Origin of the sequence: Pseudomonas sp. Marseille-Q1929, from assembly GCF_017316265.1 — a bacterium.
Classification (GTDB): Bacteria; Pseudomonadota; Gammaproteobacteria; order Pseudomonadales; family Pseudomonadaceae; genus Aquipseudomonas.
This window is the reverse complement of the sequence record NZ_JAFLWU010000003.1, coordinates 172167-287509: the sequence shown is the minus strand read 5'-3', so window position 1 is coordinate 287509 and position 115343 is coordinate 172167. Positions and strand designations below refer to the sequence as shown.

At 61.1% G+C, this 115343-nt stretch carries 105 protein-coding genes and 1 tRNA gene (2 of these 106 cut by a window edge); 38 read left to right on the top strand and 68 right to left on the bottom strand.

Annotated elements, in window-relative coordinates:
* Positions 1-1158, top strand: the 3' portion of a protein-coding gene (locus tag J1G37_RS07245) for an aminotransferase class V-fold PLP-dependent enzyme (protein ID WP_207040732.1). It extends 18 nt beyond the left edge of the window; 1158 of the gene's 1176 nt are visible here — the last part of the coding sequence; the start codon falls outside the window, past its left edge; the stop codon is at positions 1156-1158.
* Between the two features lie 213 nt (positions 1159-1371).
* Here the strand turns inward: J1G37_RS07245 and J1G37_RS07240 are convergent, their stop codons facing one another.
* The 3 genes from J1G37_RS07240 to zwf are packed head-to-tail and all read right to left on the bottom strand — an operon-like array spanning position 1372 to position 4221.
* Positions 1372-2037 (bottom strand): bifunctional 4-hydroxy-2-oxoglutarate aldolase/2-dehydro-3-deoxy-phosphogluconate aldolase, encoded by a 666-nt coding sequence (locus tag J1G37_RS07240; RefSeq protein WP_099585438.1) that lies wholly within the window; start codon positions 2035-2037, stop codon positions 1372-1374.
* 17 nt (positions 2038-2054) lie between these two features.
* Positions 2055-2768 carry a 6-phosphogluconolactonase gene (gene pgl / locus J1G37_RS07235; protein WP_207040730.1) on the bottom strand — a complete coding sequence of 238 codons (714 nt, stop codon included), beginning with the start codon at positions 2766-2768 and terminating at the stop codon, positions 2055-2057.
* Positions 2755-4221: a glucose-6-phosphate dehydrogenase gene (gene zwf / locus J1G37_RS07230; protein WP_207040728.1), complete on the bottom strand. Its 1467-nt coding sequence runs from the start codon at positions 4219-4221 to the stop codon at positions 2755-2757. Before zwf ends, pgl begins: the two co-directional genes overlap by 14 nt.
* Before the next feature lie 219 nt (positions 4222-4440).
* Between zwf and J1G37_RS07225 the strand changes: the two genes are divergently transcribed.
* Positions 4441-5301, top strand: coding sequence for a MurR/RpiR family transcriptional regulator (locus J1G37_RS07225; protein WP_207040811.1), 861 nt, complete (start codon positions 4441-4443; stop codon positions 5299-5301).
* 131 nt (positions 5302-5432) lie between these two features.
* Here the strand turns inward: J1G37_RS07225 and J1G37_RS07220 are convergent, their stop codons facing one another.
* The 10 genes from J1G37_RS07220 to J1G37_RS07175 all read right to left on the bottom strand — a co-directional run bounded on the left by J1G37_RS07220 (position 5433) and on the right by J1G37_RS07175 (position 16601).
* On the bottom strand, positions 5433-6278 hold the full coding sequence (locus J1G37_RS07220; protein WP_207040726.1) for a D-hexose-6-phosphate mutarotase: 846 nt from the start codon (positions 6276-6278) through the stop codon (positions 5433-5435).
* Between the two features lie 103 nt (positions 6279-6381).
* Positions 6382-7728 carry a carbohydrate porin gene (locus J1G37_RS07215; RefSeq protein WP_207040724.1) on the bottom strand — a complete coding sequence of 449 codons (1347 nt, stop codon included), beginning with the start codon at positions 7726-7728 and terminating at the stop codon, positions 6382-6384.
* Positions 7729-7813: 85 nt separating this feature from the next.
* Positions 7814-8974: a sn-glycerol-3-phosphate ABC transporter ATP-binding protein UgpC gene (gene ugpC / locus J1G37_RS07210; RefSeq protein WP_207040722.1), complete on the bottom strand. Its 1161-nt coding sequence runs from the start codon at positions 8972-8974 to the stop codon at positions 7814-7816.
* 2 nt (positions 8975-8976) lie between these two features.
* Positions 8977-9822: a carbohydrate ABC transporter permease gene (locus J1G37_RS07205; RefSeq protein WP_124524882.1), complete on the bottom strand. Its 846-nt coding sequence runs from the start codon at positions 9820-9822 to the stop codon at positions 8977-8979.
* On the bottom strand, positions 9815-10723 hold the full coding sequence (locus J1G37_RS07200) for a sugar ABC transporter permease (RefSeq protein ID WP_026136944.1): 909 nt from the start codon (positions 10721-10723) through the stop codon (positions 9815-9817). Before J1G37_RS07200 ends, J1G37_RS07205 begins: the two co-directional genes overlap by 8 nt.
* Before the next feature lie 81 nt (positions 10724-10804).
* On the bottom strand, positions 10805-12091 hold the full coding sequence (locus J1G37_RS07195; RefSeq protein WP_207040720.1) for an ABC transporter substrate-binding protein: 1287 nt from the start codon (positions 12089-12091) through the stop codon (positions 10805-10807).
* A gap of 104 nt (positions 12092-12195) precedes the next feature.
* Positions 12196-13455: an AGE family epimerase/isomerase gene (locus J1G37_RS07190; RefSeq protein ID WP_207040718.1), complete on the bottom strand. Its 1260-nt coding sequence runs from the start codon at positions 13453-13455 to the stop codon at positions 12196-12198.
* Between the two features lie 241 nt (positions 13456-13696).
* Entirely contained in the window at positions 13697-14542 is an 846-nt protein-coding gene (locus J1G37_RS07185) for an ATPase (RefSeq protein ID WP_207040716.1), read from the bottom strand.
* A gap of 114 nt (positions 14543-14656) precedes the next feature.
* Positions 14657-15655, bottom strand: a complete 999-nt coding sequence (locus tag J1G37_RS07180; RefSeq protein WP_207040714.1) for an NAD-dependent epimerase/dehydratase family protein — start codon at positions 15653-15655, stop codon at positions 14657-14659.
* Positions 15656-15707: 52 nt separating this feature from the next.
* Positions 15708-16601 carry a LysR family transcriptional regulator ArgP gene (locus J1G37_RS07175; RefSeq protein ID WP_207040712.1) on the bottom strand — a complete coding sequence of 298 codons (894 nt, stop codon included), beginning with the start codon at positions 16599-16601 and terminating at the stop codon, positions 15708-15710.
* Between the two features lie 98 nt (positions 16602-16699).
* Between J1G37_RS07175 and J1G37_RS07170 the strand changes: the two genes are divergently transcribed.
* The 7 genes from J1G37_RS07170 (at position 16700) to J1G37_RS07140 (ending at position 24280) form a co-directional block, all read left to right on the top strand.
* A complete protein-coding gene (locus J1G37_RS07170) occupies positions 16700-17101 on the top strand; it encodes an ACT domain-containing protein (RefSeq protein ID WP_207040710.1) in 402 nt (133 codons plus the stop codon).
* A 5-nt stretch (positions 17102-17106) separates the two neighbouring features.
* Positions 17107-17706 carry a LysE/ArgO family amino acid transporter gene (locus J1G37_RS07165; RefSeq protein WP_207040708.1) on the top strand — a complete coding sequence of 200 codons (600 nt, stop codon included), beginning with the start codon at positions 17107-17109 and terminating at the stop codon, positions 17704-17706.
* Between the two features lie 178 nt (positions 17707-17884).
* The gene (locus J1G37_RS07160) at positions 17885-18481 is read left to right on the top strand and encodes a Fe-Mn family superoxide dismutase (RefSeq protein WP_016975406.1); all 597 of its coding nucleotides are present in this window, start codon (positions 17885-17887) and stop codon (positions 18479-18481) included.
* Positions 18482-18633: 152 nt separating this feature from the next.
* Entirely contained in the window at positions 18634-18816 is a 183-nt protein-coding gene (locus J1G37_RS07155; protein ID WP_207040707.1) for a hypothetical protein, read from the top strand.
* 225 nt (positions 18817-19041) lie between these two features.
* The gene (locus J1G37_RS07150) at positions 19042-21093 is read left to right on the top strand and encodes a GGDEF domain-containing phosphodiesterase (RefSeq protein WP_207040704.1); all 2052 of its coding nucleotides are present in this window, start codon (positions 19042-19044) and stop codon (positions 21091-21093) included.
* A 127-nt stretch (positions 21094-21220) separates the two neighbouring features.
* Complete coding sequence (locus J1G37_RS07145) at positions 21221-22564, top strand: imelysin family protein (protein WP_207040703.1); 1344 nt, start codon at positions 21221-21223, stop codon at positions 22562-22564.
* 261 nt (positions 22565-22825) lie between these two features.
* A complete protein-coding gene (locus J1G37_RS07140; protein ID WP_017737972.1) occupies positions 22826-24280 on the top strand; it encodes a TrkH family potassium uptake protein in 1455 nt (484 codons plus the stop codon).
* Here the strand turns inward: J1G37_RS07140 and J1G37_RS07135 are convergent.
* Positions 24237-25295 carry an AraC family transcriptional regulator gene (locus tag J1G37_RS07135; RefSeq protein ID WP_207040701.1) on the bottom strand — a complete coding sequence of 353 codons (1059 nt, stop codon included), beginning with the start codon at positions 25293-25295 and terminating at the stop codon, positions 24237-24239. The genes J1G37_RS07140 and J1G37_RS07135 overlap by 44 nt on opposite strands.
* A 163-nt stretch (positions 25296-25458) precedes the next feature.
* Between J1G37_RS07135 and J1G37_RS07130 the strand changes: the two genes are divergently transcribed.
* The 4 genes from J1G37_RS07130 (at position 25459) to J1G37_RS07120 (ending at position 27605) form a co-directional block, all read left to right on the top strand.
* A complete protein-coding gene (locus J1G37_RS07130) occupies positions 25459-25770 on the top strand; it encodes a DUF962 domain-containing protein (RefSeq protein WP_207040699.1) in 312 nt (103 codons plus the stop codon).
* Between the two features lie 160 nt (positions 25771-25930).
* The gene (locus J1G37_RS29130; RefSeq protein WP_256659200.1) at positions 25931-26059 is read left to right on the top strand and encodes a hypothetical protein; all 129 of its coding nucleotides are present in this window, start codon (positions 25931-25933) and stop codon (positions 26057-26059) included.
* A 74-nt stretch (positions 26060-26133) separates the two neighbouring features.
* Positions 26134-26304, top strand: a complete 171-nt coding sequence (locus J1G37_RS07125) for a hypothetical protein (RefSeq protein WP_207040697.1) — start codon at positions 26134-26136, stop codon at positions 26302-26304.
* A 104-nt stretch (positions 26305-26408) separates the two neighbouring features.
* Positions 26409-27605, top strand: a complete 1197-nt coding sequence (locus tag J1G37_RS07120; RefSeq protein ID WP_207040695.1) for an MFS transporter — start codon at positions 26409-26411, stop codon at positions 27603-27605.
* Here J1G37_RS07120 and arfB read toward each other — a convergent pair whose 3' ends face one another.
* The 8 genes from arfB to J1G37_RS07080 form a co-directional block, all read right to left on the bottom strand.
* Positions 27606-28019 carry an alternative ribosome rescue aminoacyl-tRNA hydrolase ArfB gene (gene arfB, locus J1G37_RS07115; RefSeq protein WP_207040694.1) on the bottom strand — a complete coding sequence of 138 codons (414 nt, stop codon included), beginning with the start codon at positions 28017-28019 and terminating at the stop codon, positions 27606-27608.
* Positions 28020-28031: 12 nt separating this feature from the next.
* A complete protein-coding gene (locus tag J1G37_RS07110; RefSeq protein ID WP_207040692.1) occupies positions 28032-28715 on the bottom strand; it encodes a pentapeptide repeat-containing protein in 684 nt (227 codons plus the stop codon).
* Between the two features lie 106 nt (positions 28716-28821).
* Entirely contained in the window at positions 28822-30243 is a 1422-nt protein-coding gene (locus J1G37_RS07105; protein ID WP_207040690.1) for an amino acid permease, read from the bottom strand.
* A gap of 561 nt (positions 30244-30804) precedes the next feature.
* A complete protein-coding gene (gene rluB, locus J1G37_RS07100; protein WP_207040688.1) occupies positions 30805-32031 on the bottom strand; it encodes a 23S rRNA pseudouridine(2605) synthase RluB in 1227 nt (408 codons plus the stop codon).
* Between the two features lie 316 nt (positions 32032-32347).
* Positions 32348-33268 (bottom strand): SMC-Scp complex subunit ScpB, encoded by a 921-nt coding sequence (gene scpB, locus J1G37_RS07095; RefSeq protein WP_207040686.1) that lies wholly within the window; start codon positions 33266-33268, stop codon positions 32348-32350.
* A 12-nt stretch (positions 33269-33280) separates the two neighbouring features.
* A complete protein-coding gene (locus J1G37_RS07090; protein WP_177325347.1) occupies positions 33281-33979 on the bottom strand; it encodes a ScpA family protein in 699 nt (232 codons plus the stop codon).
* A 120-nt stretch (positions 33980-34099) separates the two neighbouring features.
* Entirely contained in the window at positions 34100-34729 is a 630-nt protein-coding gene (locus J1G37_RS07085; RefSeq protein ID WP_122488985.1) for an L-threonylcarbamoyladenylate synthase, read from the bottom strand.
* Positions 34730-34742: 13 nt separating this feature from the next.
* Positions 34743-35606 carry a PHP domain-containing protein gene (locus J1G37_RS07080; protein ID WP_207040684.1) on the bottom strand — a complete coding sequence of 288 codons (864 nt, stop codon included), beginning with the start codon at positions 35604-35606 and terminating at the stop codon, positions 34743-34745.
* Between the two features lie 87 nt (positions 35607-35693).
* On the opposite strand from J1G37_RS07080, the gene J1G37_RS07075 reads away from it, so the two are divergent.
* The 7 genes from J1G37_RS07075 (at position 35694) to J1G37_RS07045 (ending at position 41325) form a co-directional block, all read left to right on the top strand.
* Positions 35694-36290 carry a septation protein A gene (locus J1G37_RS07075; RefSeq protein WP_124524905.1) on the top strand — a complete coding sequence of 199 codons (597 nt, stop codon included), beginning with the start codon at positions 35694-35696 and terminating at the stop codon, positions 36288-36290.
* Position 36291: 1 nt separating this feature from the next.
* A complete protein-coding gene (locus J1G37_RS07070; RefSeq protein ID WP_207040683.1) occupies positions 36292-36591 on the top strand; it encodes a YciI family protein in 300 nt (99 codons plus the stop codon).
* A gap of 107 nt (positions 36592-36698) precedes the next feature.
* Positions 36699-37106 carry a translation initiation factor 2 gene (locus J1G37_RS07065; RefSeq protein ID WP_207040681.1) on the top strand — a complete coding sequence of 136 codons (408 nt, stop codon included), beginning with the start codon at positions 36699-36701 and terminating at the stop codon, positions 37104-37106.
* A gap of 7 nt (positions 37107-37113) precedes the next feature.
* Entirely contained in the window at positions 37114-37791 is a 678-nt protein-coding gene (locus J1G37_RS07060) for a response regulator transcription factor (protein ID WP_207040680.1), read from the top strand.
* Positions 37792-38058: 267 nt separating this feature from the next.
* Positions 38059-38523, top strand: coding sequence for an LTXXQ domain-containing protein (locus tag J1G37_RS07055; protein WP_017737990.1), 465 nt, complete (start codon positions 38059-38061; stop codon positions 38521-38523).
* A 68-nt stretch (positions 38524-38591) separates the two neighbouring features.
* The gene (locus J1G37_RS07050; protein ID WP_207040679.1) at positions 38592-39935 is read left to right on the top strand and encodes a HAMP domain-containing sensor histidine kinase; all 1344 of its coding nucleotides are present in this window, start codon (positions 38592-38594) and stop codon (positions 39933-39935) included.
* Positions 39936-39975: 40 nt separating this feature from the next.
* Positions 39976-41325 (top strand): CoA transferase, encoded by a 1350-nt coding sequence (locus J1G37_RS07045; RefSeq protein ID WP_207040678.1) that lies wholly within the window; start codon positions 39976-39978, stop codon positions 41323-41325.
* Positions 41326-41430: 105 nt separating this feature from the next.
* Here J1G37_RS07045 and J1G37_RS07040 read toward each other — a convergent pair whose 3' ends face one another.
* Entirely contained in the window at positions 41431-42294 is an 864-nt protein-coding gene (locus tag J1G37_RS07040; RefSeq protein WP_207040677.1) for a DNA-3-methyladenine glycosylase 2 family protein, read from the bottom strand.
* The gene (gene arcD, locus J1G37_RS07035) at positions 42291-43718 is read right to left on the bottom strand and encodes an arginine-ornithine antiporter (RefSeq protein WP_207040676.1); all 1428 of its coding nucleotides are present in this window, start codon (positions 43716-43718) and stop codon (positions 42291-42293) included. Before arcD (J1G37_RS07035) ends, J1G37_RS07040 begins: the two co-directional genes overlap by 4 nt.
* 447 nt (positions 43719-44165) lie before the next feature.
* On the opposite strand from arcD (J1G37_RS07035), the gene arcD (J1G37_RS07030) reads away from it, so the two are divergent.
* The 6 genes from arcD (J1G37_RS07030) (at position 44166) to J1G37_RS07005 (ending at position 51112) form a co-directional block, all read left to right on the top strand.
* Positions 44166-45593: an arginine-ornithine antiporter gene (gene arcD, locus J1G37_RS07030; protein WP_026136948.1), complete on the top strand. Its 1428-nt coding sequence runs from the start codon at positions 44166-44168 to the stop codon at positions 45591-45593.
* Between the two features lie 24 nt (positions 45594-45617).
* Positions 45618-46874: an arginine deiminase gene (arcA, locus tag J1G37_RS07025; RefSeq protein ID WP_124524914.1), complete on the top strand. Its 1257-nt coding sequence runs from the start codon at positions 45618-45620 to the stop codon at positions 46872-46874.
* A 69-nt stretch (positions 46875-46943) separates the two neighbouring features.
* Positions 46944-47954, top strand: coding sequence for an ornithine carbamoyltransferase (locus tag J1G37_RS07020; protein ID WP_124524915.1), 1011 nt, complete (start codon positions 46944-46946; stop codon positions 47952-47954).
* A gap of 154 nt (positions 47955-48108) precedes the next feature.
* Complete coding sequence (gene arcC, locus J1G37_RS07015; protein ID WP_207040666.1) at positions 48109-49038, top strand: carbamate kinase; 930 nt, start codon at positions 48109-48111, stop codon at positions 49036-49038.
* Between the two features lie 18 nt (positions 49039-49056).
* Positions 49057-49419 (top strand): DUF5064 family protein, encoded by a 363-nt coding sequence (locus J1G37_RS07010; protein WP_207040665.1) that lies wholly within the window; start codon positions 49057-49059, stop codon positions 49417-49419.
* A 184-nt stretch (positions 49420-49603) separates the two neighbouring features.
* Positions 49604-51112 carry a sigma-54-dependent transcriptional regulator gene (locus J1G37_RS07005; protein ID WP_207040664.1) on the top strand — a complete coding sequence of 503 codons (1509 nt, stop codon included), beginning with the start codon at positions 49604-49606 and terminating at the stop codon, positions 51110-51112.
* A gap of 1 nt (position 51113) precedes the next feature.
* On the opposite strand, the gene J1G37_RS07000 is transcribed toward J1G37_RS07005, so the two are convergent.
* Positions 51114-55802 (bottom strand): DUF6543 domain-containing protein, encoded by a 4689-nt coding sequence (locus J1G37_RS07000; protein ID WP_207040663.1) that lies wholly within the window; start codon positions 55800-55802, stop codon positions 51114-51116.
* A 354-nt stretch (positions 55803-56156) separates the two neighbouring features.
* Between J1G37_RS07000 and gcvH the strand changes: the two genes are divergently transcribed.
* From gcvH to J1G37_RS06970, 6 genes are all read left to right on the top strand, one after another.
* Entirely contained in the window at positions 56157-56540 is a 384-nt protein-coding gene (gene gcvH / locus J1G37_RS06995) for a glycine cleavage system protein GcvH (protein WP_078738842.1), read from the top strand.
* Between the two features lie 10 nt (positions 56541-56550).
* A complete protein-coding gene (gene gcvP / locus J1G37_RS06990) occupies positions 56551-59388 on the top strand; it encodes an aminomethyl-transferring glycine dehydrogenase (RefSeq protein WP_207040662.1) in 2838 nt (945 codons plus the stop codon).
* Positions 59389-59579: 191 nt separating this feature from the next.
* Positions 59580-60956: an L-serine ammonia-lyase gene (locus J1G37_RS06985; protein ID WP_207040661.1), complete on the top strand. Its 1377-nt coding sequence runs from the start codon at positions 59580-59582 to the stop codon at positions 60954-60956.
* 39 nt (positions 60957-60995) lie between these two features.
* Complete coding sequence (gcvT, locus tag J1G37_RS06980) at positions 60996-62120, top strand: glycine cleavage system aminomethyltransferase GcvT (protein WP_207040660.1); 1125 nt, start codon at positions 60996-60998, stop codon at positions 62118-62120.
* Positions 62121-62511: 391 nt separating this feature from the next.
* Entirely contained in the window at positions 62512-62724 is a 213-nt protein-coding gene (locus J1G37_RS06975; protein WP_007253000.1) for a cold-shock protein, read from the top strand.
* Positions 62725-62818: 94 nt separating this feature from the next.
* Positions 62819-63307, top strand: a complete 489-nt coding sequence (locus J1G37_RS06970; protein WP_207040659.1) for an RDD family protein — start codon at positions 62819-62821, stop codon at positions 63305-63307.
* Between the two features lie 134 nt (positions 63308-63441).
* Here the strand turns inward: J1G37_RS06970 and nadA are convergent, their stop codons facing one another.
* The 15 genes from nadA to J1G37_RS06895 all read right to left on the bottom strand — a co-directional run bounded on the left by nadA (position 63442) and on the right by J1G37_RS06895 (position 84306).
* Positions 63442-64500 (bottom strand): quinolinate synthase NadA, encoded by a 1059-nt coding sequence (nadA, locus tag J1G37_RS06965; RefSeq protein ID WP_124524925.1) that lies wholly within the window; start codon positions 64498-64500, stop codon positions 63442-63444.
* Between the two features lie 242 nt (positions 64501-64742).
* A complete protein-coding gene (locus J1G37_RS06960) occupies positions 64743-66029 on the bottom strand; it encodes an outer membrane protein transport protein (RefSeq protein ID WP_207040658.1) in 1287 nt (428 codons plus the stop codon).
* Between the two features lie 190 nt (positions 66030-66219).
* The gene (locus J1G37_RS06955) at positions 66220-67293 is read right to left on the bottom strand and encodes a glucuronyl hydrolase (protein WP_207040657.1); all 1074 of its coding nucleotides are present in this window, start codon (positions 67291-67293) and stop codon (positions 66220-66222) included.
* Complete coding sequence (locus tag J1G37_RS06950) at positions 67290-68444, bottom strand: MFS transporter (RefSeq protein WP_207040656.1); 1155 nt, start codon at positions 68442-68444, stop codon at positions 67290-67292. Before J1G37_RS06950 ends, J1G37_RS06955 begins: the two co-directional genes overlap by 4 nt.
* On the bottom strand, positions 68441-69577 hold the full coding sequence (locus tag J1G37_RS06945; RefSeq protein WP_207040655.1) for an acyl-CoA dehydrogenase: 1137 nt from the start codon (positions 69575-69577) through the stop codon (positions 68441-68443). Before J1G37_RS06945 ends, J1G37_RS06950 begins: the two co-directional genes overlap by 4 nt.
* Positions 69571-71220 carry a class I adenylate-forming enzyme family protein gene (locus J1G37_RS06940; protein WP_207040654.1) on the bottom strand — a complete coding sequence of 550 codons (1650 nt, stop codon included), beginning with the start codon at positions 71218-71220 and terminating at the stop codon, positions 69571-69573. Before J1G37_RS06940 ends, J1G37_RS06945 begins: the two co-directional genes overlap by 7 nt.
* Positions 71217-73028 carry a CoA transferase gene (locus tag J1G37_RS06935; protein ID WP_207040653.1) on the bottom strand — a complete coding sequence of 604 codons (1812 nt, stop codon included), beginning with the start codon at positions 73026-73028 and terminating at the stop codon, positions 71217-71219. Before J1G37_RS06935 ends, J1G37_RS06940 begins: the two co-directional genes overlap by 4 nt.
* A gap of 86 nt (positions 73029-73114) precedes the next feature.
* Positions 73115-73387, bottom strand: a complete 273-nt coding sequence (locus tag J1G37_RS06930; protein WP_124524932.1) for a MoaD family protein — start codon at positions 73385-73387, stop codon at positions 73115-73117.
* Between the two features lie 43 nt (positions 73388-73430).
* Entirely contained in the window at positions 73431-73838 is a 408-nt protein-coding gene (locus tag J1G37_RS06925) for a M67 family metallopeptidase (RefSeq protein ID WP_207040652.1), read from the bottom strand.
* Between the two features lie 5 nt (positions 73839-73843).
* Positions 73844-75016, bottom strand: coding sequence for a molybdopterin-synthase adenylyltransferase MoeB (gene moeB / locus J1G37_RS06920; protein WP_207040651.1), 1173 nt, complete (start codon positions 75014-75016; stop codon positions 73844-73846).
* Between the two features lie 151 nt (positions 75017-75167).
* Positions 75168-77666, bottom strand: a complete 2499-nt coding sequence (locus J1G37_RS06915; RefSeq protein ID WP_207040650.1) for an aminotransferase class III-fold pyridoxal phosphate-dependent enzyme — start codon at positions 77664-77666, stop codon at positions 75168-75170.
* Positions 77667-77686: 20 nt separating this feature from the next.
* Entirely contained in the window at positions 77687-80089 is a 2403-nt protein-coding gene (locus J1G37_RS06910; RefSeq protein WP_207040649.1) for a decarboxylase, read from the bottom strand.
* Positions 80090-80120: 31 nt separating this feature from the next.
* Positions 80121-81350: an MFS transporter gene (locus J1G37_RS06905; RefSeq protein WP_242551457.1), complete on the bottom strand. Its 1230-nt coding sequence runs from the start codon at positions 81348-81350 to the stop codon at positions 80121-80123.
* Complete coding sequence (locus J1G37_RS06900; protein ID WP_207040648.1) at positions 81347-82378, bottom strand: methyltransferase; 1032 nt, start codon at positions 82376-82378, stop codon at positions 81347-81349. The genes J1G37_RS06905 and J1G37_RS06900 overlap by 4 nt, the downstream gene beginning before the upstream one ends.
* Positions 82379-82389: 11 nt before the next feature.
* Positions 82390-84306 (bottom strand): TonB-dependent receptor, encoded by a 1917-nt coding sequence (locus J1G37_RS06895; protein ID WP_347402335.1) that lies wholly within the window; start codon positions 84304-84306, stop codon positions 82390-82392.
* A gap of 222 nt (positions 84307-84528) precedes the next feature.
* Between J1G37_RS06895 and J1G37_RS06890 the strand changes: the two genes are divergently transcribed.
* Positions 84529-85494, top strand: coding sequence for an AraC family transcriptional regulator (locus J1G37_RS06890; RefSeq protein ID WP_207040646.1), 966 nt, complete (start codon positions 84529-84531; stop codon positions 85492-85494).
* Between the two features lie 5 nt (positions 85495-85499).
* On the opposite strand, the gene J1G37_RS06885 is transcribed toward J1G37_RS06890, so the two are convergent.
* The 21 genes from J1G37_RS06885 to J1G37_RS06785 all read right to left on the bottom strand — a co-directional run bounded on the left by J1G37_RS06885 (position 85500) and on the right by J1G37_RS06785 (position 102583).
* Entirely contained in the window at positions 85500-86369 is an 870-nt protein-coding gene (locus tag J1G37_RS06885; protein WP_207040645.1) for a phosphotransferase, read from the bottom strand.
* Between the two features lie 201 nt (positions 86370-86570).
* Positions 86571-87437, bottom strand: coding sequence for an HNH endonuclease (locus J1G37_RS06880; RefSeq protein WP_242551455.1), 867 nt, complete (start codon positions 87435-87437; stop codon positions 86571-86573).
* A gap of 31 nt (positions 87438-87468) precedes the next feature.
* Positions 87469-88608 carry a PD-(D/E)XK nuclease family protein gene (locus J1G37_RS06875; protein ID WP_207040643.1) on the bottom strand — a complete coding sequence of 380 codons (1140 nt, stop codon included), beginning with the start codon at positions 88606-88608 and terminating at the stop codon, positions 87469-87471.
* Positions 88609-88845: 237 nt separating this feature from the next.
* Positions 88846-88921, bottom strand: a tRNA-Lys gene (locus J1G37_RS06870).
* A 63-nt stretch (positions 88922-88984) separates the two neighbouring features.
* Positions 88985-89674 (bottom strand): 7-cyano-7-deazaguanine synthase QueC, encoded by a 690-nt coding sequence (queC, locus tag J1G37_RS06865; protein ID WP_207040642.1) that lies wholly within the window; start codon positions 89672-89674, stop codon positions 88985-88987.
* 1 nt (position 89675) lies between these two features.
* A complete protein-coding gene (gene queE, locus J1G37_RS06860) occupies positions 89676-90323 on the bottom strand; it encodes a 7-carboxy-7-deazaguanine synthase QueE (RefSeq protein ID WP_124524942.1) in 648 nt (215 codons plus the stop codon).
* Between the two features lie 164 nt (positions 90324-90487).
* On the bottom strand, positions 90488-91321 hold the full coding sequence (ybgF, locus tag J1G37_RS06855) for a tol-pal system protein YbgF (protein ID WP_207040641.1): 834 nt from the start codon (positions 91319-91321) through the stop codon (positions 90488-90490).
* 6 nt (positions 91322-91327) lie between these two features.
* Positions 91328-91828, bottom strand: coding sequence for a peptidoglycan-associated lipoprotein Pal (pal, locus tag J1G37_RS06850; protein ID WP_003209827.1), 501 nt, complete (start codon positions 91826-91828; stop codon positions 91328-91330).
* A gap of 55 nt (positions 91829-91883) precedes the next feature.
* Positions 91884-93164 carry a Tol-Pal system beta propeller repeat protein TolB gene (gene tolB / locus J1G37_RS06845; protein ID WP_032865025.1) on the bottom strand — a complete coding sequence of 427 codons (1281 nt, stop codon included), beginning with the start codon at positions 93162-93164 and terminating at the stop codon, positions 91884-91886.
* Between the two features lie 17 nt (positions 93165-93181).
* Positions 93182-94255 carry a cell envelope integrity protein TolA gene (tolA, locus tag J1G37_RS06840; RefSeq protein WP_207040640.1) on the bottom strand — a complete coding sequence of 358 codons (1074 nt, stop codon included), beginning with the start codon at positions 94253-94255 and terminating at the stop codon, positions 93182-93184.
* Complete coding sequence (gene tolR / locus J1G37_RS06835) at positions 94255-94707, bottom strand: protein TolR (RefSeq protein WP_161630238.1); 453 nt, start codon at positions 94705-94707, stop codon at positions 94255-94257. Before tolR ends, tolA begins: the two co-directional genes overlap by 1 nt.
* Before the next feature lie 23 nt (positions 94708-94730).
* On the bottom strand, positions 94731-95426 hold the full coding sequence (tolQ, locus tag J1G37_RS06830; RefSeq protein ID WP_015885609.1) for a protein TolQ: 696 nt from the start codon (positions 95424-95426) through the stop codon (positions 94731-94733).
* Position 95427: 1 nt separating this feature from the next.
* Positions 95428-95883 (bottom strand): tol-pal system-associated acyl-CoA thioesterase, encoded by a 456-nt coding sequence (gene ybgC / locus J1G37_RS06825; protein ID WP_049711751.1) that lies wholly within the window; start codon positions 95881-95883, stop codon positions 95428-95430.
* Between the two features lie 140 nt (positions 95884-96023).
* Entirely contained in the window at positions 96024-97082 is a 1059-nt protein-coding gene (gene ruvB / locus J1G37_RS06820) for a Holliday junction branch migration DNA helicase RuvB (protein WP_015885611.1), read from the bottom strand.
* The gene (gene ruvA / locus J1G37_RS06815) at positions 97083-97694 is read right to left on the bottom strand and encodes a Holliday junction branch migration protein RuvA (RefSeq protein WP_003193868.1); all 612 of its coding nucleotides are present in this window, start codon (positions 97692-97694) and stop codon (positions 97083-97085) included. It abuts the gene before it with no gap.
* Between the two features lie 68 nt (positions 97695-97762).
* Positions 97763-98287 carry a crossover junction endodeoxyribonuclease RuvC gene (ruvC, locus tag J1G37_RS06810; protein ID WP_065908840.1) on the bottom strand — a complete coding sequence of 175 codons (525 nt, stop codon included), beginning with the start codon at positions 98285-98287 and terminating at the stop codon, positions 97763-97765.
* Positions 98288-98441: 154 nt separating this feature from the next.
* Complete coding sequence (locus J1G37_RS06805) at positions 98442-99188, bottom strand: YebC/PmpR family DNA-binding transcriptional regulator (RefSeq protein ID WP_207040639.1); 747 nt, start codon at positions 99186-99188, stop codon at positions 98442-98444.
* A 133-nt stretch (positions 99189-99321) separates the two neighbouring features.
* Entirely contained in the window at positions 99322-101097 is a 1776-nt protein-coding gene (gene aspS, locus J1G37_RS06800; RefSeq protein WP_017738029.1) for an aspartate--tRNA ligase, read from the bottom strand.
* A gap of 108 nt (positions 101098-101205) precedes the next feature.
* On the bottom strand, positions 101206-101427 hold the full coding sequence (locus J1G37_RS06795) for a zinc ribbon domain-containing protein (protein WP_207040638.1): 222 nt from the start codon (positions 101425-101427) through the stop codon (positions 101206-101208).
* Positions 101428-101586: 159 nt separating this feature from the next.
* The gene (locus J1G37_RS06790; protein ID WP_207040637.1) at positions 101587-101928 is read right to left on the bottom strand and encodes a ribbon-helix-helix domain-containing protein; all 342 of its coding nucleotides are present in this window, start codon (positions 101926-101928) and stop codon (positions 101587-101589) included.
* Positions 101929-102109: 181 nt separating this feature from the next.
* Positions 102110-102583, bottom strand: a complete 474-nt coding sequence (locus J1G37_RS06785) for a Dps family protein (RefSeq protein ID WP_207040636.1) — start codon at positions 102581-102583, stop codon at positions 102110-102112.
* A 417-nt stretch (positions 102584-103000) separates the two neighbouring features.
* Here J1G37_RS06785 and J1G37_RS29125 point away from each other — a divergent pair, with 417 nt between their 5' ends.
* The gene (locus tag J1G37_RS29125; RefSeq protein WP_005790922.1) at positions 103001-103603 is read left to right on the top strand and encodes a cold-shock protein; all 603 of its coding nucleotides are present in this window, start codon (positions 103001-103003) and stop codon (positions 103601-103603) included.
* Between the two features lie 82 nt (positions 103604-103685).
* Here the strand turns inward: J1G37_RS29125 and J1G37_RS06775 are convergent, their stop codons facing one another.
* Together J1G37_RS06775 and J1G37_RS06770 are read right to left on the bottom strand one after the other, a co-directional pair.
* Positions 103686-103892: a SlyX family protein gene (locus J1G37_RS06775; RefSeq protein ID WP_016975456.1), complete on the bottom strand. Its 207-nt coding sequence runs from the start codon at positions 103890-103892 to the stop codon at positions 103686-103688.
* A 3-nt stretch (positions 103893-103895) separates the two neighbouring features.
* Positions 103896-104321: an HIT domain-containing protein gene (locus J1G37_RS06770; RefSeq protein ID WP_124524950.1), complete on the bottom strand. Its 426-nt coding sequence runs from the start codon at positions 104319-104321 to the stop codon at positions 103896-103898.
* Positions 104322-105053: 732 nt separating this feature from the next.
* Here J1G37_RS06770 and J1G37_RS06765 point away from each other — a divergent pair.
* Positions 105054-106349, top strand: coding sequence for an OprD family porin (locus tag J1G37_RS06765; protein ID WP_207040635.1), 1296 nt, complete (start codon positions 105054-105056; stop codon positions 106347-106349).
* A gap of 190 nt (positions 106350-106539) precedes the next feature.
* Here J1G37_RS06765 and J1G37_RS06760 read toward each other — a convergent pair whose 3' ends face one another.
* Positions 106540-107382, bottom strand: a complete 843-nt coding sequence (locus J1G37_RS06760) for a mechanosensitive ion channel family protein (protein ID WP_017738035.1) — start codon at positions 107380-107382, stop codon at positions 106540-106542.
* Positions 107383-107520: 138 nt separating this feature from the next.
* Positions 107521-108006: a YajQ family cyclic di-GMP-binding protein gene (locus J1G37_RS06755; RefSeq protein WP_003209785.1), complete on the bottom strand. Its 486-nt coding sequence runs from the start codon at positions 108004-108006 to the stop codon at positions 107521-107523.
* 123 nt (positions 108007-108129) lie between these two features.
* On the opposite strand from J1G37_RS06755, the gene J1G37_RS06750 reads away from it, so the two are divergent.
* From J1G37_RS06750 to J1G37_RS06740, 3 genes are read left to right on the top strand one after another with little or no spacing between them, the layout of a single operon-like run.
* The gene (locus J1G37_RS06750) at positions 108130-109047 is read left to right on the top strand and encodes a putative 2-dehydropantoate 2-reductase (RefSeq protein WP_207040634.1); all 918 of its coding nucleotides are present in this window, start codon (positions 108130-108132) and stop codon (positions 109045-109047) included.
* A gap of 46 nt (positions 109048-109093) precedes the next feature.
* On the top strand, positions 109094-111130 hold the full coding sequence (locus J1G37_RS06745) for an ATP-binding protein (protein ID WP_207040633.1): 2037 nt from the start codon (positions 109094-109096) through the stop codon (positions 111128-111130).
* 2 nt (positions 111131-111132) lie between these two features.
* Positions 111133-111711 (top strand): cob(I)yrinic acid a,c-diamide adenosyltransferase, encoded by a 579-nt coding sequence (locus J1G37_RS06740; RefSeq protein ID WP_207040632.1) that lies wholly within the window; start codon positions 111133-111135, stop codon positions 111709-111711.
* 117 nt (positions 111712-111828) lie between these two features.
* Here J1G37_RS06740 and J1G37_RS06735 read toward each other — a convergent pair whose 3' ends face one another.
* The 3 genes from J1G37_RS06735 to secA form a co-directional block, all read right to left on the bottom strand.
* Positions 111829-112773 carry a Nudix family hydrolase gene (locus tag J1G37_RS06735; protein WP_124524955.1) on the bottom strand — a complete coding sequence of 315 codons (945 nt, stop codon included), beginning with the start codon at positions 112771-112773 and terminating at the stop codon, positions 111829-111831.
* 20 nt (positions 112774-112793) lie between these two features.
* On the bottom strand, positions 112794-114011 hold the full coding sequence (argJ, locus tag J1G37_RS06730; RefSeq protein WP_207040631.1) for a bifunctional glutamate N-acetyltransferase/amino-acid acetyltransferase ArgJ: 1218 nt from the start codon (positions 114009-114011) through the stop codon (positions 112794-112796).
* A 124-nt stretch (positions 114012-114135) separates the two neighbouring features.
* Positions 114136-115343, bottom strand: partial view of a preprotein translocase subunit SecA gene (gene secA / locus J1G37_RS06725; protein ID WP_207040630.1) — the final stretch only. Its footprint extends 1528 nt past the window's final position; only the last 1208 of its 2736 coding nucleotides appear in the window; its start codon lies off the right edge, out of view; it ends in the stop codon at positions 114136-114138.

Here is a 115343-nt window from a genome sequence, read left to right as displayed (position 1 = left end):
AACGAACACCACTGGCACACCATCGCCCAGCGCTATGAGCTGGAGCCCGGGCCGATCAACCTGGAAAATGGCTATTTCGGGCGCATGAGCCGCGTCGTGCGTGCGCAGTACCTGGAGCAGGTGGCGTTTATCAACCGCAGCAACTCGTGGCATGTACGCCAGCGCTTCGAGCAGGGCGAAAACGTCGAGATCCGCCGCCAACTGGCCGAGCTGATCAATGTCGACCCCGAGTCGGTGGCCTTTACCCGCAACGCCACCGAAGCCTTGCAGTCGCTGATCCGCAACTACAACCGCCTGCAACCGGGCGATCAAGTGTTGATCAGTGACCTGGAGTACGACACGGTCAAAGGCGCGATGCGCTGGTTGGCTGGGGTTCGCGGTGTGGAGGTAATCGAACTGTCCCACGCACACCCGGCCAGTTTCGACAGCCTGGTGCAGACTTATCGTGATGCATTCGCCCAGTACCCGCGTTTAAAGCTGATGGCGCTGACCCACGTCACCCATCGCACCGGCCTGGTGATGCCCGTTGCAGCGATTGCCAAGGCCGCGCGCGAGCATGAGGTGGATGTGATCCTCGATGGCGCCCACGCCCTGGGCCAGCTCGACTTCAACCTCGCCGAACTGGGCATTCAATTCGCCGGCTTCAACCTGCACAAATGGATCGGCGCGCCGCTGACCCTGGGCTTTCTGTACATAGCACCCGAGCGCCTGGCTGACATCGACCCGGATATGGGCGAGTTTCACTACCCGATCAGCGACGTGCGCGCACGCACGTCCTACAGCACGCCGAACTTTCCGGCGCTGATGACGTTGCCGCTGGTGTTTGCAGAGCATCGTGCCTTGGGCGGCTCGGCGGCCAAAGGTGCGCGGGTCAATTACCTGCGGGACCTGTGGGTGAGCCAGGTGCGGCCGTTGGCGGGAATCGAGGTACTGACGTCGGATGATCCACGGCTGTATTGCGGGATCACGGCGTTCAAGTTTGTAGGGCGGGACCAGCAGGCGATGGCAGATCGTTTACTCAAGGACTACGACCTGTTCACCACCACCCGGGTGGGCGCGGCGTTTGGTACCTGCATTCGGGTGACGCCGGGGTTGGTCACTTCGGCTGCGGACATCAATGTCTTGGTCAACGCCATCACCGAGCTGAGCACCGATTAAAACTGTGGGAGCTGGCTTGCCTGCGATAGCGGTCTATCAGCTAATGCAACGGTGACTGACCCACCGCTATCGCAGGCAAGCCAGCTCCCACATTGATCATTCCCACAGTTGCTTAGCGGTGATATCCCGTTTTTTTCAGGCAAAAAAAAGCGGTACACCGACCAAGTGCACCGCCAAAAATGCCGTTAAGCACAGCAACAACGATTCGATAAATCAGTCCAGCAGCGCCAGCGCCTCGGCGGTGACTTCCTGGATACGCGCCCAGTCGCCGTTCTTGATCCACTCAGGATCCAGCATCCAGCTACCGCCCACGCACATCACGTTTTTCAACGCCATGTAGTTCTTGATGTTGGCCGGGCCAACACCGCCAGTCGGGCAGAATTTCACTTCGCCGAACGGGCCGCCGAGGGCCTTGATCGCCGCGACGCCGCCGCTGACTTCCGCCGGGAACAACTTGAAGCGGCGATAACCCAGGCCATAACCTTCCATGATGCCGGACGCATTGCTGATGCCTGGCAGCAGCGGGATCGGGCTGTGGACCGAGGCTTCCAGCAGGTCGCGGGTGATACCAGGGGTGACGATAAACTGCGAGCCGGCCACTTCCGCCGCTTCGAGCATATGGCGATCCAGCACGGTGCCAGCACCGGTGCACAGTTCAGGACGTTGCTCGCGCAGGACCTGAATGGCCTTGAGGCCGAACTCGGAACGCAGGGTCACTTCCAATGCGGTCAAACCACCGGCGGCCAGGGCATCGGCCAGCGGCAGGATGTCCTGTTCGCGGGCGATGGTGATCACCGGCAGGATCCGCGCCTTGGCGCAGAGGCTGTCGATCAAGGCAACTTTATCCGCCATGGACACGGTCGGTTGAGGGCTTTTCATAGCGGCTGATCCTTGGCTCATGGGCACCAGTAAATCTCTAATGTAGGTTGCAAAAACGCGCGAATCGGCATGGCAGCAACGTCGTCACTGGCCAGCGCGGCGCTCAAGGTGGTCAATTTCGAACTGCCGGAAATCGACAGCACGGTGTAGTGCGCCGTGGCCAGCAGCGCGCGACTCATGGTCAGGCGCTGATGCGGCACGGTCGGCGCCAGCATCGGCCAGCAACGGCGGGTACCGTCGGGCTTCAAGGCTTCGCTCAGGTTCGGGCTGTTGGGGAACAGCGACGCGGTGTGACCGTCATCGCCCATGCCCAGCACCAGCACGTCAATCGCTGGCAATTCGCCCAGCAGGCGATCGGCCTGCTCGGCAGCGTCTTCAAGGTTGGCCGCAGCGCTGTAGAGGCTGAGGAACTTGGCCTTGGCCGCCGGGCCTTGCAGCAGGTGCTGCTTCAACAGGCCGGCGTTGCTGTCGGCGTGTTCCACCGGCACCCAGCGTTCGTCGGCCAGGGTGATGGTCACCTTGGACCAGTCCAGGCCTTGCTTGGCCAGGTGCTGGAAAAACGCCACGGGGCTACGGCCACCGGACACCACCAACGTCGCTTCTCCACGGGCACTGATGGCCGCGCGCAATTGCTCGGCCACATCATTGGCCAGGCCTTCCGCCAACAGCACCGGCGTGCGGTACTCATGGGGCGTGACGCCCTGGGGCAGTTTCAACTCAGATATCGCCATACCACGACCTCCCATCCCGCGTAATCAGTGCAATGGAGCTCATCGGCCCCCAGGAACCCGCCGCGTACGGCTTGGGCGCATCGCCGGATTTTTTCCAACCGGCGATCAACTGGTCACACCACTTCCACGCGGCTTCGATTTCATCTTTGCGGACAAACAGGTTCTGATTGCCGCGCATCACTTCCAACAGCAACCGCTCGTAGGCATCGGGAATCCGTGCGCTGCGATAGGTGTCGGAGAAATTCAGTTGCAGCGGGCCGCTGCGCAGTTGCATGCCCTTGTCCAGGCCTTGCTCCTTGGTCATCACGCGCAAGGAAATGCCTTCGTCCGGTTGCAGGCGGATGATCAGTTTGTTGCTGATCTGCAAGCGCTGCTCGGGGGCGAAGATGTAGTGGGACGGTTCCTTGAAGTGGATAACGATCTGCGACAACTTTTGCGGCATGCGCTTGCCGGTCCGCAGGTAGAACGGCACGCCGGCCCAACGCCAGTTGCGGATATCGGCACGCAGGGCGACGAAGGTTTCAGTGTCGCTCTGGGTGTTGGAATTCTCTTCTTCCAGGTAACCCGGCACCGGTTTGCCAGCGCTGTAGCCGGCGATGTACTGGCCGCGCACCACCTGGGTGGTCAGGCCTTCCGGGCTGATGGGCGCCAGGGCCTTGAGCACCTTGACCTTCTCGTCACGGATACTGTCGGCGGACAAGTCGGCCGGCGGGTCCATGGCGATCAGGCAAAGCAGTTGCAGCAGGTGGTTCTGGATCATGTCCCGCAACTGGCCGGCCTTGTCGAAATAGCCCCAACGGCCTTCGATACCGACCTGCTCGGCCACGGTGATTTCCACGTGGGAGATGTAGTTCTGGTTCCACTGGGTTTCGAACAGGCTGTTGGCGAAACGCAGGGCGATCAGGTTCTGGACGGTTTCTTTGCCCAGGTAGTGGTCGATGCGGTAGGTGCGATTCTCCGGGAAGAACTGCGCCACGGCGTCGTTGACCTTGCGCGAGGATTCCAGGTCGGAACCGATGGGTTTTTCCAGCACGACGCGGGTGTTTTCCGCCAGGCCAGCCTTGGCCAGGTTTTCGCAGATCGCGCCGTACACCGCCGCCGGGGTGGCGAAGTAGGCGATCAGGCGTTGCTCGCTGCCGACTTTTTCCGCCAGGGCGGTGTAGTCGTCAGCGTTCTTGAAGTCGACGTGGACGTAGGTCAGGCGTGCCAGGAAACGTTGGGCGATGGTTTCGTCCAGTTCCTTGCCGACGTAGCTGCGCAGTTCTTTTTCGATGTGGGCCAGGTGCTGTTGCTCGGTCCCGGCTTCACGGGCCAGGGCCAGGATGCGGGTGTCGTCGTGCAAGAGCCCGGCGCCATCGAGTTGATAGAGGGCAGGAAATAACTTGCGCAGCGCCAGATCACCCAAGGCGCCAAACAGGGCAAAGGTGCAGGGTTCTACGGTTATCGAAGGCATGATGTTTGTTCTTTTATCAAGTTAAGCTACAAATACCTTTTTTCAAGGCATCACTCAAGGAAAAATGTAGTAATAAACACAACATTTTCCCGAAATACGCATTCCGAGTGGTGGTGTTCAGCTACCCTCAGTAGGATAGGCCACCGCAAAAGACCACTGGTCGATTGGTTGCCACCCTTTATTTGCATCGTCGCCCGAAGGAAAGACTGAATGGACCGCGTGCGAAATCTTCTGGAACAGATCCGGAACCGCCTCGAAGAATTGAACAAGGCCGAGAAAAAAGTCGCCGAGGTCATCCTGCTCAACCCACAGCAGGCGACCCGCTTCTCTATCGCTGCCCTCGCCCAAGCCGCCTCGGTCAGTGAACCGACCGTCAACCGCTTCTGCCGCTCGTTCGGCGTCAGCGGCTACCCTGAACTGAAACTGCAACTGGCGCAAAGCCTGGCCAGTGGTGCGGCGTATGTCAGCCGCGCCGTGGAAGCCGATGATAACCCTGAGGCCTACACGCAGAAGATCTTTGGCAGCGCCATCGCCTCCCTGGACAGCGCTTGCCAGGCGCTGGACCCTGCCTTGATCAGCAAGGCCGTGGACCTGTTGATCCAGGCGCGACAGATCCACTTCTTTGGCCTTGGCGCTTCAGCGCCGGTGGCCATGGATGCGCTGCACAAGTTCTTCCGCTTCAACCTGTCGGTCACCGCCCACGCGGACGTGCTGATGCAGCGCATGATCGCGTCGGTGGCGCATACGGGCGAGTTATTCGTGATTATTTCCTACACCGGGCGTACCCGCGAGTTGGTGGAAGTGGCGCGTATCGCCCGTAGCAACGGCGCCTCGGTGCTGGGCGTGACTGCCGAGAACTCACCGCTGGCCAAGGCCAGCACGGTGAGCCTGAATATTCCGTTGCCGGAAGATACCGACATCTACATGCCGATGACCTCGCGGATCATTCAGTTGACGGTGCTGGATGTGCTGGCGACGGGCATGACCTTGCGCCGTGGCGTGGATTTCCAGCCGCATCTGCGCAAGATCAAAGAGAGCTTGAACGACAGCCGGTATCCGGTTGGAGATGAGTTCAACTAGGCTGAGATCTCTACCGGCAGCACTGGCCTCATCGCGGGCAAGCCCGCTCCCACAGTTGACCGAGTTCCAACATAAGAATGCGGTCGAATGTGGGAGCGGGCTTGCCCGCGATGGGGCCAGCAGCCACCCCGCTAAACCCCAGCGCGCGCCTGCAAGCTCAAATGCGCCCGCTCCCCCGGCGCCAAACTGGCCGCGGCCATCGCCGACTCCACACACACAAACCCCGACGCCTCGTTGAAGCTCACCCCCAACAGCGGCCGGCTGCCCGGATGCCATACCACCGTGTCGGCACTGTCGCCGGTATCGATGCACAGTTCGCGCTGCCAGGCATGGTCCTTGAGCTGCAATTCCCCATCATGCTGGAACACCCGCTGGCAGCCACCGTCCACTCGCAACTCACCTTCCTGCTGGCAAGCCTGGCGGCTGAGCTGGTCATAGCCTTGCGCGCCGTCGAGCCCAGACAGCGCTATCTCATCAACATGACCAATACGCCAGTAAGCATGCAAAGCATGGCTCAATTGGCACGGCAGCTCATCCTGATGCTCGGTGCTCAGACGCAGTTCCAGGGTTTCGCCCAAGTGCGCGTGCAGGTCCACCTGCCAGTCGCACAGCTGCAGTTGCCAGTGCAGGCGCACGCCGTCGTCGTCGGTGCTGCTGTCGAGCAGTTTCCAGTCGATCAAGCGCGCCCAACCATGGGACGGCCACGCGTTCTCGCTGGGGTGACGGCCATACCACGGCCAGCACACCGGCACGCCGCCCCGGATGGCGCCGACTTGCGGCCACTTGGCCGCGCACCACAGCCAGGGTTTTTGCCCCGTGGGTTGAAAGTGCAACAGTTGCGCGCCCTGGCGACTGAACACCGCCTGGCACAGCGGGTGGTCGATCACCAATACGTCGCGCATCTGGAAGCGCTCCCAGGCGAACACTGGCTGTTCACGCAGGGATTTGAAAAAGCGTTGCAGCGGTTGCTCATGCATTTGCCACAGTCCTGAATATCTTCACAGTGCTGCGCAAAAAAAAGCGGATAGCCATGGCTACCCGCAAAATGCGCACAGAGAGAAGGAGCTTATCGCAACAGCGTTAGAACGTAGACTGAATTTTCAGGCCAGCCACCAACGCGTTGTCGACTTTATCCACGCCGCCAGGTTGCACGACGTATTGCAGGTTGGGACGCACGGTCAGCCAGTTGGTGACGTGGAAACCGTAGTTGATTTCGAAGTTGTACTCGGTCTCGCGGATCGGCGTGTACAGCACGTCGTCGTAGTTGCTCACACCTTTGGCATCGTTGATCAGCTGGGCGTTTTTCTTCACGTCATTGTTCACATGCAGACGTGCCGCGCCGATGCCGACGTCATCTTTTGGACGCGCGTCGAATGGGCCTTTGTACACCAGCATCAGCGACTGGTAGTTGTCGACGGTGTTGGTTTCCTTGTCGTGGAACGTGGCGTTGGCCGCGATGTTCAGACCACGGGAAGCGTCGCCGTTATGGGTGGTGAGTTGCTGCTGCGCCACGAACCAGTAGCCCGATTTGCTGCTGTGGGTACGGTAGGCTTGGCCAGTGGTCGCTGCATCACCGCCGTTGACGTCTTCACGAACGTCGGTAGCGTCGGCCGCACTCTTGTAGTAACCCACACGGTATTCGCCCGGCAGGTTGTTGACCTTCGGCGACCAGACCAATTCCACCGGGATCACGGTGCCCTTGGTGCCGCTGCCGCTGAGCTTGAAGCCGTTGCCGTGCTCCAGTTGCGATGGGTTCTGGTTGTAGGCACCGATTTGCGCATACAGCTCAGGGGTGATGTGGTACTTCACGCGGATCGCCGCCTGGCTGACGGGCCAGTTGTACCAGGTGTTTACATAGTTACCGACCTGGGAACCGCAGAACGACAGGTTCTGGAAGTCGCACGGGAAGGTGTTGAAGTCTTCGCCTTCACCGAAGTAACCGAGTTTCACGTCGAGCTTGTTGTCGAACATCTGGTGCTGGATCCAGAACTGGGTCAGACGCACCATATGGCCACGACCATAGACTTCCATCGACGAACTCAGCGTGCCGGCACGCGGGTCGCCGATGCGGTCGTTGGAGATGTTCTGGCCATTACGGTTGGTCAACTGGATCTTGGCCTGGGTGTTGTCCCAGCCCCACAGTTTTTCCAGGTCCAGGGCTACACCCAGGCCGAACTGGTCGGCGTAGCGACCGGTCTTGTCGTTGTTGTAGCCGCCGTGGGCGTTGTAGCCCATTTCGCCTACGTAGTCAGCCTTGATATCGATACCTTGCTCGATCAGCTTGGTACGCTCGCCGCCCCAATCGCCGGTCATCCACTTGGAATCGGCGCTGAATGCTTCGTCCGCCATCGCATTGGCGGACAAAACCAGGGCTGCTGCCGCTGACAGTTGGCAGATCAGCCGGGTAGTGTTGTGTTGCTTTTTCATCCCTACATCCTCGTCTTTATTGTTATTAAACTGTTTTTATCTAACGCGGTTTACTTTTTTTATCTAAAACAACAACTTATCTACTTCAGCGGCCTTTGAATTGGGCCACATTGTCGGCATGCCCCTGTGCAGGCGATGAAGAAGCAGTGCCCAGACGCTCGCCGGTATTGGCGTCGAACAGCAAAACCTTGGATGGATCGAATTGCAGGGTCAGGGTCTCGCCCACCTGCGGTGCCACATCGGGCGCCAGGCGGCAGCAGACCTTGGTGTCATTGAGTTGCACGAACACCAGGGTGTCCGGGCCAGTCGGCTCGGTGACTTGCACTTCGGCGCGAATGCTCGACGCACTGTCGCCCTCGCCCGCCGCCAACATGATCTGCTCCGGGCGCAGGCCGAGGATCACGTCGCGGTCTTCAAGGCCGGCATCGGTCACGTTCAGCGCCAGTTCACAACGGGCCTGGCCGCTGTCGAGCACGGCCACCAGGCGAGCGTCCTTGCGCTGCAGGCGCAGGGGCACGAAGTTCATCGGCGGCGAGCCGATAAAGCTCGCCACGAACTGGTTGGCCGGGTTGTTGTAGATGTCTTTCGGCGTGCCGAACTGCTGGATGATGCCATCCTTCATCACCGCCACTTTGTCGCCCAGGGTCATCGCTTCGATCTGGTCGTGGGTGACGTAGACGGTGGTGGTTTTCAGGCGCTGGTGCATCAGTTTCATTTCGGTGCGCATCTCGACGCGCAGCTTGGCGTCAAGGTTGGACAGCGGCTCATCGAACAGGTAGATCTTTGGCCGGCGTGCCAGGGCGCGGCCCATGGCCACACGTTGTTGCTGACCACCGGACAGTTGGCCCGGCTTGCGGTTGAGCAGGTGTTCGATCTGCAACAGCTTGGCCACGCGTGCCACTTCGGCGTCAATGTCGGCTTGGGGCATCTTGCGGATCTTCAGGCCGAACTCGATGTTTTCGCGCACGCTCATGGTCGGGTACAGCGCGTAGGACTGGAACACCATGGCGATGTCACGATCCTTGGGGCTCATGCCGCTGACGTCCTGGTCGCCAATCATGATCGCGCCGCCGGTGATGGTTTCCAGGCCGGCGATGCAGTTCATCAGCGTGGATTTGCCACACCCCGAAGGGCCGACCAGGATCAGGAATTCGCCTTCCTTGATCGACAGCTCGATGTTCTTCAAGGTGTCGGGCAGGCCAGGGCCATAGGTCTTGTTTACATTGCGAAGTTCAAGCGTAGCCATGATTACCCCTTGACCGCGCCGGCCGTGAGGCCGCGCACGAAATACTTGCCTGCGATCACATAGACCAGCAGGGTCGGCAGGCCGGCGATCATCGCCGCTGCCATATCCACGTTATATTCCTTGGCCCCGGTGCTGGTGTTGACCAGGTTGTTCAGCGCCACCGTGATGGGCTGCGAGTCGCCACTGGAAAACACCACGCCGAACAGGAAGTCGTTCCAGATCTGGGTAAATTGCCAGATCAGGCAGACCATGATGATCGGGGTGGACATCGGCAGGATGATTCGACGAAAGATGGTGAAAAATCCTGCGCCATCCAGGCGTGCGGCCTTCACCAGCGCATCCGGAATGCTTACGTAGTAGTTACGGAAGAACAGCGTGGTAAACGCCAGGCCGTAGACCACATGGATAAACACCAGGCCGGTGGTGGTGCTGGCCAGGCCCATCTTGCCCAGGGTGAACGACGCCGGCAGCAGCACGGTCTGGAACGGCAGGAAGCAGCCGAACAACAGCAGGCCGAAGAACAACTGCGAACCTTTGAAGCGCCAGAACGACAGCACATAACCGTTCAACGCGCCGATGGCGGTGGAGATCAGTACGGCTGGAACGGTGATCTTGATCGAGTTCCAGAAGTAACCGTCTACGGTGGCCCAGGCCTTGACCCAGCCGATGCCGGTGACCACGGTCGGCCAGCTCAGCAGGTTGCCGTTGCTGATGTCGTCGGGGGTCTTGAAACTGGTGAGCAGCATCACCACCAGCGGCACCAGGTACAGCAGCACGGCGAGGATCAGCACCGCGTAGATCGCGACGCGACTCAGGCTGATGGCAGGTTTGGAGGCGAGACTAGTCATTACGTTTGGTCCTCAGCTCGGAGTAGAGGTAAGGCACGATGATCGCGAGGATCGCACCGAGCATCAGGATGGCACTGGCCGAACCCATGCCCATCTGGCCACGACTGAAGGTGAACGAGTACATGAACATCGCCGGCAGGTCGGACGAATAGCCCGGGCCACCGGCGGTCATCGCCGCCACCAGGTCGAAGCTCTTGATCGCAATATGCGCGAGGATCATCACCGCACTGAAGAACACCGGGCGCAGGCTAGGCAGCACCACGCTCCAGTAGATGCGCGGCAGGCTTGCGCCGTCGATCTGCGCGGCACGGATGATCGATTGATCAACGCCACGCAGGCCAGCGAGGAACATCGCCATGATAAAACCCGAGGCTTGCCACACAGCCGCGATCACCAGGCAGTAGACCACGCGATCCGGGTCGATCAGCCAGTCGAGACGGAAGCCTTCCCAGCCCCAGTCCCGCAGGAGTTTATCCAGGCCCATGCCCGGGTTGAGCAGCCATTTCCAGGCCGTACCGGTGACGATCATCGACAGCGCCATCGGGTACAGGTAAATGGTGCGGATAAAACCTTCGCGGCGGATACGCTGGTCGAGGAACACCGCCAGCAGCACACCGATCACCAGGGTGATGCCAATGAACATGCCGCCAAACAGCGCCAGGTTCTTGCTCGCCACCCACCAGCGGTCGTTGTCGAACAGCCGCTCGTATTGCGCCAGGCCCGCCCACTTGTAGCTGGGCAGGAAGGTGGAGGTGGTGAACGACAACACAAACGTCCACAGGATGTAGCCGTAGAAGCCCACCAACACGATGAACATGCTCGGCGCCAGCACCAATTTCGGTAGCCAGCGCTGCAGTGCATCGAACGGCGAGGCTTTGCTGAACACAGCAACAGAACTCATGGGGAAATCCAATACAGGGAAAAAGGACTACAGGAACAAGCCTTGAGGGGGGCCAGGGAGTTCCCCCCTCAAGGTCAACCGTTACTTGGCAGACTTGATCGCAGCACCCAGTTTCTTGGCGGTGTCGGCCGGGTCGGCTTTCGGGTCGTTGAGGAAGTTGGTCACGACATCAAAGAACGCACCTTGCACCGCCAGGTTGGTGGCCATGTTGTGCGCCATGCTTGGTTGCAGGCCGCCAGTCTTGGCGTCGGCCAGGAAGTCCTTGGCGGCAGTCTGGGCGCAAGAGTCGAAGCCGAGCTTGTCCATTTCGTGGAGCATGTCGTTGCGAACCGGGATCGAACCCTTGTTGATGCTGAACACCTTCTGGAAGTTTTCACCCAGCACGACTTTGGCAATGTCCTGCTGGCCGGCAGCAGTGCCTTGGTCTTTCTGCTTGAACACCGCCAGGGAGTCGATGTTGTAGGTGAACGCCTTGTCAGTACCCGGGAACGCTACGCACTCGTAGTCCTTGCCCGCGACTTTCTTGGCGGCGGTCCACTCGGACTTGGCCCAGTCACCCATGATCTGCATGCCGGCCTTGCCGTTGATGACTTTGCCTGCTTCGAGGTTCCAGTCCTGGCCTTTGCCGTCAACGTCCATGTAGGTCGCGACTTTCTTCAATTCGGTGAGGGACTTGACCATTTCCGGGCCGGTCAGCGCGGCGTTGTCCAGGTCCACCAGGGCTTTCTTGTAGCCATCGGCACCCATTACCGAGAGGACGACGGCTTCAAATACGGTGCTGTCCTGCCAAGGCTGGCCACCGTGGGCGAGCGCGATGAAGCCCGCAGCTTTCAGCTTGTCGCCGGCTGCGTAGAATTCTTCGAGGGTGGTTGGGTTCTTGGTGATACCGGCTTTCTTGAAGACTTCCGGGTTGATCCACAGCCAGTTCACGCGGTGGATGTTGACCGGTACGGCGACGTAGTCACCTTGGTACTTCACGGTATCGGAGACTTTCTTGTCGAGCAGGGAATCCCACTTTTCGTCCTTGGACACTTGCTTCAGGACGTTGCTGTCGAGCAGGCCGGTGGACGCCCATTCCTGGATGTCGGGGCCTTTGATCTGGGCAACGCCGGGCGGGTTGCCAGCGACTGCGCGGCTTTTCAGCACGGTCATGGCCGTGGCGCCACCACCACCGGCGACGGCGCCGTCTTTCCAGGTAAAACCGTCACTTTCAACTTGGGCCTTCAGGACATCTACTGCCGCCTTCTCACCGCCTGAGGTCCACCAATGCACCACTTCGACCGTGCCTTTGGAGCCGGCGGCAAATGCAGTGAGGGGAAACAACGAGGCAATGGAAATAGCGACGGCGAGGCGATTAATCGCGTTCATCTGAGTACCTTTTTTTGTTGTTATGCATGCAAGTCTAGAGCTTGCGCTGCACGGAGTTTAAACATGGATTTTTGCGGCGCAGGTAACAAAGGGACGTACAAATGTCACCAGCTGGTGACATATCGCCCATCCCCAATGGCACTGGCCATGCTGGGTGCCAAGGGTAGCGCAGGCAGCACGACCGCTTGCCAGGCATGGTACAGGTCCGGCTTGCCGCCCCAGATGGTGCTGCTGGGTTGGTTGTGCGGGTTGAGTTCGTGGTGCCAGCTGCCGTGGATTCGGTCAATGAAATGGATTTCGCAAAACTCCCAGAAGCGCCGGTACCAGGTTTCGTAGTGCAACTCACCGGTACGTTTGAGCAAGGCCTGGGCGGCGGCGCTGGCTTCGGCGTGGGTCCAGTGCAGGCGCTCACGCACCACCGGGCGGTGGTTCCAATCGAGGGTGTAGACAATGCCGGGGGCGCCATCGACGGCCCAGGCGTATTCGCAGGCGCTGGCGAACAGGCCCTTGGCGTCGGTCAACAGCCAGTCCGGCGTGGCCAGCCCGGCTTGCTGGCGCGCGGCTTCCAGGTGCAACACCAGCCGCGCCCACTCAAAACCGTGGCCGGGGGTGATGCCGTAGGGGCGGAAGCCGTCGGCGGGGTTGTCTTGGTTGTAGTCGAGTTGGGGTTGCCAGTGCGCGTCGAAATGCTCAATCACCATGAATTGGTTGGCGGCTGCGTGGGTGTGGATCACCCGCTCGACGATCCGCAGCGCGCGGTCCAGCCAACGCGTTTCACCGGTCACATCGGCCAGGGCGAGGAACGCTTCGGTGGCGTGCATGTTGCTGTTGGCGCCGCGATAGGCTTCGACCCCGCTCCAGTCCTGGGCGAAGGATTCGAGCATCACGCCCTCATCGATGCTCCAGAAGAATTGGTCGATGATATGGACAGCGTCGTTCAATAGATTTTGTGCACCGGGCGCGCCCGCCACCACGGCAGAACTGGCGGCCAGGGCGACAAAGGCGTGCAGATAGGCCGCCTTGCCACGGTTGCCATCGCGGGCGTGGGGCGTGGCGAACCAACCGCCGTGTGCTGCATCCTTCAGCGGGCCACTAAGGGCCGCGACACCGTGGGCTACCAAGTCGGCGTAACCCGGCAACCCCAGGGCGTGGGCCATGGCGAAGCTGTGGGTCATGCGGGCGGTGTTCATGGTTTCGCCGTGGGCATCGGCGGGCAGTTGGCCGTTGTCGTCCAGGTTGCCGAAACCGTCGGGCAGGCGCGAAGCCTTGGCGAATGCCAGCAGGCGCTGGCCTTCGGCCGCCAGCCAGACGTGATGGGCAGGCGCGTTCAGCCAACTGCTGGCAGGCAGAGGTTGGGTGGTCATGGGTGGCCCTTATTATTGTTTGTGGGATGACCGGAGTCTAAACAAGGGGGCCTGGGGGGCAAGTAACGAAGGGGATGGGAAATGTCACCAGGCAGTGACACTTCTTCAACTCTCGGCCTCGATACAACTGTGGGAGCTGGCTTGCCTGCGATAGCGGTCTATCAGTATCCAATGTGTTGACTGACCCACCACCATCGCAGGCAAGCCAGCTCCCACAGGTTGAGCACCTCCTGGCAGGCGATCACTGGCTCAGCGGTATGACCTTCGCCGGTTCACTGAGCCGTTGATGCAGGTTCTGTACCTGGCTCTGCAAGGTGGTGATGTTGCGGGTGGTCTGGATGCGGAACACATCGAACTCTTTATTGGTCGGCGCATCGCTGTTGACCGGCTGGTTGTCCTGGGCACTCTTGAGCACCAGCAGGTCTTGCTCTAGACGCGCGATGGCCGCACTGGGGTTGCCTTGTTTCTTCAGCGCGGCCACATCGGCCACCAGTTCCTTGAACTCGGTATCGCGCTTGGCCGCATCACCTTGCGCGGCTTTCAGGGTGGCCACGGCATCGGTCAGGGCCTGGACCTGGCCTTGCAGCTTGTTGTTGGCACTCGACAGCTCGGTGGTGCTGGCGCTCATTTGCGCCAGGCGCTTGTCCAGCTCGGTGGCCTGGCCGGCCACGCCAACCTGTTGCTTGCCCTGTTCGAGCAACTGGGTTTCCAGCTGGCGGATCTGCAACTTCAGCGCTTCGCTGCCGTTGTTCACACTGGCTTCACTGGCGACGACCTTGCCGGAAATATCCTGCAGGCGCCCTGCGGCTTCTTCGCTGATGCGCGCAAAACTTTCCTGGGTCGCGACCAGTTGCTGGCCCATCAGGGAAATCTGCTGGAAGCTCCACCAGGCAAGGCCGGCAAAGGCGATCAGCAACGCGCCGATCAAGGCCCACAATGGCCCGGTGCTGGCGCTCTTGACCTTGACCACCGGCGTGCTGCGCGAGCGCACCGACGTGGCGGGGGTCGGTTCGAAATCGTCGTCATCCCCCAGGTCGGCCCGCAGGCTGGGAACGTTGTCGAAATCGTCTTTGGCATCGTTACGCATGAATCAACCCTGAATCGGTGAGGTGGCGAGCGCCGGGAGTATAAACCGCTGTCCTGTTGCACTGATCGACCCGGAACCACGAATTCGGTTCCCGATGTATTGCCTGTTGTGACCTTACTTCAGCCCCGGATCCTGGGCCTTCCACCAGCTGCAAAACTCGTCGAGGGCGGTCCATAGGCTGACCTTGGGCTCGTAGTCCAGATAATGCCTGGCACGGCTGATATCGAGGGTGAAATCTTTGTTCATCACCTGCATGCCCAAACGCGACAGCGCCGGTTCCGGGCGCCCCGGCCACATCGCGCAGAACGCTTCGTTGAGCGCCGCGACGCTGTAGGACAAACCGTAGGACCGGTAACGTTTCACCTGCGGCAATTCCATCTGGCGCATCACGTAGTTCACCACATCCCACACCGGCACCGGGGTGCCGTTGCTGATGTTATAGGCCTTGCCCAACGCCGAGCCGGTGGCGAGCAAACTGCTGAGCAACGCTTCGTTGAGGTTGTGCACACTGGTGAAATCGACTTTGTTCAAGCCGTCGCCCACGATGGCCAGGCGGTTCTTGCGCTGCATGTTCAGCAGGCGCGGGAAGATGCTCATGTCGCCGGCGCCAGTCACAAAGCGCGGGCGCAGGGCCAGCACTTCAAGGCCGAATTCCTGGGCGCCGAACACCTTTTGCTCAGCCAGGTATTTGGTCGCGGCATACGGATGCTTGAAGCGCTTGGGCACTTGTTCTTCGGTCAGGCCCAGGTGATCGCGGCCATCAAAATAGATCGACGGCGACGACAGGTGGACCAAGCGCCCGACACGCTGTTTAAGGCAGGCCTCGACGACATTCTCGGTCACCAGCACGTTGCCTTGGTGAAAGTCCTGATACTTGCCCCACAGCCCGACGGCGCCGGCGCAATGCACCACGGCTTCAACGTCGCGGCACAGGTCACGCACCAGGTCGGCATCATTCAAATCACCCTGGATAAACTCGGCGCCGCGCCGGACCAGGTGTTCCACACCTTCGGCACGCCGCCCGTTGACCCGTACGTCCAGGCCTTGCTCCAGGGCGAAACGCGCAAAGCGCCCGCCAATGAAGCCGCTTGCGCCGGTGACCAGAATTTTCATGTATTACTCCGTGCTCTTTCGTTTTTCATCGCTGTTGCCTTGACGCGCGCCATCACTCCAACGGCACCAACCATTGGCCACACGCCTGGGCCAGATGGTCGGTCAACAAGCCCAACAATTGCCCGCCACTGCGCCAATGATGCCAGTACAGCGGCACATCGATGGGCTTATCTGGCAACAACTCCACCAACACGCCCTTTTCCAACTGGTCGCGCACCTGCAATTCCGGCACCAGGCCCCAACCGAGCCCGGCCTCGGTGAGGCGGATAAAACCTTCGGACGACGGGCATAAATGGTGTTCAAAACCGCCGTCCACGCCGAGCGACGCCAAGTAACGATGTTGCAGGAAATCATCCGGGCCAAACACCAACGCCGGCGTGCGCGCCAGTTGGTCGGCGCGTACACCCTCGGGAAAGTGCCGGGCGATAAAGGCCGGGCTGGCCAGTGCACGATAACGCATGGCGCCGAGCAACAAGCTGCGGGCCCCGGCCACCGGACGTTCACTGGCGCAGATACACGCCGCCACTTCGCCGGCGCGCATGCGCTTGAGGCCAACGGTCTGGTCTTCCACCACCAGGTCCAGCAACAGGTGTTGCTCGGCACAAAATACGCTGACGGCCTCGGCCCACCAAGTGGCGAGGCTGTCGGCATTCAGGGCGATGCGCAGGCGTTCGGGCATGCCCTCTGCGTCCAACGCCGGCACCTGGCTTTGCAGGTCGCGCTCCAGCAGGCGCACCTGCTGCACATGGTTGAGCAGGCGTCGGCCGATGTCGGTGGGCGTCGGCGGCGTGGCGCGTACCAGCACCGGTTGGCCAATGCGCGCCTCCAGCAATTTGATGCGCTGGGAGATCGCCGATTGCGACACCCCGAGCACCTGGGCGCCGCGCTCGAAGCCGGCCTGTTCCACCACCGCCGCCAGGGCGGAAAGCAATTTATAGTCGAACATCAGTTTCTCTAATGAGCGATCAGCAATATTGGTTTTTCTTATACAGCTTAAGCCGTGAAAATGACCAGCATTGCTTCTCTCTATTCAAGGAACTTCACATGGCTGGCGAAACCGCCCTGGCAACCCTGCTACGCAGCATGAGCCCGCAGCTGAATGACGGCGATTATGTGTTCTGCACCCTGCCCGACCAGCGCATTCCGGCGGGTTGCGAGGTGATCGGCAGCTTTCGCGAGAGGGAAGGCCTGACGCTCATCCTCGAGCGCCAGCAGGCGGAACAGGCAGGCCTGGCCTTCGACTACGTCGCCGCGTGGATCACCCTGAACGTGCATTCGGCCCTGGAAGCCGTGGGCCTCACCGCCGCGTTCGCCAGCGCGCTGGGCCAGGCCGGCATCAGTTGCAATGTGATTGCCGGTTATTACCACGATCACCTGTTCGTTGGCCGCGCTGATGCTGAGCGCGCGATGCAGGTGTTACGGCAACTGGCGGCGGACGCGGAGTAAATCCTATGTGGCAAAGCTACGTAAATGGCCTGTTGGTGGCCCTCGGCTTGATCATGGCCATCGGCACCCAGAACGCGTTTGTCCTGGCGCAAAGCCTGCGCCGTGAGCACCACTTGCCCGTCGCGGCGTTGTGCGTAGTGTGCGATGCATTACTGGTGGCTGCAGGGGTTTTCGGCCTGGCGACGGTGTTGGCACAAAACCCGCTGCTGCTGGCCATTGCCCGCTGGGGTGGCGCGGCGTTCCTGTTGTGGTACGGCACCCTGGCGCTGCGCCGAGCGTTTTCCAGCCAAAGCCTGGCGCAAGGCGGCAACCTCAAGGCGCGTTCGTTGCGCGCGGTCATGCTCAGTGCCCTCGCAGTGACGCTGCTCAATCCCCATGTGTATCTGGACACGGTGTTGCTGATCGGCTCACTCGGCGCACAGCAAACCGAACCCGGCGCCTATGTGGCCGGGGCGGCCAGTGCGTCGTTCCTGTGGTTCGCCACCTTGGCCCTCGGCGCGGCATGGCTGGCACCGTGGCTGGCGCGGCCGGCCACCTGGCGCCTGCTGGACCTGTTGGTGGCGGTGATGATGTTCAGCGTGGCCTATCAATTGATCGCCGCGTAGGGAATATTCCAAAACGCTCTGGAACCTCTATCCCACACAGTTGTTGCGTGGTTTTGCCGCACCCCCGGTGCTATGATCCTGCCCCTGCGCCGCAAAGAGTACAAACTCCCCGGCGCTTGTTTGGCCGCCCGTGATCGGCCTTGCGCTCACCGCAACTGACCTGATTAGGAGAATCATCATGGCTTTCGAATTGCCGCCGCTGCCCTACGCACACGATGCCCTGCAGCCGCACATTTCCAAGGAAACCTTGGAATTCCACCACGACAAGCACCACAACACCTACGTCGTGAACCTGAACAACCTGGTGCCTGGCACCGAGTTCGAAGGCAAGACCCTGGAAGAGATCGTCAAGTCTTCTTCGGGCGGCATCTTCAACAACGCCGCTCAGGTCTGGAACCACACTTTCTACTGGAACTGCCTGGCGCCAAACGCCGGCGGCCAACCAACCGGCGCCCTGGCTGAAGCCATCAACGCTGCGTTCGGTTCGTTCGACAAGTTCAAGGAAGAGTTCACCAAGACGTCCGTCGGCACCTTCGGTTCCGGTTGGGGCTGGCTGGTGAAAAAGGCTGACGGTTCCCTGGCCCTGGCCAGCACCATCGGCGCCGGCAACCCGCTGACCAATGGCGATACCCCGCTGCTGACCTGCGACGTCTGGGAACACGCTTACTACATCGACTACCGCAACGTGCGTCCAAAGTATGTGGAAGCGTTCTGGAACCTGGTCAACTGGAAGTTCGTGGCTGAGCAGTTCGAAGGCAAGACCTTCACTGCCTAAGCAACGCTTGCAGTAGAAAGAGCCCGGCGATTGCCGGGTTTTTTTTGCGCGTAATTTCACACAACGAACGAAGAATCGTGGAACTCACTCTGGAAACATCTCCACTCAGTCGCGGGAGGAATAGACCTCTCAATCAAATGTGGAGAATCACTATGGATCCTATTTCGATGGCGGCAGGTGCAATACCCATGGTTTCGGGCCTTCTTGATAAAGGCATGGACCTGGCAAAGGGTGCCATGGACATGGCAGGACAACTGTTGGACAAGATGCCTGACGCCGGACAAAAAGCAGGCGATACCGGGGAGCAGTCACAAGCTCAGATCACTTACGAATAACTCCGGACGCCTCACCCAGGAAGGCCGGCCCGCCCGGTCTTCTAACCAACCAGGTCTTAGCGCCTTGCCCCCCTCTGACACGCACCGCCCCTTCTTGATGCCTCCCAGGCACCTCGCGCCAAAACTCAATTGCGCCTGAACTCCAATGTCCCTTTGACTGCCATCACGAGATTGCCAATACTCATGGCATATTGAGGCTACCCGCATGGAACAAGGAATAACCCTTTGAAGCTGGAACTCAAAAACAGCTTGTCGGTGAAGTTGCTACGGGTCGTGCTGCTGTCGGCATTGGTCGTGGGTGTGGCGCTCAGCGTGGCGCAGATCGTGTTTGACGCCTATAAGACGCGCCAGGCCGTGGCCAGCGACGCCCAGCGCATCCTCGACATGTTCCGCGACCCCTCGACCCAAGCCGTCTACAGCCTTGACCGCGAGATGGGCATGCAGGTCATCGAGGGCCTGTTCCAGGATGACGCCGTGCGCATGGCGTCCATCGGCCATCCCAACGAAACCATGCTCGCCGAAAAAAGCCGCGCCTTGCAGCAATCCCCCAGCCGCTGGTTGACCGACCTGATTCTGGGCCAGGAACGCACCTTCACCACGGCATTGGTGGGCAAAGGCCCCTACAGCGAGTATTACGGCGACCTGAGCATCACCCTCGACACGGCCACCTACGGCAAGGGTTTTATTGTCAGCTCGGTGATCATCTTTATCTCCGGGGTGCTGCGCGCCTTGGCCATGGGCCTGGTGTTGTACCTGGTCTACCACTGGCTGCTGACCAAGCCGTTGTCGCGGATTATCGAACACCTGACGTCGATCAACCCGGACCGCCCCAGCGAACACAAGATCCCCCAGCTCAAGGGCCATGAGCGCAATGAATTGGGACTGTGGATCAACACCGCCAACCAGTTGCTCGAATCCATCGAGCGCAACACCCACCTGCGCCACGAAGCCGAGAGCAGCCTGCGGCGCATGGCGCAGTACGACTTCCTGACCGGTTTGCCCAATCGCCAGAAGTTGCAGGAGCAACTGGACAAGATCCTCATCGACGCCGGCCGCCGGCAGCGCCGCGTGGCGGTATTGTGTGTGGGCCTGGACGACTTCAAAAGCGTCAACGAGCAGTTCACCTACCAGGCTGGCGACCAACTGCTGCTGGCCTTGGCCGACCGCCTGCGCGCCCACAGTGGCCGCCTCGGCGCCCTGGCCCGCTTGGGGGGCGACCAGTTCGCCCTGGTGCAGGCCGACATCGACCAGCCGTACGAAGCCGCCGAGCTGGCGCAAAGCATCCTTGATGACCTGGAGGCCGAGTTCGCCCTCGACCACGAGCAGATCCGCCTGCGCGCCACCATCGGCATCACCTTGTTTCCGGAAGACGGCGACAGCACCGAGAAGCTGCTGCAAAAAGCCGAACAGACCATGACCCTGGCCAAGAGCCGCTCGCGCAATCGCTACCAGTTCTATATCGCCAGCGTGGACAGCGAAATGCGCCGCCGCCGCGAACTGGAAAAAGACCTGCGCGACGCCTTGAGCCGCGACCAGTTTCACCTGGTGTACCAGCCGCAGATCAGCTATCGCGAGCATCGTGTGGTGGGCGTCGAAGCGTTGATCCGCTGGCAGCACCCGGAGCACGGCCTGGTGCCGCCCGACCTGTTCATCCCACTGGCCGAACAGAACGGCACCATCATTGCGATTGGCGAATGGGTGCTGGACCAGGCCTGCCGGCAGTTGCGCGAATGGCATGACCAGGGTTTCACCGAGTTGCGCATGGCGGTCAACCTGTCCACCGTGCAATTGCACCACACCGAGTTGCCGCGGGTGGTCAACAACCTGATGCAGATCTACCGCCTGCCGCCGCGCAGCCTGGAGCTGGAAGTCACCGAAACCGGCCTGATGGAAGACATCAGCACCGCCGCCCAACACTTGCTGAGCCTGCGCCGCTCCGGCGCGCTGATCGCCATCGACGACTTCGGCACCGGCTATTCCTCCCTCAGCTACCTGAAAAGCCTGCCGCTGGACAAGATCAAGATCGACAAGAGCTTCGTCCAGGACCTGTTGGATGACGACGACGATGCCACCATCGTGCGGGCCATCATCCAGTTGGGCAAAAGCCTGGGCATGCAGGTGATCGCCGAGGGCGTGGAAACCGCCGAGCAGGAAGCGTACATCATCTCCGAGGGCTGCCACGAGGGGCAGGGTTATCACTACAGCAAACCGCTGCCGGCCCGGGAGTTGGCGGCTTTTTTGAAACAGTCCGAGCGCAATAACGCCGCGATTCTTTGAACCGGGAAAACGATACTGAATATTTCCCGCGTTTAAGCCTTTACACAAAATGCAAATCTTTCGCATTATGTCGCAGTTTTGCGCTCACCCCGCGCGCCCTATCAACAACCGAAGCAGGATGTTCGCCATGATTCGTATGCCCCTGGCCACCGCCAGTCTGCTGGCCATTGCCATTTCTCTCGCCGGTTGCGGCGAAGGTAAAGACAAGGCCGCCGCGCCACAGGCGCCGACCCCGGCTGCCAGCACTACCGCTCCAGCGGCTGCCACCCCTGCCGGCCAGGTTGACGAAGCCGCCGCCAAGGCGGTGGTCGCGCATTACGCTGACATGGTGTTCGCGGTCTACAGCGACGCCGAATCCACCGCAAAAACCCTGCAAACCGCAATCGACGCGTTCCTCGCCAAGCCCAGCGACGAAACCCTGAAAGCCGCCCGCGCCGCCTGGGTTGCCGCCCGCGTGCCGTACCTGCAGAGCGAAGTGTTCCGCTTCGGCAACACCATCATCGACGACTGGGAAGGCCAGGTGAACGCATGGCCACTGGACGAAGGCCTGATCGACTACGTCGACAAGTCCTACGAACACGCCCTGGGCAACCCGGGCGCCACCGCCAACATCATCGCCAACACCGAGATCCAGGTCGGCGAAGACAAAGTCGATGTGAAGGAAATCACCCCGGAAAAACTCGCCAGCCTCAATGAGCTGGGCGGTTCCGAAGCCAACGTCGCCACCGGCTACCACGCCATCGAGTTCCTGCTGTGGGGCCAAGACCTCAACGGCACCGGCCCTGGCGCCGGCAACCGTCCAGCGTCGGACTACCTGACCGGTGACGGCGCTACTGGCGGCCACAACGAGCGTCGCCGCGCCTACCTGAACGCCGTGACTCAGCTGCTGGTCAGCGACCTGGAAGAAATGGTCGGCAACTGGAAGCCAAACGTCGCCGACAACTACCGCGCCACCCTGGAAGCAGAACCTGCCACCGACGGCCTGCGCAAAATGCTGTTCGGCATGGGCAGCCTGTCCCTCGGCGAGCTGGCCGGTGAGCGCATGAAGGTTTCCCTGGAAGCCAACTCGCCAGAAGACGAGCAGGACTGCTTCAGCGACAACACCCACAACTCGCACTTCTACGACGCCAAGGGCATCCGCAACGTCTACCTGGGCGAGTACACCCGCACCGACGGCACCCAGCTGACCGGCGCCAGCCTGTCGTCCCTGGTGGCCAAGGCCGATCCGGCTGCCGACAGCGCATTGAAGGCTGACCTGGCAGCGACCGAAGCGAAGATCCAGGTCATGGTTGATCACGCTGGCAAAGGTGAGCACTACGACCAATTGATCGCCGCCGGCAACGATGCCGGCAACCAGATCGTACGCGACGCCATCGCCGCCCTGGTCAAGCAGACCGGTTCGATCGAAGCCGCTGCGGGCAAGCTGGGCATCAGCGACTTGAACCCGGATAGCGCTGATCACGAGTTCTGATCAATGCCGCGTTGAATGAGGCGACCTTCGGGTCGCCTTTTTTATGCCTGCCTTCCACACTCGGTCAAACACCACAAAACCCATGTGGGAGCGGGCTTGCTCGCGAATGCGGTGGGTCATTCAGCACATCTGCCACTGACAGTCCGCTTTCGCGAGCAAGCCCGCTCCCACATTTTGATCGGCGTTGCGCCCAAGCCCCGGTTTACATGCCCTGCACCGCAGGTAGAATGGCGCCTCTGCCCAATCACCCGAGCTCACTTCATGGCGTTGCCGACCCTACGCATCATCGGTTTCATCATCGGCATCTTCCTGATCACCCTCGCGATCGCCATGGTCGTGCCCATGGCCACCCTGGTGATCTTCGAACGCACCCAAGACCTGCCGTCGTTCCTGTGGGCCAGCATGATCACCTTTCTCGCCGGCCTGGCCCTGGTCATTCCCGGGCGCCCGGAACACGTGCACCTGCGGCCACGGGACATGTACCTGCTGACCGTCACCAGCTGGGTGGTGGTGTGCATCTTTGCCGCGCTGCCGTTCCTGCTGACCCAGCACATCAGTTACACCGATTCGTTTTTTGAAAGCATGTCCGGCATCACCGCCACCGGTTCCACCGTATTGAGCGGGCTGGACAGCATGTCCCCGGGCATCCTGATGTGGCGTTCGCTGCTGCACTGGCTGGGGGGCATCGGCTTTATCGGTATGGCGGTGGCGATCCTGCCGCTGCTGCGCATCGGTGGCATGCGCCTGTTCCAGACCGAATCCTCCGACCGCTCGGAAAAGGTCATGCCGCGCTCGCACATGGTGGCACGGCTGATCGTGGCGGCGTACGTGGGCATCACCATCCTTGGCAGCCTGGCATTCTGGTGGGCCGGGATGGGTTTGTTCGATGCGATCAACCACGCGATGTCGGCGATTTCCACCGGCGGTTTTTCCACCTCCGATGAATCCCTGGCCCACTGGAAACAGCCGGCGGTGCATTGGGTCGCCGTGGTGGTGATGATCCTCGGCAGCTTGCCGTTCACCCTCTATGTGGCGACGTTGCGCGGCAACCGCAAGGCATTGATCAAGGACCAGCAAGTGCAGGGTTTGCTCGGCTTGCTGCTGGTGACCTGGCTGGTGCTCGGCACCTGGTACTGGTGGACCACCAACCTGCATTGGCTGGACGCCCTGCGCCACGTGGCGCTGAACGTGACCTCGGTGGTCACCACCACCGGTTTCGCATTGGGGGACTACAGCCTGTGGGGCAACTTCTCACTGATGCTGTTTTTCTACCTGGGCTTTATCGGCGGTTGCTCGGGCTCCACGGCGGGCGGGATCAAGATCTTCCGCTTCCAGGTCGCCTACATCCTGCTCAAGGCCAACTTGAACCAACTGATTCACCCCCGCGCGGTGATCAAGCAGAAGTACAACGGCCACCGTCTCGACGAAGAAATCGTGCGGTCGATCCTGACCTTCTCGTTTTTCTTCGCCATCACCATCTGCGCCATCGCCCTGGCCCTGTCGCTGCTCGGCCTGGACTGGATGACCGCGCTGACCGGCGCCGCCAGCACCGTGTCCGGCGTCGGCCCGGGCCTGGGGGAAACCATCGGCCCGGCCGGCAACTTCGCCAGCCTGCCGGACGCCGCCAAGTGGATCCTGTCCCTCGGCATGCTGCTGGGCCGACTGGAGATCATTACAGTGTTTGTGCTGTGTATTCCGGCGTTTTGGCGCCACTGATCGCCGTCGCTTCCAGCAACCGCGCCCGGTATTCGCCGGGCGTGGCATCGAACCAGCGGCGAAACGCGCGGAAGAAGTTGCTCGGGTCGGCAAACCCCAACAGGTAGGCAATTTCCAGCAAGGTCATGCTCGGCTGCGCCAGGTATTGCTCGGCCAGTTCGCGACGGGTGTCGTCAAGCAACGTCTGGAAACTGGTGCCCTCCTCCTGCAAACGCCGCTGCAAGGTGCGCTGGGACAGGTGCAGGGTCTGGGCCACCACTTCACGCTTGGGCTCGCCCTGGGGCAACAGGCGGCACAGCACCTGCCGCGCCTTGTGGGTCACGCGGCTTTCCGAGAAACGTGCCAGGTATTCTCCGGCAAACCGATCATGCAACAGCGCCATGGCTTCGTTGGCGGTGGGCAGCGGCGCATCCATATCGGCGCGCTCGAAAATCAGCGCGTCGTACGGCGCGTTGAACTCCAGCGGGGCATGGAACGCTTGTTTATAGGGCGCCAGATCTTCGGGCTGATCGCCTTGCAACAGCACCTTCCGGGGTTGCAGGGTGCGTCCGGTGAGCCAGCCGCACAGGGCCAAGGCGCTGGCCAGCGAGGCTTCGGCACTTTGCCGGGTCGGTGGGAGATGATCGCCATGCACCGTCAGAATCAGCGCATAGCCTTCGGGTAACAGGCGGAAACTCAGGTCGGCGCTTTCAGCAATGATCCGCTGGTAACGCACCAGGCGCATAAAGCCTTCGGCCAGCGTGTTGCTGGACATCAGCGCATACCCCGCCACATGAAACGACGCGGGGCGCACCACTTTGCCCATGTTCAAGCCAATCGCCGGGTTGCCCGACAGCTCCACCGCCCGCTGCCACAGGCGGGTCATGGAGTCTTGCGGGAAACGCGCATCGGGATCGTTGAGGGCGCTGTAGTCCAGGCCCAGCTGCTTGAACAGCGCTCGGCAATCCAGGCCGTCCATCTCCAGTGCCTTGACTATCCCCATCGCCCAGCTTGCAGAAGTTGTTCGTTCGCTCATGGCGTCTTCTTAATGTAAGCAGGCTTAAAACGGCAGCCAGGAATGCCAAGGATACTAAAGTGGCATCTATTGTCACTGGCTGTTACCACTGATCACTCTAGACTCAAATAAGCTCCCCGCCGAACATCTGTTGGGCGGCACAACAATCAAAGGGCCGGCCACCGTGGAAAACGTCAAGCAATTCAATAGCTTTGCTGAGTTCTACCCCTATTACCTGAAAGAGCATGGCAACAGCACCTGCCGCCGCTTGCACTTTATCGGCACCACGCTGGTCATCGGCATCCTGGCCTACGCCATTGGTCGTGGTTCGCTGGTCTTGCTGCTGGCCATTCCGATAGCCGGCTACAGCTTTGCCTGGATCGGCCACTTCTTCTTCGAAAGGAACCGTCCGGCGACGTTTAAGCACCCGTTCTACAGCTTATTAGGAGATTTCGTGATGTATCGCGACATGATCCTCGGCAAGGTGCCGTTCTAGGCCTGTGACCTCATGTCACTTGCGTTAAAGAATGAAAGTTCCGACATCCGCCGACATAAAATTCTTTTTGTCATTTGCAGTGCTGTATCCTGCCAAGGCTTTTTGAGAGCGCGGAATCACCTGCGATTGAAAAAAACAGACCTTGCGAGGAGCGACGACGATGCACGAGATACCTAATCTCCCCTTCCCAAGCCTGCACGAAACTGAGCAGCCAACACCGCAGCAGGCCGGCGACAAGCAGCCTGAGGCCAAAGAAGCCAAACCAGTCGACAGCGAAAGCCAGGACTGACGCCGTACCAGACCGTGTGGAAAGCGCAGCTTTGAGCGCTTTCCACACTGCCTGAATAGACCCGGATACCCCACATGACCGACACCCCAGACACCGCCGTGCTCGACGCTGCCTTGCAGATGGTCGACGTATGGAACCGCCTCAGCGCGGACAAACAAGCCCTGCTGCTCAAGCGCTTCGGCACCCAGGAAAACGCCTTGGCCGCCCTGGTTACCACCCAACTGCTCGCCCCCACCCAACCCTGACGTCTTTTTGATCTGACGTTTTTGCGATTTACCGCCCTGCGCGCGCCCAACCACCGGTATCATTAGCAGCCTATCTTTACCTGCTGCGACTGTGGACCTCTCCCATGCCAGATACCCAGCGCCCCATGGCGGTCACGCTGCAAGTTGTTTCCATCGTGTTGTTCACCTTTATCGGCTACCTGAATATCGGCATTCCCCTCGCCGTATTGCCGGGCTATGTCCACAGTACGCTGGGCTACGGCGCCGTGATCGCCGGGCTGGTGATCAGCGTGCAATACCTGGCCACCCTGCTGAGCCGTCCTTACGCCGGCAAGATCATCGACAACCTGGGCAGCAAGCGCGCGGTGTTGATCGGCTTGGCGGGCTGCGGCTTGAGCGGTGTGTTCATGTTGCTCGCGGCGTGGTTTGCCAGCCTGCCAGCCGTCAGCCTGGGTAGCCTGTTGATCGGCCGCCTGGTCTTGGGCAGCGCCGAAAGCCTGGTCGGCTCGGGCGCCATCGGCTGGGGCATTGGCCGTGTCGGCGCGGCCAATACGGCCAAGGTCATTTCCTGGAACGGTATCGCCAGCTACGGCGCCCTCGCCGTCGGCGCGCCGCTGGGGGTGCTGCTGGTCAGCCATCTCGGGCTGTGGAGCATGGGCGTGAGCATCATCCTGCTGGCGATCATCGGCCTGCTGCTCGCCTGGAAGAAGGAACCCGCGCCCATCGTCGCCGGCGTGCGCCTGCCCTTCATGAATGTGCTGGGCCGCGTACTGCCCCACGGTTGTGCCTTGGCGCTGGGTTCCATCGGTTTCGGCACCATCGCCACCTTTATCACCCTGTATTACACCACCCAGCACTGGGACAACGCCGTGTGGGCCCTGAGCCTGTTCGGCGCCAGTTTTATCGGCGCACGCCTGCTGTTTGGCAACCTGATCAACCGCATCGGCGGCTTTCGCGTGGCGATTGCCTGCCTGTCCGTGGAAATCCTCGGCCTGCTGCTGTTGTGGCTGGCGCCGGACGCCAACCTGGCCCTGGCCGGTGCGGCGTTGAGCGGGTTTGGCTTTTCCCTGGTATTTCCGGCGCTGGGCGTCGAGGCGGTCAACCTCGTGCCGGCGTCCAGCCGTGGCTCGGCGGTGGGGGCCTACTCGTTGTTCATCGACTTGTCGCTGGGGATTACCGGCCCGTTGGCCGGCGCGGTTGCGGCAGGGTTCGGCTTTGCGTCGATCTTCCTGTTCGCCGCCCTCGCCGCCCTCGGTGGTTTGCTGCTGAGCGTCTACCTGTACCGGCAAGCGCCCAAGGCCCGCGAGGCGCGCGGCGATTAACTAAAAGTCGACCTTGCCGCGCCCGGCCTTGATACTTCCGCGCTTGGTCTTGGACTCCAGGCGGCGCTTTTTCGAGCCCAGGGTGGGCTTGGTCGGACGGCGCTTCTTCTCGACCTTGGTGGCACTGAGAATCAGCTCCACCAGGCGCTCCAGCGCATCCGCGCGATTCTGCTCCTGGGTCCGATATTGCTGGGCCTTGAGCACCAGCACGCCTTCGCTGGTGATACGACTGTCGCGCAGCGCCAGCAGCCGCTCCTTGTAGAACTCAGGCAGCGACGAGGCCGGAATATCAAAACGCAGGTGCACCGCACTCGACACCTTGTTGACGTTCTGCCCACCGGCGCCCTGGGCGCGAATCGCGGTCAACTCGATCTCGGTATCCGGCAGTTGCACATTGTTGGAAATCACCAGCATCAATCAAAAATCCTAAGCAACGGACAAGCCCAACTCGGACAACAACATCGACGCCTGGGCTTTGGAAATCACGGCGCCTTTGAACAGTTTGGCATCATTGAGGCGAAACCCGCTCAAATCCGCGCCCCGCAGGTCGGCACCGGCAAAATTGGCGCCGTTTATACGCGCATGGGCGAGGCTGCAGTCGATCAATTCAGCCTTGCGAAAGTCAGCGTCCGACAAATCGCTGTCGGAAAAATCCAGGTTATTCAGCACCGTGCGCGCAAACGACAACCCGGACAGGAAGGCGCTGTTGAGCCGGGTCTCGCTGAAACTCAGGCCCAGGGACGCACAATGGGTAAAGTTGGCACCGGTCAACTTGCAGTGCTCGAAACTCGCCTGGGGCAACTTGCTGCGTTGCCAGCGAGTGTTGTTCAGGTCGCAACTGTGGAACTGTGCTTCCAGCAGGTTCGCCGCTTCGAAGATCGCGAGGCTGGCGCGGCAGCTTTTCCACTGGGTGCCTTCCAGACGGGAGCCGAGGAAGGAGGTCTGGACCAGGATGCAGCGTTCGAAGATCCAGTGATCAAGCACCATGCGCGACAGGTCGGCACCGCTCAGGTCCACGCCGATCAGGCGCAAGGGGCCGCTGTGCTGGGCGATCAGGTCTTCCAGCTCATCGCGTTGCAAGGTGCCGCCGTCGATGTCGGTGTGGTGCATGAGGGCCTCCGAGCCTGTATCAAATTAAAACGAGGCGCGAGTCTAACCCGTCAGCGCCGACAAAAAACCCGGCAAAGCGCCGGGTTTTCTGTTTACGCGAAAGCTCTTACTCCAGAACCGTCCCCGTCGTACTCAGGGCCGCTTGTGCCTTGCGCTTGTTCTTGACCCAGTAACACACCGCCATAAACGCCACCCACACCGGGATCGCGTACACCGACACCTGGATCCCCGGGATCATCAGCATGACCACCAGGATAAACGCCACGAACGCCAGGCAGACATAGTTGCCGTACGGGTACCACAGCGCCTTGAACAGCGGCACCTGGCCGGTGCGGTTCATGTGCTGGCGGAACTTGAAGTGGGAGAAGCTGATCATCGCCCAGTTGATCACCAGCGTGGCCACTACCAGGGACATCAGCAGTTCCAGCGCGTGTTGCGGGATCAGGTAGTTCATCAGCACCGCCACCAGGGTGACCGCCGCCGAAGCGAGGATCGAGCGCACCGGCACGCCGCGTTTGTCGATCTTCGCCAGCGCTTTAGGCGCATCGCCCTGCTCGGCCATGCCCAGCAACATGCGGCTGTTGCAGTAGGTACCGCTGTTGTACACCGACAGCGCCGCCGTCAGCACCACGAAGTTGAGGATGTGCGCCGCGGTGTTGCTGCCCAGCATCGAGAACACCTGTACAAACGGGCTGCCGCTGTAGGCATCGCCGGAGGCGTTGAGGGTGGTCAGCAGGCTGTCCCACGGCGTCAACGACAGCAGCACCACCAGGGCACCAATGTAGAAAATCAGGATGCGGTAGATCACTTGATTGATCGCTTTCGGGATCACCGTGCGTGGCTGGTCAGCCTCGGCCGCCGTGAAACCGAGCATTTCCAGGCCGCCGAAGGAGAACATGATGATCGCCATGGCCATCACCAGGCCGCCCACACCGTGGGGGAAGAAGCCACCGTGTTCCCACAGGTTGCTCACCGAGGCTTGCGGGCCGCCACTGCCGCTGACCAGCAAATAGCTGCCCAGGGCGATCATGCCGACGATGGCCACCACTTTGATGATGGCAAACCAGAACTCGGCTTCACCGAAGACTTTGACGTTGGCCAGGTTGATCAGGTTGATCAGCACAAAGAACGCCGCCGCCGAGACCCAGGTCGGGATCTCCGGCCACCAGTAGTGCACGTATTTACCGACAGCCGTCAGCTCCGACATGCCCACGAGAATGTACAGGATCCAGCAGTTCCAACCCGACAGGAAGCCGGCGAAACCGCCCCAGTACTTGTGGGCAAAGTGGCTGAAGGAGCCGGCCACCGGCTCTTCGACGATCATCTCGCCGAGTTGGCGCATGATCATGAAGGCGATAAAGCCGCAGATGGCATAGCCCAGGATCATCGACGGACCGGCGGATTTGAGCACCCCGGCCGAGCCGAGGAACAGGCCGGTACCGATGGCGCCACCGAGGGCGATCAACTGGATATGACGATTTTTCAGGCCGCGTTTCAGCTCGCCTGAAGAGGAATGGGGTCCACTCATGAAAAGGGTCTCACGCAAGGTTTGATGATGTTGAATGCACGTCGCTCGCTCGAATCTCGACTCAAGCAGCGCCGCTCAAACCCCAGCGCAGGCACCAGGAATACAGCGTGTTTATATCGGTCATGCGTCACCTGTTTGTTTTTATCTGTGACGAAATCGAACCCGTCCGGCTCGTGGCCAGGCGGAGTGATCAGGGTAGGCAAACCCTGGGTCTTGGCCTTTTGCGTGGGTACGCAAGGGGGGTCACAGTAAAACGCGGCGGATTGTACACGCAGACAAGCTTCAGGCCGAGCGTTGTCGTCACGGATCAAAACTGTAAGCTAATCCTTACAGTACCACCCACCCTAATAAACGCAGGGCAAAGCCGTAAAATATTCGTTACAGAACGGAACACAGACGTTACAGGCACTGGAGATCAACTGTGGGAGCGGGCTTGCCCGCTCCCACATAAGCCCGCATCCACAGGTGTCATCGCATTTCAGATTCAAAGCCAAAAAAAAACGCCAACCCGAGGGTTGGCGTTGTTTCTTGCAGCTTGCCGCTAAAAACTAGCCGCTGCCTTTAAGGCTTCTTGCGACCAAAACCAGGACGCTGACCCGAACCGGCCGGAGCGCCACGGCGCTTGCCCGATGGCTCGTCCGCGACCAGTTTCGGGCCAGGGCGCTTGTTGGCCGCTGGCTTGGCTGGACGCTTGGTGCTGGCGTTGTCGGCTGGACGCTCGGCTTCACCACGGTTGCTGCGACCACCGGCCGGGGCCGGACGCGGCGTGCGTGGAGCACGTTCGCCTTCCTGGCGCGATGGCGCGGTTGGGCGACGCTCGCCTTCGATGTGCGGCTGACGGGAAATACGCCCGCCCGTGGCCGGTGCATCCAGCGCCGGGCGCACGGTACGCGCAACGCGCTCGGTACGCGCAACGCGCTCGGTACGCGCAACAGGACGCGACGATTTACGCTGCATACGCTCAAGCTTGTCTTTGCTCTTGGCGTTCATCTGCGGCATGGCCACCGGCGTCAGGCCGACTTCGGCACTGAGGATGTCCACTTCGTACTGGCTCATTTCGCGCCAGCGGCCCATCGGCAGGTCGGAGTTCAAGAACACCGGGCCGAAACGCACGCGTTTCAGGCGGCTGACCACCAGGCCCTGGGATTCCCACAGGCGACGTACTTCACGGTTACGGCCTTCCATCACCACGCAGTGGTACCAGTGGTTGAAACCTTCGCCGCCTGGAGCCTGCTTGATGTCGGTGAACTTGGCCGGGCCGTCTTCCAGCACCACGCCGGCTTTCAAGCGCTCGATCATCTCGTCATCGACTTCGCCACGTACACGCACGGCGTATTCGCGGTCCATCTCGTAGGACGGGTGCATCAGGCGGTTGGCCAGTTCACCGTCGGTGGTGAACATCAGCAAGCCGGTGGTGTTGATGTCGAGACGACCGATGTTGATCCAACGGCCTTCTTTCGGCTTAGGCATCTTGTCGAACACGGTCGGACGGCCTTCCGGGTCGTCACGGGTGCAGATCTCGCCGTCGGGCTTGTTGTACATGATCACGCGGCGCACCGATTCGGCGGCCTCTTCACGCTTGATGACCTTGCCATCAATGGTGATTGCATCGTGCAGGTCGACGCGCTGGCCGAGGGTGGCCTCGACGCCGTTGACCTTGATGCGCTTCTGGGTGATCCAGGCTTCGACGTCGCGGCGCGAGCCCACGCCGATACGCGCCAGCACCTTTTGCAGTTTTTCACCTGCTGGGCCGATTTCCTGGCTGTCGTTCTGGTCTTTGTCGTTCATCTTAAGCACCTCCCGGTGGGTCGATTCAGGCGTGGCCTGAAGAGTGTTGAAAGCGGGGTCTTGGCCGAAGAGGTCGGCGAAGGGTCGCGAATCATACGCGTATGGCGGGCGTTGCGCATCAGAGACTAGCTGATAAAGGTGCAGTCATTGGTTTTTCCGCCGACCGGCAGCACCCGCCATCCTTTGTGGGAGCTGGCTTTTGTGGGAGCTGGCTCTTGTGTGGGAGCTGGCTTGCCTGCGATAGCATCACCTCGGTATGCCTGAAACACCGAGGTGCCTGTATCGCAGGCAAGCCAGCTCCCACAGGGGTTCGGCGTCAGTCTTCGAATTCGCGGCGTTCGGCTTCGATGGCTTCAGCCAGCGCGCGGGCTTCGGCTTCTTCGTCGCTCAAGGCCGGCTGTTCGAGGGCGGCGACGGCGGCCAGGAGTTTTTCGCGGGCTTCGGCAACGCCGAGGATGTCTTCCTCAGGCTCAGGCTCGGGTTCAGGCTCAGCACTTTCCGGGGCCTCAGGCTCGACAACACCATCACGCAGCAAGTCATCAAAGTCAGTCTTGATGCCCTGCTCCATGTCATCCAGCTCCAGCAGCAACGTGTGGAAGCTGGTTTCGTCCTTCGGCTCTTCCGGCTCGGCGCTGGCGTCGGCCAGCTCTTGCAGGCTGGCGGGCACCGGCGCGTCGTCGAAGTCCAACACCGGGTCTGGCTCCATCTCGCGCAACTCGGCCAGCGGCGGCAAGTCGTCGAGGTTTTTCAGGTTGAAGTGGTCAAGGAACACCTTGGTAGTGGCAAACATCGCCGGTTTACCCGGTACGTCACGGTAACCAACGATGCGAATCCACTCGCGCTCCAGCAGCGTCTTGACGATATGGCTGTTGACCGCCACACCCCGCACGTCCTCGATCTCGCCCCGGGTGATCGGCTGGCGATAGGCGATCAGCGCCATGGTCTCCAGCATCGCCCGCGAATAACGCTGCGGGCGCTCTTCCCACAAGCGGCCGACCCAAGGGGAAAATTTCTCACGGATCTGCAGGCGATAACCCGACGCCACTTCCCGCAGCTCAAAGGCGCGGCCGTCGCAGGATTTGCGCAGGATCTCCAGCGCCTTCTTGAACACCGGCGGCTCGGGGCGTTCGGCTTCTTCAAAGAGTTCGAACAGGCGTTCCAAAGATTGCGGCTTGCCCGAGGCCAGTAGAAACGCCTCCAGCAACGGGGCCAGTTCGCGGGGTTCAGTCAGATTCATCGATTCAGCTCTTTATTCGGCTCGCGCCCGCACGTGGATAGCCGCAAAAGGCTCATTCTGGACCAGCTCGACCAAGGATTCCTTGACCAGTTCAAGCACCGCCATGAAGGTCACCACCACCCCCAGGCGCCCTTCTTCTTTGGTGAACAGCTCGACAAACGGCACAAACCCACCGCCCTTGAGGCGTTCCAGCACATCGCTCATGCGCTCGCGGGTGGACAGCGCCTCGCGGCTGACCTGGTGGCTTTCGAACATGTCGCCACGGCGCAGTACTTCGGCCATGGACATCAACAACTCTTCCAGGCTCACATCCGGCAACAGTTTGCGCGCCCGCGCCTCGGGGGCATCCAGCTTGGGCACCACCACATCGCGGCCGACGCGGCTCAAACCGTCGATACCTTCGGCAGCCGCCTTGAAGCGTTCGTACTCTTGCAAGCGGCGGATCAGTTCGGCGCGCGGGTCGTCTTCCTCGGCTTCCACCGTCTCCGAACGCGGCAGCAGCATGCGCGACTTGATCTCGGCGAGCATGGCGGCCATCACCAGGTACTCGGCGGCCAGTTCCAGGCGCACCGACTGCATCAATTCGACATAGCCCATGTATTGACGGGTGATTTCCGCCACCGGGATGTCGAGGATGTTGATGTTCTGCTTGCGGATCAGGTACAGCAGCAAGTCCAGCGGGCCTTCAAAGGCTTCCAGGAATACTTCCAGCGCATCCGGCGGAATGTACAGGTCCAGCGGCATTTCCATGACCGCCTGGCCATACACCATGGCAAACGGCAGTTCCTGCTGGGCGCCGGCCTGGGGATCAACGGTTTCCACGGCGGACATTCAGGCCTCGACCATGAACGGCGCCGGGTCACCGCAACCCACGCGGATCACTTCGGGCTCGCCGTCGGCCAGGTTGATCACGGTTGAGGCCTTGTTGCCGCCGAAACCACCGTCGATGATCAGGTCGACCTGTTTTTCCAGGAGCTGGCGCATTTCGTACGGATCTTCCAGCGGCTCGCTGTCACCGGGCATGATCAACGACACGCTCATCAACGGCTCACCCAGCTCCGCCAGCAACGCCAGGGCGATGGGATGCTCGGGCACCCGCAGGCCGATGGTGCGTTTCTTCGGGTGCAGCAACAGGCGTGGCACTTCGCGGGTGGCGTTGAGAATAAAGGTGTAGGGCCCCGGCGTGTGCGCCTTGAGCAGGCGGAAGGTGCCGGTGTCGACCTTGGCGAACAACCCGAGCTGGGACAGGTCGCTGCAAATCAGGGCGAAGTTGTGATTCTTGTCCAGGTCCCGCAGGCGTCTTACGCGCTCCACTGCACCTTTGTCGCCGATCTGGCAACCAATGGCGTAGGACGAGTCCGTTGGATAGATCACCACGCCACCGGCGCGAATGATCTCCACGGCCTGTTTGATCAGGCGCGCCTGGGGGTTCTCCGGGTGAATCTGGAAGAATTGACTCACGTGTTCTACCTGTTCAGACGGTGGCAGTAATGGGGTCATGCTTGAATCGCCCCGACAAGAGCGGCAGGTCTTCAGGTACCTGGCGATACTCGCCGATTTCGGACCACCCACCTGGGCCATGAAAATCACTGCCGGCGCTGACCAGCAGACCAAATTCGCGGGCAAGAATAGCCAGGCTGCCGACCTGTTCAGCGGGTTGATGCCCATTGACCACTTCGATCGCATGGCCTCCCGCTCCAATATAGTCGCTGATCAGCTTGCGACGCTTGCTGCGGGTGAAATCGTAATGCCACGGGTGCGCCAGGCTCACCCAGGCCCCGGCGGCGCGCAAGGTCGCGACGGTGTCTTCGAGGGTCGGCCAGTGTTGCTTGACGTCGCCCAGCTTGCCCGCGCCCAGCCATTTGCGGAAGGCCTCGGCGCGGTCCTTGACGAACCCCTCACGCACCATCCAGTCGGCGAAGTGCGGGCGGGCCGGCGCGTTGCCACTGTCGCCCAGCTCCTGCTGGATCGCACGGGCGCCGTCGAGGGCATTGGGCATGCCTTTGAGGCTGAGTTTGCGGCTGATTTCTTCGGAGCGCAGCCAGCGGCCATCGTGCAAAGCGGCGATGGCGGCCACCAGCGGCGCGGCAGTTTGATCGAAACCGTAGCCGAGCACATGAATAGTGGCGCCGCCCCAGGTGCAGGACAATTCCACGCCGTTGACCAACTGCATACCCAGCGCATGCGCGGCTTCGCGGGCCTCGTCGAGGCCTTCGAGGGTGTCGTGGTCGGTCAACGCCAGGACTCGCACGCCTTTTTCAAACGCACGCGCAACCAGTACCGCGGGCGCCAGGGCGCCGTCGGAGGCCGTGCTGTGGCAGTGCAAATCAACATTCACGGGGATGTGTAACCTCAAGTCAGCTGGCGCTTTCGCTACCTAGGATGTTTGTTATTATGCCGCCACATCCAGCTTCTGGCTCTTACTGTGAAACAATTCATCGACTTCATCCCGCTGTTGCTGTTTTTCATCGTTACCAAAATCGACCCCCGGGTCATCGATATCGCCGGTCACCCGGTGTCATTCGGAGGCATCTACAGCGCCACCGCCGTCCTGATCATCAGTTCTATCGTCGTCTACGGCGCCATCTTCATCTCCCAGCGCAAGCTGGAAAAAAGCCAATGGCTGACCCTCGTCGCCTGCCTGGTCTTCGGCGGCCTGACCCTGGCCTTCCACAGCGAAACCTTCCTCAAGTGGAAAGCGCCGGTGGTCAACTGGCTGTTCGCCCTGGTCTTTATCGGCAGCCACTTCATCGGTGACCGCCTGCTGATCAAGCGGATCATGGGCCATGCGCTGACCCTGCCGGAGCCGGTGTGGACACGCTTGAACGTCGCCTGGATCGTGTTCTTCCTGTTCTGCGGCGCCGCCAACCTGTTCGTGGCCTTTACCTTCCAGGACTACTGGGTCGACTTCAAAGTGTTCGGCAGCCTGGGCATGACCGTGTTGTTCCTGGTCGGCCAGGGCATCTACCTGTCGCGCCACCTGCATGACACCGCCCCTACCACGCCAAAAACCGAGGACTGACATGCTCTACGCCATCATTGCCACCGACGTCGCCAACTCGCTGGAAAAACGCTTGAGCGTGCGCCCCGCCCACGTCGAGCGCCTCAAGCAGCTGCAAGCCGAAGGCCGCCTCGTCCTGGCCGGCCCGCACCCGGCCGTAGACAGCAATGACCCGGGCGACGCCGGTTTCACCGGTAGCCTGATCGTCGCCGAGTTCGCCGCGCTGGCCGACGCCCAGGCCTGGGCCAAGGCCGATCCGTATATCGCCGCCGGCGTTTATGCCGACGTCGTGATCAAGCCGTTCAAGCAAGTCCTGCCTTGACCCGAGCCTGTGCCGGACCGATTGCGTTCGGCACACGCCTAATTGCTCATTATTCTCGGTAACCTGCCGACAACGATCTGAATATTCGTGTGGAATCAGGAGTTCCGATGCGCTTACGTCAGTTGTGTCTGTTGGCAGTGTTAATGATCGGGGCTACGGCCCACGCGGAAGAAACCTCGAACATCGGCAATTCGACGCCCCTGTCGTTGAGTGCCGGCAGCCAGATCAGCGAGTTGCAGCAACGCTTGAAAGACAGCGAGCGGCAACGTGAAGAACTGAGCAAGCAACTGCAAAACGCGGATGCTGCCCGCGAAAGCGCGCAATTAAGTCGCCTTCGCCAAGAGAACCAACGCCTGTCCCAGCAACTCAAAGAGACACAGGGCGGTGCCTTGACCCGTTGGCTGACCGAGCAACAACAATGGTTTGTCACCGGTGGGGCCGTCGCACTGATCGCCTTGCTGTGCGGGATCTTCGCCAGCGGTGGGCACCGTCGCCGTCGACAATGGCTAAATTGAGTGAGTCATGAGCGAGCTGTTACTGATAGATGATGACCAGGAGCTCTGTGAGCTGCTGACCAGTTGGTTGAGCCAGGAAGGCTTTCAGGTGCACGCCTGCCATGACGGCTTGAGCGCGCGTAAAGCCTTGGCTGACACGGCGCCTGCCGCCGTGGTGCTGGATGTGATGCTGCCCGATGGCAGCGGCCTGGAGTTGCTCAAGCAATTGCGTAGCGATCACCCGGAGTTGCCCGTGCTGATGCTGTCGGCCCGGGGCGAACCGCTGGACCGCATCCTCGGCCTGGAACTCGGCGCCGACGACTACCTGGCCAAGCCGTGCGACCCACGGGAACTGACGGCCCGCCTGCGCGCGGTACTGCGCCGCAGCCACCCCGCGGCCGTCTCGACGCAGATGGAACTGGGCGACCTGTGCTTCAGCCCGGTGCGCGGCGTGGTCAGCATCGACGAGCAGGAATTCACCCTCACCGTCTCCGAAAGCCGCCTGCTGGAAGCCTTGCTGCGCCAGCCCGGCGAGCCACTGGACAAACAGGAACTGGCGCAGATCGCCCTGGGTCGCAAGTTGACCCTTTACGATCGCAGCCTGGACATGCACGTCAGCAACCTGCGCAAAAAAATCGGCCCCCACCCGGATGGCCGGCCACGGATCGTGGCGTTGCGTAGCCGTGGTTACTACTACGCCCCCTGACAAGCGCCTTGTTGCTCTTCTGTGGGAGCTGGCTTGTCGGATCGCCGCACCGCTGCGATAGCATCACCTGGATCTAGCTGACAGACCGAGTTGCCTGCATCGCAGGCAAGCCAGCTCCCACACTTGATCTCCTTGGTCTCAAGGGTTTTGTCAGCCTCGACCAAAATCGTCTTTACCCAAGCTTTACGCTCCCCTGACTGCCGCTGACCTTCATCTCCGTAATCTACTCACATCCGGACTCACCGGAATAGAGACAGGAGAATCACCATGCGCAAGACCCTTATCGCTTTGATGTTCGCCGCTGCCCTGCCAACCGTTGCCATGGCGGCAATGCCCGACGGCCGCGGCCCGATGGGCGGCCCGGAAGGCCACATGATGGGCGGCCCGGGCCACGGCGGTGAACACGGTCCGCGTGGCAAAGGCGGCCCCTTCAGCCAGCTGGACTTGAGCAAAGAGCAGCGCGAGCAAATCGGCAAACTGATGGGCGACCAATGGCACGCTCGCAAAGACCTGACCAAGAAGTACCTGGACAAACTCCCGGCCGCTGAGCAGAAAGCCATGCAGGACGAGATTGCTGCCGGCAAGCAGAAAACCCAGGCGGACATCCGCGCCGTGCTGAAACCCGATCAGCAGAAGAAATTCGACGAGATCGTCAAGAAACAAGCCGAGCGCCGTGCCGAGTGGAAGGAATTCCAGGCCTGGAAAGCGCAACAGCCGCAAAAAGCGCAATAATGCCCACGCGTTAACGCTTCCAGCCCAGTGGCCACCGCCACTGGGCTTTTCCTGTTTGAGGGTTTCCTGTGCGCTCATTGTTCTGGCGGATCCTGGCCAGTTTCTGGCTGGCCATCGCTCTGGTTGCCGGGTTGTCGATCCTGCTTGGGCACATGCTCAACCAGGACGGCTGGATTCTCAGCCGCCACCCCGGCCTCGCCAACCTGCCCGAAGAATGGGCGCAACTCTACGAGTCCCAGGGCGAAGACGCCGCCCAGGAGTTGCTGCAACAACGCAAGCGCCAGTACCACATCGACGTGCAGGTGCTCAACGAAAGCGGCGAGCCGGTGGTGCGTGGCACGTTCCCGCGGCGCTCGGCTGCGTTCGAGGCCCGGCAGAATGACAGCAAGGACGGCCATCTGCCGTGGCGGCGCCTGACCGCCGAGTACACCAGCGAGAAAACCGGCGACACCTACCTGCTGATCTACCGCATCCCCCACCCGGAACTGGACGCCTGGCACCGCAGCAGCCTGTTGTGGCCGTTGAGCGCGCTGGCGATTGCCCTGGTGGTGCTGACCTTGTTCAGCTTGCTGGTGACGCTGTCCATCACCCGCCCCTTGAGCCGTTTGCGCGGCGCGGTGCATGACCTCGGCCAGGCCACTTACCAGCAAAACAGCCTGGCGCGCCTGGCCAACCGCCGCGACGAGTTCGGCGTGCTCGCCACCGACTTCAACCGCATGGGCGCGCGCCTGCAAAGCCTGATCGGCAGCCAGCGCCAATTGCTGCGCGACGTCTCCCACGAACTGCGCTCGCCCCTGGCCCGCCTGCGCATCGCCCTGGCCCTGGCCGAACGCGCCAGCCCCGAAGAACGGGAAAAACTCTGGCCGCGCCTGACCCGTGAATGCGACCGCCTTGAAGCCTTGATCAGTGAAATTCTGGTCCTGGCCCGCGTCGATGCCGACAACGCCAGCGCCGAGGACGTCGATCTCGACCCATTGCTCAAGGCCCTGCAAAAAGACGCCCTGCTCAGTGCCCCCGAGCAAAAGGTGCTACTGAGCGGCGACAGCGACCTGCACCTCAAGGGCTGGCCGACCATGATCGAACGCGCCGTGGACAACCTGCTGCGCAATGCCCAGCGCTTCAACCCAGCGGAGCAGCCCATCGAATTGCACGCCCAGCGCCAGGGCGAGCGCATCCTGATCAGCGTGCGCGACCACGGCCCCGGCGTCGAGGCCGAGCACCTGAGCCAGCTAGGCGAACCGTTTTACCGCGCCCCCGGCCAGACCGCCCAAGGGCACGGCCTGGGCCTGGCGATCGCGCGCCGCGCGGCGGAGCGTCACGGCGGCAGCCTGATCCTGGCCAATCACCCGGGCGGCGGGTTTATCGCCAGTATCGAGTTGCCACTGGAGCCTGGGGTTGTCACACCCACCTGATCATCTCTTATAGTGGCCCTTCTCTAACGGAGGGCCTTTGATGACTGACCTGCTGACTCCCATCCAAGCCGCACTCGCTCTGCCCCACACACCGCTCGCCTTGACCGAGGCCGGTGCCCTGCCCTCGGCCTTCGCCGTCACCGAACTGGCCAGCGCCAGCCTCGGCGCTGCGGGCCAGGCGGTGGCGCAACTGATCCAGCAACAGACCGGGCGCTTGCCCGGCGTCAGTGTGGACCGGCGCCTCGCCTCCTTCTGGTTCTCGTCCTCGATCCGCCCGGTGGGCTGGCAAGTGCCGCCACTGTGGGACCCGGTGGCCGGCGACTACGCCAGCGCCGATGGCTGGATTCGCCTGCACACCAACGCGCCCCATCACCGTGCGGCCGCCGAACGCATCCTCGGCAAGGTCGCCGACCGCAACGAGATGGCCAGCAAGGTAGCCCAATGGAACGCCGCCGACCTGGAACAGGCGATTGTCGATGAAGGCGGTTGTGCCGCGCAGATGCGCTCATGGCAGGCGTGGCAGGCGCACCCGCAGGGCTTGGCCGTGAATGCCGAAGCCTTGGTGCAACGCCAGACCGTGACAACCACCTCCGACAAACCCTGGCTCGGCTCAGTCGCACGGCCACTGGCGGGCATCAAGGTGCTCGACCTGACCCGTGTCCTGGCCGGCCCGGTGGCCAGCCGCTTCCTCGCCGGCCTTGGCGCCGACGTGCTGCGCATCGACTCGCCGAGCTGGGACGAGGCCGGCGTGGTGCCGGAAATGACCCTGGGCAAACGCTGCGCGCGCCTCGACCTGAAAAGCCCCGAAGGCCGACAGATGTTCGAAGCGCTCCTAAAGGACACCGACATTCTGTTCCACGGTTACCGCGCCGATGCCCTGGAACACCTGGGCTACGCCGCCAGCGAATTGCAGCAGATCGCCCCGGGCCTGATCGATGTGAGTCTCAATGCCTACGGCTGGAGCGGCCCGTGGCGCAATCGCCGCGGGTTCGACAGCCTGGTGCAGATGAGCAGCGGGATTGCCGACGCGGGGATGGCCTGGAAACAGGCGGATAAACCGGTGCCGCTGCCGTTGCAGGCGCTGGATCACGCCACCGGGTACTTGATGGCGGCCAGCGCGATCCAGGCCTTGAGCGAGCGCTTGAAAAGCGGACGCGGTGGTTCGGCGCGCTTGTCGCTGGCGCGCACGGCGGCATTGTTGGTGGAGGCTGGGCACGTGCCGCCGCAACCGGCGTTGCGGGCAGAGCAGGCAAGTGATCAAGGCTTGCTGGTGGAACAGACGGCCTGGGGGCCGGCCCATCGATTGCTGGCGCCGGTGACGATCAGCGGCACGCCGTTGCAGTGGGATTTGCCGGCTGGGGAATTGGGGGCACACCGGGCTCAGTGGTGACCTGACGACCGCTATCGCAGGCAAGCCAGCTCCCACATTTGAATGTGTTCACAAATCAAAAGTGTGGGAGCTGGCTTGCCTGCGATGACGCCCTCACAGTCACTATCAATCCCCCCGACTCAACGACGCCCACAAATGCTGCGCCGCATATGCTCGCAACGGCCGCCAAGCCTCGGCCCGCGCCAATAGCTGCCGCGCCGAAACCGGCCCGCCCTCTAGTGCTGCCAGGGCATTGATCAAACCAATATCCCCCGACGCAAACGCATCCACCTCACGCATCTGACGCATGGCGATGTACTGCGCCGTCCAATCACCAATCCCCGGCAACGCCACCAACCGCGCCACGCTGTCCTTGAGGCTGGCCTTGGGCTCGAACAATTGAGGATCATCCAGCAACGCCTGGGCAACACCGGACAAGGTGCGGCCCCGTGCCTTGGGCATGCCCAAAGCCGCCAGGTCTGCCGCCGCCAACACCTGGGCCGTCGGGAACACATGGGTGATGCCTGCGTGTGGCGTCGCCAGTGGCTGGCCATACTGGGCGACCAATTTACCCGCCAGGCGAATCGCCGCCACCACCGTGATCTGCTGGCCCAGTACCGCACGGATCGCCAGTTCCAGGCCGTCCCAGGTGCCCGGCAAGCGCAGGCCAGGACGGGCCGCCACCAGCCGCGCCATCAACGGGTCGCTCGCCAGCAATGGGTTGATCACCTGCGGCAGGGCATCCAGGTCAAACATCCGGCGCAAGCGCCGTTCGATCTCGGGCAAGACGGCGGCGTGAGGAAAATCGACTGTGACCTCCAACCAATCCCCCGCTCCCAGCGCCACACTGATCCAGCCATGCTGGCCGCCGACGCTGATGCTACGCCGATACGCCCCAGACTCGATCGTCTCCAACCCGCTGATCGCCCGCGCCGACAAAAACCCGATCATCGCCGCCCAGTCGTAGGGCGGCGCAAAGGCCAGTCTCACAACGTCAATACCCCGCTATACAGCCCATACGCCGCCAGCCCGGCGCCGGCGATCACGCAACTGAAAATGCCTTTTTCCATGTGGGTAAACAACGGCTGGCCCTGCTCACGCTTGGCCAGGGCAAACAGGATCACCCCCGGCGCGTACAGCAGCGCCGACAGCAGCAAGTACTTCAAACCACCGGCATACAACAACCACACCGCATACCCCAGGGCAATCAAGGCCACCAGCAAGTCCTTCAGGCGCTGGCCATGGGCGCCTTCATAGGTCTCGCCACGCCCGCTCAACAGCACCGCATAGGCCGCCGACCACAGGTACGGCACCAGGATCATCGACGAGGCCAGGTAGATCAGGGTGGTGTAGGTGCTGTGGGAAAACAGCGTGATCACCAGGAAGATCTGGATCATCACATTGGTCAGCCACAGCGCATTGACCGGTACCTGATTGGCGTTTTCCTTCTTCAGAAAAGCCGGCATGGTCTTGTCATGGGCGGTGGCGTAGAGGATTTCGGCACAGAGCAACGCCCACGACAGCAACGCGCCGAGCAACGACACGGCCAGGCCGATGCTGATCGCCATGGCGCCCCAGGGCCCGACGATGTGTTCCAGCACGCCCGCCAGGGACGGGTTCTGCAATTGTGCCAGCTCAGGCTGGCTCATGATCCCCAGGGACAACACATTCACCAACACCAGCAACGCCAGCACGCCGAGAAACCCGATCACCGTGGCCCGGCCCACATCCGAGCGTTTCTCGGCCCGCGCGGAGTACACGCTGGCACCTTCGATGCCGATAAACACAAACACGGTGACCAGCATCATGTTGCGCACCTGGTCCACCACATCGCCGAGCTGCGGGTTGCCCAGGCCCCAGATATCGCGGGTGAAAATATCCGCGTTGAACGCCACGGCGGCGATCACGATAAACATCAGCAACGGCACGATCTTCGCCACGGTGGTGATCAGGTTGATAAACGCCGCCTCCTTGATCCCACGCATCACCAGAAAATGCACCGCCCACAGCAACAGCGACGCACAGCCGATGGCCACCGGCGTGTTGCCCTGGCCAAACACCGGGAAAAAGTAGCCAAGGGTGCTGAACAACAACACGAAGTAACCGACGTTGCCCATCCACGCACTGATCCAGTAACCCCAGGCAGACGAGAAGCCCATGTAGTCGCCAAACCCCGCCTTGGCGTAGGCGTAGACCCCGGAATCCAGCTCGGGCTTGCGGTTGGCCAGGGTCTGGAACACAAACGCCAGGGTCAGCATGCCCACGGCGGTAATCCCCCAGCCGATCAACACGGCCCCCACTTCGGCGCGGGCGGCCATGTTTTGTGGCAGGGAGAAAATCCCCCCGCCGATCATCGATCCCACCACCAGGGCGATCAGGGCGCCGAGTCGAAGTTTCTGGGCCGGTTGGGACATGGCGACTCCTGGATTAACTACTGTTTGAGCTGACAACTGTGCACTCAACTAATTAACTCAGCGAGTGTAGCGTTTATTAGAGAAGGCGATAAAACAGACATGTTCATAACCTAAAAGCATGTCGCGTCGTAAAGTTTAGGCTTATTTAGATTTTAAATACTGCACAAAACTTAACGCTTATAGCGCTTTTGTGAAACTTCGTTCAAAAAGTTTGCACATCCGCAAAAAGGGGCTAGCTTCAAACGTCCATGCCCCTGACTAAATGATTAACAACAACGGCGAAACCGCTCTGAAAAGCGCTTTCCCGCGCCTTTGTATTGCCCAAGGGATTCCATCCTAAGTCATTAATTCACAATGGAATGTGCCAATGAAGTGATCTGAGTCAGCTGTTTGAATAGCGCACAGAATTATTCTGTGGTCTCTCTTCTCCTGCATTGGAGTCACGCAATGTCTGACACTCCCGGAAAACTTAGGCTTGGTGCACTGGTTGCACTTGTCGTCGGCTCAATGATTGGTGGCGGGATCTTCTCTCTGCCACAAAACATGGCCGCCAGCGCCGATGTCGGCGCAGTGTTGATTGGTTGGGTGATTACCGCCATCGGCATGTTGACCCTCGCTTTTGTGTTCCAGACCCTCGCCAACCGCAAGCCCGACCTCGACGGCGGTGTGTACGCCTACGCCAAGGCCGGTTTCGGCGATTACATGGGTTTCTCATCCGCGTGGGGTTACTGGATCAGCGCCTGGCTGGGCAACGTCGGTTACTTCGTATTGCTGTTCAGCACCCTCGGTTATTTCTTCCCGATCTTCGGTGAAGGCAACACCCCAGCGGCGGTGATCGGCGCCTCGGCGCTGCTGTGGGCCGTGCATTTCCTGGTGCTGCGCGGGATCAAGGAAGCGGCGTTCATCAACCTGGTGACCACCGTCGCCAAGGTCGTGCCGCTGGTGCTGTTCGTGTTGATCGCGCTGTTCGCGTTCAAGCTGGAGATCTTCACCGCTGACATCTGGGGCGTGAAAAACCCCGACCTGGGCAGCGTGATGAACCAGGTGCGCAACATGATGCTGGTCACCGTGTGGGTGTTTATCGGGATCGAGGGCGCGAGCATCTTCTCGTCCCGTGCGGAAAAACGCTCCGACGTCGGCAAGGCCACTGTGATCGGCTTTATCACCGTGCTGCTGTTCCTGATGCTGGTGAACGTGCTGTCCCTGGGGATCATGACCCAACCGGAACTGGCCAAGCTGCAGAACCCGTCGATGGCCGCCGTGCTGGAGCATGTGGTGGGCCACTGGGGCGCGGTGCTGATCAGCGTCGGCTTGATCATCTCGCTGCTGGGGGCGCTGCTGTCGTGGGTGCTGCTGTGTGCGGAGATCATGTTCGCCGCCGCCAAGGACCACACCATGCCGGAGTTCCTGCGCAAGGAAAACGCCAACCACGTGCCGGTCAACGCCCTATGGCTGACCAACGCGATGGTGCAGCTGTTCCTGATCATCACGCTGTTCTCCGCCAGCACCTACCTGTCGCTGATCTACCTCGCCACCTCGATGATCCTGGTGCCCTACCTGTGGTCGGCGGCCTACGCCCTGCTGCTGGCAGTACGCGGCGAGACCTACGAAAACGCCCTCAAGGAGCGCAAGAAAGATCTGTTCATCGGCGCCATCGCCCTGATCTACGCGATCTGGCTGCTCTATGCCGGTGGCACCAAGTACCTGCTGCTCTCGGCCCTGCTCTATGCCCCCGGCGCGATCCTGTTCGCCAAGGCCAAGCGTGAACTGGGCAAACCGATTTTCACCAACGTCGAGAAGCTGATTTTCGCCGCAGTGGTCATTGGCGCCCTGGTGGCGGCCTATGGGCTCTACGACGGCTTCCTGACCTTGTAATTGTTGTTTATTGGAGGATCTGTAATGACCACGGAAAAAGTGAAGTACGGCGTACATTCCGAAGCCGGCAAACTGCGCAAAGTCATGGTGTGCTCCCCAGGCTTGGCCCATCAGCGGCTGACCCCCAACAACTGCGATGAACTGCTGTTCGATGACGTGCTGTGGGTGGCCCAGGCCAAGCGCGACCATTTCGACTTCGTGACCAAGATGCGCGAGCGGGATATTGATGTGCTGGAAATGCACAACCTGCTCACCGATATCGTCGCCATCCCCGAAGCGCTGGACTGGATCCTGGAGCGCAAGATCACCGCCAACACCGTCGGCCTGGGCCTGGTCAATGAAGTCGGCTCGTGGCTGCGCAGCCTGGAGCCGCGCAAGACCGCCGAGTTCCTTATCGGTGGCGTATCCGCCGATGACCTGCCGAGCCAATTCGGCGGCAAGACCATCGAGATGTTCCGCGACTTCCTCGGCCACGCCAGCTTCATCCTGCCGCCGCTGCCCAACACCCAGTTCACCCGTGACACCACCTGCTGGATCTACGGCGGCGTGACGCTGAACCCGATGTACTGGCCGGCGCGACGTCAGGAAACCCTGCTGACCACCGCCATCTACAAGTTCCACCCCGAGTTCACCAACGCCGACTTCCAGATCTGGTACGGCGACCCTGACCAGGAACACGGCGCCTCCACCCTGGAAGGCGGTGACGTGATGCCAATCGGCAACGGCGTGGTCTTGATCGGCATGGGCGAACGCTCGTCCCACCAGGCCATCGGCCAACTGGCGCGCAACCTGTTCAAGAACAAGGCGGTGGAAAAAGTCATCGTCGCCGGCCTGCCGAAATCCCGCGCCGCGATGCACCTGGACACCGTGTTCAGCTTCTGCGACCGCGACCTGGTGACCATCTTCCCCGAAGTGGTCAACCAGATCGTCGCCTTCACCTTGCGCCCTGACGAGAGCAAACCCCACGGCATCGACATCCAACGCGAGAAATCCAACTTCCTCGACACCGTCGCCGCCGCCCTCGGCCTCAAGGCCCTGCGCGTGGTGGAAACCGGCGGCAACGCCTTCGCCGCCGAGCGCGAGCAGTGGGACGACGGCAACAACGTGGTGGCCGTGGAGCCTGGCGTGGTCATCGGCTACGACCGCAACACCTACACCAACACCCTGCTGCGCAAGGCCGGTGTGGAAGTGATCACCATCAGCGCCGGTGAACTCGGCCGGGGCCGTGGCGGCGGCCACTGCATGACCTGCCCGATCATCCGCGACCCTATCGACTACTAAGCGACCATCCACCCGGCGGCGCCTATCCCGCGCCGACCGGGCCGATTACCGAATCCAAGGAGAATCATCATGGCGTTCAACATCCACAACCGCAGCCTGCTCAGCCTGGAACACCACACCCCGCGCGAGCTGCGCTACTTGCTGGACCTGTCCCGCGACCTCAAGCGCGCCAAGTACACCGGCACCGAACAGCAACACCTCAAAGGCAACAACATTGCGCTGATCTTCGAAAAAACCTCGACCCGCACCCGCTGTGCGTTCGAAGTGGCGGCCTATGACCAGGGCGCCAACGTCACCTACATCGACCCGGGTTCGTCGCAGATCGGCCACAAAGAAAGCATGAAAGACACCGCCCGCGTGCTCGGGCGCATGTACGACGCCATCGAATACCGTGGCTTCAAGCAGGAAATCGTCGAAGAACTGGCGAAGTTCGCCGGCGTGCCGGTGTTCAACGGCCTCACCGATGAATACCACCCGACCCAGATGATCGCCGACGTGCTGACCATGCGTGAACACGCCGACAAGCCGATCCACGAGATCAGCTACGCGTACCTGGGCGATGCGCGCAACAACATGGGCAACTCGCTGCTGCTGGTGGGCTCCAAGCTCGGTATGGACGTGCGCATCTGCGCGCCAAAAGCCCTGTGGCCGCACGACGATCTGGTCGGCCGCTGCAAAAAATACGCGGAAGAAAGTGGTGCACGCATCACCCTCACCGAAGACCCGAAAGCAGCGGTGAAGGGCGTGGACTTCATCCACACCGACGTCTGGGTTTCCATGGGAGAACCGGTGGAAGCCTGGGCCGAGCGCATCGAGCAACTGCTGCCGTACCAAGTGAACGCCGAGCTGATGAAAGCCACCGGCAACCCGCGCACCAAGTTCATGCACTGCCTGCCGGCGTTCCACAACAGCGATACCAAGATCGGCAAGCAGATTGCCGAGCAGTATCCGCACCTGGCCAATGGCATTGAAGTGACGGACGACGTATTCGAGTCGCCGGCGTGTATTGCCTTCGAGCAGGCGGAAAACCGCATGCATACCATCAAGGCGATTTTGGTCTCGACCCTGGCTGACCTGTAACTGAAGGAATGCGGTCAACTGTGGGAGCGGGCTTGCTCGCGAAAGCGGTGCATCAGTCAACACATGTATCAACTGATCCACCGCTTTCGCGAGCAAGCCCGCTCCCACATTTTGTCCCGCGTTCACAACGATGAATTCCAGAAGGACACTCTGTATGCGTATCGTCGTTGCACTGGGCGGGAACGCCCTGCTCCGCCGTGGTGAACCCATGACCGCGGACAACCAACGCGCCAATATCCGAATTGCCACCGAACAGATCGCCAAGATCCACCCCGGCAACGAACTGGTGATCGCCCACGGCAATGGCCCGCAAGTCGGCTTGCTGTCGTTACAGGCGGCGGCCTACACCCAGGTGTCGCCGTACCCGCTGGACGTGCTCGGCGCCGAGACCGAAGGCATGATCGGCTACATCATCGAACAGGAACTGGGCAACCTGCTGGACTTCGAAGTGCCCTTCGCCACCCTGCTCACCCAGGTCGAAGTGGACGCCAACGACCCCGCCTTCAAAAACCCGACCAAGCCCATCGGCCCCGTGTATTCCAAGGCCGAAGCGGAACAACTCGCCGCTGAAAAAGGCTGGGCGATTGCCCCGGACGGCGACAAATACCGCCGTGTAGTGGCCAGCCCGCGCCCGAAACGCATCTTTGAAATCCGCCCGATCAAGTGGCTGCTGGAAAAAAGCAGCATCGTGATCTGCGCCGGCGGTGGCGGCATCCCGACCATGTACGGCGAAGACGGCAAGCTCAAGGGCATCGAAGCGGTGATCGACAAGGACCTGTGCTCGTCGCTGCTGGCGTCGCAACTGGACGCCGACTTGCTGGTGATCGCCACCGACGTCAACGCGGCCTTTATCGACTACGGCAAGCCGACCCAGAAAGCCATCGGCCAGGCCCACCCCGACGAAATCGAAAAACTCGGCTTCGCCGCCGGCTCCATGGGGCCCAAGGTGCAAGCGGCCTGCGAGTTCGCCCGCAAGACTGGCAAAACCGCCGTCATCGGTTCACTCTCGGACATCGAAGCAATTGTCCAGGGCAGCGCCGGTACACGCATCAGCACGGCAAAGCCTGGCATTACCTACCTGTGAAGTTGAGGAGAAACGCCTATGGCCATCTTTGAACCGGGTCACTTGCACGTCGAACGTCATGCGCTCAATGCCAATGACTACAGCTACAACCTGTGCATCGACTACGAAGTCAGCCAGGACCCCAAGGAAGGCAAGGGCATGCTCTTCAAGCTGCATGGCTCGGTGCAGGGCAAGGACCTCAAGGAAGAGTTCTTTTTACCCAAGGACCAGGCGTTCGACTTTGCCCGGCATGCGATGAATATCGCGCAGAAATACGGCATGCCGAAAATCGCGGTGCTCAACGGCTCGATGCACAAGCAGTACGACCTGATGTTCGAGGATGTGCGGCATCAGTTGGATGTGAAGCCAGGTGATCCGGTCAAACCTGAGCACCTGGAATGACCTGTCCCTCATAGGCAACACAGGACAATTGTGGGAGCTGGCTTGCCTGCGATAGCGCTCTATCAGTGACAGAAATGTTACCTGACCCACCGCTATCGCAGGCAAGCCAGCTCCCACATTTTGATCTCCATCGTCTGCAAGGCATACTTGCCACCTCTCGCACCACAGAACCAAACGCCATCCCATGCGTATCCACGTCAGCTTCATCGACCGCGTCGGCATCACCCAGGAAGTCCTGGCCCTGCTCGGTGGGCGCAATCTCAACCTGGATGCGGTGGAAATGGTACCGCCCAACGTCTACATCGACGCGCCAACCCTGAGCGCCGAGGTGCTCGAAGAACTGCGTGATGCACTGTTCGGCGTGCAGGGCGTGCAAGCGGTGACCGTGGTGGACATCCTTCCCGGCCAACGCCGCCACTTGCAACTCGACGCCCTGCTGGCCGCCATGACCGACCCGGTACTGGCCCTGGACAGCGCGGGCAAGATCCTGCTGGCCAACCCGGCGCTGATCGCTTTGTATGGTCGCGAGCCCGCCGGCGAAAGCATCAGCGAACTGTTCAATGACCCGAAGCTACTCGACACCTTGCTGGAGCACGGTTTCCGTTTGCCGCTGCGTGAGATCAGCGTCAACGGCCAGACCCTGCTGCTGGACGCCACGCCGATCACCGATGCCGGCGCCCTGCTGACCCTCTACCAGCCCAACCGCATCGGCGAACAGCTGTCGGCGCTGCACCATGACCATGCCGAAGGGTTTGATGCATTGCTGGGCGAGTCCCCGGTGATCCGCACCCTCAAGGCCCGCGCCCAGCGGGTGGCAGCGCTGGATGCACCGTTGTTGATCCAGGGCGAAACCGGCACCGGCAAAGAGCTGGTGGCGCGTGCCTGCCATGCGATCAGCGCGCGTCACAGTGCGCCATTTCTCGCGTTGAACTGCGCGGCGCTGCCGGAAAACCTCGCGGAAAGCGAGTTGTTCGGTTATGCACCGGGCGCCTTTACCGGCGCGCAACGCGGCGGCAAGCCGGGGCTGATGGAGCTGGCCAACCAGGGCACGGTGTTTCTGGATGAGATCGGTGAGATGTCACCGTACTTGCAAGCCAAGCTGCTGCGGTTCCTCAACGACGGCAGCTTCCGTCGCGTGGGCGGTGACCGTGAAGTGAAGGTCAATGTGCGAATCCTCAGCGCCACCCACCGCGACCTGGAAAAAATGGTCAGCGAAGGCACCTTTCGCGAAGACCTGTTCTACCGCCTCAACGTACTCAATGTCGAAGTGCCGCCGTTACGCGCACGCGGCCAGGACATCCTGTTGCTGGCCCGCTACTTCATGCAGCAGGCCTGTGCACAGATACAGCGCCCGGTGTGCCGCCTGGCGCCCGGCACTTACCCGGCATTGCTGGGCAACCGCTGGCCGGGCAATGTGCGCCAATTGCAGAACGTGATCTTCCGCGCCGCGGCCATCTGCGAAAGCAGCCTGGTGGACATCGGCGACCTGGACATCGCCGGCACATCGGTGGCACGCCAGAGCGACGGCGAAATCGATAGCCTGGAACAGGCGGTGGAAGACTTCGAGCGCAATCTGCTGGAAACGCTTTACACCAGCTACCCTTCCACTCGCCAACTGGCCAACCGGTTGCAAACCTCCCACACGGCGATTGCCCATCGTCTACGTAAATACGGCATCCCGAGCAAATCCTGAATTACCAGAATACTTGTGCCCCACGACGCGCAACCGAACCCTTCTCACTAAAAAACAGTTGCTGGGCCTTGGAAGCACCGATACGCGAATAGTAGATCTTGATCACGTCGCTATCGGCCTTGTCAGCCAGGCTGCGAAAGCTCATGAAGCGTTGTTTCGGAAGCTTCAAATGACCAGCATCGTAAGTGGCGTCAAGTCCCGTGGGCGTGGAGTAGTGAAAATGTGCGTATGCCAACACCCTCTTTGAGTTGTCCTCGATCACATATTCCTGCAAGAAATCATTGGGTCGTTTGAGCGGGACGCGGTTATCTATCCGCCAGATCTTCACCTCATTCTGGCTCTTGAGATAGGTGATTGCGTCCTCGTCCGGGGGGAGCCGCTTGACCATCTTGATACGCAACGAGCGCCCATGACTCAAGCTACGTTCGGATGCCTGCGCCAGGTTATTCAGCAACCGCTGCGAGGGCTCATCCAGGGGCCCGGGCAGGACGTCACGTATTTTTTTGGCAACCTTCTTGATTGCGTCGGATTGCTTCGTCAGCCGTCGCTCTACACTGGCAGGGTCGCTGGAGGTTAACGCCTCCTGGCGAGTCTGCTCCAACACGATCGGCTCTCTGGCCAACAGTTTGCGTGCATCCTCTTTGAGTTTCTCCAGGGGGCGCGCCGGATGCTCGATAGCCACCCTGTTTTCGGCGATTGCTTCAAACTCGTCGGAGGCCGGCGACTGACGAAAACTCGCCACCACGGTTTTGTCGATAGGATCGACGACATCAACAATGTCCTCACTCGCACCCGATGTGCGAGCACGCTCTTGACCGACCCAATACCGGTGCTTGCGATCCTGGATCAGGCGTTTACCGGCACCGAGTCGCTGCCTGCGTTTCGGCGCAGTGCGAACCTCGCGCTCGCGCAGGAGCGTCACCAACGACGCTTGCGCTTCGTTCTCCAATCGGTCAATACCCTGGTTGAATCGCTCCAGGCTGAGCTCATACACCAGGTCAGCATTCATATCGCGATACTCTCGCAGGGCTGCCTGGGTATTGCCGTACTCCTGAAGAATGGCTTCGTACCCGTCAATGCGCTGCTGCACGCTGAGCAGGCCTGGCTCCTGCAACGTTTTCTGCGACTCGACCGACGTAATCGCTTCGTCAATCAAAGAAGTGATCTGAAAAAACCCCTCATAGTCTCCCGCAAGCGGCGGCCTTTTCAGCATCACGCCTTTAAGTTCCCGCAACTGCTGGGACCGCCAATCCAGTGGCGTGCCTAGGGTGGACGGTGTCAATGCGTCCGTGCCCGCTGTGTACCCCGGCACGCTTGCCAGCCAAGCATAGTGACTACGCTCCAGAAGGCTTAATTCGATGAGCTTCTCGTTGTGCTCGATGAGCTTGCCCGAGGTCTCGAGGAACGTATCGTGAGCGGCTTGGGCAACGCTCGGACTCTCATGATCCAACTGGTTCAACAACTGGCTGCGACGCTCTACGGAAAGCAATTGGGCCTTGCGGCCAACCATCAGCACAGCCATCTCCTCGCGCAGGCTTTCAACAATATCCACCACCTGCAGGAGCCTCTCCTTCATGAACCCCGTTATGGGCTGGTTGGCATTTTTGGCAATCAGCGCATCAAGCTTGGCAAACTGCAGCCGTCTTTTTTTTTCCAACGCCGTCAAATATCCAACCCGACTGTCATGTCGATTTTGCTCGCTAAACGCATGTTGATCGGCAGAGTGCACCTCGTTATAGGTCTCCCGCAGAGCCCTCATAACATCATCAACCCCCGTCAGCTGCTTCGTTGCCTCATTGTAGCGAGACGCATGCTCCAGGTTTCGCCGCTGGATTTCTTCACGTCGCTTGGAAGGTCTCCCCCGTGTTTGACCTCCGTGCAACTGCATACCCAAGTCAACGTTCCACACTCCGCGTGAATTCTGTTTAAGCCAAGGCCCCAAGCGTTTGGTGTCTCTCAAGTCAACGATCCGCCAACGACCGTCATCGGGCTTGACGCCATACAACTTGCTGGCAATCAGCGTGTAATCTTCATAGTTGCCGTTACCGCCGCCACGTTGCACCAGCACCCGACCGCGCACAGGGCTGTTTGTCGAGGCAATGCGAGGATTAACCGGCCATTTCTCCCCCGGTCCCGGCAGCCACTGCAACGTCTCTAGCTGTGCTTTTTGCGTTGGATCAAGCCTGAGCCGAGCGTTGGCCCAGGAGAAATCAACACTCGTGACATCGGCCAGCGTGCGCTGCCAGGCAAACGCTACTGGCGTTTGGCGAAAATGACTGACGGGGCTGATCTCATCAGTGCCCAGCCAACCGCCGATGACCAGCTTGGCCTCCGTCAAACGCAAGCGCTCATCCAAACTCACAACAGGGCTCATAAGCAGGCCTGCCACACTGCCAATGAGTTCGACCAGCGCATCGAGGGATTCCTTCTGGCTGGCCCTTGGTGACAACGCCAACACCGCGCGAAAGCTGCCAAATGCTTGGGCCAACCAACCCGCAACCGCCACGGTTCCCTTGAGCATTGGTAACACCGCATTGAACAGCTGCCACAGGTCATTCTTGAATAGGGCCCAGCGCAACTCTTCGTTGGACGTCGATTGCTTTTTGGCGGTCTGCACCAGGTGCATGGCATTTGCATCGAATACAGCCTCAAGCAACATGCCGGGCAGGGGCTCGTCACTCAACAGGGCCGGGCTCGAGGGAGACAGCTCACTGTGTTCATCGCCCTGTAGCACACGTTGGACATGGGGCATTAGAAAGCCGCCATTGCGGAACAGTATTCGACTGTCCTCAGGCAAGCGTTCAAGGACAAGCTCTTGTAAATCGCTGCCCGTTCGAGCGATTTCATTCAGCAACGCCTGGCGATGGGGAAACTGTTGAAAAACCGCCTCGACCTCATCCGGACGATAAAGAATACAAGGCAGCGCACTATTGTCGCGCGGGCCAATCACAAACAAATTCCTGGCTTTGTGGGCAACACCGCCGGCATGGGTCAGAATCGCCAAGGCGCGGGCAACGATGAGCTCGCCACCGAATCTACGGTTGAGCGGATCACTTTCCAGCACCGCTTGCACCATCGAGGCCCCCAACCGGGTGACACCGTTGCGCCCGCGAAGGCTGTACTCAAGAGCCTGCATCGGCAACTGGATTGCCATCTGATCGACAAACAATCGACGCCGGCGGCCAGACTCAGTCGTGTTCGACAGCAGCGCCTCTTCGAGCAGGGCCGGGTAATGCTTGCCCACATCGACCTTTTCGATTAGTTGCTTGAGGTAGGCAGGCTTGAGCCACCAGTCGGGCACATGGCCCGGTTCCGCCAGGTTGCTGATCCGCACACTGGCATAGGCAGTGGCAAAGGGATTTTGCAGCGCCCAGAGCGTCAAGCTTTGGGAGGAGTACTGCGTCCAACCAACGGTTGCACCTTGGGTCCGTTCGAACGTCAGCAGGTAATCGTCCGGATCAATGATCACTTCCCGAGGATAATCCAGGCGCATTTGCCGTTGCAGTGCCTTGCGGGCATACACATGGATCGAATCAAGTCCATCCATGAACGAAGCGCCAGCGGTGGTTTCTTGCAGACGCATCAGGCGTATCAGCCATTGACCATAGGTGTGGCGATCTTCGCTGCCCGCCGTCTGCAACCAAACAGGCAGTTGCTCTTCATGAGGGTGCTGGAGGTAACCGGGCTCGAACCAGGCCAGTGGTGAGGTGAGCTTTATAAACAAACGTTCATAACTGGCGATGTCGGGAAGCGTCAGCCAGTTGACCCGCTGCAGGTTTCTCAGCTGGCGCTCCAGCAGCGTCTGAGCCAGCGCGTCGAACACATCACCTTGCGGCTCGCGCACTACCCATTTTAGCGGCAGTCCTGGGATGTAATGACTCATATAGCGAGGTAGAAGATTACCCAGCGCGTCCAGCGTGCCGAGCTTCAGAACGTTCATCACCGGAACGTAGACCAAGGTGACCTGCTGCTGTTCGACCTGGCGTTGCAAGACCAGCAGCGGGAGCCACTCCCCCGGATGTCCGTCTTGGGCGGCATAGACTTGGTAGATGCTCAGCGCGTTGGATGCACCCAGTGCTTGCCGGTCATCCTTGTACGCCCACAACGCCTGCGGCCCCTCCCCCAGCCCCAGCAGCAGCCTGCCTTCAGCCGGCGTCAACGCAGGGTTTTGTCGTGCTGTCAGCAGGCATGCCCGTAACTCATTACTGACCGCGCGCCAGCGGCTCAACGAAAAATTACCGGGGACACGATCGTTCCAATAGGCCACCAGCCGCGTGCAAAAACCATCGAGAAGATGGGGAGCCAGGGTATTGAGCATCCACTCGATATCATCGACCGTAATCGCCTCGATCACAGGCTCAAAAACATCCGGTGCTGAATTGACGAGCAGTTGGTGATAAACCGAAGAGAAGTCCAACGCCACACCACTCATGCACCGTTTGATAAGCGCATCGCTCAGGAGGATGGACGGCTTGTAACTGACACTACTGGTTTTCGTAATCTGTATCACGCCCACCCACATTCGGCTCGACTGAAGATGGCTGCCGGCAAACCATTCGCTTATCCACTCTTGGATCATGGACTGAGCGACCTGGGTCAATGTCAGACGAAACGCAAACACGTTGGAAAGCTCATCGCGGGAAGTCTGGGCTTGCTTAAGCTCTTTTAAGGTCTCGAGTGAAGTGCTCATAAGAAGTCCTGATTGAACGTTGAACACATGGTGGTTCCTCACACGCCATCTGGTTCGGTAAATAAATCATCTGCCCACTCACAGAAAACCCTCCTGCCGTACTGAAAACGCTACAGCGGAACGTTTTCAATACATGCCTGTATCGCCTTGTCATCCGAGGTTATTGATCCACATAGACTTTTCCGCGCAGGCGAAATGTAGCGAAATCGCTACACCCTCTGAGCATCACCCTATAAGAATTTTCATCAAACCATTGATTTAAAAGGATTTGTATACATTGGCCGCGATCTTGCTAGGCAACTGCCCATTATTCCAATCCCGTCCACCAGACGAATCTGGCCCCGAGGAGTTTCCATGAGCGAGTTGCGTTTCACTGAAGATCACGAATGGCTGCGCGCCGAAGCTGACGGCAGCGTCACCGTGGGTATCACCGCTTTCGCGCAGAACGCGCTGGGTGATGTGGTTTTCGTGCAACTGCCGGAGTTGCAGGCCTACGACAAGGGCGCCGAAGCGTCCACCGTGGAGTCGGTCAAGGCCGCCAGCGGCGTGTACATGCCGCTGACCGGCGAAGTACTGGAAGTGAACGACAAGTTGAGCGACAGCCCGGAACTGGTCAACGAAGACCCGATGGGCGAAGGCTGGTTCTTCCGCTTTAAACCGGCCGATGCCGACGCGGTAGCTAAACTGTTGGATCAGGACGCGTACGACCGCCTGATCAAAGCCAACGCTGAAGCTTGAGGAGCGCGCAATGACCGTTCAACTGACCACCGCCAACGAATTCATCGCCCGCCACATCGGCCCGCGCCAGGAAGATGAGCAGCAAATGCTCGCCAGCCTCGGTTTTGACTCCCTGGAAGCCCTGAGCGCCAGCGTGATCCCGGAAAGCATCAAGGGCACCAGCGTGCTCGGCCTGGAAGACGGCCTGAGCGAAGCCGAGGCCCTGGCCAAGATCAAGGCCATCGCCGGCAAGAACCAGCTGTTCAAGACCTACATCGGTCAGGGCTACTACAACTGCCACACCCCGTCGCCGATCCTGCGCAACCTCCTGGAAAACCCGGCCTGGTACACCGCCTACACGCCGTACCAACCAGAAATTTCCCAAGGCCGCCTGGAAGCGCTGCTGAACTTCCAGACCCTGATCAGCGACCTCACCGGCCTGCCGATCGCCAACGCCTCCCTGCTGGACGAAGCCACCGCCGCCGCCGAAGCCATGACCTTCTGCAAGCGCCTGAGCAAGAACAAGGGCAGCAACGCCTTCTTCGCCTCGATCCACAGCCACCCGCAAACCCTCGACGTGCTGCGCACCCGTGCCGAGCCCCTGGGGATTGAAGTCGTGGTGGGCGATGAGCGCGAGCTGAGCGACGTCAGCCCGTTCTTCGGCGCCCTGCTGCAATACCCGGCCAGCAACGGTGACGTGTTCGACTACCGCGAGCTGACCGAACGCTTCCACGCCGCCAACGCCCTGGTGGCCGTGGCCGCCGACCTGCTGGCCCTGACCCTGCTGACCCCGCCGGGTGAGTTCGGCGCCGACGTGGCCATCGGCAGCGCGCAACGCTTCGGCGTGCCGCTGGGCTTTGGTGGCCCGCACGCGGCGTACTTCTCCACCAAGGATGCGTTCAAGCGCGACATGCCGGGCCGCCTGGTCGGTGTATCCGTCGACCGTTTCGGCAAGCCGGCCCTGCGCCTGGCCATGCAGACCCGCGAGCAACATATCCGCCGCGAGAAAGCCACGTCGAACATCTGCACCGCCCAAGTGCTGCTGGCCAACATCGCCAGCATGTACGCCGTGTACCACGGCCCCAAAGGCCTGACCCAGATCGCCCAGCGCGTGCACCAGCTGACCGCGATCCTGGCCAATGGCCTGACCACCCTGGGCCTGAAGGTCGAGCAGCAGAACTTCTTCGACACCATCACCCTCAACACCGGCGCCCACACCGCCGCCCTGCACGACAAAGCCCGCGCCCAGCGCATCAACCTGCGTGTAGTGGATGGCGAGCGCCTTGGCGTTTCCGTGGATGAAACCACCACCCAGGCTGATATCGAAACCCTGTGGTCGATCTTCGCGGACGGCAAGGCACTGCCCGCCTTCGCCGAGACTGAAAGCACCCTGCCCGCCGCGCTGCTGCGTCAGTCGCCGGTGCTCAGCCACCCGGTGTTCAACCGCTACCACTCCGAAACCGAGCTGATGCGCTACCTGCGCAAGCTGGCCGACAAGGACCTGGCGCTGGACCGCACCATGATCCCGCTGGGCTCGTGCACCATGAAGCTCAACGCCGCCAGCGAAATGATCCCGGTGACCTGGGCCGAGTTCGGCGCCTTGCACCCGTTCGCGCCGCCTGCGCAAAGCGCCGGCTACCTGGAGCTGACCAGCGACCTGGAAGCCATGCTCTGCGCCGCCACCGGCTACGACGCGATCTCCCTGCAACCGAATGCCGGTTCCCAGGGCGAGTACGCAGGCCTCTTGGCGATCCGTGCCTATCACCAGAGCCGTGGCGATGAGCGCCGCGACATCTGCCTGATCCCATCGTCGGCCCACGGCACCAACCCAGCGACCGCCAACATGGCCGGTATGCGCGTGGTGGTCACCGCGTGCGACGCCCGTGGCAACGTCGATATCGAAGACCTGCGCGCCAAGGCCATCGAACACCGCGAGCACCTCGCCGCATTGATGATCACCTACCCGTCCACCCACGGCGTGTTCGAAGAAGGCATCCGCGAAATCTGCGGGATCATCCACGACAACGGCGGCCAGGTGTACATCGACGGCGCCAACATGAACGCCATGGTCGGCCTGTGTGCACCGGGCAAGTTCGGCGGCGACGTGTCCCACCTGAACCTGCACAAGACCTTCTGCATCCCCCACGGCGGTGGCGGCCCGGGCGTTGGCCCGATTGGCGTCAAATCGCACCTCACGCCGTTCCTGCCGGGCCACGCGGCCATGGAACGCAAGGAAGGCGCGGTGTGCGCGGCGCCGTTTGGCAGCGCGAGCATTTTGCCGATCACCTGGATGTACATCAGCATGATGGGCGGCGCGGGCCTCAAGCGCGCTTCGCAGTTGGCGATCCTGAACGCCAACTACATTTCCCGTCGCCTCGAAGAGCACTACCCCGTGCTCTACACCGGCAGCAACGGCCTGGTGGCGCATGAATGCATCCTCGATCTGCGCCCACTCAAAGACAGCAGCGGCATCAGCGTGGATGACGTGGCCAAGCGTTTGATCGACTTCGGTTTCCACGCGCCGACCATGTCGTTCCCGGTGGCCGGCACCTTGATGATCGAGCCGACCGAAAGCGAATCCAAGGAAGAACTGGACCGCTTCTGCAACGCGATGATCGCGATCCGCGAAGAAATCCGCGCGGTGGAAAACGGCACCCTGGACAAGGACGACAACCCGCTGAAAAACGCGCCACACACCGCCGCTGAATTGGTGAGCGAATGGACCCACCCCTACACCCGCGAACAAGCGGTGTACCCGGTGCCGTCGTTGATCGAAGGCAAGTACTGGCCGCCGGTTGGGCGAGTGGACAACGTGTTTGGTGATCGCAACCTGGTGTGCGCCTGCCCGTCGATCGAGAGCTACGCGTAAACCTGACTGACGGAAAACGGTCAAATGTGGGAGCTGGCTTTTGTGGGAGCTGGCTTGCCTGCGATGCAGGCACCTCGGTCTATCAGGTAGACAGGGGTGATGCTATCGCAGGCAAGCCAGCTCCCACATAGGCCTCCTCCACAGTTAGACCGAGTGCACCCAGAAAATAATAAGAAACCGGAGAACAACTCATGTCTTTAAGCGTGTTCGACCTGTTCAAGATTGGCATCGGCCCCTCCAGCTCCCACACCGTTGGCCCGATGCGCGCCGCCGCGCGATTCGTCGAGGGCCTCAAGCGCGACCACCTGCTGGGCACCACCACCTGCGTCAAGGTGGAGCTTTATGGCTCGCTGGGCGCCACCGGCAAAGGCCACGGCAGCGACAAGGCCGTGTTGCTGGGCCTGGAAGGCGAACACCCCGACACCGTGAATACCGAAACCGTGGCAACCCGCCTGGCGCAGATGCGCAAGGACGGTCGCCTGAATTTGCTTGGTGAACACAGCATTGCGTTCAACGAGAAAGAACACCTGGCGATGATCCGCAAACCCCTCGCCTACCATCCCAACGGCATGATCTTTCGTGCCTTCGACGCCGCCAACATCCAGATCCGCAGCCGTGAGTACTACTCGGTCGGCGGTGGTTTTGTGGTGGATGAAGACGCCGCCGGCGCCGACCGCATTGTCGAAGATGCAACCCAGCTGACTTTCCCGTTCAAGCACGCCAAGGACTTGCTCAACCACTGCACGACCTACGGGTTGTCCATCAGCCAGGTCATGCTGACCAACGAAAGTGCCTGGCGCCCTGAAGCCGAAACCCGCGCCGGGTTGCTGAAGATCTGGCAGGTCATGCAGGACTGCGTGGATGCAGGCTGTCGCAACGAAGGCATCTTGCCCGGTGGCTTGAAGGTCAAGCGCCGCGCGGCGGCGTTGCACCGCCAACTGTGCAAGCACCCGGAGACGGCGCTGCGTGATCCGCTGTCGGTGCTGGATTGGGTCAACCTGTACGCGCTGGCCGTCAACGAAGAAAACGCCAACGGCGGGCGCGTGGTCACGGCGCCCACCAACGGTGCGGCCGGGATCGTACCGGCCGTGTTGCATTACTACATGCGCTTTATCCCCGGTGCGAATGAAGATGGCGTGGTGCGCTTCCTGCTCACCGCCGCCGCTATCGGCATCCTGTACAAGGAAAACGCGTCGATCTCCGGCGCCGAAGTCGGCTGCCAAGGTGAAGTGGGCGTGGCCTGCTCCATGGCCGCCGGCGCCCTGTGCGAAGTGTTGGGCGGCACGGTTTCCCAGGTGGAAAACGCCGCCGAGATCGGCATGGAACACAACCTCGGCCTGACCTGCGACCCGATTGGCGGGCTGGTGCAGGTGCCGTGCATCGAGCGCAACGCGATGGGCTCGGTGAAAGCCATCAATGCGGTGCGCATGGCCTTGCGTGGCGACGGGCAGCACTTTGTGTCCCTCGACAAGGTCATCCGCACCATGCGCCAGACCGGCGCCGATATGAAAAGCAAATACAAGGAAACCGCCCGTGGCGGTTTGGCAGTCAACATTATCGAGTGCTGACGCCTCAAGGCGCGCCAGCACGTTTTTCAGGAGCTGAACATGTCCACCGAAACCCTGTTGAAAACCCCATTGCACGCCCTGCACCTCGAGCTCGGCGCGCGCATGGTGCCCTTCGCCGGCTACGACATGCCGGTGCAATACCCATTGGGCGTAATGAAGGAACACCTGCACACCCGTGATCAGGCCGGGTTGTTCGACGTGTCCCACATGGGCCAGATCCGCCTCACTGGCGCGAATGCCGCCAAGGCCCTGGAAACCCTAGTGCCGGTCGACATCATCGACCTGCCGGTGGGCATGCAGCGTTATGCGATGTTCACCAACGACAGGGGCGGCATCCTCGATGACCTGATGGTGGCCAACCTCGGAAACGACGAACTGTTCCTGGTGGTCAACGCCGCGTGCAAGGACCAGGACCTGGCGCACCTGCGCCAACATATCGGCGACCAGTGCAGCATCGAGCCGCTGTTCGAAGAACGTGCCCTGCTCGCCCTGCAAGGCCCGGCGGCGGTGAAGGTGCTGGCGCGCCTGGCACCGGAAGTGACCAAGATGACCTTTATGCAGTTCGCCACCCTGCGTCTGTTGGGTGTGGATTGCTACGTCAGCCGCTCGGGCTACACCGGTGAAGACGGCTTTGAAATCTCGGTACCCGCCGCCAACGCCGAAAGCCTGGCCCGCAGCCTGCTGGCCGAGACCGAAGTACAGGCCATCGGCCTGGGCGCCCGCGATTCCCTGCGCCTGGAAGCCGGCCTGTGCCTGTATGGCCACGACATGAACACCGAGACCACGCCGATTGAAGCGAGCCTGCTGTGGGCGATCTCCAAGGCCCGCCGCGCCGATGGCCCACGTGCCGGTGGTTTCCCGGGCGCCGATCGCATCTTTACCCAGCAGCAAACCGGCGTGAGCCGCAAGCGCGTAGGCCTGCTGCCCCAGGAGCGCACACCGGTGCGTGAAGGCGCAGAGATCGTTGACGAACACGGCACCGTGATCGGTAGCGTGTGCAGCGGCGGCTTTGGCCCGACCCTCGGCGGCCCGCTGGCCATGGGTTACCTGGACAGCGCGTTCACGGCACTGGATACCGAAGTGTCTGCGTTGGTACGTGGGAAAAAGGTGCCACTTCGTGTAAGTAAAATGCCATTTGTGCCGCAACGTTACTATCGTGGTTGATTGACTGTTTCTATAAGTAACGCGGTTGCGTTAACGCGCACTAATTTGTAACGCAACCGCCATAAAACAGTGCATTGACGATAGTCAATGTAATAGGGAACAACCTATAACAAGTGATCAATTCTATCGAATAAGCCGAATCTGCCGCGCCGACAAAAGTGCCATAAAGCCGAGTAAACGCTGGGGTTTTGGCAGGGCTTGTATTTTCTCTATTAGTTGGCGTAGAGTTTGCCCACTGTGTTTGCATGGGTCGCTTTGAACCTGGACCTGGGCAGTAGCTGAAGTAGTTGCGCTACAACCCGTTCGACGTCTTACTTTCCTGCAATCCAGCCCAGTACTCTTTCATGCGAAAGAGGCTGTCATTAATTTTTAGCGTCAAGGAAATAAGAAAATGGCTGAACGTCAGAGCGGCACCGTCAAGTGGTTTAACGACGAGAAAGGGTTTGGTTTTATCACTCCAGAAAGCGGCCCGGATCTGTTCGTACATTTCCGCGCTATTCAGGGTAACGGCTTCAAGAGCCTGAAAGAAGGCCAGAAAGTGACCTTCGTTTCGGTCCAGGGCCAAAAAGGCCTGCAAGCAGACGAAGTACAAGCAGAAGGCTGATCCTTCCTGCGACAAAAAGCCCCTGATATGACATCAGGGGCTTTTTTATGGGCGTTATTCCGTACTATGGGTGTTTTCTCCAGAGAGCCCTGCCATGTCCAAATCCCTGCTGAGCCCCCAGGGCGAATTTCCCGCCGTTGGCCTGGGCCGTCGTCTGGCAGCGATGTTCTATGACTTCCTACTGTGCACCGCGCTGCTGATCGTCACCGCGTTTATCTACAAGCTGGTGTGGATGGCGTTTATCGGCGAAGCCAAGATGCGCACCCTCACCGAATCCGGCGCGCTGGACGGCGACCCGTTACTGTCAACAATCCTGTTGTTTGTGGTGTTTGGTTTCTTCGCCAAGTTCTGGACCCATTCCGGGCAGACCCTGGGCATGCAGGTGTGGGGCGTGCGCGTGCAGAACGCGGATGGCTCGCGCATCAGCCTGTGGCAGGCACTGCTGCGGTTTGTGGTGTCGATTGCGTCGTGGCTGTGCGTGGGGCTGGGGTTTGTCTGGTCGTTGTTTGATAAGCAAAAGCGCAGCTGGCATGACATCTATTCGGATACGCAGCTGGTGCGGATTCCGAAGGAGAAAAAGTAATTCTAGACGACGCAAATCAAATGTGGGAGCTGGCTTGCCTGCGATAGCGTCAGTCCAGTCACTGCAATATTGACTGTTAGACCGCTATCGCAGGCAAGCCAGCTCCCACAGTTTTAACCGTGTTCACAACGGGGTCAGGCGTTGCCCGCCAACTTCAGCCGCGCCGCCTGGGTGAAATCCAGCATGCGCTTGAGCGGCCTTACCGCGTGCGGAATCACCGACGGCTCGACAAAGATCTCATTACTCCCCTCACGCAGGCACTGCAACGTGCGCTCCAGCGTATTCATCGCCATCCACGGGCAATGCGCGCAACTGCGGCATGCCGCGCCGTTGCCGGCGGTGGGCGCTTCGACAAAGACCTTGTCCGGGCACAGCTGCTGCATCTTGTAGAAGATGCCGCGGTCGGTCGCCACGATAAACGTCTTGTTCGGCAAACGCTGGGCGGCGGCGATCAGTTGGCTGGTGGAACCCACGGCGTCCGCCAGTTCGATCACGGCGGTCGGTGACTCCGGGTGCACCAGGATCGCGGCGTCCGGGTACAGCGCCTTCATGTCTTCCAACTGCTTGGATTTGAACTCTTCGTGGACGATGCACGCACCGTCCCACAGCAGCATGTCGGCACCGGTCTGGCGCTGGATGTAGGTGCCCAGGTGTTTGTCCGGGCCCCAGATGATCGTCTCACCGTTGTCCATCAGGCTCTCGACGATTTCCAGCGCGCAGCTGGACGTCACCACCCAGTCCGCGCGGGCTTTGACCGCCGCCGAGGTGTTGGCGTAGACCACCACCGTGCGCTCGGGATGCTGGTCGCAAAACGCGGAAAACTCGTCCACCGGGCAACCCAGGTCCAGGGAGCACGTGGCTTCCAGGGTCGGCATGAGGATGCGTTTTTCCGGGGTGAGGATCTTGGCCGTCTCGCCCATGAACCGCACGCCGGCGACCAGTACGGTCTTGGCCGGGTGGGCGGCGCCGAAGCGGGCCATTTCCAGGGAGTCGGAAACACAGCCACCGGTTTCTTCGGCCAGGGCCTGGATCACCGGGTCGCAGTAGAAGTGGGCAACCAGCACCGCGTCCTGAGCTTTAAGCTCGGCGGCGATGGCGGCGCGCAGGCTCGCCTCTTCTTCGGCGCTGAGGGCCTTGGGCTGCTTGGCGTCGAGGTGGGCTTGAACCAGAAGGCGTTCGGAAATTTGCGTCATGTTCGCAAGACCTGCAGGCGCAGTAGCGCGAAAGTCGAGTGTACCACCGGCTCTGGAGCCCATCGGGCGCCGCCGGACGAAGTGTTTTTGTTCATCAAGCACGGGTGCAACAGAAGCTGCGCAAGGCTACAGAATATCCAATCGTTTCAAAAGCCAAATCTGGCATCCAGCGCCACGCCCGTCGGGCAAAAAAAAACGGCAAGGCCCCGTGATGGGCCTTGCCGTTTTCATGTGTGCACCGGTCAGAAGCGGTAAGTGACCGACCCCCCAAACCCGTTGGCGCTGTTTTCGTACTTGGCGTCGTAGGTCAGTTGCAACTGAGGGTTGTTGTCGCGCACCTTGATCGGCTCCTCCTTCAGGTAGGAATAGGCCACGTCAAAGGTCAGGTTATCCACGGGCGTCCAGCCGGCTCCCAGGCTGAATACGGTGCGGTCGCCCGTCGGAATGCGCACGGAACGATTGGTGTTGTTGGTCGGCGTCTGGTCCACGGAGAAGCCCGTGCGCAGCACCAGTTGCTTGTTGAGCTGATACGACAGGCCGATCGCATGGGACCAGGTGTCATGCCAGTGCTGTTCTTCGGTGATGGAATCCAGGCCGGCCAGCTCAGCGGTAATATCGGACACGCCGGTGTTGTTGACCGTGATCTTCTTCAACTGGCTCCAGCGGGTGTAGGTGCTGCCCACATAGAGGGTCAGGGCATCGCTCAATTGATGGGTGACCGAGAAATCTACGGAGGACGGCGTAGTGACGTTCAGCTTGGCGTCATACTTCTGCGGCCCGCCGTCCAGCAGGTCGGACAGCACGCCCGAGGCGTTGGTATGGCCGCTCAGGTGATAGACCACTTGCGAATGGTAGGTGACGCCCACGCGGGTCGTGTCCAGGGCCTGCACCAGAATACCGGCGTTGAAGCCCATCGCGGTGTCATCGCCCTTGATCTTGGCCGTTTCCGTGCCCAGGCCAAACGCAGGCACCTTGGAGTCCAACTCGCCGCTGATCTTGTTGAAGGTCGGGCCGAAACCTACCGACACCTTGTCGTTGAACGCGTAGCTGACCGTCGGTTGCACGGTGATGACCTGGACCTTGCTCTTATTGCCAAAGCCATTGCCCTGGAAGCTGTGCTCGTAGTCGGTCACCAGGCCAAACGGTGCGTAGACCCCCAGGCCAAACGCCCAGTGTTCGTCGATCGGCGTCACCAGGTAACCCATCGGCACGGCAATGCCGGGGACCATGTCGCCTTTGTTGGTACCTGGGTTGTCGGCGCCGCCCTGGGAGGAACTGGCGTCCTTGATGTTGGATTTGGCATCGAGGTAGGTCGCACCGATGCTCACTTCATTCTGTTTGATGCGAGCCATACCGGCCGGGTTGCCGAACACCGTACTGGCGTCATCGGCCGAGGACGAGCGACCGGCGTAGCCTGTACCCATCGAACTGATGCTTTGTTCGTTGAGGGCAAACCCTCCGGCGAACAGCGGTGTAGAGGCAAGCGAAATGGCGAGCGCCAGAGCGCTTTTAAGAGTTTTTTTATTCATTATTAGGACTCGAATTGTTGGGCAGCGGTGAGAAAACTACCAACCTTCGAGGGGAGCGATTATGAAGAGTTTTTCATGCGCGAAATTGTCGGACAATCCTATCCATTTCAAAGACTTTGACTGATTTAGCGCTTCTTTTTATGACTTTTTAACCTGATCGTGACCCGCTGGTTTCTGGGCCGACGGGGGCTCAAATCAGCCGAGCATCCAACTCCCCCGCCCAAGCCATCAACGCCGCCAGCAAAAAGAAACTGCCGCAGGCTGACTCGACTTTGTGCTCCGTCGTCGCCGACGTGCGATAGCAATGCCCGTTGAAACGCCCGTCGACAAAGTCATCGCTGCGCACGATCGCCGCCAGCAAACGCCCCGCCTCCTGCTGCAACACCTGCCCATCGGCCAACTCCAGCGCCTGCGATTGCAGGGCCAGCGACGCCATGGCCGCCGCGCATGGATCGTGCGGTCCATCGGGCTGCCCCAGGCGGTTGAGCGGTGCGTGCACCGAGCGGCTGCGCAACCAGTATTGGCTGGCGCGCTGGGCATCCTCGTGGAATGGCACACCGTACAGACGCGCACCGACGCCGAGGCCGAGCATGGCCCAGGCTTGCCCACGGGACCAATCGCCCGCGGGGTCGCCAACGTGCCATTGCCCCTGCTCATCAAGGGCATGGCTGCTCCAGGCGCCCGCCGAACCCGCACAGGCACGAAACGAGGTATGCAGGTGCTGGCGCCCCAAACTCAGCAGGTCAGGGGCGTTGCCTAATGCGAACAGGTTTAACGTCGCCGCCAGTGGGTCGATGCTTAAGCTGCGATCCCCCTGCGCGCCGCCGCCCATCTCACGGCCCAGGGGGATGCAACCGAGCACCGGATCAAACGCATGGGCCAGGCGCTGTGCGGCCTGTTGCGCCAACTCCGCAGCTTCGGGATCCGCCAATAACTGCGCGCCAAGACCAGCGCCGTACCAGAAGATCAGAGCGCGGTGATGGGTGTCGCTGTCGAGCTTGTCCCGCAAGCGTCCGGCAATCCTTAGCGCCTGTTGCCGATCCGCCTGACGCCCGTAATGAACGGCGCGCAGCCACCACAACCCCGCCCAGAAACCGCCCAGCCACGAGCCGCCGGCCGAGACCTTCCACGCGCCGTCGTTGTACAGCGGGAAACCTTCACCACAGACCGCCTCGATCTGCTCCAGTCGAGCCAGAATCGCCTCGATGGCGCGCTGCGTCTCGGCACTGTTGAGCGGCCGGTCCAACACGTCGAACGCGCTCATTTAACCACCTGCAAACCCGGCGCAGCGCGCACCCGCGTCAACACCAGGCTCAGCCCACAGGCCAGCAGCACCACGCCGATGGGCATCCACCAGGACTGGGCGAACACCAACCCGAACAACGGCGGCCCCAGCGCAAACCCGCCGAAAAAGCCCACCGAGAGTAGACCGGCCGAGGGCGCCGGCGCGCCGAAACCGGGGTCGCGCAGCACCATGCTCATGGCGATGGCATTGGTCGCCACCGCAGTCAGGCCCATGCCCAACGCACCGGCCCACAGCAGCCAGTGACGCTCAGGCGTGGCCTGGGCAGTCAGCCACAACGCCACGCTCGCCAGCAGCAATAACACCAGCAACAACCATGACTCATCGGCCATGCGCGCGCCCAACGGCGTCAACAGCGTGCGCGCGACAATGCCCATCACGCCGAAGCCGGCGATCAAGCCACCGATGGCCGTGGCCGACATGCCCTGCCCGGCGGCGAACACACCGAGAAAGGTCACGAAGGACGACAACACCACGCCCACACACAGCTGAATACTCATCAACACAGCCAGGCGCGCGGTCGGCCGCGCCACCCGCAAACTCAGCGGTTTGCGTGCCGATGCTGCTGGCGCCACACGCGGCCCCAACACCGCCAGCAACAACGCCGGCAGCAGCAGACACGCCAACGCCCCACGCCAACCCAAACCCAGCGCCAAGCCCGGCAACAACGCCCCGGCAAACAGCGCCGAGACTTGCACCCCGGACTGCTTCAACCCAACCACCGCCGCCTTGAACGCTGGCTCGACGCGCTCGGCAATCAGCAGATTGGTCACCGGGTTGGCCAACGCCTGGGCAATCCCGCACACCGTCAGCGCCAACACCACACCCGCAAATCCCGGCAAAGCGGCGAGCAGGCTGTAAGAACACGCCGTGCTCCAGAACAACAACGCCAGGCCGCGCCGGCTGCCCAGCCAATTGACCAACGGCCCGGCCCACAACGACAGCAACGCGGCAAAACCAAAGGTGCTGGTGATCAACCAACCGAGCCACGGCGTCGGCACGCCAAGGTCGGCGATCATCAGCGGGCCGAGGGTGCCGACCGCGTAGAAGATCAACATCGGCAGGGCCATGGCGCAGGTCAAGACCACGCGCAACCACAGGCTATTGCTCATCCCCGCGCTCCCACCGACGGCAGGTCGAAGTCCAAGCCGTCCACGCCACAGCTGTTCAGCAACTGCCTGCCGACCGCGCTGATCAGCGCATCGTCGGTGCCGTCGAGGATGTGCGTGGTGCGCGCGGTGTTGTAGATCCCCGGCAGCGGCGACCATGCGCTCAACCCTTCGGCGCCCATGATCTGGATCGCCGAATCCGCCGCCGCGCTCAACGCCTGGGACGCCGCGACCTTGGCGATATTCACTTCAACGCTGTTGGCCACACCTGCATCGCGCTTGGCCGCCGCGTCCTGCAACAACAGCCGGGCGCTGGCGATGGCCTGGTACACAGTGAACACCCGCAGGCGCACCAACTGCTTGTCGGCCAGGCGCGCCTGCTGGCCACGGGGCGAATGAATGCGCGCGCACATCAGGTCGAAACAGCGCTGCGCCAACCCCAGCCAATGCACCGAACGCAGGATGCGCCCCAGGCCCAGACGCTCCTGCATCAGCGCCAGCCCTTGCCCCGGCTGGCCCAGCACATAGCTGGGCGCCACCGGCACATCGTCAAAGGCCAACTCGCCCTGGCCACCGAAGCGGCCGAGGATCGACAACGGCCGCACCACCCGAAACCCCGGCGCATCCGCTGGCACCAAAAACATCGACAAGCCCTGCGCCGTCTGCGCCACCACCGTGACCAACGCCGCCCGCTCGGCGCGGCAGATAAACCATTTGCGCCCGTTCAGGCGCCACTGGCCGTCGATCAATTCGGCGTGCGCGGTGATGGTCGCCGGGATCGAACCGATGCTGTCCGGCTCGGACATGCCGTAGCTCGACACCATCGCCCCGCAGGCCAGTGGCTCCAGGAAGCGCTGACGCACCACCGCGCTGGCATGGCGGCTGAGCATGTGCAAATCCAGGGTGGCGTCATCGCCGAAGATCGCCGGGGCGTATTCCGAACGCCCCTCCTGCTCGGCCACCGCCAGGTACTCGCGCAGGCTACCGCCGGTTTGCGGATAAAAATTGCCCCACAAACCTTCGGCCCGCGCCTGCTCGCTCAGCTCGGCAAGCAACTGCGGATTGCTCGCCAACTCGCCTTCCAAAGGGATGATCCGCTCATCGACAAACTGCCGTACCCGCTGCGCCTTTAGCATGCGATGCCCGCCCCGCTTTCGAGGAATGCCACTTCGGCGGCCAGGGATTTCTTGTCGATCTTGCCAGCTGGGGTCAGCGGCAACTGGCGATAGAAGCGCAGGTATTCCGGCAGCTTGTTCACCTCCAGCCCTTGCTCGCGCAGGTAGTCGGTCAGTTCGCTGAGGGAGAAACGCGGCGCGCCGTCGCGCAGGGTCACGCAGATGCACACGCGCTGGCCGAGGTCTGGGTCGGGTACCGCGACGCAGGCGACGCTGACCACATCCGGGTGGCTGGTGGCGAGGGTTTCGATCTGCACCGGGCTGATGTTCGCGCCGCCCCGGATGATGATGTCTTTCTTGCGCCCGGCCAAAATCAGGTAGCCGTCGCTGTCGATGTAGCCGAGGTCGCCGGTATTCACCCAGCCTTCGGCGTCGCGGTACTGCGCGTCGAGTTCCGGCGCATTCACGTATTGCATCGGGCTCAACGGGCCGCGCGCCTTGATCTCGCCGACGCTGCCCTGGGGCAATTCCACGCCGTCTTCGTCAAAGATCTTGATCGCACACACCGCCGGGTTCGGCCGGCCGACGCTGTAGAACACCACGTCCAGCGCATCATCGAGGGTGTTGTGGCAGTTCACGCCATCGGCGGAACCGTAGAGGCTGATAAAGCCGCAACCGAACGCCTCGACACAGCGGCGCACGGTCACTTCATCGATCAGCGAACCGCCGCAAATCAGCCCGAGCAGGCTGGATTTATCCACCTGCGCCAAACGCGCATCGGCAGCGATACGTTGCAGCATGGTCGGCACGCCGAGGATGTGGGTCGGGCGCAATTGGGCGATGGCGTCGATGGCCGCCGCGACATCGAACTGCGGCAACACCGCAATCGAACCACCGAGCCAGGACAGGCTGCCAAAGGTCGCCGTCGAACCAAACGACGAACCCAGCGGCACCAAGTACAGGCCACGGAACGTGCCGCCCTCGGGGTGCACACGTTGCAGGAAACGCCCGCGTCCGCCGACCAGAGCATTATGGGAATAGGCGACCAATTTAGGCTCCGACTCGGTGCCGGAGGACACCAGCAACCGCACCGGAGAATTCGGGCACACGTCGGGCAATTGCGCTGCGCTCAACGGCTCGGCCTGGAACATCTGTTCAAGGCTCAACCAACCTTTGCGCGCCTCGCCTTCGACGATCAGCACGCGCAGCGACAACAACGTCGGGCGCAGCGCTTCGATGACCTGGCACAAATCGATGCCGGCGTACTGCGCCGGCACGATCACCGCGCGCGCATCGCAACGGCGCACCAGGGATTGAATATCGAGACTGCCGCGCCCCGGTGGAAACGGCGCGACCACCGCGCCCAGCGCCGCAGCGGCGAGGTCGATGGCGCAACTGCGCCAGCTGTTGGTCAGTTGGTACGCCACCACGTCACCGGCGACGATGCCCGCGTTGCGCAAACTGGCAGCCATGCGCAGCGCCGCTGCGTGCAGCTCGCCGTAGGTGATGCTGCTGTCGGGTTCGAGCACGGCCGGTTTGTGCGGGTCGCGTTCGGCGTGTTCACGAAACAGTTGGTAGACCGAACGGTTGGGGTAAGTGCCGTCCTGTTCCCACACGCTGCGCACAGCGGCGGGAACCAGATCGATAATGCCTGCGTTGTTCATCGAAAACTCCAGTGAGCGTTGACCGAGGTATAGGCATTCACGCTTAAACACGTCTTCAATCGCCTGTCTTGAGCCAGGGCTGACAGGTCTTCTACGGCCACCACGGCCGGGATGTCGACGGCGCCCAGCACCTGTTGCCAGGTAGCGGCGGGTTGCGACGCCAAGGCGCTGCGGATGGCTGCGTCGCTGTGCAGGTCGCAGGCGAGGATTTGTTCCAGCTGCGAGAGCTGCTGCGCGGTCTGGCAGTCGATGGCCAGCACACCGTCGGCGGTCGGGTAGACGCCCTTGAGCAGGCTCGCTGCGGGCGCGTCCTGCACCGTGAGCAGGTTGGCGGCGCCGAGCAATGAGCTATCGACCCGCGCGCCCTGGCCGCTGAGGGCACGGTGCAGCAAGGCCGCACTCACGCCTTGGGCGGCGACCACACCGCCGAGCACATCAAGCACGGTGAACAACGAACCGCCCGGCGTGGCCGAAGCCTGGCCGATCTGCTCGCCGACGCCGGACCAGGCCTGCACCATAAAGTCGGTGCCGGGCAGCGGTTCGCCCGGGCGGTCGTGGCCCCAGCCACCGGCGTAGGCGTACACCAGCGCCGGGTTGATGCGCATCAGGTCGGGGCTGTCCAAGCCCAGCTCGGCGGCCTTGCCCGGCGCCCAGTTGTGCAGGAACACATCGGCGTTGCGCACCCGTTCAAACAGTTCGTCGCGGCCGGCGCGGGACTTGATGTCCAACTCGCGCACCTGCTTGTGCCGGTTCAGCGCATCGAAGCGCACTGACACGCCATCCACACACGGCGGCATGCCGCGCAGCGGATCACCGCCGGGCAACTCAAGGCGGATCACCTCGGCGCCCAGCAGCGCCAGCAGATGCCCGGCCAGCGGGCCCTGGATGCGGCGGCAGGATTCGATCACGGTGAGGCCGCTCAACGGCAGCGCCGGGTTGTCCAGGCCGCGCAATGGCTGGCCACTGGCGGCGACGGCAAAACTCCACGGGCCTTGGGCGATTTGCCCTGGCAGGTCCGCATCGCTACGGCGCTCGGCAAGGCTGCGCAACGGGCACACCGCCATGCCGCTCAAGGCGCACAACGCGGTGATGCGTGCCATCGACAAGCGCGCCATGGCCTGGCGGAACACTGGCGGCATCGGCGCGACGGCTTTGGCGTAGCGCAGCAGGAAGGCTTTCCAACCCTGCCCGGCCTGTTCGCCGTCGATACCGACCTGCGCCCAGAAGCGCCGCCACGGCTCGGCGTCAAGGGTTTCCAGTTCGAAATACACGCCGTCGGCCGACATGAACGGCGGGCGATTCTTCGCGCACGTCGCACCCGGCAGCAAGTGTTCGGCTTCAGCACCCGCCGTGGCACCGGCCAGGTATTGGGCGATGCTCAACACGCCGGCGCCGGCCATGGAAGTGTCCACGCGGCTGAAATCGCCGCCACGCAGTTGCCCGACGGCAGCGGCGAACACGCCTTGCAGCGCGAGGCTGGCACCAAGGGTGGAGACGTAATCCACCCCCAGCCCCTGGGCCTTGCCGCTGGCCCGGCCGTGCACCGACATCAAGCCGCAAGCCGCTTGCACTGTGTGTTCGGTGGCGCCGGCGGACGTGCCGTCGGCCCAGCCATGAATCACAGCCTGCAATGACTTGAGGTCAGGGTGATGCAGGCCGATGCGCATGGCATCGCGCTTATCGCTGTCGTGGGGCGCCAGACCCAGCGCCGTCGCCTGGTAGCGCAGTGACGCAGCCAAGCTGGCCATCCCGGCCGGTGCGCCGATAAACGTGCCGCTGAGGCTACAGCCGTGTAGAAGTGCAGACATTCGACATTCGCCAGAAAGGTGATTGATCGCTGCGCGCGCGACCTCGGGTGAGGTACGCCGCGCCAGCCCTGAACCGTGGCCGCCGCTCAGCCGCCCGCGACGGCCGGCAGGATGGTGATGGCGTCACCGGCCTTGAGCGCGGTGCCCAGGTTGTCGGCGAAACGGATGTCGTCATCGTTGACGTAGATGTTCACGAAGCGATGCACCTGGCCGTCGCCGATCAGGCGATCCTTGACGCCTGGGTACTCGCGCTCCATCTGTTCGATGACTTCCAGAACTGTATTGCCTTGCACTTCCACGCGCTTCTGATCCTGGGTAAAAGAGCGCAACAAAGTGGGCACCATCACGGAAATCGACATGCAGAACTCCCTGGGCCTTAGTTGGCCCACTAACGAATTTCGGTTAATTAACGATGTAGATAACTTCTTCAGTCACTTTGCGTTGCACGATACGAAAACTGCGCACCGCTACTTCAACTTCCGACAGTGTTGAAATAATGACGTAGTGCACCGATGGATCACCGGCATAACTCACATCTTCCGCACTGGGGTAGGCCACGCTGGCGGTGTGGGAGTGGTAGATCACCCGGCACTCTTCGTCCCGTTCATCCAGCTCGCGCCACACCGCCAATTGCTGCTTGGGGGCGAAGCTGAAGAACGTTTCGGAGCGCGCCGCGTTGTCCATCGCCACCAGGCGTTCGGCGGTGGGCTCACCCACCGGCGCGGCGATGATGCCGCAGGTTTCCAGCGGGTGATCGCGGTGCGCCTGTTCCAACATGGCCTCCAGCAGGCCGGCACGCAGCTTCAACATGACCGTCAGTAACTCGGCAACGTCGGTTCGACATCACGCACCCAGGCCAGCACACCGCCGTCGAGGTTGCGCACGTTGCTGAAGCCGCGTTGCTGCAATTCCAGCAAGACTGCCTTGGAACGCATCCCGGATTTGCAATGCAGCACCAGGTTGGCGTGCTTGCCGAAGCGGGTTTCGATCACTTGGGCAGTGTTCGGGCCCTTGGGGATATGTTGCGCGCCGGGGATGCGCACGATGTCCCATTCGGTCTGTTCCCGCACATCGATCAGCAGCAGGTTTTCCCGGCGTTCACGCAGGGCGTGCAACTCGCGGGCGCTGATGGACGGGATGTCCGAAGGCTGCACGCCGTGGGGCGCCAGCAGGCCGCAGAACGCCTGGTAATCGCTGAGGGCGGTAATCGGCTGACGGCCCGGCGCACGACGCAGCGGCATTTGCCGGTAGGACATTTCCAGGGCGTCATAGACCATCAAGCGGCCCAGCAGGCTCTCGCCGATGCCGGTGATCAGCTTGACCGCCTCGGTGGCCATGATCGCGCCAATCGATGCGCAGAGGATGCCCAGCACCCCGCCTTCGGAGCAGGACGGCGCCAGTTCCGGTGGCGGCGGCTCGGGGTAGAGGTCGCGGTAGTTGAGGCCGACGCCGCCGGGAGCATCTTCCCAGAACACCGAGGCCTGGCCTTCGAAGCGGTAGATCGAACCCCACACGTACGGCTTGCCGGCCAGCACACAGGCGTCATTGACCAGATAGCGGGTGGCGAAGTTGTCGGTGCCGTCGAGGATCAGGTCGTACTCGCTGAACAACTGCACGGCGGTTTCCGGTTCCAGGCGCAGGTTGTAGCAGTTGACCTGCACATGGGGGTTCAGATCGCGGATCGCGGCGGCGGCGCTGTCGACCTTCAATTGGCCGACGGTGGCGACGCGGTGGATCACCTGGCGTTGCAGGTTGGACTCGTCCACCACATCAAAATCGATGAGTCCCAAGGTACCGATACCGGCCGCCGCCAAGTACAACAATGCGGGCGAACCGAGACCACCGGCACCAATGACCAACACTTTGCTGGTCTTTAAACGGCGCTGGCCGTCCATGCCGACATCGGGAATCAACAAGTGCCGACTATAACGAGTGATCTCGTCGTTACTTAGTTGGGCAAGTGGCTCTACAAGTGCAGGAAGTTTCATCACGAATACCTGTTTCTGAATGCAAGTGATTCTCAAGTAAACACTTGGTTTAATCAATTCAACAGGCCAGGGGTTTCATATTCATAAGGGATATTTTTGTATGCGTTTAAATAAACGCAAAGCCCTCGCGGGAGGACTTTGCGTCAGCACGTCAGCCGAGGAAGGTCGACATGTCCATGCACACCGCGCTGAACGCCTGCACAAAATGCCGCGCCTCGGACTCGCTGAGCACCAGCGGCGGCTGGATGCGCATGACCCGGTTGTTGTTGGCGGTGACGAAGGTCAGCACGCCGTGCTCCCGGGACAGTTTGCTGACAAAGCGCAGCACGAACATCTCCTCGAAGTTTTTCTCGATCTCGCTGATGGCCTCGTCGATATGCCGCTTGGCCTTGCCCGACAGCATGCGATAGGTGCCCGCCGCGTTGCCCGGCATGCGGCTGGCAAACTCGCGCACAAATGCCTCCACGCCGCCCTTGTAGCTGTACTCGAACTCGATGGCGATCATCAGGCCCTGGCCGCGCACTTCACGGATGAACGGGTAGCCGCTGACCGCTTCACTCAGGGCTTCCTTGAGTTGCGCACCGACCCGCGCCGCGTTGCCGGCCAGGTCTTCGTTGGCGATCACCTCCAAAGTGGCGAGGGCCGAGGCCGAGGCGAAATTGCCGCCGCCGAAGGTCGAGGTGTGCAAGGCAAAGGTGTCGATGCTGCCGTAGGCGCGGTCCCACAGCGCCGCACTGGATAGCGTCGCGCCAATCGGCACGGCGCCGCCGGAAAGGGATTTGGACAGCACCAGGATGTCCGGCACCACCCCTTCCCACTCGCAGGCAAACAGCTTGCCGGTGCGGCCGAGGCCGGTCTGGATTTCGTCGAGGATCATCACGCAATCGTGGGCCGTGCACAGCGCCCGCACTTGTTGCAGATAACCCGCTGGCGGGAAAATCACCCCGCCTTCGCCCTGGATCGGCTCGAGGATGAACGCGCCGACATCGCCTTGTTGCAGGGCGGTTTCCAGGGCGTGCAGGTCGCCGAAGGGAATCGAATCGCAGCGTGACAGCAGCGGCTTGAATGGGTCGCGGTGTTTGTCGCGGCCGGTCACCGACAGCGCGCCGAGGGTTTTGCCGTGGTAGCCGTTGTCGCAATACAGCACACGCGGGCGACGCATCGCGGCCATCGCCAGTTTCAACGCGGCTTCGATGGCCTCGGTGCCGGAGTTGCTGAAGAACACCCGCTCCAGATCGCCCGGCGCCAGTTCGCTCAAGCGCTGGGCGAGCAGGCTGGTGTGCAGCGGCACCGACACGTACTGCACAAACGTTGGGTGCTGGTTTTGCAGGAATGCCTGCAACGCCTGGTTGACCTTGGGATGGTTGTGCCCGGTGTTCAGGCAGCCGTAGCCGGCGACGAAATCCAGGTAGCGGCCGCCGTCCAGGTCGGTCAGCCAGCAGCCGTCGCCTTGAGTGAACACGCGTTCGATATGGTTGAACTGGTAGAACTCGCGCAGCACCGGGTTGATGTGCTGGCCGAAGCAGCGCAAGGCTTCGGCGCGCAGGTCGGCGGGCGGCGCCACGTCCTGGCGGCGGTGGAAGCGGCGCAGGGGCTGGAAGTCTTCGTCGCGCAGGCGCTCGCCGTAGGAGGCCATGGGCGACGGCGAGAAGCCGTGCAGCTCGGCGATGCGGCCGATTTCCAGGACTTTTTCTTCAGGCAATTCACGCCCGATGGAGAATGCCTCGGCACGCCCTTCCAGGGCCAGCACCAGGGTTTCGGCGAGGCAGCCGTTGAGGAATTTCTTCGGCGCGAGGCCCAGGTTTTCGGTGCCGAAATGCACCGCGTCGCTGGCCGACACCAGGCCGCCGTCAACGATCAGGATGTCGTTGCGGTCGTGGTTGAACGCCAGCACATCGCGGGGCAATGCGGCGTCGATCACCACCGCGCCGGGAGCCAGGCGATACGGGTCGATCACCCCGCCGCTGGAGGTGGCGGCGACGTAGAAACGCACGTCGTCGTAGCAGCTTTCGATCTCGGCGGTGAGGCGCACCTGGGCGTGCATCTCTCCCGGCAGATAGGCCAGGCTTTCCAGGCCTTGCTCGACGCTGCCGCGATGCACAAGGCGCAGGCGACAGCCGTGGCGCGCAAGCAACTTGGCGATGACCAGGGCGATGGAACCGGGGTAACCGACCACCGCGACTTCGCTGTCGGCCGGGTCTACGTCGAGGCGCTGCATGGCTTCCAGCACGTTCTTGTAGGCGGCGTAAGCGGTCAGCGAATTACCGGTGGTGACCGCCACGCCGCTGCGCTCCTGGGTCTGCAAACCACGGTTGCCGACGATGGCCGTGAAGCCCCCCAGACCGACCAGATGGGCGCCCTGCTCCTTGAGGCTGTTCACACCGTCCAGCACCCGCGCGGCAATGCTGCGCGGCTGGCTGAGCATTTGTTCGGCGGTCAGTGGCAGGTAATGCAGGATGCCTTCGCAGGTGGCGCCGGTGGCGCTGACGATGCGCCCGAAATCGGCGAACGGCACCAGGTTACGCGGTTGCCACAGTTCCGGCTGATAGCCGCGATCCTGCTCCGCGAGGGTGCGGTCGAGCAGGTCGATGATCTTCACTTGGCGTTGCAGCGCGATGGACGTCGGGTGAGCGATAAAGCCGAATTTCATGGGAGCGTGTCCTCTGTGTTTCATTGACGGTTCCAGGCGGTTTCGGAGACCAGGCTCAAGCCGTCGCCTTCCGAGTTGTGGGCCAGCAATACGTCGAAAATATTCAGTTGCCCGGGTTGGGTCAGGGCGTTGCGCAGGTGCGCTTCATCGAAGCTCACCAGGCGCTCGCGGTGCAGGTTGATCGTGCCGATGCGCTGCACGGGCTGCGTCGCGGCGGCGCGGGTGCTGACCGCGACCTGGTGCGCGCCGTTGTGGGCGTAGCGTTTGTCGAGGTAGGTCTGGATCAGCGAGAGCACGCCGTTGCTGAGGTAGAACACGGTCACGTTGCGCGCAGGATCGGTCAGGCCTTGGGCCAGGCGCGCTTCGATGTCCGGCACCAACGCACGGGCGCCGTCGCCGACAAACGCCAGCACGTTGCCGCTGCCGGTCATGGCGATATACGGCAAGGCCATCAGGCCATCGCCCATCAGCGCGCGGCCATACCAGCCGGAGAACCCCGGATCGGTGCGCGGCACGTTGCGCAACGCCGAGATGGCGCCACGGCCGACGTCGTACACGCCGATGTAGCGGTAGTCGTGCTGCTCGATCAACTCGCGCACCAGGTTGCCGAGGCGGCGGAAGAAGTAGTTGGCGGTCATCGGCAGGGTTTCGATATGGTCCGCCGCCACGCTTTCGCTGGTGGCGGCCACTTGCGCCAGCTTGGCGCGGCGCAGGGCCAGCACCACCGGCTCGACCTGCAAGCCGCGCTCGATGTGGTCGAGGAACACGTCGAGCGGCACGTCCAGCGCCAGGTCGGTAAATGGCGACAGGTGCCGCGGCTCATGGTTGACCTGCACCACGCGCAACTGGCGCTTGAGCTTGCCTTCGGAGAACGGCGTGGCGGCCTGATCGACCTTGCCCTTGAGGAAGAACACGCAGTGGCTGTGCGGCCCGTTGAGTTCGTGGTCGGTGTGCACGAACTGGTAGACCCGGCGACTGAAGCCATACAACGACAGCGGCCCGAGGTAGTTCGGCACCTTGCGGCCCTGGTGATACGGGCCGACGCTGCCCGGCTGGGTGATGCTGTCGGACAGCGCAATCGCGCCGCGTTCGGCCAGGGCATGCACGCGTTGGCGCTGTTGATCGCTGAGCTTGCCGCACTGCCAGAGCAGGTGCAGCGGTTGGGTGTTGATCAGGTCCAAGGCCTGGTCCAGCGCTTCGCTTTGCGCGCTACTGAGCTCTACTTCGGCAGCTGTCGGCAAGGCCGGCAACGCCACGTTCAACGGCACTTGCGGACGCGATTCGAGCACGCCTTGGGTGGCGAGGATAAACACCGGCTCGGCACGTTCGGCGAGCATGGCGAAGGCTTGCTCCAGGCAAACGCCGATCTCCTCGACCTTGCGGATGAACACCTGGCGCAAGCCCTTGGCTTCGATGACCTGGCGCCCGTCGTTGTCGTTGTCGTGGGTGCCCTGGAACGCGTACCAGACGTTTTCCGGGCTGTCGGCGCAGATGATCAGGCCCGGCGCACCGATACGCTTGAGGTTGGCCAGGGTGCCGCGAAACTCGTCGATCATGCCCGACGTCACGGTGATCACATAGGCGCGGCCAAACAGTTGCCAGCCGGCCATGGCGCCCACGGCGAGGCTGTGTTCGTTGCAGCCGCTGAGGCAACGCACGCCAGTACCGGCGACGTTCTGCTGCATCGACTGGATCAGGCCCGCGACCATCGAACCGGTGTAGGCGTGAAAGTCCCAGCGCTCCTGCCAGCGGCTGTGCATAAAGCGCGTGACCTCGGTGGCCAGGCTCACCGAAAGCAACGGCCCGCTGATGGAACGGGCGAGCAAGCGGTTGAAGTGCGCGTGCTCCAGATGGTCAAGGATGATGCGCAGCAGATCGGCACGGCGCGCGGCGCGGTCGTCGTTGGCCACGCGCAGGTGGCGGTTGCCGCCGACGCGGTTCATCCAGCCCGGCAAGGCCGACAAGGCGCAGTACAGCACGGCCGAATGGGGCGACAGGCGCGCATTCGGTGCGGCGGCGATCAGCGCGTCGAACGGATCATCCTCGCCCGCTTCGGCCTGTTCGCCGAGGTCGAGGATGAACAGCTCGTTGGACAGTGGCGGGCTTTGCTGACGCAAGCGGGCCTGCGCAGCCGCCACCGAATCGAAGCTCATCAGCCACATGTCCGGCAACGCCGCCGCATGCGCCGGGCTGCCTTGCAGGTAGCGCTGGGCCTGGACCATCAGGGTTTCCAGCACCGCCTCGCTGTGCGGCCGGGGGCCCAGGGCCTGGTGCATCTCTTCGCAATCGCCAGCGGTCACGGGCCAGTCAGCGGCATTTGGCAGCGGTTGCAAACCGGCCTGCAAATGCTCGATGACAAACGTCACGTCCTCAATCAGCGGCTGCGCCTGGGTAATCAAGCAGATTCCTAACGTGGCCTTCATGAACCTATCCCTATTCCAATCAAACTGAGGATCAAATGACCGGCCGCTGCTGATCGCCGGTAGCCAAGGCAATCGAACGCCGGGCCAGCACGGCCACGCCGCACACCAGGGCCATCGCCAGCGACAGGCCGGCGAGCATGCCGACGTGGCCGCTGCGGTCGAGCAGTACGCCCGCGCCGATCGGCACCAACATGCGCGTCAACACGAACAGGCTGGCCTGCAAGCCGTAGTCGGCGGCCTGGCGATGCTCGCGGGAGAAAAACATCATCAGGGCGAAGACCAGGGTCGATACCGCGCCCATGGCCGTCGCCAGCAGGAACGCCGCCGCCACCAGCCAGAGCATGTCGGCGCGCAGGCCGACAGCGGCGGTCAGTGCTAATAACGAAATCAACGCCCACAACATAAACAGCGGAATCGCGCGGCCCGGGCCGATGCGCTGGATCAAGCGCCCGCCGAGCAAGCTGGCCACGGCCCCAACCACGCCGCCGCCGACTCCGGCGATCAGCGCGACTTTCGGCGCAACCATGCCCTGGTCCAGCAGCAGCGGCTTGAGGTACAGCCACGCCGCGCCGACAAACGGGAAACTGGTCAACAGCACCCAGGTCCACAGGCGTGCACCGGGTTGTCGGAAGTAACCCGACCAGTCGGCCAGCGCCGGGTTGACCGGCTGGCTATTGGGCGCTTGCGCGTCGCCTTCACGCAGCCAGGCCAGGGCCAGCAACGCCAACAGCAAGCCGCCGGCCATCAACAGGAACGGCGCTTGCCAGCCCCAGCGGCTTTGCACCAGCAACATCACGCCAGCGCCGACAATCGCGCCGAGAAACAGCGCGGCCGAACGGATGCTGCCGGCGCGCACTTGCTCCGATTGCGGCAGCAACTTGATCGCCAGGGCGTTGACCGGAATGTCGGCCCAGGTCGCCAGCACCGAGGCGGCGAACGCCAGGCCGAACAGGTACAGCGGGTTGCCGGTGATCGACAGTTGGCTGGCCGCCACCAACAACACTGCCAACAACACGCACAACAACATCGCCCAGTTGCGGTAATGCCCACGCTGGAAGCGATAGCGCTGCACGGGCAGCGCCAGCAGGAACTTGAACACCGCCGGCAAACCGGCCAGTTGGAACAGGCCGATGTCGGTGCCCGACCAGCCGTGTTCGCGCATCACCAACGGCAGGCCGAGCAGCAGGTAGATGCTCGGCACTACCAGGACAAAACCGAGCCAGCCAAACAGCAATTGCAGGCGCCACATGGACGAGTTCATGAGGCGCTCCGACGAGCCACCAGCACCGAGACGGGCGCCACGGCAAAGGCCACTTCGGGGTAGCTGTCGATATGGCTGAAGCCGGCCTGTTGCAAGGCCTCACTCAGGCCACCCGCCTCGGTGACATGGCGGCCGAGCATCTGCATCGACAGGTAATACGGCATCACGCGCTGGGCGTGTTCGGGGTCGGCGGGGATCTCGGCGTGGGCGCTGATCAGCACGCCACCGGGGCGCAGTGCGGCGTGGATCTTGGCCAGGGTGGCGGGCAGGTCCGGCACGAAGTGCAGCACCGAGGAGCACCAGATCACGTCGTAGCCCTCGCCAATCGGGTCGCTGGCGAGGTTGCCGCCGCGCACGCCGAGGCGTTGTTCGAGGCCGGCGCGCTGGATGTTGGCGGCGGCGACTGCGACGGTTTTTTCGAAGTCGAAGACTTCGCCGCTGAGCAGCGGGTTGTCCCGCACCAGGGCAATCGCCACCAGGCCGGGGCCGCCGCCGAGGTCGAGCAGGCGGCGCGCCTGGCGGAACTCCGGGATCAGGGCTGTCAGGCGCAGCGCCACGTCGACGGTGACGGCGCGCTGCTCCTGGGCGATTTGCAGGCGCGCGGCGGCGGTCCAGTTGTCGATGGTGGTGGTCATGTCGGTGGGTTGGCTATCGGGTTGGCCGGCGCGCACTTGCTCGCCCAGTTGGCTGCCGAAACGGCGCATGCCGCGCAGGCGAAAGGTCCAGGCGTCGCCGCAATAATCCGTGGCATCGCTGCGCAGGTAATCGCTGGCCACCGGCGTGTTGCGGTACAGCGGCGGCTGGCGTTCATCGCGCTGCAGCAGGTCCATGCTCCACAGGGCTTCGAGCCAGAAGCCGGTGTTGGCCGGGTCGAGTTCCAGTTGCCGGGCGATCAGGTGGGCCGAGGTGGGTACTTGCAGCAGGTCGAAGAGTTTCCATTCCAGCGCAATGCGCAGGGCGTCGGCGCGGACGGCGGACAGGGTCAAATCCCAGAAAGGTTGCAGGGCATGTGGGGTGGACAGGTTCATAGGTTTATCGCTCACAGTTCATAGCTGAGCCGCAGGCCGACTTCGCGGCCCGGGCTGTACACGCGGGTGGTGCCATTCAGGTAGCCGACGGCGTCGTAGCGCTTGTCGGCGGCGTTGTTCACGTAGGCGCTGATGCCGTAGTGGCTGAAGTCGTAGCCGGCCGTCAGGTCGATCAGGCCGTAGCCGCCACGGCTGTATTGGTTGGCGGCGTCGAGGTAGGTCTTGCCGACGGCGCTGACACCGCCCTGGGCGTACCAGCCGGCAGGCGCGTCGTAGCGCAGGCTGAGGTGGCCGGTGAGGTCCGGCGCGTAGGGGTTGTGATTGCCCTTGTAGTCGTTGCCGCCTTCAGTGAATTGCTTGAAGCGCGTGCGGTTCAGGCCCACGGAACTGACGACGCGCCAGTCGTCGGCGACGAGGTATTCGACCTCCAGTTCAAGCCCGGTGGAACGCGCGGTGGCGGCGTTGGTGATGTACACCACGCCGGGCTGGATGATCTGCTGCACCTGCATGTCGCGCACGTCCATCAGGTACACGGCGGCCGAGTAGCGCAGGCGTTTGTCAGCGAGCCAGCCCTTGGCACCGAGTTCGTAGGTTTTGACTTTTTCCGGGTCGTAGCCGGGGTAGTTGGCAGCGCTGGAGAAGGCGTTGAAGCCGCCGGCGCGGAAGCCTTCGGCGTAGCTGGCGTAGACGTAGGCGTCGGGCTGCCACTCATATTGCAGCGCGGCCTTGGGGGTGAAGCGTTGCCAACTGGCGCTTTGACGGCTGCCGATGGCCGGGTCGATATGCACTTTGTCCTGCTCGGCACGGGCGCCGAGGGTGAGGGTCCAGCGTTCGGCCAGGGGCATCAGCCATTGGCCGAACAGAGCGCTGGTGTTGCCGCCCAACTGGCTGGCGGTCTCGGTCAGGCGCAGCGGCAGTTTTTGCTGGTAGGACAGGTCGTGGTCGTCGCGGTCGGCATAGGCGCCGAGCAGCCACTGGTTGTCGCGCCACTGGCCTTCGAGGCGAAATTCCTGGGACAGAGTGTTGAAGTGGTAGTCGCGGGCCAGGTGCAGTTGGTCGGCCGGCTGGAAGTCGGTGTCTTGTTGCAGGCGGTCGTAGAAGTCGTTGCGGGCGGTGATGGAGCGCAGTGTCACGCCGGAATCGAAGGTGTGCTGCACATCCAGCGACAGGCTGCGGCCGCTGGAGTGGTTCCAGCTGGGCGTGCCGGAGCGCACTTCGCGCCGGGTCGAGGTGGCGGCGCCCCATTGTGAGCCGCCATCGCGGTAGTCCTGTCGGCTGTAGCGCAGGTTGACGTCGGTGGCCAGGGTTGGCGTCCACCGCAGCACCATGCGTGCGCTGTGGCGTTCACGGTCGTCGGCCTGGCCGCCTTTATAGGCGTTGTCGATAAAGCCGTCCTGCTCGCGCCATTGGCCGGACACGCCGGCGTATAAGGTGCCGGGCGCCAGGGCCGTGCTGGCATCCGCGCTCAGCGTGCGCAGGTCGCGACTGCCGGCGGCGGCTTCGATGCGCGCGTAGGGCGTATCGCCGGGCTGGCGGGTGTGGATGCTCAGCACGCCCGCTTCGGCGTTGCGCCCGTACAGGGTGGACTGCGGGCCGCGCAGGATCTCGATGCGCTCGACGCCCAGCAGGTTGTGGTCGAAGCCCTGCCCCATCAGGGTCGGCACACCGTCCACGAGCATCAGCATCGAGGAGGAAAACGCCGTCGCCCCGGAACTCAGGCCACGGACCACCGGCAGATTGGTGCCAGACTGACCGAACGGCTGGAAAGTGAAGCCCGGCGTGGTGCGGGCCAGGCGTTCCAGATCATCGATATTGCCTTTGCGCAGGTCTTCGCCGGTGATTACCGACAGGCTCGCCGGGACTGCTTCCTGTGTCTGCTCGATCTTGTTGGCCGTGACGGTGACCGGTGCCAGTTCGGTCTGTGCCATGGCAACGCTTGCGCCGCCCAGCCAACACACCAGCACACCGCTGAAAACCCCTGTGTTCAAACGCTTTCCCCTTCAATGAATCGCCCCATGGCCGCGTCGTGGCGATGGCAGTTGATGGGGAAACATGCTATTCATTAATGCGAATGCTTATCATGTATGTCCGTATGGATTTCGGATCAATCCATATGCGAATCGGAGCCAAAACTAGGGAGGGCGTGAAACGTGTCGGCTTTACAAAGGATTTCCCAGTCGTATCGAGTCGCGTCAACGCACTCGCGGCTGGTCAGCACGCAAGACTGCGGCTGGATGCGTCAGCAGTTGCCGGAAGAGCTGGGCGAATGCTATTCGGAACGTCTGAGCTTCGATGACGACCTGATGGTGGTGCGCTCGCGCTATCGCCCGACGCGCAACCTGATTGAAGAAACCGTGAGCCCGCACAACCGCCACATGCTGGTGATTACCTTCGGCATGCAGGGTGATTCTGGCTATAAAGGGGCGGATGGCGCGGCGGTGTCGTTCCGGGCAGGCTTCACCACGATCACGTCGTTCCAGCTAAGCCTCGGTGAGCGCTGCTATGAAGCCGGCGCGACGGTGTCGCAACTGCGGCTGTTGATTGGCGAGAGCATGCTCAACAAATACATCGGCGAGCAGCGTACCCAGCAGATCCTCGGCAACGGCAACGTGCGCCAACTGGCCTTCCAGAAGACCTCGGCCGCCAGCGCCAGCCATGCCAGCGCGCTGACCCGCTACCTCAACCACGGCGTGACCGGAACGCTGGACATGCACATCCACACCCTGAGCCTGCTCTCCGAGCAGCTCAAGTTGCTGAGCCCCGCCACCCTCCCGGACAGCCTGCAATTCAGCGCCACCGACATCGAGAAACTGGAGCGTGCGCGCGACATCATGATCGAGCAGATGGACCAACCGCTGACCATCCCCTATCTCTGTGCGGCGGTTGGGCTCAACGAGTTCAAGCTCAAGGAAGGCTTGCACTACCGCTTCAACTCCACCCCACACCGCATGCTCAACGAGATTCGCATGCGCAAGGCCTACACCCTGCTGGAAAGCGGTTGCCAGGTGGCGCAGGCGGCCTACCAGGTGGGGTACAAATTCCCGAACAACTTCAGCGCGGCGTTCACGCGGTTTTTTGGCAAGACGCCGAAGTCAGTGTTTGGCAAACGCCGCTGAGTGCATCAAGGGTGCGTGGCGGGAGCCCGCTTGAAGGCGGCCTGGGCCTTGGCGTTGGTCAGGATGCTGTAGCGCGTGGTGCGCGAGACTTTGTGGGTAAGGAAGCGTTCGAACACCGGGTCGAAGGTGGCGCGTTGCAGGTTCGGCTGCTCGTCCATCAGGTAGCGCTCGCAGAGCACACGATAGGCGTCGAGGGTGACGAAGCGCTTGATCCAGAAGTGATAGAAGTAGCCCATCAGGAAGCCCAGGCTGAAATCGTGGTCGATGACCGAATGCGCGCAGCATTCAAAATCGATCAGCCGTAGCTGACCGTCCGGGGCGATCAAAATGTTCTTGGGGTGCGGGTCCATGTGCACAAACCCTTCGGCGAGCATCTGCGCAAACAGTCCAAACACCTGTGGAAGCAGCTTACCGGCCTGTTCCGGGTGCGCGATAAGACGGTCATCCACACTGCAATGATCGTCAAAAAAGCCCACCAGCAGGTATTCCTCTTTCAGGAAGGGGAAGCGCGTTTTATAGCCGAACCCGGCGACACGCGGCACGCTGGCGGACTTGGCAGACACCACGGACAGGTTGATGAACTCATTGGTCAAATCGTGCAGGCCGAACGCGCGCTTGAGCCCCAGGTAGTTTTGCAGCTGTTTTTTCCAGTGCTCAAGCTTGTTGTGCTTCAGCACCCATCGGCGCTCGCCCTCCAGCAGGAACACGCCGCGGGTGGCTTCCGGTATGTCGAGGGTGGTGTGTTGGTGCGGTGCGGCGAGGAAGCGCTGGACCAGCGTGGATAATTCAGGCTGATGGCGTGGGTCGAAATGGAAGGTGATGTCGCCGATGGACTCGGGTTGAAATGCGCGGGTGATGGGGTTGAGGTGACGCATGGGGTCTTCCTGGCATGGGGCAATGAGGCTATCGGTCGTTGCGAAACCTTCCAGTTCCGCATGCCGATCAAAATCGTAGACAACAAAATTTCTTCACGGAGTTCCAAGAAACACAGACACCAGAACTCCGACCTAACTGATGATGTTCGTGCGAGCAAACACAGCTGACAAACCGGCGTTCTTGCACGCCTTATTGCTCGTTTACGCGCTCCAACTACATTGGCTCCAGTGCCAGTCCAAAGCCTCTGGACTAGCGCGGCGAGCATTTTGTTCGGGTTGGCGAAGCGGGGAACCATTCAACTTCCCGTAGTCGGTGCCCTCCAGCTGTGGCGACACGCGCACGCGCATCGTTTCGGGCTCAATGGCGATCAGCCCCAGATCAAACAGGGTGTGGATGTCAGCCCGCAACAGCAGCCCATTGGAGACCACATTGGTGTGAGCGCCCTTGTAGGGATGGATATGCGCGGCTTCGAGCACAGCGAGTAGGTTGCAACCGGTAATGGCACAGGCTTCGCCATAGGCCTCCAAAAGCGCTTTGCGGAAAGCGGGCTGCCCTCGGCGACGGATGATATCGGCGGTCACGCGCTTTCTGGCATCGGCGACGTCTGTAGGATCAAAAAAGTCCGCTTGCTCAGCAGCAGCCTCGGCGACTGCCAGTGCTTCTTCGACAGGACTTGCAACCTGTCGAACAGAAACTCCAAATCGGCTTCCCGATAACGCGTCGGGGTAAATCTCCCAAATGCCATGCCGAACCGGGTCATAAAGCTCAAAGGTGGCTTCTCCGACGTTGAACAGCTTGTCGTAGCGGTTGCCCTGATCAGTCCGTCGAGGTTTTTTGTTTTGCGTATAACCCCCGCGGGCTCGGGCGTTAACAGACATCATGTAGAGGTCGGTCAAGTTATTGGGGTTGAACTTGGGTTCACGGGCGATAATCCAGGCTTCGACCTGTTTACGAGTGGCGCAGCCTCCAAGCTGTTTAACAGCTACAAGGGCTTTCTCCCATTTGCGCATGCCTTCGATGCCACCTGGCGGCGCGTGACCTTCTTCGTTGCTCCAACCCTTTGCCATAAATGGTCCTCCTGAAATGTTGTTTCTGCGGTCAGGCAAACTTCTGGAGCGCTCGCTGCCAAAGTTCGTGCGCGTCATCAATTAGGCCGGTGGCAATCGACTCCCTCGTTTCAGGGGCTCGCAGGAGAGCCAAGTCCTCATTGGAGGGGGCATGGAGGTTCACATTGGTTTTCGCGTACCGCCAAAACAGAGTGCTCGTGTTGCGACTACGGGGGGCAATCTCCCGGCTTAGCTCAAATAGGCGCTCGCGATCTTCAGGATATTGGTCACCGTCACAGTAATAACCCACGTAAAGCCGGTGGTTGACCTCAATGTAAACGCCACCCTCCATGAAGTTGAATGGGAATAGGAGGCCGATGAACTTGTTGTTTTTGGCCTTTTTGTAAAAGTCAGAAACTGCCTCCTTCGTCGCCGTAATCTCTGGCTTGCCGAGGTACGAATACTGTTGAGCTTGATAAGCTGTCATGCGTTGCCAAATGTCGAGCTGCAGGTCGGCCAATACCGATTGGAACGCATGGTTGATATCGGCAATCACGAAGAGGTTATCGCCCAACAGAATCTGTTCTTTCAGCTTGCTCATGTAGCGCTCGCTCTGGTCACTGGATGTCAGCTTTTGGAGTAGTTCGATGTACTGGAAAATGCTTTCCCGTACGCCGGGCTCGCGGGCTACCAAGGGGATACAGTCCCTTAACCACGAAATGATCTCAGCTTCGTAACTAAGCAGAATTACCGGCAGTGTTTTTTTGCTTTCTTGACTGGGCTCGGCACCGTCCAGGGTGAGGTACGTGGTCCAAATATCGCGGTAGCCTTCCCCCAGCATTTTCTGATGGTAGTCCCACAACTGTTCGTCCCGGTCGCGGGCGTAAACCTTGTTCTCGATGATCACGGCTTGATTGGATGGGTTGCGCACAAGGATGTCGATGTTCTTGTACTCGACCTCGACAATCGCATTCGATGAATCGAAGTTCTGGACGCCCACTCGCGTCAACAGGAGGTTCAGCAATGCGGCTCCCTGATTGTGGCTAGCTTTGGGGTCGAGCAGGAAGGCGAGAAAGCGCGAATGAAGCCGAACTTCATCACTTGAGCTGCGCAGTACTGAGAAGAGGTTGAAGCCTGCCGGGCGCTGATACTTTGCGCGCAGTAGAGCCGAGAGCTGCAAAAAATCGTCCATGAGAGAGGAGTCCTGATTTCGGTCGAATTGCGACGCGTAGTATCAGGCAAATCATGCAAGGGGGTAATGGCTATTTGATACCTCAGCAGTGCAGAAGGGCTCTGCATCGACTGTGCGGGCCGTTTTGCTCTGACCCGTTCAGCTTCCAGGCGCCTGCACGGCCCTAAATCCCAGGCAAAAAAAAACCCGGAAATCCTCACTTGCGTGGGCCTTCCGGATTTTCTAAACCGCCAAAAATGGTGGGTCGTGTGGGATTCGAACCTACGACCAATTGGTTAAAAGCCAACTGCTCTACCAACTGAGCTAACGACCCGCTGTGTGGTGGCGCGTATAATACTGATTTCTAAGGATTATTCAACACCTTATTTTAAATAAATCAGAAATAACGCGTTGGGTCCGTAATTCCGGCCGCTTGGAAGCCTTCTGCACGCAGTCGGCAGCTGTCGCATTTCCCACAAGCACGGCCGTCATCGTCTGCTTGGTAGCAGGAAACTGTCAGCGAGTAATCGACGCCAAGTCCTACACCAGCCTTGACGATATCGGCTTTGCTGAGGTTTTGCAGCGGCGCCAGGATACGGAAGCCCTGCCCTTCTACACCGGCCTTTGTCGCCAGGTTGGCCATGCGTTCGAACGACTCGACGAACTCTGGGCGGCAGTCCGGGTAGCCGGAGTAATCCACTGCGTTGACGCCGATAAAGATGTCGCGGGCGTTGAGCACTTCTGCCCAGCCGAGGGCCAGGGACAGGAAGACGGTGTTGCGCGCCGGCACGTAGGTGATGGGAATGCCTTCGCTCGGCGCTTGCGGCACGTCGATGCTGCTGTCGGTCAGGGCAGAACCGCCGATGCCGTTGAGGTTCAGGCCGATGACCTTGTGCTCGACCACGCCCATGTCGCGCGCTACACGGGCAGCGGCGTTGAGTTCGGCGCGATGGCGCTGGCCGTAGTCGAAGCTCATGGTGTAGCAGCTGTAGCCTTCAGCTTGCGCCATCGCGACTACGGTGGCGGAGTCGAGGCCGCCGGACAGCAGGATTACAGCGCGTTTTTGATCGTTGGTTTGTGCAGTCATGTCAGCGTCCTGGCTCGTCGTTCCAAAGGTATTTGTGCAACTGCAATTGCAGGCGCACCGGTAGATTGTCCGCCACGACCCAATCGGCAAGGTCGCGGGCGTTCAGGTCGTGATGGCTGGGAGAAAACAGCACCTCGCCTGCGCGACGGTCCAGGCCGTATTGGATCAGCTTGGAGTTCGCCCAGTCGTAGTCGTCGCGGGAGCAGATCACAAACTTGACCTGATCGTTGGCCGTCAGCAAGTCGATGTTCTCGTAACGGTTGCGGTGCGATTCCTTGGAGTCGGGCGTCTTCAGATCGACTACCCGGCTCACGCGCGGGTCGACCGCGGAAATATCCAAGGCGCCGCTGGTTTCCAGGGACACCTCGTAACCGGCGTCGCACAACTGCTTGAGCAAGGGGATGGCATTGGGCTGCGCCAACGGCTCACCGCCCGTCACACAGACGTAGCGTGGCCGGAAGCCGGCAACCTGTTCGAGGATGTCGTCGAGGGTGCGCACGGTGCCGCCACTGAAGGCGTAGGCGCTGTCACAGTATTGGCAACGCAGCGGGCAACCGGTCAGGCGCACAAATACTGTGGGCAGGCCAGCGGTGCGCGTTTCACCCTGCAACGAGTAAAAAACTTCGGTGATACGTAATGTGTCTTGCATAGTCGCCACGGGCGTAACAGCTAAACAGGCTGTCCGCCTCCGTCAGGCACTTCAAGAGACCCCGCCAACGCGTGGGCCCCAAAAAGCGTGTTTCATAAAAGGGCGTGGATTCTAACGAAAAAACCCGCGCCAGGCGCGGGTTTCTTCTAAACGGGCAGCGTTGCTTACAAGCGTTGCAGATCCCGTTGGGCCAACTGGGCAGCGGAAGTCCCAGGATATTGGGCAACCACTTGCTGCAGAATGCCTTTGACCTTGTCGGTATGACCCAGGCGGCGTTCTACGTCAGCGAGTTTGTACAGCGAATCCGGCACCTTGGCGTGCTTGGGGTACAACTGGCTGACCTTGGCAAATGCCTGGCCCGCCGCTTGTAGGTCACCCTTGGCCAGGTTGACCTCGCCCAACCAGTATTGGGCATTGCCTGCGTACTGGCTGTTCGGGTATTTGCGCAGGAAAGCGGCAAATGCCTGGCTGGCTTTATCGAAGTCCTTGGCTTTGATCAGGTCGAAGGCTGCATCGTAATACAGCTTTTCCTTCGCCGGATCACCCGGTTCGCTGCTGGCGGCAGGGGTTTGGCTGGCAGCCGCCCCTGCTGCTGCACCGCCGATAGCGGCGCTAGGCGCGCCACCGGCAGAAGAATTATCAGGAGTTGCGGCAGGTGTAACGCCGGCTCCAATACGTCGATCAAGATCCTGGTAACGCTCCAGGCCTTCTTGCTTCAGCTGACGCACTTCGTTTTGCAGAACTTCAATGGTGCCTTGTTGCTGCGCCAATTGATCCTGCATGCGTTGCAGCTGGTTGAACAGTTCGCCCTGTGCCGAGGGAGCGGACGTAGCCGCTCCCCCCGCATAGGCGCCGTTCGTGCCATAACCCGCTGGCGGATAACTGCTCCCGCTATTGTTATAGCCAGAGTTGCTATCTTCCACAGGAACCGCAGCCCACACCGCGAGCGGTGCGAGGCTGAGAGCCAATACAGTTAGAGCACGACGGCACGTTCGCATGACGAATTACTTACGCAGTTCGACGCGACGGTTTTGAGCCCAGGACTGCTCGTCGTGGCCAGTAGCAACTGGACGCTCTTTACCGTAGGAAACCAGTTCCAGTTGGCCTGGAGCAACACCTTGCAGTACCAGGTAGCGCTGAACGGCTTTCGCACGACGCTCGCCCAGTGCCATGTTGTACTCACGAGTACCACGTTCGTCGGTGTTACCTTCCAGAACAACGCGAGCGCCGTTAGCTTTCAGGTCCTTCGCGTGAACGTCCAGAGCGCGCATGGCTTCTGGTTTCAGGTCCGAACTGTCGTATTCGAAGTAGAAAGTGGTGATAGCGCGCAGAGCAGCTTCTTCGCTCAGGGAGCCGTCAACTGCACCAGTGTTAGCGCCGTAACCAGCGTTTGGATCAACAGCTGCGCCTTCACCGGCATTGTCGCCGCCTTTAGACGAGCAACCAACGGCTACGGACAGAGCCAGAGCCAGAGCAGCAAACTTACCAAACTTCAGCATTTCCATCGTGAAACTCCTAATGAACCCCAGTGTGTTAAGTACTTCTTTTTGTAGCGCCGCGTCAGTTCAGGTAAGGGGACCAGGATGGTTCTCTGACTTCGCCTTGAGCGGTAGGAAGTGGGAGCCTTACGCGTCCATTAATGGATACGAGCATCAAGACTCCCCGGCCCTGCTGGCGGGTGGCGTAGATTACCATGGTGCCGTTGGGCGCAACAGTGGCTGACTCATCAAGGTTGGTATCTGTAAGGATTTTTACGGTTCCGCGCTGCAAATCCTGGGCCGCAACCCGGAAATTAGTGAAACCATCCTGACGGTGAATCATCACCAACGTCTTTTCATCAGCCGAAAGCTTCGGATTGGCGTTGTAGTTACCAATAAAGGTCACACGTTCCGCACCACCGCCGCCCACGCTTGCCTTGTAGACCTGTGGCTTGCCGCCACGGTCGGAAGTGAAGTAGATGGTCGAGCCATCTTTACCCCAGAACGGCTCGGTGTTGATACCTGGGCCGCTGGTCACGCGAGAAATCTGGCGCGAAGCCATGTTCATCACGTAGATATCCGGGTTGCCATCCTTGGACAGCACGAACGCCAGGCGCGAACCATCCGGCGACCAGGCTGGCGCACCGTTGAGGCCTTCGAAGTTGGTGATCTGCTCACGACGGCCAGTATCGATGTGCTGGACGAAGATGCGCGGACGCTTCTGTTCAAAGGACACGTAGGCAATACGCTTGCCGTCCGGCGCAAAACGCGGAGACAGGATCGGCTCACGGGATTGCAGCAGGGTCACGGCACGAGCACCGTCGTAGTCCGAGCGTTGCAAGGTGTAGCGCGTGTTGTCTACCGAGAAACGCTCAGCCGTTACATAAAGCAGACGCGTCGAGAAAGCACCCTTGATACCGGTGAGCTTTTCAAACGACTGGTCCGAAATGTAGTGAGCCATGTCACGCAGTTGTTCAGCGGTGCCCGACACGCTGCCGGTCAAGACCTGTTGCTCGGTGGCCACGTTGAACAAGGTGTACTGGATCTGCAGGCGACCACCGGCTGGCACGATATTGCCGACCATCAGGTACTGCGCGCCCACGGCTTTCCAGTCGCGGAACACAACTTCGCTGGCCTGGTTCGGCTGGCTGATCATGTTGCCTTTTGGAATCGGCGCGTAGTAACCGGAGTTGCGCAGGTCGTCACTGACGATCTGGGCCATGTCGTCCGGCAGCACGCTGCCGCCCTGCCAGCCAAACGGTACTACTGCGATCGGAGTGGCCCGATCGCTACCGCTGGTGACCAGGATATTTTTTTCATCCGCCGCCGCTATCCCTGCCATACAGCAAATAACGACAAGCATTCCTCGAAGAAGGTTTCTCACAAGGCTAGATCCTCAGGTGTGAATGTCATCTTGAATGAACGATAGGGAGCGAAGTCGCTTGGTTTCATTCCCTGCATCTCGGTCAACCGGCCAATGTTCTTGACCGCTGCAACCGCCGAACTGTCGAACGAACCATCGCCACTGGACTTGGCCACGCTGACCGAAGTCACCGTACCGTCCGGCAACATGCCGATCTGCAGCACTACTGTCATGCCTTTGCGTGCCGAAGGTGGACGCGTCCAACCCTCTGCTGCCCGTGCCCGAATCAGATCGTCGAAACTGCCCGCGACTTCATCACCACGTTCATCGGCCAAGGCTTGCTGACGCTGCGGCGTGTCGGAAAGCAAATCTGCCAAGGCCTGGGCCTTTTTCTCTTCGGCGGATTTACGTGCTGCTTCCTGGGCCTTTTTCTTGGTGGCGTCGGCGGCAGCTTTCTTCTTCGCATCATCGGCGACTTTCTTCTTCGCCTCGTCTGCTTCAGCTTTTTTCTTGGCGTCGTCGGCGGCTTTCTTCTTCGCGTCTTCGACTATCTTCTTCTTGGCTTCCTCAGCGGCCTTTTTCTTGGCCTCTTCTTCGGCAGCTTTTTTGGCTTCTTCTTCAGATTTCTTCTTGGCTATATCAGCCAATTGTTTCTCTTCGGCTTTTTTAGCTTCGGCAGCCTTCTCGGACTTCTTGGCTTCATCAGCCTTTTTCGCCTCGTCGGCCTTCTTCGCTTCGTCAGCCTTTTTCGATTCCTCGGCCTTTTGAGCCGCCTCTTCTTTCTTTTGTTCCGCAGCAGCCTTCACCGCTTCCTGCTCGACCTTTTTCTGTTCCATCTGTTCGACTTCAGTCTGGCGCGCAGCCGACTTCTGGGCCTCACCCGCAATCTTCTGATTGGTCTGGGTGGTGGCCTGACTTTTCGATTTCAGCTGATACAGGGTCGCCTGCACGATCGGCTTGGCTGGCGGCAGGTCCGGGGTCATGGCAAAGCTGACGAACAGCATGCCAAACACCAGGACGTGCAGGGCAATTGCCCAGACGCTAGGCCAGAAGAAGCTTTCCGAGGCGGACGGCTCTCGCTGCTGCTGCATCAGGGCGCCTCGGTAATCAAGCCAACGTTACCGACGCCGGCCTTCTGCAACCCGCCCATGGCGCCCATGACAGAGCCGTAGTCGACAACCTTGTCACCACGAATGAACACCTGGGTGTGCTTGCCGCCTTCGTTGCCGGAGCGGATGATCTTGGTCACCGCGTCGGTCATCTGCGGCAAGGTCATGGCCTTGTCCTGCTGTTTCTGGGTATCGACTTCGCTGCCAAGGTTCCAGTAGTAGGTCTTGTCAGCCTTGATCGAAATGGTCAGGACCTGGGTGTTGTTGTCTTGCGGCAAGGCTTCGCTGGAAACCTTGGGCAGATCAACTTTCACGCCCTGATTGAGCATCGGCGCGGTCACCATGAAGATAACCAGCAGTACCAGCATCACGTCGATGTAGGGCACTACGTTCATCTCGGCGACCGGCTTGCGCTTTTTGCGAGCTCGAGCGATTAAAGCCATTGTGAATTACCTGCTTATTCTTCGCTGGTGTGCACTTTACGGTGCAGGATCGCCTGGAATTCATCGGCGAAGGTGTAGTAACGACCAATCAGGGTTTCGCTGGTGGCAGCAAAACGGTTGTAGGCAATTACTGCGGGGATAGCAGCGAACAGGCCGATCGCGGTGGCGATCAGGGCTTCGGCGATACCCGGGGCCACGGTGGCCAGGGTCGCTTGCTGGGCCTGGGCCAGGCCGCGGAAGGAGTTCATGATCCCCCACACGGTACCGAACAGGCCGATGTACGGGCTCACGGAACCGACGGTGGCGAGGAACGGCAAGCTTTGCTCAAGCTTCTCTTCTTCGCGGGAGATGGCCACGCGCATGGCACGGGCCACACCTTCCATCACAGCTTCCGGATCAACACCAGGCTGCTGGCGCAGACGGGAGAATTCCTTGAAACCGGCGCGAAAGATCTGCTCGACGCCCGAATCCGGGTCCGGGTTGCTGCCCGCCTGGCGGTACAGCTTGGACAGGTCGATACCCGACCAGAAGCGCTCTTCAAAGCTCTCCAGGGCACGTCGACCGGCACGCAGCAGGTTGCTGCGCTGAAAAATCATGACCCAAGAGGTAACCGATGCGGCTACCAGGGTCAGCATTACCAGTTGAACCACGACACTGGCATTGCTGACCAGGCTCCACATGGAGGAATGGTCGACGACGGTAGGTTCCACGCTAAATCTCCTGCTTTGATTGTTTACCCGCGCCGCTTACGCCGGCAAAGGCCGCACGTAGAGCTTCGGGAATGGCCCGGGGTTTCAAACTATTGGTGCGCACACAAGCCACCAGGAACTGCCCCTCACAGAGCAGCGTTGCATCCGTTGCCCGCCTGACCTGCTGTTTAAAGCGCAGGCTGACACGGTTCAATTCGATTACTTCAGCGCTGACCAGCAGTTCATCGTCCAGCCGCGCCGGCGCGTGATAGCGCGCCTCGCTGGAATGCACGACAAACAACAGGTCCTCCCCTGCCAGCTCGGATTGGGCAAAGCCCAGCTCCCGTAGCCGCTCGGTTCGAGCCCGCTCCATGAACTTGAGATAATTGACGTAATACACGATGCCGCCCGCATCGGTGTCCTCGTAATAAACGCGACAGCGATGTGCGAACGACTGATCCCCGTTTTGCGCGCGCATACTCTAGTGCTTACTCCTCAGGTTGCCAATCCGGCTGGGCAACTGTTTTTTCATTCCCTGAAACATTATCCAGTGACTGACTGACGCCACCAGCCACTAGGACAGCACAAACGTCGAATAAATCGACTTGCGCAATGCTTTTAATCGTCCACTGCATCGAGGAATTCGTCTACCACGGGCATCTCACCCAATCGTGACGGAATGTTTAACCCAAAGTGCAGGTAGGCATGCCGCGTCACCACCCGGCCCCTTGGGGTACGCATGATGTAACCCTGCTGGATCAGGTACGGTTCCAGCACATCCTCGATCGTGTGGCGTTCTTCGCTGATGGCTGCCGCCAGGCTGTCGACGCCCACTGGGCCGCCGTCGAACTTCTCGATCATGGTCAAGAGTAGACGCCGATCCTGATGATCGAAGCCATGTTCATCCACATCCAGCAGGTTCAAGGCCAGGTCGGCCACGGCCTTGGTGATGTGGCCCTTGGCACGCACTTCGGCAAAGTCCCGTACGCGGCGCAGCAAACGGTTGGCGATTCGCGGTGTACCACGGGCACGACGGGCGATTTCAAACGCGCCTTCCGGGTCCAGCGGCAAGCCGAGAATGCCCGCCGAACGGCTGACGATAGTCGCCAGGTCTGCGGTGCTATAGAACTCTAGACGTTGAACAATGCCGAAACGGTCTCGCAACGGGTTGGTCAGCATGCCCGCGCGGGTGGTGGCGCCCACCAGGGTGAAGGGTGGCAGGTCGAGCTTGATCGAACGCGCCGCCGGGCCTTCGCCGATCATAATGTCGAGCTGGAAGTCTTCCATGGCCGGGTACAGCACTTCCTCGACAATCGGCGACAGCCGGTGGATCTCATCGATAAACAGCACATCGTGCGGTTCAAGATTGGTCAACAGTGCCGCCAGGTCACCCGGACGTTCCAGCACCGGGCCGGAGGTGGACTTGATCGACACGCCCATTTCCTGGGCGATGATATTGGCCAGGGTGGTCTTGCCCAAGCCCGGTGGGCCAAAGATCAACGTGTGGTCCAACGACTCACTGCGCCCGCGCGCGGCCTGGATAAACAACTCCATCTGCTCGCGCACGGTGGGCTGGCCGATGTAGTCGGCCAGGCTCAGGGGGCGGATGGCGCGGTCCTGCACTTCTTCACGGTCGCGCGGGCCGGTGGCCGCGATCAGACGATCTGCTTCAATCACTTAAATCATTCCCTTCAGGGCGCGGCGGATCATGTCTTCGGCACTCAGGTTCTTGTCCTTGATGGCCGACACGGCCTTGCTGGCTTCCTGCGGCTTGTAGCCCAGGGAAATCAGCGCATTGACCGCATCGCTCTCGGCGCTGGCGACCTGGGCCGCTGGCATGTCCGGCTGGTTCGGTACCAGGGCAAACATGCTCGGTACGACTTCCCAGGCCTTGAAACGGTCCTTGAGTTCCACCAGCAGACGCTCGGCAGTCTTCTTGCCGACACCCGGCACCTTGGTCAGCGCCGAGGTATCCTGGGCCGAGACGGCACGCACCAGCTCATCCACTTCCAGGCTCGACATCAACGCCAGCGCCAGTTTCGGGCCGACACCATTGAGGCGAATCAACTCGCGGAAGAAGTCGCGGTCGCGCTTGCCAATGAAACCATAGAGCAATTGCGCGTCTTCGCGCACCACCAGATGGGTATGCAGCGTAATCGGCTCGCCGACCGACGGCAGGCGATACAGGGTGGTCATGGGCACTTCCAGCTCATACCCCAACCCGTTCACATCCAGAATCAGGTGCGGCGGCTGTTTCTCAGCCAGGGTGCCGCGCAAGCGTCCAATCACGGTTCAAATCCTTAAAGCTTGAGGGTCAGGCAAAGACCAGACCGGGAAAAACGATTGCGCTGATGCTATCAGAGACGCAGCCGCCCGCCACGACTGCGTGCCGTCCCCAGACCGTGAGGCAACAGGCTGGAACGGGTGTGCGCATGGCAAATGGCGATGGCCAGGGCGTCGGAGGCGTCGATCTGCGGCTTGGCGGTGAGCTTGAGCATGTGCATGACCATCATCTGCACCTGCTCCTTGTTGGCTGCACCGGTGCCGACCACGGCCTGCTTGACCTGCGTCGCGGTGTATTCGGCGATTTCCATGCCTTCCTCAGCGCCGGCAACGATGGCGGCGCCACGGGCCTGGCCGAGTTTCAGCGCCGAATCGGCGTTTTTCGCCATGAACACCTTTTCGATGCCCATGGTCACCGGCCCGTAGGTCTGGATCACCTCGCGCACACCGCGATAAACAATCTGCAGGCGCTCAGCCAACTCGCCGGCGCCGGTACGGATGCAGCCCGAGGCGACGTAGATGCAGCCGCGCGGGGTTTGTTGCACCACGCCAAAACCGGTGATGCGCGAACCGGGGTCGATACCTAGGATTAAAGTCATAACGCCTGCAGAGTGGGGAAAACACAATTCTTGCGGCCAACATCGAACAACTGTGGGAGCTGGCTTGCCTGCGATGCAGACACCTCGGTGTTTCTGTCAACCCGAGGTGATGCCATCGCAGGCAAGCCAGCTCCCACAAGGTTCCTCATTGTGCTCAGGTAAGCTGCTCGGCTACAGATTCCGGGATATCTGCATTGGAATAGACGTTCTGCACATCATCCAGGTCTTCGAGCATATCCAATAGCTTCAGCACCTTCTGCGCGCCATCCAGGTCCAGTTCGGCACTGGTGGTCGGCAGCATCACGATTTCCGCGTCGGTGCCTTTGAAACCCGCCGCTTCGAGGGCGTTGCGCACGGCATAGAAGCTCGCAAACGAGGTGAACACGTCGATGGAACCATCTTCGTTGGTCGCTACGTCGTCAGCGTCAGCCTCCATCGCGGCTTCGATCAGGGCGTCTTCATCTACACCCGGAGCGAAGGAAATCTGCCCCTTGCGCTCGAACAGATAAGCCACCGAACCGTCAGTGCCAAGGTTACCGCCGCACTTGCTGAACGCATGGCGCACCGCCGCGGCGGTACGGTTGCGGTTGTCGGTCATGCACTCGACCATCACCGCCACGCCGCCCGGGCCGTAGCCTTCGTAGGTCAGTTCGACCATGTCGTCGGTATCGGCAGCGCCGGCACCACGGGCCACGGCGCGGTCGATGATGTCGCGGCTCATGTTGGCGCCGAGGGCCTTGTCCAGCGCCAGGCGCAGGCGCGGGTTGGAACCCGGGTCACCACCGCCCTGGCGGGCAGCGACGGTCAGCTCGCGGATCCACTTGGTGAAAATCTTGCCTTTCTTGGCATCCTGACGCTCTTTGCGGTGCTTGATGTTCGCCCACTTGGAATGGCCAGCCATAACACAACTCCAAAATTCTGTAGAAACCTTATCAACCCCGCCAGGCGGGATTTGCCTCATGTAACGCAAAGGCGCATCCGAAGATGCGCCTTTTTAGACTGCGTGGAACTCAGTGCGCTTTCACGCCGCAGCCTTACTCAGCCTTCGGCGTCTCGCGCAGACGGATATGCAACTCGCGCAGCGCCTTGGCATCCACCACACCTGGAGCCTGGGTCATGACGTCCGCAGCACTCTGGGTTTTCGGGAACGCGATCACTTCACGGATCGACTGGGCGCCAGTCATCAGCATCACCAGACGGTCCAGGCCGAAGGCCAGGCCACCGTGGGGCGGCGCGCCGTATTTCAGGGCGTCGAGCAGGAAGCCGAACTTCTCTTCCTGTTCTGCTTCGTTGATGCCCAGCAGGCGGAAGACCGACTGTTGCATTTCCTTGCGATGGATACGGATCGAACCGCCACCCAACTCAGTACCGTTCAAGACCATGTCGTAGGCACGGGACAGAGCGCCAGCCGGGTTGGCTTCCAGCTCGGCCGGCGTGCACTTCGGCGCGGTGAACGGGTGGTGCAAGGCGCTGAAGCTGCCGTCGTCGTTCTCTTCGAACATCGGGAAGTCAACGACCCACATCGGCGCCCATTCGCAGGTCAGCAGGTTCAGGTCGTGACCCAGCTTGATCCGCAGCGCGCCCAGGGCCTCGCTGACGATCTTGGCCTTGTCGGCACCGAAGAACACGATGTCGCCGTCAACCGCGCCAACGCGATCGAGGATCTCGTTCAGGTTGTCCAGCGGGATGTTTTTCACGATCGGCGATTGCAGGCCGTCAACGCCATTGGCGCGCTCGTTGACCTTGATGTACGCCAGGCCCTTGGCACCGTAGATGCCGACGAACTTGGTGTAGTCGTCGATCTGCTTGCGCGGCATGCTCGCGCCGCCAGGCACGCGCAGGGCAGCGATGCGGCATTTAGGGTCGTTGGCCGGGCCGCTGAACACCTTGAAGTCGACAGCCTTGAGCTGGTCGGCAACGTCTACCAGTTCCAGCGGGTTACGCAGGTCTGGCTTGTCGGAACCGTAGCGGCGCATGGCTTCTTCGAAGGTCATGTGCGGGAAATCGCCGAATTCCAGGTCCAGCACTTCCTTGAACAGGTTGCGGATCATTTGCTCGGTCAGGCCCATGATCTCTTTTTCATCGAGGAAGCTGGTCTCGATGTCGATCTGGGTGAATTCCGGCTGGCGGTCAGCGCGCAGGTCTTCGTCACGGAAGCACTTGGCGATCTGGTAGTAACGGTCGAAGCCGGCCACCATCAGCAGTTGCTTGAACAGCTGCGGCGATTGCGGCAGGGCAAAGAACGAACCGGCGTGGGTACGGCTCGGCACCAGGTAGTCACGCGCGCCTTCCGGGGTGGCCCGGGTCAGGATTGGCGTTTCAACGTCGAGGAAGCCGTTCTCGTCGAGGAAGCGACGGATGCTGGTGGTCATGCGCGAACGCAGGCGCAGCTTCTCGGCCATTTCCGGGCGACGCAGGTCGAGGAAGCGGTAGCGCAGGCGGGTTTCTTCGCCCACGTCGGAGAACTCGTTGAGTGGGAACGGCGGGGTTTCCGACTCGTTCAGCACTTCCAGTTCATAACCCAGCACTTCAATGCCGCCGGATGCCATGTTCTTGTTCACGGCACCGGCCGGACGCAGGCGCACCTTGCCGGTGATCTTCACGACGTATTCGCTGCGCACGCGGTCGGCGGCGGCGAAGCTTTCGGCGCGGTCCGGGTCGAACACCACCTGGGCCAGACCATCACGATCACGGATATCGAGGAAGATGACCCCGCCGTGGTCGCGGCGACGGTGAACCCATCCGCAAAGAGTGATTTCCTGACCTTCCAGGGTCTCGTTCAGTTGGCCGCAATAGTGGCTGCGCATCATGGTAGTGGTTTCACTTCTCGTAATTCGAAATTCGGTGGAGGCCTGCCTCGTCACCGTACATTTAAGCCAGGGGACGGATAATGCAGGAGCCTGCGCGTAGAGTTCAACTCAGTCTGCTTTGTCGCCGCCGGCCAGATTCTTCTTCGAGCCGGTCTTGAAGTCGGTCTCGTACCAGCCGCTGCCACTCAGGCGGAAGCCTGGCATGGACAACATCTTCTTGAGCTCCGGCGCGTGGCAGGCGGGGCAATCGACCAGCGGTGCTGCGCTGATCTTCTGAATGGCTTCCAACTGATGACCACAGGAAGCACATTGATAGTCGTACATGGGCATGGCGATGTCTCGGCGATCAGATCATTACTGCGCCACGCCTGCCCATTGGAGAGTAGACCAGGCACACGCAGCAAAGCGCGGGATTATATAGGGTAAATCAAGGCAGCGCAGCCGGCTTTCTGCCCGAGACACGGCCCGCCTGGGCAGCGGGCCGCAAGCTTACCCGTGGTTCTGTGGATCTACATGGCCCTTTAAAGCATGAACCACACACACGACCCGGACCAGGCCACTGAAGTTCTTCACTCCCCCATAACGCAAATGCACTTCCCGATCGACGTAAGACAGCAACGCACTGACGGAACAGGCATTGATCCTGGCGATTTCCGTGAGGATGTTCCAATAGATCTGCTCAAGCCGCAGGCACGTGGAAAACCCATTGAGCCTGACCGATCGGGACAAGGGCCTGGCCAGTCCCATGTCGAACCCCTTTGCAAAGGGATCAACGTTTATCTTATGGAAGCCACCGGCCTCCATCACTCCATTACCCACTCCGCGTGACATACACCTGACACTCCATTGCCAAACAGCAGCCCATGGGTTTGTCCCATGGGACAGTGGGCCTATAAAACAGCAGGAGGACGGGAGCGGCCAGAAGACGCGGAGTTGATAGTTGTAGGACAACGCCAGGAAGTGAAGGGAAACAAGCAAGCGGCGCCAGGGCGGCGCCACTGCGGGTGCGTATTTACTGGTTTTCGAGCAAGGAACGCAGCATCCACGCGGTTTTTTCGTGAACCTGCATACGTTGGGTCAGCAAGTCGGCGGTCGGTTCATCACTGACCTTGTCGAGCAGTGGGAAGATACCGCGCGCAGTGCGGGTAACCGCCTCCTGGCCCGCCACCAGTTGCTTGATCATCTCATCGGCGCTGGGCACGCCCTCCTCTTCCTTGATGGAAGACAGGCGCGCATAGATCGAATAAGCGCCGGGTGCCGGGAAACCGAGGGCACGGATACGCTCGGCAATGGAGTCCACCGCCAGCGCCAGTTCGTTGTACTGCTCTTCAAACATCAAGTGCAGCGTACGAAACATGGGGCCCGTGACGTTCCAATGGAAGTTGTGGGTCTTCAGATACAGTACGTAGGTATCGGACAGCAGACGTGACAGCCCATCGACGATGGATTTACGGTCTTCTTCACTGATACCAATATCGATTGCCATGTTTTTCCCCTTCAATTGACGAACGTTCATTGATCAGGTGCAGGACCACTCTAGCAAGAGAGTCGGCCTTGTGCAGCCCGAGGCCCCAACGGGACATGCGGCAAATTGCCCCTTCTACGCTGTACGGGCCGACGCAGGGCAAGCTGTCGACCCTGCAGGAAAAGCTCAAAAACGCCCACACCTCTCTAGAACAAGCCTTTGCCGAAGAAATGCCAACGCCGTCGCAACACCCTGAAATGCTTGATTTGAGTAGGCACAGCCTTTGCTGTTAAATAGGCGGCGTGTGGCTGCCGTTAATGTTTGCGGCACGTTACATAGGCTGATACCCGCGCACGTGCTCAACGCCTCCCATTGTTCAGAAGCGAACCGTGCCAGTCAGCTCTTCCTTGTGATCCGTCTTAACGTGAGTTAATCAAAATGTTGAAAATCGTCCACCTGCTAACGGGCGTTGCAGCGTTGCTGCTGTCCTTTATCCCGAGCCTGCAGCCTGAAAGCCTGCCCTACCTGCAACAACATGACGCTCTGTACCTGGCCTTGTTCGGCCTTCTTAACCTGACGCTGGCACCGGTGATCCCTTACTGGAACAAAGGCACACGTCATCAACTGCAAAACCTGGTCAGCGCGCTGCTGGTACTGACCGTCGTCGTGCAAACCCTCACCCTCCTGGCGCCCATGCCTGAAGTCGGTGGCCACCCGGCCATCCTGCTCAGCCTGGTGATTGCTGTCGTCGCTATCGTTCTTCACCTGGCGATCAGCTTCTACCGTTCGTCGCCTGCGGCCGCGTCGCAAAACTACGACATGACCAACCGCGATACCGGCACCGTCAAGTGGTTCAACACGTCCAAAGGCTTCGGCTTTATTTCCCGCGATTCGGGCGACGATATCTTCGTCCACTTCCGGGCCATCCGTGGCGAAGGCCATCGCGTCCTGGTGGAAGGCCAGCGCGTGGAGTTCTCCGTGATGAACCGCGACAAGGGCTTGCAAGCTGAAGACGTGATCGCGGCACTGCCGCGTCGCTGATTTAACGTTCGCAACAAAAAAACCGCGATCCAGTGCTGACTGGATCGCGGTTTTTTATTGCCCGGCTATTGATAGAGCGGCATCAATAATGAGGCGGCGGCGCTTCTTCTTCGGAGGTCTCGAACTGGCCGCCCATTTCTTCCTGGCGCTTGAGCAGCGCGGTCATCTGCATTTGCAGGCGTTCGACCGCCCGCTGCTGGGTGACCAGGATGTCATTGAGGGTTTCGATGGTGTCGTCCTGAAAGGCCAGGCGGCTTTCCAGGTCGTTGACGCGGTCTTGCAAGTCCATGATTCAGCCCTGGGTAAAGATAAAGTCGGCAGGCAGCAGTTCACGCAGGCGCGCGCGAATGGCCGTCACTTGCGCGTCGGTGTAAGGCCGGGCGGGATGCTTGCCCCATACCGGTGCCGGCCAGGCGGCGTCGTCGCGCTTGCGCACGATCACATGCACATGCAACTGGCTGACCACGTTACCGAGCGCGCCGATGTTCATCTTGTCAGCGCCCAGACCTTCGTTCAGCACTTGGGCGAGGGCTGTCGTCTCTTGCCACAAAGTCTGCTGGTCGGCGACATCCAGTTGAAACACTTCACTGATAGCGTTGATGCGCGGCACCAGGATGAACCAGGGGTAATTCGAGTCATTGGACAGCAGCAGGCGGCACAGAGGGAAATCCCCAATGGCCAGCGTGTCTTGTTGCAGGCGTTGGTCTAAGGCAAACACCGCGGGCACTCCATTCGGCAAGTCAGTTTCAGGCGCCCAGCATACCTTCGAATGCGTCCGCCTTCACGGCGAAGACGCTGCCCGGCAAAAAGACCTGCACCTTTTCGATGCAGACGGATATTTCGACTACGCTAAGTCGGGCTTCAGCGAGGCGCACCAAAATGACTCACTTGTGCCTCATAGAGATCCGCCAATTACCCACTGATGGGGTGAACCGGTAACGTTTTGCTTTGGGACACTGTTTACGGATGAATGCACAGGGGTAATGACCCAGCGTCAAGGCCAAACCAAACGGCGTAAAAACCCCGTGCTTATGCGGTTTTTACACGGCGATCACAGTTTTCACGAAAAAATGACATTCGGTTACCGCTTTGTGCACGCTTGTTGCATTCAGACTCATATCGTCGGCAACAACACCGACTTGGAAGTCGGTGTTACGCGATAAAAACAGCAGCGTTTCAATGCATACCGAGGAAGGATCCAAACGTTTAAAAACGTTTGAAAACAGCATTGAAGTTGTCAGTCCCGTTACATTAAGGACTGTGAATTTGCGACATGGATCTAGCAATTTACGACAGCCTCGTAAAGAAGCTGAAAGGAAAGATAGGCAAGTATCGCCAAGTATTGTCAGCGTGATATACCTTTGCGCCGACACAAAAAGAAAGAGCCGCCCAGACAAAAATACAGGTGGGACGGCAGTACTCTTCCTAAAAACCAAAGGAGCAAATCACGATGCGCGTGATGAAGTGGAGCATGATCGCCCTGGCTGTAGCAGCAGGCACCTCGCAGTTCGCAATGGCGTCCGACCAGGACGACTCCAAGGGTTTTGTTGACGACAGCAAATTCAGCATCAACACCCGTTTGTTGAACTTCCGTCGGGACTTCCGTAACAACGATTCCGGTAAGAGCTACACCAACGAGACAGGCCTGGGCTTCAACGGCCTGTACCAATCGGGCTTCACCCAAGGCACCGTGGGTGTGGGTGTTGACGTGATCGGCCTGCTGGGCGTGAAACTGGACAGCGGCAAGGGCCGTAACGGTACCGGCCTGTTCCCGAACGGCTCGGATGGTCGTGCCCAGGATGACTATTCCAAAGGCGGCGGCGCCATCAAGTTCCGCGTGTCCAACACCGTCCTGAAAATCGGCGACCAGTACACCACCGCACCTGTGTTCGCTTCCGACGACAGCCGTCTGCTGCCGGAACTGCCACAAGGTATCTCGTTGACCAGCACCGAGATCAAGGGCCTCAAGCTCGAAGCCGGCCACTTCACTTCCAGCGTCGCGCAGTCCCAGACCTTCAAGGACAGTATCCTCGACTTCCCTGAAACCGGCCGCGGCATCAAGCAGGCCAACTTCTTCGGCGGCGTGTACTCCTGGACTCCAGAGCTGAGCACCAGCCTCTACTACTCCAAAGTCGAAGACTACTGGCGCAAACTCTACGCCAACGTCAACTGGACTCACGCCCTGGGCGATGACCAGTCGGTGGCTGTGGACTTCAACATCTACGACACCAAGAGCTCCGGCGAAGGCCTGCAACGCGCCTACAAAGACGACGTGACCAAGCTCGACAACCGTGCATTCAGCTTGCAGGGTGCCTACACCCTCGGCGCGCACACCTTCACCCTGGCCGCTCAGAAGGTCAGCGGCGATGGCGACTACGGCTACGGTATCGATGGCGGCGGCACAGTCTTCCTGGCCAACTCCGTTGCCCGTTCCGACTTCAACGCCGAAGGCGAGAAGTCGTTCAAGGCTCGTTACGACCTCGACATGGCCACCTTCGGTGTTCCAGGCCTGACCTTCGGTGCGGCCTACATCACCGGTAGCGGCGCCAACACCGCCACCACCTCGAACGGCAAAGAGTGGGAACGCGACATCGAAGCCAAATACGTGATCCAGAGCGGCCCAGCCAAAGACCTGAGCCTGCGTATTCGTCAAGCGACTTATCGTTCGTCGGATGGCGTTTACTACGGTTCGTCGTCCATCGACGAGCTGCGTCTGATCGCAAATTACCCGCTGAACATCCTGTAACTGCTCGCGCAATTACAACGATGACTTAAGGCTTCGGCCTTAAATAAAAAGCCGCTCCCCTGTGTACAAGGGAGCGGCTTTTTTATTGCAGTTTTATTTCAGAAGAAAAATAACTAGCAAGCTAACTAACGAGCCACATCAAAAAGTTTAAACCTGACCTATCGACCAGGTTAAACACTGCAGCACCTTATTACTTCGCCGCCGTTTCCTGCATCACGCGAATAACCCGCTGCGGAAACGGGATATCAATCCCCGCCGCTTTCAAACGGTCGCGTGCAAGTTCATTCAACATGAACACCACATCCCAATAATCCGCCGTCTTGGTCCAGCAACGCAGGGAAACTGTGATGGAGCTGTCGCCCAAGGTCGACACCACGGCCACCGCAGCAGGGTCAGCCAGTACACGCGGGTCTTTCGCCAACTCCAGCAGCACCTCACGGGCTTTCTGCAGGTCGGCGTCATAGTCCACACCCACGTCAAACACCACCTTGCGGGTCGGCTGACGGTTGGTGTTGGTGATGATGCCGTTGGACAGGCTGCCGTTCGGGATGATCACCGTCTTGTTGTCGCCTGTACGCAGCACGGTGTGGAAGATCTGGATGCTGTCGACGGTACCGGAAGTGCCCTGGGCTTCGATCCAGTCACCAATGCGGAACGGGCGGAACAACAGAATCAGCACGCCACCGGCGAAGTTCGCCAGGCTGCCTTGCAGTGCCAGGCCAATGGCCAGGGTCGCGGCGCCGATTGCAGCAACGAACGAGGTGGTCGCCACGCCGATCATCGAGGCCACGTTGACCATCAGCATCACTTTCAGCGCGATGTTGGCCAGGTTGGTGATGAAGTGTTGCAGCGCCAGGTCCGCATTACGCAGGGCCAGTAAACGCCCCACCCGGTGGGTCAGGATATTGATCAGCCACCAGCCGATGGCCAGGGTCAGCACGGCCAGGAATACGCGGCTGCCATATTCCATGATCATCGGAACCCAAGACTGCGACGTCTTGATCAGTTGATCCACTTCAGCGTTCAAATCCATCTACATTCTCCTGTCTAGCGGATGTGCGGCTTTAAATTGAGTACCCAGTAACGCAATTGAGCCCCGTAGGGCTCAATGGCAGGCGCAGGTTCTGGGGCGTGGGACGTCAAAAACGCCCTCAGGTTCCCCAAATGGCCATCAGTCGCGGAAGTTATTGAACTGCAGCGGCATGTCGAAGGTCTTGGCGCGCAGGGCGGCAATTGCTTCTTGCAGATCATCACGCTTCTTGCCGGTGATACGCACCTGCTCACCCTGGATGGCCGCCTGGACTTTCAGCTTGGCGTCCTTGACGTGAGCAACGATTTTCTTCGCCAGCTCCTTGTCGATGCCTTCCTTGAGGACGGCTTCCTGTTTCATCAGCTTGCCGGAGGCGTAGGCGTCCTTGATTTCAAGGCACTGCGCGTCGATCTTGCGCTTGACCAGCGACAGCTTGAGGATCTCGATCATCGCTTCCAGCTGGAAATCGGCTTCAGCGGTCAGGTTGACGGTCAGTTCCTTTTCCTTGAATTCGAAGCTGCCCTTGCCTTTCAAGTCATAGCGACGGTCCAGTTCCTTGACGGCGTTCTCGACGGCGTTGGTGACTTCGTGTTTGTCCAGTTCGGATACCACGTCGAACGAAGGCATGTCATTTCTCCAATATAAGGGGCGGGCTCAGTAGAGATGGAGCGCGCCCGAGCTAAAATGCCGGGGCATTATAGCGGTTCTTTCGCCTCGTTCACTGCGGGCGACCCTACGGAGCAAAAACTGATGTCGATCACCTGGCATATTCTCGGCGCCGGCAGCCTTGGCACCCTATGGGCTACACGGTTGGCGCGCGCGGGCGTGCCCGTCAGGTTGATCTTGCGCGACAAAACCCGTCTGGCCAGCTATCAGGCAGGGCCAGGGCTGACGCTGGTGGAACACGGCATCGCACACACCTACCCGGTGATTGCTGAAACATCCGACAGCCCGGAGCCAATCCATCGCCTACTGGTCGCGTGCAAAGCCTACGACGCCCAAGGTGCCGTCGCACAACTGCAACACCGATTAGCAGCGGACGCTGAATTGATCCTCCTGCAGAACGGCCTCGGCAGCCAGGATGCGGTGGCCGCGCAGTTGCCCCTGGCCCGCAGTATTTTTGCCTCCAGCACCGAAGGCGCATTCCGCGACGGCGACTGGCGCGTGGTGTTCGCCGGCCACGGCTACACCTGGCTGGGTGACGTCGGCCATCCCACCCCGCCGCTGTGGCTGGAAGACCTGCACGCAGCCGCGATCCCCCACGACTGGAGTACCGACATCCTCACCCGCCTGTGGCGCAAACTCGCACTCAACTGTGCGATCAATCCACTGACGGTGCTTTACCAGTGCCGCAACGGCGGCTTGCAGGCCCACGCATGTGAAGTCGCAACCCTCTGCGCGGAGCTGAGCGAGCTGCTCGAATGCTGCGGCCAACCCGCCGCCGCGCAAGACCTGCACAGCGAAGTGACACGGGTGATCGAGGCGACCGCGGCCAATTACTCCTCGATGTATCAGGACGTGGCCAACGCCCGGCGCACCGAAATCAGCTATCTATTGGGCTATGCTTGCCAGGCGGCGGCCCGTCACCAATTGAACCTGCCCCACCTGCAGCAGTTGCAAGTACGCTTGGTCGAGCAGTTACGCGCACGCGGATTGCCCCAAGACTGAGCCACGCGCTACCCTGCCCGCCTGTCTATCACCTGGGAAAACCCTGATGCCGCTGCGCCAGCGTCTTGAAAATCTACCGGTAGGGCAGAAACTGCTGGCCGCCCTGCTGGTGCTGCTGACCACCGTACTGCTGGTGGCCAACCTCACCTTTATCAGCGCCGCCTACTGGATCTCCCAGGAAAGCATGGCCCCCCAGGCACTCCAGGCCATTGGCCGATTGGTGTCCAACCCAGCCCTGGCGGCCGAAGCCCTTGAATCCCCGGCCAAAGCCGACGCCCTGCTCAATGAACTGACCAGCTACTCGCCCCTGCGCGCAGCGGCCTTGTATGACGGCGAAGGCAACCGCCTGGCGCAAATGCAACACGGCGACCGCCTGCACCTGCCCGACCACTACCGGCACATCGAAGCCTGGCGCGTCACCGAGTTTCGCAGTAACCAAATCATCACCCTGCCCCGCCCGGGCCAGCCGTCCGGCCACTTGTTGCTGGTGGCCAGCAGTGAACTGCCGGTGGCGTTTTATACCGGGACCTTGACAGCCAGTCTGGGCATCCTGATTTTCAGCGTACTGCTGTGGCTGATCATCGCCCGGCAGATCAAACGCCTGATCACCCGGCCGATCCACGAATTGGAAGAACTCTCGCGCCAGGTCACCCGCGAAGAGAACTACGCCCTGCGCGCCGGCCGTGGCAACCACGATGAAATCGGCAGCCTGGCCGAAGCCTTCAACACCATGCTGTCGCGCATCGAAGCCCGCGAGCAGCAGCTCAAGCGCGCCCGCGATGATTCCCAGGAAGCCTACGCCCAGGCCCAGGGCCTGGCCGAAGAAACCCGCCACACCAACCGCAAACTGGAACTCGAAGTCCAGGTGCGCAGCAAGATCGAGAAAAAGCTCACCGGCTTCCAGAACTACCTCAACAGCATCATCGACTCCATGCCATCCGCCCTGATCGCCCTGGACGAACAACTCTACGTCACCCAGTGGAACCAGGAGGCCAGCGCCCTCTCCGGCACACGCCTGGATGAAGCGCTGAACCAGCCGATCTTCCTCGCCTTCCAGCCGCTCAAACCGTACCTGCCACAGATCAAGGCCACCGTTGAACAGCACACCGTGGAGCGCATCGAGCGCGTCACGTGGATCAAGGACGACGAGCCCAAGCATTACGCCCTGACCTTCTACCCGCTGATGGGCGGCGCCGGGCGTGGCGTGGTGATCCGCATCGACGACATCACCCAGCGCCTGTCCCTGGAAGAGATGATGGTGCAGTCGGAGAAAATGCTCTCCGTCGGCGGCCTGGCCGCCGGCATGGCCCACGAGATCAACAACCCGCTGGGGGCGATCCTGCATAACGTGCAGAACATCCGCCGCCGCCTGTCGCCCGACCTGCCGAAGAACCTTGAACACGCCGAGCAGGTGGGCGTCGAGTTGGACGTCGTCAACCGTTACCTGCGCAGCCGCGAAGTGCCGCAACTGCTCGACGGCATCCAGCAGGCCGGCGCGCGGGCGGCGAAAATCGTGACGCACATGCTCAGTTTCAGCCGCCGCAGCAATCGACAGATGGCGCCGTGCGACTTGCCCGCGCTGATTGATCAAGCCGTGGAAATCGCCGGCAATGATTTCGACCTGACCATCGGCTTCGACTTCAAGGGCCAGGCCATCGTGCGCCAGTTCGACCCGCAACTGGGCCCGGTGCCCGGCACCGCCAACGAACTAGAACAGGTGCTGCTCAACCTGCTGAAAAACGCTGCCCAGGCCATCCACCTGCGTGAAGACGACCGCGAGCCGGGGCGCATCATCCTGCGCACCCGCCTCAACCCGCCGTGGGCGGAAATCCAGGTGGAAGACAACGGCATCGGCATGAGTGAAAACGTGCGCAAGCGCACCTTCGAGCCGTTCTTCACCACCAAGGAAATCGGCCAGGGCACCGGGCTTGGGCTATCGGTTTCATATTTCATCATCACCAACAACCACAAGGGCCAGATGGAAGTGCACTCCACCCTCGGCCAAGGCACCTGCTTCACCTTGCGCCTGCCCCTGGCCGGCAGCCAACTGCCGCCTTACGAACTGACTCAACTGGAGCAATGACCATGGGCTTTCGCCTGTCGAAGATCTACACCCGCACCGGTGACAAAGGCGAAACCGGCCTTGGCGACGGCCGCCGCGTGCCCAAGGACCACCCTCGGGTCGAGGCGATTGGCGAGGTGGATACGCTGAATAGCCAGTTGGGGTTGTTGCTGGCCAATCTGGAAGAACAGAGCGGCAAGCATCCCGAATTGAAGGATGTCATCGAGGTGCTGACACCTTGCCAACATCGCCTGTTTGACCTCGGCGGCGAGCTGGCAATGCCGGTGTACAAGGCCTTGAATGCGGCGGAAGTGGACCGGCTGGAAGCAGCGATTGACCGATGGAACGAGGAAGTCGGGCCGCTGGAGAACTTCATCCTGCCCGGTGGCTCGGCATTGATCGCCCAGGCCCATGTGTGCCGCAGCCTGGCGCGCAGTGCGGAGCGACGGTGCCAGCAGTTGAATGCGATTGAGCCGTTGGAAGGGGTGGGGTTGGCGTATATCAATCGGTTGTCGGATTTGTTGTTTGTGGCGGCAAGGATTATTGCTAAGCGTCAGGGTGTTGCGGAGGTTTTGTGGCAGGCGGCGGCTAAACCGCACTGATGATTTTGTAGTGCCTGATCCGGCCTCATCGCGGGCAAGCCCGCTCCCACATTGGATTTGTGAATACTTTCAAAATGTGGGAGCTGGCTTGCCTGCGATGAGGCCGGCAAAGCTACATCAAACCTCAGGCCAGAACGCCCGGATCCCCGCCACACCCTGAGCCCCAGCCTCCCAAGCCTGTTCCCGCTCGGCCGGCCCAACCCCACCCAGCAGAAACACCGGTTTGCTGAACCCACTGATCAACTGCGCCGCCTGCTCCCAGCCCAACGGCTGCGCGTCAGGATGAGTCTGGGTCGGCTGCACCGGCGACAGCGTGACAAAGTCCACGTCCATCAATTCGGCCAGTGCCAGCTCTTCAGCGTTGTGGCAAGACGCCGCCAACCAGCGATCCTTCGGCAGCGGTCGACCTTTGCTCGCGTACTTGCGCAGTTGCGCCGAGGTCATGTGCCAGCCGGCAGAAGGAAAATCCCCCAGCCATTCAAATGGCCCCTTGAGCATCAACTGCGCCTTGCCGGCACACAGCCCAACCGCGTCCACCGCCAAGTCACGGTATTTCGGGTCGTAACCGTTAGGCGCACGCAGTTGAACCAGTTTGATCCCGCCAGCAATGGCTTTCTGGATGCCACGCAACAGCGTCGGGGTTTCCAGCTCGCCTGGGGTGATCAGGTATTCGGCCGGCAAACGCGCCGCCGCCACAATCGGTGCATTGGCCGCCGGGAATTCGTAGTTAGGCAGGTCCCGAGGGGCGACCCATTCCAGCGGCTGCCCTTCGGCACCGTGAGGCTCACCGGTAAACGCCGACACTTCCCAGACATCCAGCAACACCTGTTTGTCCGGGTAGTCATGCTGCACCTTGATCAGCGGCCGCGCCGTGGTGACCTGGATGCCCAATTCTTCTTGCAACTCGCGGGACAGCGCGGTGGCGACCGATTCACCGGCCTCCACCTTGCCCCCGGGAAACTCCCAGAGGCCGCCCTGATGTTGGGTGTCGGCGCGGCGCGCCAGCAGAATCCTGCCGTCGACACCACGGATCACCGCTGCTGCTACATGCACTCGTTTCACCGCGCTTATCCTCTTGGCGATCAGGTACGGTATTCCGCGTTGATCTTCACGTACTCGTGGGACAGGTCAGTGGTCCAGATGGTTTCGCTGCAATCGCCGCGACCCAACTCGATGCGAATGGTGATTTCTTCCTGCTGCATCACCGCCGAGCCCTGGGCTTCGGTGTAGGTTTCGGCACGGGCGCCACGGCTGGCGATGCACACGTCACCGAGGAACACGTCGATCTTGCTCACGTCCAGGTCCGGCACGCCGGCACGGCCAACGGCGGCCAGGATGCGGCCCCAGTTCGGGTCGGAAGCAAACAGCGCGGTCTTGATCAGCGGCGAGTGGGCCACGGTGTAGCCCACATCCAGGCATTCCTGGTGGTTGCCGCCGCCGTTGACTTCAACGGTGACAAACTTGGTGGCGCCTTCGCCGTCGCGCACGATGGCCTGGGCCACGTCCATGCACACTTCGAATACGGCCTGCTTCAACGCCGCGAACAACGGGCCGTTGGCCTCGGTGATTTCCGGCAGGTTGGCCTGCCCGGTGGCGATCAGCATGCAGCAGTCGTTGGTCGAGGTGTCGCCATCGATGGTGATGCGGTTGAACGACTTGTTGGCACCATCGAGGATCAGGCTGTGCAACACCTCGCGGGAAACCTTGGCGTCGGTGGCGATGTAGCCGAGCATGGTGGCCATGTTCGGGCGAATCATGCCCGCGCCTTTGCTGATGCCGGTCACGGTAACGGTCACGCCATCGTGCACGAACTGGCGGCTCGCGCCTTTGGGCAGGGTGTCGGTGGTCATGATGCCGGTGGCAGCGGCCGCCCAGTTGTCCACCGACAGGTCATCCAGCGCGGCTTGCAGGGCGCCTTCGATCTTCTCGACGGGCAGCGGCTCGCCGATCACACCGGTGGAGTACGGCAGCACTTGGCTGGCATCGACGCCGGTCAACTCGGCCAGCTTGGCGCAGGTACGCGCAGCCGCCACAAGGCCTGGTTCGCCAGTGCCGGCGTTGGCATTGCCGGTGTTGGTCAGCAGGTAGCGAATCGTGCCAGCCACGCGTTGCTTGGCCAGGATCACCGGCGCTGCGCAGAATGCGTTGAGGGTGAACACGCCCGCGACCGTCGAGCCTTCGGCACAGCGCATCACCACCACATCTTTACGCCCTGGACGCTTGATGCCGGCCGAAGCGATACCGAGTTCAAAACCGGCAACCGGGTGCAAAGTGGGCAAAGGACCAAGACCAACAGCCATGAATGCGCTCCTTAAAAATCAGATGATGTGTGTGCCGTCGTAAGCGACGGTGAAATTAATGGCAAAACGCCGCGACGGCAAAGGCCGGTCGCGGCGCGGGGTGTTGCAGCGTCAGGCGGAAATCTTATTCGATCTGGCCGTGGCAGTGTTTGAACTTCTTGCCCGAACCGCAGTAGCACAGTTCGTTACGGCCCAGCTTCTGGTCATTGCGCACTGGCGTCTGAGCCAAGGCCACATCGACCTCTTCGCCCAATACTTCAGGGGCTTCCAGGCCCGGCGCTTCGTCGTGCTGGAACTGCATGCGCGCAGCCAGTGCCTCGGCTTCCTGGCGCAGGCGCGCCTCTTCCTCGATCGGGTCTTCGCGACGCACCTGAACGTGGGACAGCACGCGGATCGAATCGCGCTTGATCGAATCCAGCAGTTCGGAGAACAGCGTGAACGACTCGCGCTTGTACTCCTGCTTCGGGTTCTTCTGGGCGTAGCCACGCAGGTGGATGCCGTGACGCAGGTGGTCCATGGTCGACAGGTGGTCTTTCCACAGGTCGTCCAGCACGCGCAGTACGATTTGCTTCTCGAAGGTGCGCAGTGCTTCGGCACTCGCTTGCTCTTCTTTCTCGTTGTACGCGGCCAGCAGTTCGGCCATCAGTTTTTCGCGCAGGGTTTCTTCGTACAGGTGGTCGTCTTCGTCCAGCCACTGCTGAACCGGCAAGTCCACACCGAAATCGCTCTTCAACGCGGCTTCCAGACCGGCGACATCCCACTGCTCAGGCAGGGATTGTGGCGGAATGTGTGCGCTGACGGTGGCGTTGAGTACGTCCTGACGGAAATCAGCGATGGTCTCGCCAATGTTGTCGGCGGCCAGCAACGTGTTACGCATGTGATAAATCACTTTACGCTGTTCGTTGTTGACGTCATCGAACTCCAGCAGTTGCTTACGGATATCGAAGTTGCGCCCTTCAACCTTGCGCTGCGCCTTCTCGATGGCGTTGGTCACCATGCGGTGCTCGATCGCTTCACCGGACTGCATGCCCAGGGCCTTCATGAAGTTCTTCACGCGGTCCGAGGCGAAGATGCGCATCAGGCTGTCTTCCAGCGACAGGTAGAAGCGGCTGGAACCGGCGTCACCCTGACGACCGGCACGACCACGCAGCTGGTTGTCGATACGGCGCGATTCGTGACGTTCGGAAGCGATCACCTGCAAACCACCGGACTCCAGCACGGCCTGGTGGCGCTTCTGCCAGTCAGCCTTGATCTGGGCGATCTGCTCAGGGCTCGGGTTTTCCAGCGCCGCGACTTCCACTTCCCAGTTGCCGCCCAACAGGATGTCGGTAC

Excerpts from the sequence above, each read along its gene's own strand:
- J1G37_RS07240 (WP_099585438.1), bottom strand. The coding sequence starts at position 2,037 with ATGAAAAGCCCTCAACCGACCGTGTCCATGGCGGATAAAGTTGCCTTG.
- pgl (WP_207040730.1), bottom strand. The coding sequence starts at position 2,768 with ATGGCGATATCTGAGTTGAAACTGCCCCAGGGCGTCACGCCCCATGAG.
- zwf (WP_207040728.1), bottom strand. The coding sequence starts at position 4,221 with ATGCCTTCGATAACCGTAGAACCCTGCACCTTTGCCCTGTTTGGCGCC.
- J1G37_RS07220 (WP_207040726.1), bottom strand. The coding sequence starts at position 6,278 with ATGCATGAGCAACCGCTGCAACGCTTTTTCAAATCCCTGCGTGAACAG.
- J1G37_RS07215 (WP_207040724.1), bottom strand. The coding sequence starts at position 7,728 with ATGAAAAAGCAACACAACACTACCCGGCTGATCTGCCAACTGTCAGCG.
- ugpC (WP_207040722.1), bottom strand. The coding sequence starts at position 8,974 with ATGGCTACGCTTGAACTTCGCAATGTAAACAAGACCTATGGCCCTGGC.
- J1G37_RS07205 (WP_124524882.1), bottom strand. The coding sequence starts at position 9,822 with ATGACTAGTCTCGCCTCCAAACCTGCCATCAGCCTGAGTCGCGTCGCG.
- J1G37_RS07200 (WP_026136944.1), bottom strand. The coding sequence starts at position 10,723 with ATGAGTTCTGTTGCTGTGTTCAGCAAAGCCTCGCCGTTCGATGCACTG.
- J1G37_RS07195 (WP_207040720.1), bottom strand. The coding sequence starts at position 12,091 with ATGAACGCGATTAATCGCCTCGCCGTCGCTATTTCCATTGCCTCGTTG.
- J1G37_RS07190 (WP_207040718.1), bottom strand. The coding sequence starts at position 13,455 with ATGACCACCCAACCTCTGCCTGCCAGCAGTTGGCTGAACGCGCCTGCC.
- J1G37_RS07185 (WP_207040716.1), bottom strand. The coding sequence starts at position 14,542 with ATGCGTAACGATGCCAAAGACGATTTCGACAACGTTCCCAGCCTGCGG.
- J1G37_RS07180 (WP_207040714.1), bottom strand. The coding sequence starts at position 15,655 with ATGAAAATTCTGGTCACCGGCGCAAGCGGCTTCATTGGCGGGCGCTTT.
- J1G37_RS07175 (WP_207040712.1), bottom strand. The coding sequence starts at position 16,601 with ATGTTCGACTATAAATTGCTTTCCGCCCTGGCGGCGGTGGTGGAACAG.
- J1G37_RS07170 (WP_207040710.1), top strand. The coding sequence starts at position 16,700 with ATGGCTGGCGAAACCGCCCTGGCAACCCTGCTACGCAGCATGAGCCCG.
- J1G37_RS07165 (WP_207040708.1), top strand. The coding sequence starts at position 17,107 with ATGTGGCAAAGCTACGTAAATGGCCTGTTGGTGGCCCTCGGCTTGATC.
- J1G37_RS07160 (WP_016975406.1), top strand. The coding sequence starts at position 17,885 with ATGGCTTTCGAATTGCCGCCGCTGCCCTACGCACACGATGCCCTGCAG.
- J1G37_RS07155 (WP_207040707.1), top strand. The coding sequence starts at position 18,634 with ATGGATCCTATTTCGATGGCGGCAGGTGCAATACCCATGGTTTCGGGC.
- J1G37_RS07145 (WP_207040703.1), top strand. The coding sequence starts at position 21,221 with ATGATTCGTATGCCCCTGGCCACCGCCAGTCTGCTGGCCATTGCCATT.
- J1G37_RS07140 (WP_017737972.1), top strand. The coding sequence starts at position 22,826 with ATGGCGTTGCCGACCCTACGCATCATCGGTTTCATCATCGGCATCTTC.
- J1G37_RS07135 (WP_207040701.1), bottom strand. The coding sequence starts at position 25,295 with ATGAGCGAACGAACAACTTCTGCAAGCTGGGCGATGGGGATAGTCAAG.
- J1G37_RS29130 (WP_256659200.1), top strand. The coding sequence starts at position 25,931 with ATGCACGAGATACCTAATCTCCCCTTCCCAAGCCTGCACGAAACTGAG.
- J1G37_RS07125 (WP_207040697.1), top strand. The coding sequence starts at position 26,134 with ATGACCGACACCCCAGACACCGCCGTGCTCGACGCTGCCTTGCAGATG.
- J1G37_RS07120 (WP_207040695.1), top strand. The coding sequence starts at position 26,409 with ATGCCAGATACCCAGCGCCCCATGGCGGTCACGCTGCAAGTTGTTTCC.
- arfB (WP_207040694.1), bottom strand. The coding sequence starts at position 28,019 with ATGCTGGTGATTTCCAACAATGTGCAACTGCCGGATACCGAGATCGAG.
- J1G37_RS07110 (WP_207040692.1), bottom strand. The coding sequence starts at position 28,715 with ATGCACCACACCGACATCGACGGCGGCACCTTGCAACGCGATGAGCTG.
- J1G37_RS07105 (WP_207040690.1), bottom strand. The coding sequence starts at position 30,243 with ATGAGTGGACCCCATTCCTCTTCAGGCGAGCTGAAACGCGGCCTGAAA.
- rluB (WP_207040688.1), bottom strand. The coding sequence starts at position 32,031 with ATGAACGACAAAGACCAGAACGACAGCCAGGAAATCGGCCCAGCAGGT.
- scpB (WP_207040686.1), bottom strand. The coding sequence starts at position 33,268 with ATGAATCTGACTGAACCCCGCGAACTGGCCCCGTTGCTGGAGGCGTTT.
- J1G37_RS07070 (WP_207040683.1), top strand. The coding sequence starts at position 36,292 with ATGCTCTACGCCATCATTGCCACCGACGTCGCCAACTCGCTGGAAAAA.
- J1G37_RS07065 (WP_207040681.1), top strand. The coding sequence starts at position 36,699 with ATGCGCTTACGTCAGTTGTGTCTGTTGGCAGTGTTAATGATCGGGGCT.
- J1G37_RS07060 (WP_207040680.1), top strand. The coding sequence starts at position 37,114 with ATGAGCGAGCTGTTACTGATAGATGATGACCAGGAGCTCTGTGAGCTG.
- J1G37_RS07055 (WP_017737990.1), top strand. The coding sequence starts at position 38,059 with ATGCGCAAGACCCTTATCGCTTTGATGTTCGCCGCTGCCCTGCCAACC.
- J1G37_RS07045 (WP_207040678.1), top strand. The coding sequence starts at position 39,976 with ATGACTGACCTGCTGACTCCCATCCAAGCCGCACTCGCTCTGCCCCAC.
- arcD (WP_207040676.1), bottom strand. The coding sequence starts at position 43,718 with ATGTCCCAACCGGCCCAGAAACTTCGACTCGGCGCCCTGATCGCCCTG.
- arcD (WP_026136948.1), top strand. The coding sequence starts at position 44,166 with ATGTCTGACACTCCCGGAAAACTTAGGCTTGGTGCACTGGTTGCACTT.
- arcA (WP_124524914.1), top strand. The coding sequence starts at position 45,618 with ATGACCACGGAAAAAGTGAAGTACGGCGTACATTCCGAAGCCGGCAAA.
- J1G37_RS07020 (WP_124524915.1), top strand. The coding sequence starts at position 46,944 with ATGGCGTTCAACATCCACAACCGCAGCCTGCTCAGCCTGGAACACCAC.
- arcC (WP_207040666.1), top strand. The coding sequence starts at position 48,109 with ATGCGTATCGTCGTTGCACTGGGCGGGAACGCCCTGCTCCGCCGTGGT.
- J1G37_RS07010 (WP_207040665.1), top strand. The coding sequence starts at position 49,057 with ATGGCCATCTTTGAACCGGGTCACTTGCACGTCGAACGTCATGCGCTC.
- J1G37_RS07005 (WP_207040664.1), top strand. The coding sequence starts at position 49,604 with ATGCGTATCCACGTCAGCTTCATCGACCGCGTCGGCATCACCCAGGAA.
- J1G37_RS07000 (WP_207040663.1), bottom strand. The coding sequence starts at position 55,802 with ATGAGCACTTCACTCGAGACCTTAAAAGAGCTTAAGCAAGCCCAGACT.
- gcvH (WP_078738842.1), top strand. The coding sequence starts at position 56,157 with ATGAGCGAGTTGCGTTTCACTGAAGATCACGAATGGCTGCGCGCCGAA.
- gcvP (WP_207040662.1), top strand. The coding sequence starts at position 56,551 with ATGACCGTTCAACTGACCACCGCCAACGAATTCATCGCCCGCCACATC.
- J1G37_RS06985 (WP_207040661.1), top strand. The coding sequence starts at position 59,580 with ATGTCTTTAAGCGTGTTCGACCTGTTCAAGATTGGCATCGGCCCCTCC.
- gcvT (WP_207040660.1), top strand. The coding sequence starts at position 60,996 with ATGTCCACCGAAACCCTGTTGAAAACCCCATTGCACGCCCTGCACCTC.
- J1G37_RS06975 (WP_007253000.1), top strand. The coding sequence starts at position 62,512 with ATGGCTGAACGTCAGAGCGGCACCGTCAAGTGGTTTAACGACGAGAAA.
- J1G37_RS06970 (WP_207040659.1), top strand. The coding sequence starts at position 62,819 with ATGTCCAAATCCCTGCTGAGCCCCCAGGGCGAATTTCCCGCCGTTGGC.
- nadA (WP_124524925.1), bottom strand. The coding sequence starts at position 64,500 with ATGACGCAAATTTCCGAACGCCTTCTGGTTCAAGCCCACCTCGACGCC.
- J1G37_RS06960 (WP_207040658.1), bottom strand. The coding sequence starts at position 66,029 with ATGAATAAAAAAACTCTTAAAAGCGCTCTGGCGCTCGCCATTTCGCTT.
- J1G37_RS06955 (WP_207040657.1), bottom strand. The coding sequence starts at position 67,293 with ATGAGCGCGTTCGACGTGTTGGACCGGCCGCTCAACAGTGCCGAGACG.
- J1G37_RS06950 (WP_207040656.1), bottom strand. The coding sequence starts at position 68,444 with ATGAGCAATAGCCTGTGGTTGCGCGTGGTCTTGACCTGCGCCATGGCC.
- J1G37_RS06945 (WP_207040655.1), bottom strand. The coding sequence starts at position 69,577 with ATGCTAAAGGCGCAGCGGGTACGGCAGTTTGTCGATGAGCGGATCATC.
- J1G37_RS06940 (WP_207040654.1), bottom strand. The coding sequence starts at position 71,220 with ATGAACAACGCAGGCATTATCGATCTGGTTCCCGCCGCTGTGCGCAGC.
- J1G37_RS06935 (WP_207040653.1), bottom strand. The coding sequence starts at position 73,028 with ATGTCTGCACTTCTACACGGCTGTAGCCTCAGCGGCACGTTTATCGGC.
- J1G37_RS06930 (WP_124524932.1), bottom strand. The coding sequence starts at position 73,387 with ATGTCGATTTCCGTGATGGTGCCCACTTTGTTGCGCTCTTTTACCCAG.
- J1G37_RS06925 (WP_207040652.1), bottom strand. The coding sequence starts at position 73,838 with ATGTTGAAGCTGCGTGCCGGCCTGCTGGAGGCCATGTTGGAACAGGCG.
- moeB (WP_207040651.1), bottom strand. The coding sequence starts at position 75,016 with ATGAAACTTCCTGCACTTGTAGAGCCACTTGCCCAACTAAGTAACGAC.
- J1G37_RS06915 (WP_207040650.1), bottom strand. The coding sequence starts at position 77,666 with ATGAAATTCGGCTTTATCGCTCACCCGACGTCCATCGCGCTGCAACGC.
- J1G37_RS06910 (WP_207040649.1), bottom strand. The coding sequence starts at position 80,089 with ATGAAGGCCACGTTAGGAATCTGCTTGATTACCCAGGCGCAGCCGCTG.
- J1G37_RS06905 (WP_242551457.1), bottom strand. The coding sequence starts at position 81,350 with ATGAACTCGTCCATGTGGCGCCTGCAATTGCTGTTTGGCTGGCTCGGT.
- J1G37_RS06900 (WP_207040648.1), bottom strand. The coding sequence starts at position 82,378 with ATGAACCTGTCCACCCCACATGCCCTGCAACCTTTCTGGGATTTGACC.
- J1G37_RS06895 (WP_347402335.1), bottom strand. The coding sequence starts at position 84,306 with ATGGCACAGACCGAACTGGCACCGGTCACCGTCACGGCCAACAAGATC.
- J1G37_RS06885 (WP_207040645.1), bottom strand. The coding sequence starts at position 86,369 with ATGCGTCACCTCAACCCCATCACCCGCGCATTTCAACCCGAGTCCATC.
- J1G37_RS06880 (WP_242551455.1), bottom strand. The coding sequence starts at position 87,437 with ATGGCAAAGGGTTGGAGCAACGAAGAAGGTCACGCGCCGCCAGGTGGC.
- J1G37_RS06875 (WP_207040643.1), bottom strand. The coding sequence starts at position 88,608 with ATGGACGATTTTTTGCAGCTCTCGGCTCTACTGCGCGCAAAGTATCAG.
- queC (WP_207040642.1), bottom strand. The coding sequence starts at position 89,674 with ATGACTGCACAAACCAACGATCAAAAACGCGCTGTAATCCTGCTGTCC.
- queE (WP_124524942.1), bottom strand. The coding sequence starts at position 90,323 with ATGCAAGACACATTACGTATCACCGAAGTTTTTTACTCGTTGCAGGGT.
- ybgF (WP_207040641.1), bottom strand. The coding sequence starts at position 91,321 with ATGCGAACGTGCCGTCGTGCTCTAACTGTATTGGCTCTCAGCCTCGCA.
- pal (WP_003209827.1), bottom strand. The coding sequence starts at position 91,828 with ATGGAAATGCTGAAGTTTGGTAAGTTTGCTGCTCTGGCTCTGGCTCTG.
- tolB (WP_032865025.1), bottom strand. The coding sequence starts at position 93,164 with ATGCTTGTCGTTATTTGCTGTATGGCAGGGATAGCGGCGGCGGATGAA.
- tolA (WP_207040640.1), bottom strand. The coding sequence starts at position 94,255 with ATGCAGCAGCAGCGAGAGCCGTCCGCCTCGGAAAGCTTCTTCTGGCCT.
- ybgC (WP_049711751.1), bottom strand. The coding sequence starts at position 95,883 with ATGCGCGCGCAAAACGGGGATCAGTCGTTCGCACATCGCTGTCGCGTT.
- ruvC (WP_065908840.1), bottom strand. The coding sequence starts at position 98,287 with ATGACTTTAATCCTAGGTATCGACCCCGGTTCGCGCATCACCGGTTTT.
- J1G37_RS06805 (WP_207040639.1), bottom strand. The coding sequence starts at position 99,188 with ATGGCTGGCCATTCCAAGTGGGCGAACATCAAGCACCGCAAAGAGCGT.
- aspS (WP_017738029.1), bottom strand. The coding sequence starts at position 101,097 with ATGATGCGCAGCCACTATTGCGGCCAACTGAACGAGACCCTGGAAGGT.
- J1G37_RS06795 (WP_207040638.1), bottom strand. The coding sequence starts at position 101,427 with ATGCCCATGTACGACTATCAATGTGCTTCCTGTGGTCATCAGTTGGAA.
- J1G37_RS06790 (WP_207040637.1), bottom strand. The coding sequence starts at position 101,928 with ATGTCACGCGGAGTGGGTAATGGAGTGATGGAGGCCGGTGGCTTCCAT.
- J1G37_RS06785 (WP_207040636.1), bottom strand. The coding sequence starts at position 102,583 with ATGGCAATCGATATTGGTATCAGTGAAGAAGACCGTAAATCCATCGTC.
- J1G37_RS29125 (WP_005790922.1), top strand. The coding sequence starts at position 103,001 with ATGTTGAAAATCGTCCACCTGCTAACGGGCGTTGCAGCGTTGCTGCTG.
- J1G37_RS06775 (WP_016975456.1), bottom strand. The coding sequence starts at position 103,892 with ATGGACTTGCAAGACCGCGTCAACGACCTGGAAAGCCGCCTGGCCTTT.
- J1G37_RS06765 (WP_207040635.1), top strand. The coding sequence starts at position 105,054 with ATGCGCGTGATGAAGTGGAGCATGATCGCCCTGGCTGTAGCAGCAGGC.
- J1G37_RS06760 (WP_017738035.1), bottom strand. The coding sequence starts at position 107,382 with ATGGATTTGAACGCTGAAGTGGATCAACTGATCAAGACGTCGCAGTCT.
- J1G37_RS06755 (WP_003209785.1), bottom strand. The coding sequence starts at position 108,006 with ATGCCTTCGTTCGACGTGGTATCCGAACTGGACAAACACGAAGTCACC.
- J1G37_RS06750 (WP_207040634.1), top strand. The coding sequence starts at position 108,130 with ATGTCGATCACCTGGCATATTCTCGGCGCCGGCAGCCTTGGCACCCTA.
- J1G37_RS06745 (WP_207040633.1), top strand. The coding sequence starts at position 109,094 with ATGCCGCTGCGCCAGCGTCTTGAAAATCTACCGGTAGGGCAGAAACTG.
- J1G37_RS06740 (WP_207040632.1), top strand. The coding sequence starts at position 111,133 with ATGGGCTTTCGCCTGTCGAAGATCTACACCCGCACCGGTGACAAAGGC.
- argJ (WP_207040631.1), bottom strand. The coding sequence starts at position 114,011 with ATGGCTGTTGGTCTTGGTCCTTTGCCCACTTTGCACCCGGTTGCCGGT.